Origin of the sequence: Serratia sp. Nf2 (assembly GCF_003028435.1) — a bacterium.
GTDB lineage: Bacteria > Pseudomonadota > Gammaproteobacteria > Enterobacterales > Enterobacteriaceae > Serratia > Serratia marcescens_L.
Genome location: NZ_PYTW01000005.1, coordinates 277,014 through 392,356, shown reverse-complemented (window position 1 = coordinate 392,356; position 115,343 = coordinate 277,014). Strand labels below are relative to the sequence as shown.

Here is a 115,343-nt window from a genome sequence, read left to right as displayed (position 1 = left end):
TGTAGTAATAGAATTGGTTATGCCATTCCACTTCGGGCGTCATAAACCAGTCCAGGCTGGCCTGAAATGCGGTGGCGTTGCTCTGGATGCGGCTGTCGGTCAGGTTGTTGTAATTGATGTCGCGTAGTTCGCCGGCAATGCGCCCGTCCAGCAGCGGCGTGCCGTAGTAAGGGTTGTTGGTGCGATTGAGCATGCGGTCCAGGCTCAGCGTCAACAGCGCATCGTCCGTCAGCTTAAACAGCAACGAGCCGGAAACCCGCTTCTGCCGATCGCGTTCATACTGCACGTTGCTGCCGCTGTCGTTGCCGCTGACATCCAACCGGTACGCCACCGCATCATCCACCAGCGCGCCGCCGGCCCCCAGATGCAGACGCTGGCTGCGGTAGCTGCCGAAGCCATAATCGAGCTCGAGCGGCTGGCGGCTGAAGGTCGGCCGCCGCGAGATCAGGTTGACGCTGCCGCCTGCGGCGCTCAGGCCGTTCAAGGCCGATCCCGGCCCGCGCAGTATCTCGATGCTGTCGTAATGCGCCGGATCGCCCAGCTGCAGCGTGCTGCCGGGCATCTCTACGCCGTTATACAGCCAGGCGATCGGCCGAAAACCGCGCGCGGAAAAGTTGTTGGACAACGTTGGCGAAGCGACACCGGACAAGCCGGTGGCGTGCTCGACGGCGGCGGCCAGCGAGCGATCGCCCCGCTGTTGGATCGCCCTTGCGCTGATGATATCGACGCTGCGCGGCGTCTCCCGAGTGGTCAGCCCGAGCTGCGAAGCGCTGCGGCTCACGGCGCTCAACGCATCGTAGCGCCCGGCGGGGGCCGCCGCCTCCACGGTGAGCTGTTCTTCGCACCCCGTGGCATTGCGGGCTTTATCGCAGTCGGCGGCGAAAGCCAGCGGCGCCGTCAGTGCGCCGCCGACCCAGGCGGCGGCAAGGCATAAAGATTTTCTGGGCGTGACAAGACGCCGGCGTGTCGTACTCATGTGAAGCATCCCTGTGGTGAAATAAAAACCGGCCGCAGCCGGCGTAAAGCCTTATCGTTTTTTAGTTATGTTATATTATAACAATAAAGCAATACCAGTCTTTATTGCCCCGCGCTCCAGTGCACTGCGTTTGGCGCTTTGCCGCCAAATCGGCGACAATAAGATTTTTGCCGCCGACAGGATGCGCTATGCAGGCCGAAATTCTTCTGACTCTCAAACTCCAGCAAAAGCTGTTCGCCGATCCGCGCCGCATCGCGTTGCTGAAACAGGTGCAGCACACCGGCTCCATCAGCCAGGGCGCCAAACTGGCGGGTATCAGCTACAAAAGCGCCTGGGACGCCATCAATGAAATGAACCAACTGGCGGAACACACGGTGGTAGAACGCGCCACCGGCGGTAAAGGCGGCGGCGGCGCGCAGCTGACGCACTATGGCCAGCGGTTGATCCAGCTGTATGACCTGCTGGGCCAGGTGCAGCAAAAAGCGTTCGACGTATTGCAGCAGGACGATCTGCCGCTCGACAGCCTGCTGGCGGCCATCTCGCGCTTCTCGCTGCAAACCAGCGCGCGCAATCAGTTCTTCGGCACCGTCATCGAACGCGATCATCAGCAGGTGCAGCAGCATCTGGCGATTTTGTTGAACGACGGCACCACTCGCCTGACGGCGGCCATTACCCAGCAAAGTGCCGACCGGCTGCAGCTGACGCCGGGCAAAGAGGTGCTGGCGCTGATCAAGGCGCCCTGGGTGCGGTTAAGCGTCGAGACGGCGGATCATGCCGGTGCGGATAACGTGCTGGCGGGCGTGGTGGCCGGCATTCAGCCAGGCGCCGAACACAGCGAGGTGCTGGTAACGCTGGCGGGCGGAGAAACCCTGTGCGCCACCCTGACGACGGCGGAGTTGCAGCGTCTGCAGCTGAGCGTTGGCAACGCCGTACACGCCCTGTTCAACGCCGATCGCGTGATTGTCGCCACGTTGTGTTAAGCGCAACATGACGTTGCGTTTTTGTTGATTGACATCCCCCTGCAATGCGCCTATTTCTAAGGCAAATAATTGCAAAAAAAGGAACAGGTGATGTCGTCGTTGCATATTTCGCAAGGTTCATTCCGCTTAAGCGATACCCGCACCCTGACGCTGGACGCGCTGGAAATCCAGGCCGGCGACAGCTGGGCCTTCGTCGGCGCCAACGGCAGCGGCAAATCCGCCCTGGCGCGCGCGCTGGCGGACGAACTGGTTCTGCTGAGCGGTGAGCGCCGCAGCGATTTTCGGCACGCGGTGCGCATCTCTTTCGAACAGCTGCAAAAAATGGTCAGCGACGAGTGGCAACGCAACAACACCGATCTGCTCAGCGCGGACGAGGACGACACCGGCCGCACCGCGGCGGAAATCATTCAGGAAGAGGTGAAAGACGCCGCACGCTGTGAGCGGCTGGCCGCGCAGTTCGGCATCACCGCCCTGCTGACGCGCCGCTTCAAATACCTCTCCACCGGCGAAACGCGCAAGACCTTGCTGTGCCGGGCGCTGATGCCCGAGCCTGACCTGCTGATCCTCGACGAGCCCTTCGACGGGCTGGACGTGCACTCGCGCGCGCAGCTCGCCGCGTTGCTGAGCGAGCTTTCCGCCCAGGGCCAAACCGTGGTGCTGGTGCTCAACCGGTTCGACGAAATCCCGGATTTTGTCCGACAGGTGGGCGTGCTGGCGGACTGCACCCTGACCAGCCGCGGGCCGCGCCGCCAAGTGATGGCGGACGCGCTGGTGGCACAGCTGGCGCACAGCGAAAACCTCAGCGGGCTGGCGCTGCCGGAAACCGAGGATCCGACGCAAAAAGTGGCCCTGCCGGCGGACCGGCCGCTGATCGTCCTGCGCGACGGCGTGGTCAGCTATAACGATCGGCCGATCCTCAATCATCTCGACTGGCAGGTTAACCCCGGTGAACATTGGCAGATCGTCGGCCCGAACGGCGCCGGCAAATCCACGCTGCTCAGCTTGATCACCGGCGACCATCCGCAGGGCTACAGCAACGATCTGACGCTGTTCGGCCGCCGCCGCGGCAGCGGGGAAACCATTTGGGAAATCAAACGCCATATCGGCTACGTCAGCAGCAGCCTGCATCTGGATTATCGCGTCAACACCAGCGTGCGCAACGTGGTGCTGTCGGGGTTCTTCGACTCGATCGGCATTTATCAGGCGGTCTCGGATCGTCAGCGGCAGCTGACCGAGCAGTGGCTGGCGCTGCTCGGGCTCGACGGCGCGCGCGGGGATGCCCCGTTCCATAGCCTTTCCTGGGGCCAACAGCGGCTGGCACTGATCGCCCGCGCGCTGGTGAAACACCCGGCGCTGCTGATCCTCGACGAGCCGCTGCAAGGGTTGGATCCGCTCAATCGCCAGCTGGTGCGCCGCTTCATCGACGTGCTGATCGGCCAGGGCGCCACCCAACTGCTGTTCGTCTCGCACCATGCCGAAGACGCGCCGCAGTGCATCACACACCGCCTCAGCTTCGTGCCCGACGACGAAGGCGGCTACGGCTACCAACAGCAACGGCTGGAGGCGGCCTCCGCCTGAAACGCGGCGTAAACATATCCGGCAACACTTCACCGCAGCACATCACATTTGGCCTTTTATCATAGAAAGAAAGAAGGCCATTTCCTGGAGACGCCATGTCCGCTGCGTTGATTATTATCGACCTGATCGAGGATCTGATCGGGTCCAAAGGGCGCGCCAATCACTGCCGCGAACAGGGGGTGGCGACCCACCTGCTCGCCAACGTCAATGCCGCCACGGCCTATGCCCGGGTGCGAAAAATTCCGGTGATTTGGGTGCGGGTGGGTTTCGCCGACGATTATCATGACATCCCGCCCCACTCGCCGCTGTTCAACCATCTCAAGCAGATAGGCGCGCTGCGTTTAAACAGCCCGGGCTGCCGCTGGGTGCCCGAACTGCATCAGGAAGAGACCGATCTGCAGTTTGAAAAAACGGCGGTCAGCGCCTTCTCCGGTAACAATTTGTTAGCCTGGCTGCGGCAACATCGGTGCCACCATTTGCTGCTGGCGGGCATCAGCACGCCGCTCGCCATTGAGAGCACCGCGCGTCAGGCGCACGACGCCGGCTTTCAGGTGACCGTACTGCACGATCTGTGCGCAGCCCCCACGCAAGAGATCCACCAGCAGAGCCTGGATACCCTGCAAAATCTGGCCGAAATCACCCGTTCGCAGGCCTGGATGAAAGGCTAACTCCCATCGCCGCCGGTCATGTGGGCCGGCATCATGCACGAATGCGTCACTGCCCCGACCTTTAGCGTCATCTTGGTGTGCTACTATCCGCTTTAGCGCTCAATCTCGCCATCATCGCACGCCGCAAAGGCGCTGAGCGCCGTGTACATATTTTAAAGGGACATATTATGTGGGGCGTACTGGCTGCTTCGTTATTTTTCTTGCCGTTTAACCGGCTGATCGCCTGGGTGATCCTGGCCGCCTCGGCGGGCATGGGGCTTTATCATGGGGTACTGACGCCACTCAGCCTGAGTTATCTGCTGGTGATCGTAGCGTTGGCGGGGCTGCGTCACCATTTTCGCGAGCAGCGTAATCTGGCGATCGCATTCGAAGGGTTGGTGGTCGCCGGCTGCGTCGCGCTGTTCTTGCATCTGGTGCCGGGCATCCACAACCAGCTGATGATCGACGGCGAAAAAGCCGGCCCGCTCAGCGCGCCGTTCACCATGTATTACAACTTCGACAAGGCGATGGTGCCCTTCCTGCTGTTCGCCTGCTTGCCCACGCTGTTCAGAACCGATAAAGCGGAAAAAAGCATCGCCTCGGGTTCCTGGATTGCATTGATCATCAGCGTACCGGCATTGTTGCTGCTGGCCGTAGCGCTGGGTGGCTTAAAAATCGAGCTGCATGCGCCCGCCTGGATGCTGCCTTTCGTGATGGCAAACCTGTTCTTCGTCTGTATGGCCGAAGAAGCGCTGTTTCGCGGTTACCTGCAACAGCGCCTCAGCCAATGGCTGGGCGCCTGGCCGGCGCTGATCGTCGCCTCTTTGGTGTTCGGCGCCGCGCATTTGGCCGGCGGCATGCTGATGGTGATCTTCGCGACGCTGGCCGGGGTGATCTACGGCCTGGCGTGGATGTGGAGCGGCCGCCTGTGGGTGCCGATTCTGTTCCATTTCGGGCTTAATCTGACCCATCTGCTGTTCTTCACCTACCCGCTGTATCAGCATCCTTAACGGCTGAAGCCGGCAGAGAGCCCCTCTTTGCCGGCTAGCTGGGTGAAAACGCTATCACCGTTATCTCATCGCAATGCCCTCAATTACGTTGCCTCCGGCTTTCCTTCGCCCATCCTGCGCATTTCAATGAAGTGTAAACGATTCCATTTTTCGCGTTAGATCACCTTTTTACCGTCGCGAGCGTGCTATCTTTTTGCGCAATGACCTCCCCCTGTTCAGCAACGGGCGTATTAAGACGGTAACTGGAAACGATTACACCCTCGTCGACGCCAAGAAAGGAACCGTATGACGGAATTTAACCCTATCGACCATCCGCACCGCCGCTACAACCCGCTGAGCGGCCAGTGGGTGCTGGTTTCACCGCACCGCGCCAAGCGCCCCTGGCAGGGCCAACAAGAGGCCGTCCCGACGGAAACGCTGCCGGCGCACGATCCCGACTGTTTCCTGTGCCCGGGCAATGCGCGCGTCACCGGCGATCGCAATCCGGATTATCGCGGCACCTACGTCTTCACCAACGATTTCGCCGCGCTGATGAGTGATACGCCGCCGGCGCCCGACAGCCAGGATCCTTTGATGCGCAGCCAGAGCGCGCGTGGCGTCAGCCGGGTGATCTGCTTCTCTCCCGATCACAGCAAGACCCTGCCCGAATTGCCGCTGCCGGCGCTGGAGCAGGTGGTCGCCGCCTGGCAGGCGCAAACCGATGAGCTGGGCAGGCAGTACCCCTGGGTACAGCTGTTCGAAAATAAAGGCGCGGCGATGGGTTGCTCCAATCCGCACCCGCACGGGCAAGTCTGGGCCAACAGTTTTCTGCCGAACGAGGCCGAGCGCGAAGATCGCCTGCAGCACGAGTATTTTCAGGAGCATGCCTCCCCGCTGCTGTTGGACTACGCGCAGCGCGAGCTGGCCGCCGGCGAACGCATCGTGGTGAACACCGAACACTGGCTGGCGGTGGTGCCCTACTGGGCCGCCTGGCCGTTTGAAACGCTGCTGCTGCCGAAAGCCGCGGTGCAGCGCATTACCGATCTCAGCGCGGCGCAAAGCCAAGATCTGGCGCTGGCGCTGAAGAAGCTGACCAGCCGCTACGACAACCTGTTCCAGTGCTCCTTCCCCTATTCGATGGGATGGCACGGCGCGCCGTTCAACGGCGCCGACAACCGACACTGGCAGCTGCACGCCCATTTCTACCCGCCGCTGCTGCGTTCAGCCAGCGTGCGCAAATTTATGGTCGGTTACGAGATGCTGGCGGAAACCCAGCGCGATCTGACCGCCGAACAGGCCGCAGCGCGTCTGCGTGCCGTCAGCGATATTCATTACCGTGAAGCCGGAGCCCAAGCATGAGCCTGAAACCGCTTACCCATTCCCTGTTTACCGAACACTTCGGCTACGCGCCGGCGTTGACCCTCCAGGCGCCGGGGCGGGTGAACCTGATCGGCGAACATACCGATTACAACGACGGCTTCGTGCTGCCCTGCGCCATCGATTACCAAACCGTCATCGCCTGCGCCAAACGCGACGACCGCCAGATCCGCGTGCTGGCCGCCGATTATCAGAATCAGCAGGATCAATTCTCGCTCGACGATCCGATCGTCAGCCACCCCGATCAGCGCTGGTCCGACTATGTGCGCGGCGTGGTGAAACACCTTCAGCGCCGCAGCGCCGACTTTGGCGGCGCGGATCTGGTGATCGCCGGTAATGTGCCGCAAGGGGCGGGGCTCAGCTCCTCCGCCGCGCTGGAAGTGGCGGTGGGCCAGGCGCTGCAGGCGCTCTATCAGCTGCCGCTGGACGGCGTCGCGCTGGCGCTGAACGGCCAGGAGGCGGAGAACCAATTCGTCGGCTGCAACTGCGGCATCATGGATCAGCTGATCTCCGCGCTCGGCCGGCGCGACAGCGCTCTGCTGATCGACTGCCGCTCGCTGGAAACCCGTGCGGTACCAATGCCGGACAACGTCGCGGTGGTGATCGTCAACTCCAATGTGCAACGCGGGCTGGTGGACAGCGAATACAACACCCGCCGCAAACAGTGCGAAGCAGCGGCTCAGTTCTTCGGCGTCAAGGCGCTGCGCGACGTCAGCCCCGAACAGTTTGAGGCGCGCCAACACCAGCTCGATCCGTTAGTGGCCAAACGCGCGCGCCATGTGATCAGCGAGAACGCCCGCACGCTGGCAGCGGCCGACGCGCTGGCGGCCGGCGATCTGCAGCGCATGGGCCGGCTGATGGCGGAGTCGCACGCCTCTATGCGCGACGACTTTGAAATCACCGTGCCGCCGATCGATAAGCTGGTCGAGATCGTCAAAGCGGCGATCGGCCCACGCGGCGGCGTGCGCATGACCGGCGGCGGCTTTGGCGGCTGCATCGTCGCGCTGATGCCGCAGGATCTCGTGGAGACGGTGCGTGCCGCCGTGGCGTACGAGTATCCGCAGCAAACCGGCGGATTGCAGGAAACGTTCTATGTCTGCCAGGCTTCTCAAGGCGCCGGCCTATGCTGACGGCAGTCGCCCCCGATGGGCAGCCTTATCAGCTGACCCAGTTGCAAAACGCCGGTGGCATGACGGTGACGCTGATGGACTGGGGCGCCACCTGGCTGTCCGCCGTCTTGCCGCTCACATCCGGTGAAAAACGCGAGCTGCTGCTCGGCTGCCGCAGCCCGGCGGACTACCCGCGTCAGGGCGCCTATCTGGGCGCCACCGTCGGCCGCTACGCCAACCGCATCGCCAACGCCAGCCTGCCCATCGACGGAAAACCCCATGCGCTGGCTGCCAATCAGGGCGCCCACCAGTTGCACGGCGGCCCCGACGGTTTTCATGCCCGCCGCTGGCGCCGGGTCCAGCACGATGCGCAACAGGTCTGCTATGCGCTGCACTCGGCGGAGGGCGATCAGGGTTTCCCCGGCAATCTCGACGTGCAGGTTTGTTACCGCCTGACTCACGACAATCGTCTGGAAATCAGCTACCTGGCGCAGGTCGATCGCCCCTGCCCGGTCAACCTGACCAACCACGCCTATTTCAACCTGGACGGCGCCGGCACCGACGCACGCGCCCAGCGGCTGCAGTTGTTCGCCGATCGCTATCTGCCCGTCGACGCCGAGGGCATTCCCTGCGCCGATCTGACGCCGGTGGACGGCAGCGGCATGGATTTTCGTCAGCCGAAAACGCTGCTGCAGGATTTCCTGCGCGACAGGGACCAGCAACGGGTGAAAGGCTACGATCACGCATTCCTGCTGCATCGTACCTGTGGGGCGCTGGAGAGCCCGGCGGCCCATTTGTGGTCCGCCGACGGGCAAGTGCAAATGAGCGTGTTCACCGACGCGCCTGCGCTGCAACTCTACAGCGGCAATTACCTGGCCGGCACGCCGGCGCGCGATGGCGGCAGCTACGCCGACCATGCCGGCGTGGCGCTGGAGAGCGAGTTTTTGCCGGACAGCCCGCACCATCCCGAGTGGCCGCAGCCGGACTGCTGGCTGCAGCCGGGGAGCCGCTACCGCAGCGCCACGCATTATCAGTTTTATCCTATCTGACCCGCTACGCCCCTCGCCGTGCGGCCGGGGGCAATTTGTTATAAATGCTTACCTTTTAGCGCTATCCCCCCACCGGCGCCCACCTTCCCTTATTCCAAAGCGCACACTACACTCAGGCTACCGTGATAAGCACAACGCCTTGTGCAACGTCACCATTTTCGGCCGATGGCGGCCAATCAATAGCTGAAGGAACACCTATGCGTCTGATTACTGCACTTCCATTGCTGGCGGGCTTAATGCTGAGCACCAATCTGATGGCGGCCGACACGACGACGGCGACGAAAACGCCTTCTCCGGCGCAGGCGGCCCAACAGAAACGCATGACCGATTGCAACCAACAGGCATCCACCAAATCGCTGAAAGGCGCCGATCGCTCCACCTTCATGAGCACCTGTCTGAAATCCGAAGGCTCCGCCGCGACGGGCAAAACCCTGACGCCGCAGCAGCAGAAAATGAAAAGCTGCAACGCCGACGCCAAGACCAAGGATCTGAAGGGCGACGCGCGTAAAACCTTCATGAGCAACTGCCTGAAAAAATCGGCCTGATTTTCCCCGCGCCACGGCGCGCCCGGAGCGATTTCGGCGCGCCATTTCCCCCTCGCAGCGCCAGCCTGAACGATTCAGCTTTTTCCTTTCGCCAGCCCTTACTTTGCGGCAAGAAATTGGCTATGGTTAGACACTATCGATTGCCGAGCCCCGGCCCGCGGCAATATAATGATTTTCGTTATCATTGAAATGTCAGATTATTAAGGAGTTAAGCTATGGCTGTAACTAAGCTGGTTCTGGTGCGTCACGGCGAAAGCCAGTGGAACCAAGAAAACCGCTTCACCGGTTGGTATGATGTTGATCTGTCCGACAAGGGCCGCACCGAAGCGAAAGCAGCAGGCAAGCTGTTGAAAGAGGAAGGTTTCACTTTCGACTTCGCTTACACCTCCGTACTGAAGCGCGCGATCCACACCCTGTGGAACATCCTCGACGAGCTGGATCAGGCCTGGTTGCCGACCGAAAAATCCTGGAAGCTGAACGAACGTCACTACGGCGCACTGCAGGGTCTGAACAAAGCGGAAACCGCCGAAAAATACGGCGACGAGCAGGTGAAACAATGGCGTCGCGGCTTCGCGGTGACCCCACCTGAGCTGACCAAAGAAGACGAACGTTACCCTGGCCACGATCCACGCTACGCCTCGCTGACCGAGCAAGAGCTGCCGCTGACCGAAAGCCTGGCGCTGACCATCGATCGCGTTATCCCTTACTGGGACGAAGAGATCCTGCCACGCATCAAGAGCGGCGAGCGCGTGATCGTTGCAGCGCACGGCAACTCGCTGCGCGCGCTGGTGAAATACCTGGATAACCTGAGCGAAGACGAAATCCTCGAGCTGAACATCCCAACCGGCGTGCCGTTGGTGTATGAATTCGACGAGAACTTCAAGCCAATCAAACGTTACTACCTGGGTAACGCCGACGAGATCGCTGCAAAAGCGGCCGCCGTGGCAAACCAGGGTAAAGCGAAGTAATTTCGCCCGTTAACGAAAAAGCCCCCGGTGAAAACCGGGGGCTTTTTTATTACTGCTGCGCCATCGCCTCGTTCACCGCATCCAGCCGTTCCTGCATCGCCGGATGGGTGCTGAGCCAGGCCGGCAGCACCCAGCCGTCAGCCGTCTCGCGTTCAGGCGCCTGCGCCAACGCGCGGTAGATAGCCGCCATTTGCGCCAGCGAACGCCCCTGGCGCTGCATTTCCGCTATCGCGAACGCATCCGCCTCGCGCTCCATCCCGCGTGAAAACTGCATCTCATTCACGAAGGACGCAGACTGCAGCAGCGTGTCGCCGATGCCGCTGACGTCACCGGTCATCCACATCAGCGTCAACGCCACCAGTGACGAACGCACCAACATGCGCATCGGGTGACGATGAGCGTGATGCCCCATCTCATGCAACATCACCGCCGCCAGCCCATCGTCGTTTTTCGACAGGGCGACCAGACTATCGCTGAGCACCAGCGTGCCGTCCGGCAACATAAAGGCGTTCGGCGCACCGGGCACCGCCATCAGCTTCAACGACAGCGGCGTACGCTCCAGGCGCATCTCGGCCGGCATCACCTGCCGGAACAGCTGCTGCAACGCCTGCTGCCGCTCGGCCGGCAATGCGGAGGGTTCAAAACCGCTCTGGCTCAAAAACGTCTGCGTGTGTTCACCCAGCGTCTGTTCCACCGAAGTGGGGATGCGCATGGCGATTTCGTTGCTCGCCCACGGCAGCACGACGTTAACGTAGGCCACGGCGGCCAGCAGCGTCACCAACAGCGCCAGGGCGACGCCGCGTTTATGGCGCTCCAGGCGGTGCACCCAACCCGGCGAACGGCGCTGATAGAACCAGCGGCGAAAGGCCGCGTCGTCGTCCGGCACAAAGCGCGCGCCGTCCTTGAAGGTCAGCGTCAGCGGGATATTGCCCAGCGCCGCAGAGACGGTGATGTCCGCCAAGGGGATGTAACGTTGCTCATCCTGCCGCTGCAGCGTCACGCCCTCGCCGCTTTCATTAACCAACAGGCGAGCCGCCTCACGTGCGGCCCGCCCCGGCAACTGATAGGCGCCCTCGAGGATCATCGGCGCCTCAGAAACTGCCGCCCAGATCCAGCGCCTGCACCGCTTCTTCGGCCACCGCGCTGTTGGCGGTTTCCTGATGCGCCGCGATGTCCAGCAACGCCAGATCGCCTTCGACCGCCGTGCACTCCGCCAGATAACGGGCGTGGCGCACTTCCGCCACCGGCACGGCGAAACCGAGCGAGAACAGGGTGATCAGGGTATTGGTGATCAACAGCCCCATATACGGCAGCGTTTGCATGGAAGAGCGCAATTTTACGTTGCCGTTCAGCGTCGCCTGGTTAAACAGATAGTTGCGTTGGGCGACGACCTGATAGCTGCTGGCGATCAAGGCGCCAATCAGCAGCACCACCATCATCAGCAGCAGGCTGCCAATATTTTCCAACACCAGCAAATCGGCGGTTTCATCCGTCAGCATGCCCATCAATACCATTTGGTACAGGGACAGTATGAACGACCCCATACATACCAGCGCAGCCAACATAAACGGCAGGAAAATGAGCAGGCCGATCAAGGCAAATTTGATAAAGGCCGACTTTTTCAGCTCGGCAATAAACGGCGTTCGGCCGAAGAACAGATTATTAACGTACAGATCGTGCTGCAGCGCGCTAATAATACCGTTGACGGCGGCGAATGCCGGCACGGCCAACAGCAGCGTCAACACCAGCATCAGACCGATGGCGTTGATGCTGTCAAAACCGCTGCCAATGCTGAGCAAAATGATTAAGGCGACATAAAGCCCGATAATCAGTAATAGCGGGCAGAACAGTAACGCCCAATAAGCGCGCCCGGTGCGGCAAACATAATTAAAACGCACGCCGCGATAGCTCGACATAATCGCATTGTAGCGCCAGCTGCGGATAACGATCCACGGCAGCAGGGCAAGCAACACCAGCAAAGCCAGCAGCCCCAGCAGTGGCGTTACCGCCAACAGGATATAAAATACGATGAGGCCGCCGATCACCAACAGCCGCCCTTTCAGAATTTGCAGTGGTTGCGCATGGTAGTCGAAACGATCGCCGTCCAATTCCGTGTTGCCGTAAAAATAGCGGCGGCGGCGTACCGTCGCCCAAGCGGAATAGATGCCCAGGGTCACGATGGTCAATAATGCGTTGACCAACCAAATCGCGAAGTACTCGCCACCTTTCCCATGGAATTTAATCCGGTGCAGCCCCAGCGGCTGCGAGGTATTGCTTGTCATAATTCTTTCGTCCTGAAAGTAATAGGTCATACCACTCCCCGCTTATTCGTCATGCGGGGTTTGCGGAATAAAAAAGCGTCTTATATAAGCACAATGCCGCGAGCAGTGACAATTATTCTTTTATTAAATAGGAATAATGCGAAGGTGGCCGCTTAATGATTTCATTGGCCTATTAATTGTAAGCCTTAAATTATCGGAAGGGGGAGGTAGAGAAGTGCAATGATGAAAATTAAAACAAGGGCCCGCTGCCGGGCCCTTGTCATTTTCGCGATTAGCCGCGGCGCGCTTTCACCGCCGCCGCCAGATCGCGCAGCACGGTTTCGGTGTCCTGCCAGCCGATGCAGCCGTCGGTCACGCTCTTGCCGTAAACCAGCGGTTCGCCGCTTTCGAGGTTCTGGTTACCTTCCACCAGGTGGCTCTCAATCATCACGCCGATGATCGCTTTTTCACCGCCGCTGATCTGCCCGCAAACGTCAGCGCTCACGTCCATCTGCTTTTTGAACTGTTTGCTGCTGTTGGCATGGCTGAAGTCGATCATCACCTGCGCCGGCAGCCCGGCTTTGCTCAGGCCGGCTTTGACGTCTTTCACGTGCGCCGCGCTGTAGTTAGGCTCTTTACCGCCGCGCAGGATAATGTGGCAGTCGCCGTTGCCGCTGGTGTTAACGATAGCCGAGTGGCCCCACTTGGTCACCGACAGGAAGCAGTGCGGCGCACCGGCGGCGTTGATGGCGTCGATCGCCACCTTGATGGTGCCGTCGGTGCCGTTCTTGAAGCCCACCGGGCATGAGAGGCCGGAGGCCAGCTCGCGGTGCACCTGCGATTCCGTGGTGCGCGCGCCGATGGCGCCCCAGCTCATCAGATCCGCCAGGTACTGCGGCGTGATCATGTCGAGGAATTCGCCGGCGGCCGGCAGGCCGCTGTCGTTGATCTCTACCAGCAGCTTGCGCGCCAGGCGCAGACCGTCGTTGATGTTGAAGCTGTTGTCCATCTGCGGATCGTTGATCAGGCCTTTCCAGCCCACGGTGGTGCGCGGTTTTTCGAAGTATACGCGCATGACCACTTCCAGCTCGCCGCTCAGTTCTTCACGCAGCGCCAGCAGGCGCCCCGCGTACTCTTTGGCGGCTTGGGTATCGTGAATAGAGCAAGGGCCAATCACCACCAGCAGGCGATCGTCGCTGCCGCGGAGGATATTGTGAATTGCGCTGCGGGCCTGGGACACCGTCTTTGCTGCGCGTTCAGTGGCCGGGAATTTCTCCAGCAAAGCCACCGGCGGCAGGAGTTCCTTAATATCATTAATGCGTAAATCGTCGTTTTGGTAATTCATAGCTTTTCCATTCGGTATCGAGGGGTATTTCGCAGTGCGTAACGGTGTAGATCCCAACAATCTAGCCTGTGGGAATGGCGCTGTAAATCACCTTTGCCCCCCTCCGCTGGAACCGCCAAATTAACAGCAGATTGTGCTGTTTCATCAGGGGAGCGCAGAGCCTCCTTTTTCGCTATGCTAGCGATCGGAATATAAAACGACCCGAGTTGAACATGCCCTCTCTGTTATTAGTTGATGACCACCCGGTGGTTCATGTCGCACTGGAAGCGGCGCTAATGAAATCATCCCGCCCCTACCGTCTGCAGGCGGCGCAGGACGACGTCCAGGCGCAGGCCCTGCTGGCCGAGGCCGCTTTCGGCCTGGTGATCCTGGATATCGGCCTGCCGCAGGTCGACGGGCTGCAGCTATTGAAAAAAATTCGCCGCCGCTATCCGCAGCAGCCGATCCTGATCTATACCGCGCAGGAAGCGGAGGTCTATGCGCGCATGGCCCATGCCGCCGGCGCCAACGGTTTCGTCAATAAAGGCAGCTCGTTGGCAGAGCTGGTACAGGCGATCGAGCAGGTGCTGGACGGTGAAACCCACTTCCCCGCCGCCGCGCTGGCCGAAGAAGCGCCGACGGCGGACGGTGGGCTGCTCACTCCCAAAGAGCTCGAAGTGCTGGGCTTGCTGAGCCAGGGGCTGTCCAACCTGCAGATCGCCGATCGGCTGCACATCAGCAACAAGACCGTCAGCACGCACAAAAAGAACATCCAGCGCAAAACCGGCGCCGGCAACCTGCTGGAGCTGGTGGCGGTGTTTAAAGAGCTGGCGCCATGATGCGCCGCGCTCTGCTGCTGCTGATCCTGTGGTGCGGTCTGGCGCAGGCGGCGGAGCCGGTGCGCTATCAGCTGGTCAGCAATCTGAATACCCCCGAGAACATGCTGATCGTCGGCGAGAAAAATCCCTGGCGCGACCGAACGCTGCGCATCGGCATCATCAGTGAGAACACCAGCCCGTACAACATCATCGTGGACGACGATCTGTACGGGCTGAACGCCGACTACCTCGGCTATATCCAGCAGGTGACCGGCATTCGCTTCGCCATTTACGGCTTTGCCGATCTGACGCAGCTGGAGCAGGCGCTGCACGACGGCAAGATCGATCTGCTGTACGGCATCCCGCAGAGTGAGGCGCTGCACGGATTGGCGATCTCTCAGCCCTATTACGTCAGCAACCTGCGCGTATTGCGCGATCGCAGCAACGATCGGCCGGTGATGCTCAACTCCGCCAACGCCCGCGTCGCGATCGGCGCGCTGACCGACATGCAGTCCGGCGGCGCTCTGCAGGCGGTGGCATCGCAGATCCAGCGCTACGACAACAATCTGCAGGCGGTCTACTCGCTGCTCAACGGCAGCAGCGACTACTTTATCGCCGACGAGGCCAGCGCCAGCTTTATCATCGACCAACTGCAGCTCGGCCAGCTCTATCAGATTGAAAGCAACGAGAATCTGGGCAACCTGTCCTTCGTGTTCGCCGCCGCCGACTCGCGGCTGATAGACACGCTGGACACCGCCATCGCCGACGCGCCGATGGAGCTGATGAACGCCCTGCAGAGCCGCTGGAGCAAAAAGATCCCCAGCTACCTCGACACCGGCAATGCCGATCTGACGACGATGGAGAAGAATTGGGTGGCGAGCCACCGCGTGGTTTACTACGCCGCCATCGAGAACAACTTCCCGTTCGCCTACCGCGGCTCCGACGGCCAGCCGCGCGGCTACGCCATCGACATTCTCAACATCATCGCGCAAAACACCGGGCTGCGTTTCGCGCCGCTGTGGGCACGCAACGCCGAGCAGGCCGATCAGCTGGTGCAGTCCGGCCAGGCCAGCTTCCGCGCCGCCCTGCCGCTGGCGCGCGGCGTCAAGGCGCGCTACGGCGCCAGCATGCCGATCCACCGTTCACTGTGGGGCGTTTACGTCGGCCAGCATGCTAACGGCATTTCCACCTGGAGCGATTTGGCCGGCCAGCGCATCGGCGTGCTGCAGGGCGATTTGGCGCAGGGGCTGGTGCCGGAGCAGGAGCAGACCGTCAGCTTCGCCGACAGCAAGTCGATGTACGACGCGCTGGCCAACGGCCAGTTGGATGCGCTGGTGGATAACGTCATCTCCGCCAACTTTTTGGCGCTGTCGCGCTATTCCGGCGCCATCAAGCTGGCCTTCGCCGCCAACAACATCCCCTATCCGGTGGCCTTCGGCGTGCGCCGCGATCAGCCGCTGCTCCTGGCGATCCTCGATAAGAACCTGATGCAGATCCCGGCGGACACCCTGCAATCGCTACGCGACGAGTGGATCGTCGATCGCAGCAACCTGATCGACGCGGTGAACGACAACCGCATGCCACCGCAGACCACCTGGCTGCTGGCGCTGCTGGCCGCCGCCACCGTGCTGCTGCTGGCGCTGACGCTGCGCCGTTTCATGCTGCAGCGCCGTGAAAAACGCGAACGCGAAGAGCTCGAGCACGCGCGCCGAAGCGCCGAAGCGGAAAATCGCATGAAGAGCAAATTCCTCGCCACCGTCAGCCACGAGCTGCGCACGCCGATGCACGCCATCCTCGGCCTGCTGGAGCTGGAGCTCAAACGCCAACCCGCGCCGGAAGGCCTGCCGGTGATATATAGTTCGGCCTCTTCGCTGCTCAACCTGCTCAATGACCTGCAGGATCACGCTCGGCTGGAAACCGGTTCGCTGACGCTGGCGCCAAAACCGGTGGCGCTACGCCCCTGGGTCGCGCGCATCGACGCCCTCTACCGACCGCTGATCGGTGAACGGCCGTTGACGCTGAGCGTGGTGGCGGATCCGGCGCTGCCGGAGGCGGTGATTATTGATGGTGAGCGTTTACTTCAGGTGGCTAACAACCTGATAAACAACGCGATAAAGTTCACGCCGCGCGGCACCATTCAGGTCGAGATCGGCTGGCGCGCGCAGGATGAGCGGCAGGGGGAATTGCGATTAGCGGTGAACGACAGCGGCTGCGGTATCGCCGCCGATGAAATAGGCAAGCTGTTCCAACCGTTTTACCGCGCGCGCGGCGCACAACGCATCTCGGTGCAGGGCACCGGTTTGGGACTGTCTATCTGTAAAGAGATCGTCGAACAGATGGGCGGCCGCATCGAGCTGCACTCGCAGCCAGGAGTCGGCACCCGCGTCGAGGTCGCGATACCGGTCGAGCTGAGCGGCGCGGCCCCGGTTACCGCCCCTGAGGAAAGCCCCTTTGCTCTGCCGTCTCCCGCCTTGCGTACCGCGCTGATTGACGATCACCCCACCAATCTGTTGCTTATGGAACGCCAGTTGCGCCACTTCGGGCTGCAACCCGCCCGCTTCGAACAAGGCTATGCGCTGTTGAAAGCCCAGCGCCGTCAACCGTTCGATCTGCTGTTTATCGACTATAACATGCCGCGCCCGGACGGCCTGACGCTGGCCAGGCTGATCCGCCGCGACGAACAGCGGCTGCAACGCCCGCCTTGCCGCATAGTGCTCTGCTCGGCAGACGTGCAGGAGTTTACCCGCATTCCTCCGGGGCTGGTGGCGATCGACCACTTCCTGACCAAACCGATTTCACTGGCGGCGATCGGCCAGGTATTGGCCCAGCAGTCGCAGGCCCAGGAAGAAAAGTCAGTCCTTACTGACCTGCGGCAAACGCTGGCCGAAATGGCAGGTGGCGATCGCGCCATGCTGCAGCGGCTGGCGCAGACGCTCGGCGATACGCTGCGCCAGGACCGGCAGCGGCTCGCGGACGCCGTCGCCGCGAGCGACTGGCCGCACCTGGAGCAGGCGGCGCACCGCATCAAGGGCAGCCTGCTGATGCTGCAGCTGCCGGAAGCCGCGCAGCTGTGCCAGCAGCTGGTGGATACCGCACGTCGGGGCGAGCTTGCCGCCGCCGCTTATACTAAATTAAAGGCGTTAGTGGCGCAGATAGAACCGGAGCTGGACGCCCTGCTCGCCGCCGCCCCCTCTTTCGCTATGCATAAGGATGAATAATGTCGGACACTCCACACGTACACCTGCCGAAAGACAGTAATAGTAAACGCCTACTGACCGCTTTTTTAGTCACCGCCGTCTTTATGGTGGCCGAGGTGGTCGGTGGCCTGTTGTCCGGCTCGCTGGCGCTGTTGGCCGACGCCGGCCATATGTTGACCGATGCCGCCGCGCTGCTGGTGGCGCTGATGGCGGTGCACTTCTCCCAGCGCAAACCCAACGCGCGCCACACCTTCGGCTATTTGCGCCTGACCACCCTGGCGGCCTTCCTCAACGCCGCGGCGCTGCTGGTGATCGTGGTATTCATCCTGTGGGAGGCGATACGGCGTTTCTTCGAACCGCAGCCGGTGATGGGTACGCCAATGCTGATCATCGCCGTAGCGGGGCTGCTGGCGAACCTGTTCGCCTTCTGGCTGCTGCATCGCGGCAGTGAAGAGAAAAATATCAACGTGCGCGCCGCCGCGCTGCATGTGTTGGGCGACCTGCTCGGTTCGGTGGGCGCCATCGTCGCCGCCATCGTCATTCTCGCCACCGGCTGGACGCCGATTGACCCGATCCTGTCGGTGCTGGTCTCCTGTCTGGTGCTGCGCAGTGCCTGGCGGCTGCTGAAGGAGAGTTTCCACGAGCTGTTGGAAGGCACACCGCAGGAGGTCGATATCGCCAAGCTGCAAAAAGACCTGTGCCTGAATATCCCGGAGGTGCGCAACATCCATCACGTGCACGTCTGGCAGATTGGCGAACAGAAGCTGATGACGCTGCATGCGCAGGTGATCCCGCCGCATGATCATGATGGGCTGTTGCAACGCATTCAGGGTTATCTGTTGGAACACTACAAGATTGGCCACGTGACCATTCAGATGGAGTACCGGCACTGCGAGACACCGGACTGCGGTATCAACCGGGCGCCGGAGCCGAGTGAACACTCACATGCCGAAGCGCACTCCCATCTGGGACATCGTCACTAAGCCAAGAGGGCGCCACCACGGCGCCCTCTGCGTTGTTACGGTGCGGAAGAGAGCGGGTTGGAACGGTTGCGCCCGGCGCTCTTGATCCACAGCCAGGAGCCGTTCAGGGCGATCAGCGTCAGAATGACGTATTCCAGCGCCATCGCGTATACCCCCTGGTAGGCGAAGATAGCCACGCTGATGACGTCGATAACCACCCACAGCAGCCAGTTTTCCACGTACTTGCGCGTCATCAGGATCATCGCCACGATGGAGAGCACCATCATCGCCGAATCCCAGAATGGGAACGCGTCCGGCTGCAGCTCAGGCATCTGCACGTTCAGCCCCAGCCCTTGCATCACCGCTACCGCGATCTGCGTCAGCCAAGCGAACACGCGGTCGATGTTAAAGGTCATCAGGCCAATGCCGATGACGCAAACCGCCGCCCAGGCCAACGCTTTCGGTAACGGCAGCCAGCGGATCTGCAGCTCAGCCTGATTATCCTGGGTTTGGCGGCTCCAGGCATACCAACCGTAAATGTTGGCGCCGAAAAAGAACAGCTGCAGCAGCAGGCTGGCGTACAGCTGGATCTGGAAGAAAATCACCGCGAACAGCGTGACGTTGATCAGGCCGAACAGGTAGTTGATGATTTTTTCCTTGCTGGCGTACCAGATGCACAGTAACCCGAACAGCGTGCCGATGGCTTCGATCCACGACAGATCGTAACCGCCCGCGCCAAGCGGAATATGCACCAGAATATTGCTGGTACTGAAGAAGCTCATGAGGTCATCCTTTTAAACGGTTAAGCGTTGCCTTTAACCTGCATCTTAAGCTGAGCGGCGAAATCCAGCATGCGGTTCAGCGGCACCAGGGCCTTCTCACGCAGCGCGGCGTCCACGTGGATCTCATGCTGCGCGCCCCCCTGCTCCAGCCCTTCAGCAATCGCCTTCAGGCCATTCATCGCCATCCACGGGCAATGCGCGCAGCTGCGACAGGTCGCCCCTTCTCCGGCGGTTGGCGCTTCGAACAGCTCCTTGTCCGGGCAGGCCTGCTGCATCTTGTAAAAGATACCGCGATCGGTGGCGACGATCAGCTGTTGATGCGGCAATGTTTTCGCCGCCTGAATCAGTTGGCTGGTCGATCCCACCGCATCCGCCAACTCAACCACCGCCTGTGGCGATTCGGGATGCACCAGGATGGCCGCCTGCGGATAAAGCGCCTTCATGCGCCGCAGCGCCTGAGTCTTGAACTCGTCATGGACAATGCAGGCGCCTTGCCAGCACAGCACGTCGGCGCCGGTCTGCTTCTGCACGTAGCTGCCGAGATGACGATCCGGCGCCCAGATGATCTTCTCGCCCAGGCTGTCCAGGTGTTCGATCAGCTCAACGGCGATGCTGGAAGTGACCACCCAGTCGGCGCGCGCTTTGACCGCCGCCGAGGTGTTCGCATAGACCACCACGGTACGATCGGGGTGTCTGTCGCAAAACGCATGAAACTCCTCTTCCGGGCAGCCCAGATCCAGCGAACATTCGGCAAACAGCGTCGGCATCAGCACCTGCTTTTCTGGGCTGAGGATCTTGGCGGTTTCCCCCATGAAGCGCACGCCGGCCACCAACAGCGTGGAAGCCGGATGGGCGCTGCCGAAGCGCGCCATTTCCAGCGAATCCGCCACGCAGCCGCCGGTTTCTTCCGCCAGCGCCTGGATTTCCGGATCGGTATAATAGTGGGCGACCATCACCGCATTGCGCTGCTTGAGCAGGGTTTTGATCTTCTCGCGATAAAAGGCTTTTTCGGCTACGTCCAGCGGAACCGGTTTAGGCGGGAAGGGGTACACCGCCGCATTGACATCAAACATTTCACTCATCGCTGCAATCTCATGCTAGGCTGGGCGCCTGCCGCGTGAATATCGCCTGCCGCAACGCCCTTCGTTTTATATACTAAACAAAATACCTAAAACCGCGCGAAAAGTCCGCTGATATTTTCATATTTGCGCACCTATTGTTTAATAGATTAAAAATACAGGCATTGCCCGCGCTGTCACGGCGGATAATCGCCTGACGAGGACGTATAGCGTTCAGAGAGGAGCGGGATGATGATCGGTGCGGTGTTGAAACGAGAAAGCAGCAGATTCAGATTGCGATGACGCAGATGCGAAAAAAGCGCCAAAAGGCGCTTTTCTATGAATTGGTGGGTCGTGCAGGATTGATTCGGCCTTTGGCCTCACCCTGCGGGCAACGCTGCGCGTTGTCGTATCGCTGCGCGATGCTCGAACCTGAGCGCAGGATCTCACCCGCACGACTCGGTGAACTCTGTTAGCAAGAGGGTAAAGTAGAGTCTAGTGGCGCAGATGCGAAAAAGCGCCAAAAGGCGCTTTTTTCTGAATTGGTGGGTCGTGCAGGATTGATTCGGCCTTTGGCCTCACCCTGCGGGCAACGCTGCGCGTTGTCGTATCGCTGCGCGATGCTCGAACCTGAGCGCAGGATCTCACCCGCACGACTCGGTGAACTCTGTTAGCAAGAGGGTAAAGTAGAGTCTGGTGGCGCAGATGCGAAAAAAGCGCCAAAAGGCGCTTTTTTCTGAATTGGTGGGTCGTGCAGGATTCGAACCTGCGACCAATTGATTAAAAGTCAACTGCTCTACCAACTGAGCTAACGACCCGCAGTGTGGTGGGTGATGACGGGCTCGAACCGCCGACCCCCTCCGTGTAAAGGAGATGCTCTACCAACTGAGCTAATCACCCACTGCTGTGGTACTGCTATTTTTCACTCTCAAAGAGTGGTGGGTCGTGCAGGATAACTCGGCCTTTGGCCTCGCCCTTGCGGGCCATCACCGGAGTGATGTTGTCTCGCTTTGCGAGACTCGAACCTTTACGGTTCTCATCCTGACGATTTAACACCTTGCTCTATTAAAGAGTGGTGGGTCGTGCAGGATTCGAACCTGCGACCAATTGATTAAAAGTCAACTGCTCTACCAACTGAGCTAACGACCCACTGATGTGGTTTACTGCTGATGGCGAATAGGCTATTGGAACCGACTCGCGGAAAACAAGGATGGGGATGTTCAGGACAACTCGACGGGTACTCGACTCGGACCTTTACTTTGCCACATCAAACCGATTCTGAAGCTGCCATTCTTTCTTAAAGAATGGTGGGTCGTGCAGGATAACTCGGCCTTTGGCCTCGCCCTTGCGGGCCATCACCGGAGTGATGTTGTCTCGCTTCGCGAGACTCGAACCTTTACGGTTCTCATCCTTTACGATTCTCTATCGCAGCCATTCTTAAAGAATGGTGGGTCGTGCAGGATTCGAACCTGCGACCAATTGATTAAAAGTCAACTGCTCTACCAACTGAGCTAACGACCCATAACAGTGGTGGGTGATGACGGGCTCGAACCGCCGACCCCCTCCGTGTAAAGGAGATGCTCTACCAACTGAGCTAATCACCCACTGTTGTGGTTACTGCTACTTCAGAAATTGGTGGGTCGTGCAGGATGACTCGGCCTTTGGCCTCGCCCTGACGGGCCATCACTTCGTGATGTTATCCTTCCCGATTCCACTTCATTTCTTGCTTCAAAATTGGTGGGTCGTGCAGGATTCGAACCTGCGACCAATTGATTAAAAGTCAACTGCTCTACCAACTGAGCTAACGACCCAATTTCCCTGCCGCTTTAACATCTTGCAAGATGTCTTGGCAACGGCGGCATATATTACTAATTTATCTTGGCAGCGCAACCTAAATTTTTGACTGATGCGTTCAACTGCTTGTTCTTCACGCGAATGAGCCCAGAAATCGGTCAAATCGACTAACTTCTGGGCTCATTTTTCTGACTGTTAACCGCCTACGCGACTTTTCGCCTGTTTGGCCGCCGCACTGGTTGGGTATTGTTTAATCACCTGCTGGAACACGGCTTTGGCTTTATCGGCCTGCCCTTTCTCCTGCATGATGATACCCACCTTGTACATGGCGTCCGGCGCCTTCGGTGATTTAGCGTAATTCTTCACCACCACCGCAAAATAGTAGGCCGCGTCGTCTTTTTTACCCTTGTTGTAGAACAACTGGCCCAGCCAATAGTTGGCGTTAGGCTGGTAGGTAGACTTCGGGTACTGTTTTACGAAGGACTGAAAGGCGGAAATCGCCTGGTCATACTGTTTTTTTTCCAGCGCCAGAGAAACAGCGGCGTTGTAGTCGCTGTTCTCATCACCGCCGCTCGGCGTTGCAGAAGCGGCTGCAGGCGCGCTGCCGCCCGCATCGGAAGATGCGCCTGCGGCTGCCCCACCGGCAGCGCCCGCGGCCGCAGAAGCGCTCTGAGCGCCGCCCTGGCTGAGGCTATCCATCTGTTGATAGATTTGCTTCTGGCGTTCAACCACCTGATTCAACTGATACTGGCTTTCCTGGATTTGCCCACGGAGAGAATCAATGTCGCGTTGGTTATCAGAGAGTTGTTGCTGGAGTTGATTTAAAAGCTGGCCTTGAGCATTACTGATGCGCTCAAGCGAGGTGACGCGGTCTTCGACCGAGCCGGAGCCGACATTACTGATTGGCGCTTGGGCAGTAGCGGCCCAAGGGGCCGCTACGCCAACCAGTAACGACAGACTCAACAGGTGACGTCTGAAGTTACTGTTCATGCGATTCTCTTAGTAAACCAGAACGGCACGACGGTTTTTAGCATAAGCCGCTTCGTCGTGGCCCAGTACTGCTGGTTTTTCTTTACCGTAAGAAACGATAGAGATCTGGTCAGCGGAAACGCCTTTACCCTGCAGGTACATTTTAACGGCGTTAGCACGGCGCTCACCCAGAGCGATGTTGTATTCCGGCGTGCCGCGTTCGTCAGCGTGGCCTTCAACGGTCACTTTGTAAGACGGGTTGTTACGCAGGAATGCAGCGTGCGCGTCCAGCATCTGAGCGAATTCGGAGCTTACGTCATACTTGTCCAGGCCGAAGTAAACAATGTTGTTCTTCTGCAGTTCTTGCATCTGCAGACGAGCTTGTTCTTCGGAAGACAGGTTGCTGCTGCCGTTTTCCATACCAGTGCCAGCGCCCATACCAGATTGGTCGTTGTTCGCGCTTTTGTTAGAACTACAAGCTGCTACAGCCAGAACTGGCAGTGCCAGCAGAAGCCCTTTCAGCACTTTGTTCAGTTGCATTTCTTTGATCCTTTTATAGTTTGCCATACATATTTACACATGCATCACAGATACGGCGACCAGGCAGGGAATTTGACCTGTCCATCAGTTGCCGGAAGACGCGCTTTGAAACGCCCATCAGTTGACACCAACTGCAGCACGGAGCCCATACCTTGCGTGGAGCTATAGATCACCATGGTGCCGTTTGGCGCAATACTAGGCGTTTCATCCAGGAAGGTGCCGGTCAAAACCTGAACGGCGCCCGATCCAAGATCTTGTTTGGCGATGTGTTGTGCACCACTGTTGGTGCTCACCATCACCAGGAATTTACCGTCGGAGCTGACTTCAGAATCCTGATTCTGAGCGCCTTCCCACGTCAGACGCTGTGCGGCACCGCCGCTGGCGCTGATTTTATAAATCTGCGGACGCCCGCCCTGGTCGGAGGTAAACGCCAGAGACTGGCCATCCGGGAACCAGGTCGGTTCGGTGTTGTTGTTGCGGCCATCGGTCAGTTGCGTGATCTGGCCGGAGCCGAGGTTCATCACGTACAGGTTCAGGCTGCCGCTCTTGGACAGCGCGAAGGCCAGCTTGCTGCCGTCCGGCGAGAACGCTGGCGCACCGTTGTGGCGCGGGAACGAGGCGATCTGGCGGATAGCGCCGTTAGCCAGGGTCTGCACCACCAGCGCGGAACGGCCGCTCTCGAAGGTCACGTAAGCCAGTTTGCTGCCGTCCGGCGACCAGGCCGGTGACATCAGCGGCTCAGGCGAACGGTGCACCGTGAACTGGTTATAACCGTCGTAATCCGCTACGCGCAGCTCATACGGGAATTTCCCGCCGTTGGTCTGCACGACGTAGGCGATACGGGTACGGAACGCGCCCTTGATGCCGGTCAGCTTCTCGAACACTTCGTCGCTGGCAGTATGGGCAGAATAACGCAACCATTGTTTGGTCACTTTATACTGGTTCTGCGCCAAAACGGTGCCCGGCGAACCCGAGGTATCCACCAGCTGGTAGGAGATCAGGTAGCTGCCGTCAGCGCCAGGTTGAACCTGGCCGACAACCACGGCGTCGATGCCCAGCGCAGTCCAGGCCGCCGGCGTCACTTCAGACGCGGAGGTCGGTTGCTGCGGCATGCGCGCCACGTCGATCGGGTTGAATTTGCCGCTGTTGCGCAGATCCGCGCCGACAATCTTGCCGATATCCTCCGGCGGCGTGCCTGGGCCCGCCCATTTAAACGGCACCACGCCAATCGGACGAGCGGAGTCGACCCCTTGGGTGATTTCAATGCGAACTTCCGCGTGCAGCACGGACGCCCACAGAATTAAAAAACCTAGCGCTACTCGAAATGCCTGCTTCATCTCATCTCCCTTATCCAGGCGGGATGCCTGCGATAAATTAGCAGAATTTTAACAAACCAACTTACGTAAAACTACATAATCCCTGTTGGTTACCTTAGTACATCCCTGTGATATCACTCACTCAATCAACCGTTATTGCGGCTTGAATTCAAGGATAGAATTCTTAAAGTGCTGATAAACGGCATCGCTCGGCGGCTTCGGTATATGCGCCAACTTGGCGGCAGACACCGCTGCTTGGCACAGTGCAGGATCGCCCCCCGCCGCTTGTACGCTTATCAGCAGGCCGTCCGGCGCCAGCTTGATACGCAGATCGCAGGTTTTGCCGGCGAACGAACTGGCGTCATAGAACTTGCTCTGAATCGCCCCTTGAATCTGCCCCATATAACCGCTGATATCCGCCCCGCTGGCCCCAGCCGCTTTGGCATTGCCCTGCCCGGTCGGTTTACCGTCGCCCTTCGATTTGGCGCCGCCGCCTTTCGGCGCGTTCTTGCCGTCCGCCAGGCCGCCAAACAGATCGCTAACTTCATCCGATTGTTTCGCAGCCTCAGCGGCGGCCTTCTTCTTGGCGTCCGCAGCGGCTTTCTTGGCTGCCGCAGCTTTCTCAGCGGCGGCCGCTTTCTTCTCTGCCTCGGCGGCAGCCTTCTTCTCGGCTTCCGCTGCGGCTTTCTTCTCGGCTTCAGCGGCCGCTTTCTTCTCTGCGGCCTCTGCGGCTTTTTGCTCTGCGGCGGCGGCGGCAGCTTTCTTCGCCTCTTCCGCCTGTTTCTTGGCGGCGGCAGCGGCGGCAGCTTCTTTCTTGGCTTCCGCTTCGGCTTTCTTCTGCGCGTCCGCCTGCGCCTTGGCGACCTTGTCCGCTTCGGCCTTCGCCTTAGCGGCGGCGGCTTCGGCGACCTTCTGTTGCTCTTTGGCCTTGGCTGCGGCGGCTTCCGCCGCTTTTTGCTGCTCGGCGGCCTGTTTCTGCTGCTCCGCTGCCTTCTGCTGTTGCTCAGCCTGCGCCTTGGCGTCCTGCGCAGCTTTCTCCTGCGCCGCCAAACGCTCTTTCTCCAGCTCTTTCAGGCGCTGTTGCTGCTCCGCCTGCTTCTGCTGAAGCTCTTCGGCCTGTTGCTCCGCCTTTTTCTGGCGCTGCTTCTCGGCACGCTGCGCATCGTTGCTCTGCTGCTGCTGGCGGTTGTATTGCTCCACCACCGCGCCAGGATCGACCATCACTGCGCCCACCACGGTGCCATCACCGCCACCGCCGGCGCCCATGTCGACCTTTTCCTGCAGCGATCCCCAAATCAGCAGGGCAATCAATATGAAGTGCAGAACGACCGAAACAATAACGGCGCGGTTCAGCTTATCGTTTTGCTCAGTTGCCTTTACCAAAATAGATTCCCAAAAACTGGTGTTGCTTATACGGGGTTCCTGGGCCGCAGCGCAGGAACCGGGTTGCCGTTCGCCTTACGGTCAGATCGGCTGGGTCATCAGCCCCACGGAAGCCACGCCCGCCTGATGGAGAATATTCAATGCCTTGATAATCTCATCGTAAGGGACTTCCTTCGCACCGCCGATCAAAAAGACCGTTTTCGGGTTAGCCGCCAAACGCGACTTGGCTTCGGCCGCGACTTGCTCAGGCGGCAGCAGCTCCATACGGTTGTGATCCACCACCAGGGTGTATTGACCTACGCCGGAAACCTCGAGGATCACCGGCGGATGGTCATCGCTGGACACCGTTTTGGAATCGGTGGCGTCCGGCAGGTCAACTTCCACGCTCTGCGTGATGATTGGCGCGGTTGCCATAAAGATCAGCAGCAGCACCAGCAACACGTCGAGCAGCGGAACGATGTTAATTTCGGACTTCAGCTCGCGCCGACTACGTCCACGTACTCTCGCCATGCTACCTCCTACTTATTTGCTGTCGCTGGAGAAGGCCTGACGATGCAGAATAGCGGTGAACTCTTCCATAAAGTTGTCGTAATTCTGCTCAAGCTTGTTGACGCGCTGGTTGAGACGGTTATAGGCCATTACCGCCGGGATGGCGGCGAACAGACCGATCGCGGTGGCGATCAGCGCTTCGGCGATACCCGGCGCCACCATCTGCAGCGTGGCTTGCTTCACCGCGCCCAGCGCAATAAAGGCGTGCATGATCCCCCACACGGTGCCGAACAGGCCGATGTACGGGCTGATCGAACCGACGGTGCCGAGGAACGGAATATGGGTTTCCAGCGTTTCCAGCTCGCGGTTCATAGAAATGCGCATCGCACGCGACGCCCCTTCGATCACCGACTCCGGCGCATGGTTGTTGGCGCGGTGCAGGCGGGCGAACTCTTTGAATCCGGAATGGAAGATCTGCTCGGAACCGGTCAGGCTATCGCGACGCGCCTGACTTTCCTGGTACAGACGGGAAAGCTCGATACCGGACCAGAATTTGTCTTCAAAGGCTTCGGCGTCACGCGTCGCCGCATTGAGGATGCGGGTACGCTGAATGATGATCGCCCAAGAGGCTACCGAGAAGCATATCAAAATCAACATGATAAGCTTAACCAGCAGGCTCGCCTTCAAGAATAAATCTAGGATGTTCATGTCAGTCACTGCTTAAACTCCGCGACAATAGACTTAGGAAGCGCTCTTGGCTTCATTTGGTGTGGATCAATACAGGCAATCAGGACATCAGCCTGGCTCAGTAGGGCCCCGTCAGAATTGACAATGCGTTGAGCAAACGTGAGAGAAGCCCCGCGCAGACAGGTGATTTCGCTCTGGACCTCCAGTTGCTCGTCGAGACGAGCCGGAGCCAGATAATCCACCGTCATGCGCCGGACGACAAAAGCGACTTGTTCACTGAGCAGCTGCTGTTGATGAAAGTTGTGCTGACGCAGCATCTCTGTGCGCGCTCTTTCAAAAAAGGCGACGTAGCGGGCGTGATAGACCACACCACTGGCATCGGTATCCTCGTAGTAAACGCGAACCGGCCATCGAAACAACGTATTACTCACTCTACTTCCCAGCAATGCAATTTAACGCTGCTACTATACGCAAGACGGATCGGGTTGGGAATGGGTTACAAGATGGGAATGAAAATAATTATGGGCCGTGAGGGCCCATAACATGGGGACATCAGGGAGATTATAAAGAAACGTAAAGTAATCCTGCGCACAAGATCACAATTGCGGGAAGCGGCGCGAAAAAGGCGCGCCAGACGCTGCGCTGCGGGCGGAATCCGAAACCGTGGATCACCCCGGCGCACACCGCCCAAATCAGCAACAGCCCTTCCCAAATCTCCAGCGAGCTGGTTTTGGCGGCGAAACGAGTCGGATCCCAGAACACGCATCCCGCCAAAATCAACGCCAGCACCAGGGAAAGGGCCCGGATCGGGCCCTTGTCGGTGACAGCGTACAGCTTGTCAATCACGGACGAGCTCATCACTTACCGTCTTGCTGAGCTTTGGTCGCTTCGCTCTGCTCAAGCGCCAGCGCCGTGATGATGCCGAAGGCGCAGGCAAGAAGCGTTCCGAGAATCCAGGCAAAATACCACATGGTTTAGCTCCTTATCCTTAGTACAGCGAATGCTTGTTGTTTTCGATGTAGTTCTTGTCGAGGCGACCGAACATTTTGTAGTACGACCAGCTGGTGTACGCCAAAACGATAGGCACGAAGATCGCCGCCACGACGGTCATCACTTTCAGCGTCAACAGGCTCGACGTCGCGTCCCACATGGTCAGGCTGACGTTAGGCACGGTGCTGGACGGCATCACGAACGGGAACATGGTGACCCCGGCGGTGAGGATGACGCAGGCGATGGTCAGCGACGAGGTGACGAACGCCAGCGCGCCTTTCTCCAGACGCGAGAACAGGATGGTGAACAACGGCAGCACCACGCCCAGCGCAGGCAGCGCCCACAGCAGCGGATACTTGTTGAAGTTGATCAGCCAGGCACCGGCCTGATGCGCCACTTCTTTACGCATCGGGTTGGATTCCGCCATGGTGTCCAGCGCCGACGTCACGACGAAGCCGTCGATGCCTTTCACCAGCCATACGCCCGCCAGCAGGAAGCACACCGCCATGATCAGCGTCGCGATCTGTGCCGCAGCGCGTGAACGCAGGTGGATCTCGCCGGTGGTGCGCATTTGCAGGTAGGTCGCACCCTGGGTGACCAGCATGGTCAGGCTGACCACGCCCGCCAACAGACCGAACGGGTTCAGCAGTTGGAAGAAGTTGCCGGTGTAGAACAGGCGCATATACTCGTCCATGTGGAACGGCACGCCCTGCAGCAGGTTGCCGAACGCCACGCCGAATACCACGGCAGGCACGAAGGAGCCGATGAAGATGCCCCAGTCCCACATGTTGCGCCAGCGGCTGCTCTCCAGCTTGGAACGGTAGTCGAAACCGACCGGGCGGAAGAACAAGGCGGCCAGCACCAGGATCATGGCGACGTAGAAGCCGGAGAAGGCCGCTGCGTAGACCATCGGCCAAGCGGCGAACAGCGCACCGCCGGCGGTGATCAGCCACACCTGGTTACCGTCCCAGTGCGGGGCGATGGAGTTGATCATCACCCGGCGCTCGGTATCGGTTTTCCCGATGATGCGCACCAGAATGCCGACGCCCATGTCGAAACCGTCGGTGACGGCGAAGCCGATCAGCAGTACGCCAACCAGGACCCACCAAATAAATCGCAGTACTTCATAGTCAAACATACGTGGACTCCTGTTTAGCGCGCTTCCTGCACGGCGGCAGTCGGTTGTTCAAAGTGATAGCGGCCGGTTTTCAGGCTGCTTGGACCCAGACGCGCAAACTTGAACATCAGGTACAATTCAGCCACCAGGAACAGGGTGTACAAGCCGCAGATCAGCCCCATCGAGAACAGAATGTCGCCCGCGGTCAGCGAAGAGTTGGCGACCGCCGTCGGCAGCACCTCACCAATCGCCCACGGTTGACGGCCGTATTCCGCCACGAACCAACCGGACTCGATCGCGATCCAAGGCAGCGGCAAACCGTACAGCGCCGCGCGGTGCAGCCATTTTTTCTGGCCAATGCGGCCGCGGATCACGTTCCAGAACGACAGGCCGATGATCAACAGCATGATCACGCCACAGGCCACCATGATGCGGAAGGCGAAGTACAGCGGCGCCACGCGCGGAATGGAGTCCTTGGTCGCCAGCTGGATCTGCGCTTCCGTCGCGTCGGTGACGTTCGGGGTATAGCGCTTCAGCAGCATGCCGTAGCCCAGGTCTTGCTTGGTTTTGTTGAATTCGGCGCGCACCGCAGGATCGGTGTTGCCGCCGCGCAGCTCTTCCAGCAGCTGGTAGGCTTTCATCCCGTTGCGGATACGCACTTCATGCTGAGCCATCAGATCTTTCAGGCCGGTGACCTGAGTGTCCGTGGAGCGGGTGGCGATCAGGCCAAGCGCATACGGGATCTGAATAGAGAAGGAGTTTTCCATCTTGTCCTGATCGGGAATGCCGAACAGGGTGAAGGAGGCCGGCGCCGGCTGGGTGTCCCATTCCGCTTCGATAGCGGCCAGTTTGGTTTTCTGCACGTCGCCCATTTCGTAGCCGGATTCATCACCCAGAACGATAACGGACAGAATGGCAGCCATACCGAAGCTGGCAGCGATGGCGAAGGAGCGCTTGGCGAAGGCGATGTCGCGGCCTTTCAGCAGGTAGTAGGAGCTGATGCCCAGAACGAACATCGCGCCACAGGTGTAGCCGGAAGCCACGGTGTGAACGAATTTCACCTGCGCAACCGGGTTAAGCACCAGTTCGGAGAAGCTGACCATCTCCATGCGCATGGTTTCGAAGTTGAAATCCGAAGCGATCGGGTTCTGCATCCAGCCGTTGGCGACCAGGATCCACAGCGCGGACAGGTTGGAGCCGAGGGCCACAAACCAGGTTACCGCCATGTGCTGCACCTTGCTCAGACGATCCCAGCCGAAGAAGAACAGGCCGACCAACGTCGATTCAAGGAAGAACGCCATCAGACCTTCGATAGCCAGTGGGGCCCCGAAGATATCGCCGACGTAGTGAGAGAAATACGACCAGTTAGTCCCGAACTGGAACTCCATGGTCAAACCGGTGGCCACACCCAGAGCAAAGTTAATCGCAAATAACTTTCCCCAGAATTTGGTCATGTCTTTATAGATTTGTTTGCCAGACAGGACATATACCGTTTCCATAATTGCCAGCAAGAACGCCATACCGAGCGTTAATGGGACAAATAAGAAATGGTACATCGCCGTTAAAGCAAACTGTAAGCGCGACAGTTCGACAATATCAAACATCTTGACTCCTTGCTCCTCGCAGGAAGACTCCGACACGCGGTTATCGGCACGCCTCTTTCAAAGCCGCCAGTAACGCCCCGCAGTGAATGCCCTAAAACACAACAAATTTGATCCAGCTTCTCCGCTTTCAACCGCACACTCGGCCAATAGCCTCTCGGGCCGTCGACAAGCGCGCCACTGAAAACCGACAACGGGTAACAAATGCAACAAGATCAACCATCCATAATCACAACATGGATGATACTCGCCCAATCCCACACAATAAATAGGTTTTTACGTGACGTGGGTTAGACTTTTGGTTACAGGTCAAATCTTAGCCGAAAGAGGTACTTCGGGCTAATTTGATCTGAGACAATTTAAGCCTATCCGCATCTTATTTCCATATTCATCAGCACATTTCGCATAATTTTCTTAGGGTCATGTTGCGCAATGGTTTAATTGTTTTTTAATGATATTTTTGTGTTAAATAAATGTAATTTAAAAGAGCCGCCATTGTATTATTACGCGCTTATTATGCGACATAATTAACCTTTTATTTCCAATAAGCCGTGACAGTGATAGCAGTCACAAAACAACAAATCTCTCTCCAATATTAGTCTATTTCTCGCGATGGGATCGTAAAGGTTGCGATTTTGTAGCAGAATGACCACTTATGTTAAAATTGCATTGAGTGACAATAACTTATGAAAAAAATCATCTTTGCCTCTGTCTTGGGACTCTCGGGAAACGCCATGGCCGCCGAAACGGTAAATATCACCCTACTGGGCACCTCCGATCTGCACGGCACCTTCGTGCCCTGGGACTACGCCAGCGACACGGAGAATCTGACGGGCAGCCTGAGCCAGATAGCCACCCAGGTCAAAAAGGTGCGGGCCGAGCAGCCAAACCTGATCCTGGTGGACGCCGGCGACACCATTCAGGGCAACTTCGTCGAAACCTTCAAGCATGAGGCCGTCAGCCCGATGATGCTGGGCCTCAACGCGCTCAATTATGACGTCTGGGTGATGGGCAACCACGAGTTCGACTTCGGCCTGCCGGTGCTGGCTACGCCGCTTAAGCAGTTCAAGGGCGCGGCGCTAGCGGGCAATATCGTCTGGGACAACGGCAAGCCCTATCTGCCGGCCTACACCATCGTCGAGCGCCAAGGCGTGAAGATCGGCATTATCGGCATGGACACGCCGATGACCGCCGAATTCGCCAAGGGTACCGATCGCATCAAAGGGCTGAACTTCACCGATCCGGTGCAGGCGGTGAAACAGGTCATCAGGCAAATCGACGGCCAGGTCGACGCCATCGTGCTGGTGGCGCATATGGGCATCGACAACGAGAACCAGCGCCCCGGCACCGGCGTAGCCGACATCGCCAACGCCAACCCGGAGCTGGCGGCGATCGTCGCCGGTCATATGCATGTGAAGATCGACAAAGCGGTGGTTAACGGCGTCATCATCACCGAGCCGGATAAATACGGCCGCGCGCTGTCGCGCATCGATCTGCAATTTGAACGCCGCGACGGCAAATTCACGCTGATCGACAAAAACAGCTACACCTACCCCATCAAGGGGATGACGCCGGACAGCGCCCTGCAGGCTCTCTACCAGCCGTACCATGACATTCTGCGCGCCAACGCCAACCGGGTCGTGGCGAAGCTGAGCGGCAGCGATCTGGTGCCCACCGACGAATTCCGCGGTATTCCTCAGGTGCACGTGCAGGATACCGGTATCAGCGCGCTGTTCCAGCAGGCCGCCCGCCACTATGCGCCGCTGGCGCAGGTAATCGCCCTGCAGATCGACAACGATCGCGCCAAACTGGACGTCGGCGACATCAAGGCCAAGGATATCGCCTTTAACTACCAATACGCCGGCGGCGAGATCACCGTGTATCAGCTCAACGGCAAAGCGCTTAAACGCTACATGGAGTGGTCCGCCGACTATTTCAATCAGCTGCAGCCGGGCGACGTCACCTACAGCTTTAACCCGGCGCGGCGATCATCCAAATATTCCACCAACGATTTCTTCGACGGCGTCACTTACACCATCGACTTGCGCCAACCCGCCGGCTCACGCATCGTCGATCTGCGTCTGACGGACGGCACGCCGGTCACCGACGATATGCCGATCCGCCTGGGCATGAACAGTTACCGCATGGGCCACCTGACGCAAAAGGGTGGCGCGCTGGAGGGGCAATCCTTCCCAGTGCTGTTCGACAGCAAAGCGCAATACGGTGAAGAAGAAGGTACTATCCGCCACCTGACTCTGCGCTACCTGACGGAGGTGAAATACGGCCACTATCAGGGCGTGCCGCCGCGGCGCTGGAAGCTGATCGGCATGGAGGATTACGAACCGCAGCGGGCGATCGTCAAACGGCTGCTCAACGAGGGCGTCATCCAGGTGCCGACCACCGACGACGGCCGCTACACCAACGTCGCGTCGATCAACGTCAAAGACGCGCTGTTCCGCAACGCCGACGATTACCGCGCCGCCCTCACCTCTCTGGATCAACAGCGGCAAGCCGCCGCGGATCCGGTGCAACAGCGTCGCCTGCAGGATCGGATCGCATTGATCAAGGCGCTCAACGACTTCTGATCTTCGCCCATAAAAAAGGCCACCCTATGGGTGGCCAAACATGTCGAGATATTGTTATTTCGTACTAAATTCTTAGCGCTTCAGCACCGCTTTTACCGCGTCGCCGATGTCCGCCAGGCTGCGAACGGTTTTCACGCCCGCGGCTTCCAGCGCAGCAAACTTCTCGTCCGCCGTGCCTTTGCCGCCTGCGATGATGGCGCCCGCGTGGCCCATACGCTTGCCTTTCGGCGCGGTCACGCCGGCGATGTAGCCGACAACCGGTTTGGTGACGTGTTCTTTGATGTAAGCTGCCGCTTCTTCTTCAGCGCTGCCGCCGATCTCACCGATCATCACGATCGCTTCGGTCTGCGGATCCTGCTGGAACATCTTCAGGATATCGATGAAGTTGGAGCCCGGGATCGGGTCGCCGCCGATGCCCACGCAGGTGGACTGGCCCAGACCGGCATCGGTGGTTTGTTTCACCGCTTCATAGGTCAGGGTGCCGGAGCGGGAAACGATGCCCACTTTGCCCGGCAGGTGGATGTGGCCAGGCATGATGCCGATTTTGCACTCGCCCGGGGTGATCACGCCAGGGCAGTTCGGCCCGATCATGCGCACGCCGGCTTCGTCCAGCTTCACTTTCACGGTCAGCATGTCCAGGGTCGGGATGCCTTCGGTGATGGTGATGATCAGTTTGATGCCGGCATCGATCGCTTCCAGGATGGAGTCTTTGCAGAACGGCGCTGGAACGTAGATGACCGAGGCAGTGGCGCCGGTCGCTTCAACCGCTTCGCGCACGGTGTTGAACACCGGCAGGCCCAGGTGCTGAGTGCCGCCTTTGCCCGGGGTTACGCCGCCAACCATTTTGGTGCCGTAAGCGATAGCTTGTTCGGAGTGGAAAGTCCCCTGGCTACCGGTGAAGCCCTGGCAAATTACCTTGGTGTTCTTATCGATTAAAATGGACATTATTTACCCTCCACTGCTGCAACAACTTGCTGAGCCGCATCAGTCAGGCTGGTCGCAGCAATGATATTCAGGCCGCTGTCCGCCAGTTTCTTGGCGCCCAGTTCGGCGTTATTCCCTTCCAAGCGCACCACCACCGGGACGTTAACGCCCACTTCGGCCACTGCGCCGATGATGCCGTCGGCGATCAGATCGCAACGTACGATACCACCGAAGATGTTAACCAGAACCGCTTTCACCTTGTCGTCGGACAGGATGATTTTGAACGCTTCGGTCACGCGCTCTTTGGTCGCGCCGCCGCCAACGTCCAGGAAGTTGGCCGGTTCGCCGCCGTGCAGTTTAACGATGTCCATGGTACCCATCGCCAGACCGGCGCCGTTAACCATGCAGCCGATGTTGCCGTCGAGGGCAACGTAGTTCAGCTCCCACTGAGCCGCACGGGATTCACGCTCGTCTTCCTGGGAAGGGTCACGCATTTCACGCAGTTCCGGCTGGCGGAACAGGGCGTTGCCGTCGGCGCCCAGTTTGCCGTCCAGGCACACCAGATCGCCCTGCTTGGTGATCACCAGCGGGTTGATCTCAACCATCGCCAGGTCACGCTCCAGGAACAGCGTCGCCAGGCCCATGAAGATCTTGGCGAACTGGCTGACTTGCTTACCGGTCAGGCCCAGTTTGAAGGCCAGCTCACGGCCCTGATAAGGCTGTGGACCCGCCAGCGGATCGATGGTCATTTTGTGGATCAGTTCAGGGGTTTCTTCCGCCACCTTCTCGATTTCCACGCCGCCTTCGGTAGACGCCATGAACACCACGCGACGGGTAGAACGATCCACGACCGCGCCCAGGTACAGTTCCTTATCGATGTCGGTCGCCGCTTCTACCAGGATCTGGTGAACCGGCTGGCCCAGCGCGTCAGTCTGGTAAGTCACCAGACGCTTGCCCAACCAGGCTTCCGCGAAGGCACGGATATCTTCTTTGCTGTTGACGACTTTAACGCCGCCCGCTTTACCGCGGCCGCCAGCATGAACCTGACATTTCACCACCCACGGGCCGGAGCCGATTTTGGATGCAGCTTCTTCTGCTTCACGCGGAGTGGTACAGGCGTAACCGGTTGGTGCCGGCATGCCATACCGAGCAAACAGCTGTTTTGCCTGATATTCGTGTAAATTCATGATGTTCTATCCATTCAGTTCTGAAGGTTTTTAGCCGGACCATTATTACGCGGTAAACCGCATGGTTTTCCGGCCACATAGCACAGAGTGCGGGCGCGGCATGCCGCGCCCGGCAAGGGTTACTAGACGTCCAGCAGCAGACGAGCCGGATCTTCCAGCATCTCTTTGACCGTCACCAGATAACCGACGGATTCTTTACCGTCGATCAGGCGGTGGTCATAAGACAGCGCCAGATACATCATCGGCTGGATCACCACCTGACCATTGACCGCCATTGGGCGATCTTTGATGGCGTGCATGCCCAGGATGGCGCTCTGCGGCGGGTTAATGATCGGGGTGGACATCAGGGAGCCGAATACGCCGCCGTTGGTAATGGTGAAGTTACCGCCAGTCAGCTCTTCCACGGTCAGTTTGCCGTCGCGGCCCTTAACGGCCAGCTCTTTGATTTTCTTCTCGATGTCAGCCATGCTCATGGCGTCCACATCGCGCAGTACCGGCGTCACCAGGCCGCGCGGGGTAGAAACCGCGATGCTGATGTCGAAGTAGTTGTGGTAAACCACGTCGGAACCGTCGATCGACGCGTTCACTTCCGGGAAACGCTTCAGCGCTTCAACCACCGCCTTGATGTAGAAGGACATGAAGCCCAGACGCACGCCGTGACGCTTCTCGAAGGCTTCGCCGTACTGCTTGCGCAGATCCATGATCGGCTGCATGTTGATTTCGTTGAAGGTGGTCAGCATCGCGGTGCTGTTCTTCGCTTCCAGCAGACGCTCGGCGACGCGTTTGCGCAGGCGGGTCATCGGCACGCGTTTTTCGCTGCGGCCGGCCAGAGCAAGCTGCGGTGCGGCTTCAGCGGCGGCGGCCGGTTTGGCAGCGGCGCCGCCTTTGGCCAGGTGCGCTTCCACGTCTTCACGCGTGATGCGGCCACCCACGCCGGTGCCCTTGATGGCGCCGGCATCGAGATCGTGTTCGGCGATCAGGCGGCGAATCGCCGGGCTGAGCGCGTCATTGCTTTCTTCTTCCAGGCTCGCGGTAGCGCGCTGCGCAGGCGTGGCTTCTTTCTCTTGGCTCTTCTCAGCGGTCGGCTTGCCGGAGCTGTCGCCCGGACGGATGCGGCCGAGCAGCTGGCGAGACAGCACGGTCGCGCCCTCTTCTTCCACGATAGCATCGAGAATGCCCGCTTCACTGGCCGGCACTTCCAACACCACTTTGTCGGTTTCGATTTCAACCAGGACTTCATCACGCTGCACGCTGTCGCCCGGTTTTTTGTGCCAGGTGGCTACGGTCGCATCGGCAACCGATTCAGGAAGGTCAGGAACCAGAATATCTACGCTACTCATTTAGCTTTCCCTTAAGTTTTTTATCATCTGCTTGCCGGCTCTCGGCCGGCAAGCGAGCGAACATTAGTCAATATTCAGCGCGTCGTTCACCAGAGCCTGCTGCTGCTTCTGGTGTACGGACATATAGCCCACCGCCGGAGAAGCGGAGGCCGGACGTCCTGCGTAGCGTAAAGAAGCCCCGAACGGCACCACTTCACGGAAGTTGTGTTGGCTGCAGTACCAGGCGCCCTGGTTCAGCGGCTCTTCCTGACACCAGACGAAATCATGCACGTGCGAGTATTGCTCCAGCACGGCCTGCACGGCCTGATGCGGGAACGGATACAGCTGCTCGATACGCACGATGGCCACGTCTTTCTGCTCGTTCTTGCGACGCTGTTCCAGCAGGTCGTAGTAGACCTTGCCGGAGCACAGCACGACGCGCTTGACCGCTTTCGGATCCAAGTCGTCGATCTCGCCGATCGCCGGCAGGAAGGTGCCGTTGGCCAGTTCGTCCAGCGAAGAAATCGCCAGCGGGTGACGCAGCAGCGACTTCGGCGACATCACCACCAGCGGACGACGCATACCGCGCAGCGCCTGACGACGCAGCATATGGTAAACCTGCGCCGGCGTGGACGGGACGCACACCTGCATGTTCTGCTCTGCGCACAGCTGCAGATAACGCTCCAGACGCGCGGAAGAGTGCTCAGGGCCCTGGCCTTCATAACCGTGCGGCAGCAGCATCACCAGACCGCACATGCGGCCCCATTTTTGCTCGCCGGAGCTGATGAACTGGTCGATAACGACCTGCGCGCCGTTGGCGAAGTCACCGAACTGCGCTTCCCAGATGGTCAGCGTGCGCGGTTCCGCCGTGGCGTAACCGTATTCGAACGCCAGCACCGCTTCTTCAGACAGCACGGAGTCCCAGACCTTGAATTCGCCCTGGCCGCTATGGATGTTCGCCAGCGGAACGTAGACGGAACCGTTTTTCTGGTTGTGCACCACCGCGTGACGGTGGAAGAAGGTACCGCGGCCGGCGTCTTCACCGGAGATGCGGATCGGGATGCCTTCATCCGCCATGGTAGCGTAAGCCAGCGTTTCGGCAGCGCCCCAGTCGAACGGCTTGTTGCCCGCCGCCATCTCGGCGCGGTCAGCGTAGATTTTCGCCACGCGCGACTGCATTTCGATCGCTTCCGGCACGGTGCTGATGCGACGTGCCAGCTCCTGCAGACGCTTCATCTCAACCTTACTCGGGTACTCTTCGTCCCACTCGTGGTTCAGGTACGGAGACCAAGTGAAGGAGTGCAGATTCATCGGACGCCATTCTTCAACCACGCAATCGCCGCGGTCGAGCGCGTCGCGGTACAGGTTGACCATTTCCGTGGCATCTTCCAGGCTGGCCACTTTCTGCTCGGTCAGAACGTCAGCGTAGATTTTGCGCGGCGTAGGGTGTTTCTTGATCTTCTGATACATCACCGGCTGGGTGGCGCTCGGCTCGTCGGCCTCGTTGTGCCCATGGCGACGGTAGCAGACCAGATCGATCATCACGTCACGCTTAAAGGTGTTACGGAAATCCAACGCCAGGCGGGTGACGAAGGCCACGGCCTCCGGATCGTCCGCGTTAACGTGGAAGATCGGCGACTGAACCATTTTGGCGATGTCGGTGCAGTATTCGGTAGAGCGCGCATCCAGCGGGTTGGAGGTGGTGAAGCCAACCTGGTTGTTGATGACGATACGCACGGTGCCGCCCACTTCGTAGCCGCGAGCCTGAGACATGTTCAGGGTTTCCTGAACCACGCCCTGGCCGGTGATGGCGGCGTCGCCGTGGATGGTGATCGGCAGTACCATGTTGCTGCGCGCTTCGTCCAGACGATCGCGACGGGCGCGTACCGAGCCCATAACCACCGGGCTGACGATCTCCAGGTGCGACGGGTTGAACGCCAGCGCCAGGTGAACCATGCCGCCTTCGGTTTCCACGTCGGAAGAGAAGCCCTGGTGATATTTCACGTCACCGGTGCCGAGGTGTTCTTTATGCTTGCCGGCGAATTCGTCGAACAGGTCGGCCGGCTTTTTGCCCAGCACGTTGATCAGCACGTTCAGACGGCCGCGGTGGGCCATGCCCAACACCACTTCGCGCGTGCCGTTCTTACCGGCGTGGCGCACCATCTCTTTCAGCATCGGCACCAGCGCGTCGCCGCCTTCCAGCGAGAAGCGTTTGGCACCCGGGAATTTGGCGCCCAGGTAACGTTCCAGGCCTTCTGCCGCGGTCAGCTCGTTCAGGAAACGGCGTTTTTCGTCGGCGGTAAAGCTGGCGCGCCCCACCACCGACTCGATGCGCTGCTGGATCCAGCGTTTCTCTTCGGTGTTGGTGATGTGCATGTACTCAGCGCCGATCGACCCGCAATAGGTCTGCTTCAGCGCGGCGTACAGATCGCCCAGCTTCATGGTTTCTTTGCCGATGGCGAAAGAGCCCACGTTGAAGGTTTCCTGGAAATCGGCTTCGGTCAGGTTGTGGTAAGCGGGATCAAGGTCAGGAACTTGCTCGCGCTGCCACAGGCCGAGCGGATCGAGGTTGGCATGCTGATGTCCGCGGAAGCGGAAGGCGTTTATCAGCTGCAGTACCTTGACCTGTTTGGCGTCGGTTTCCGGATCGGTGATGGTGGTATTGTAGCGCGCGGAGTCTTTCGCCAGGCGGCGGAAGTAATCGCGCGTTTGAGAGTGAAGCTGATCGGGTTTGACACCCGCGGTTGGTAGCTGTTGAAAAATGGAACGCCAGCTATCTTCAACGGAACCCGGATCGGTTAAGAAGTCTTCATAGAGCTGCTCTATGTAAGACTGGTTCGCGCCCGCCAGATAGGAGGAATCCAGCCAGGCCTTCATTGCGCCGTTCTGCATCATGATCCCTTAAGCTTTGAAGCTTTAGTTTTCGCCGTGGTTAACATAATTACCGTGATGAATACGGTTTGCCGTAAAACGGTTCACTCGACGTACTTGCGGCCATGACGGCCCGATACGTTCTGTTATGGACCTTGCGGTCCCTTACAAGGAACCTCTAAAAACCGGCGGAAGAACCAGGCTGCATAGCGCCGCAGCCGCGGGTCAGTTTTTAGAGGTTCCCTCCCCTATGGGATGTGCGCCGGAAAAGAGCCCGGCGCAGCATCTCATTCCGTTTATGCGCCGCGTTGCAGCAGCATGGACTTGATATGCCCGATCGCACGCGTCGGATTCAAGCCTTTAGGACATACACTGACACAATTCATAATGCTATGGCAGCGGAAAACACTAAAAGCGTCGTCCAGATCATCTAAACGTTCTTGCGTTTCCGTGTCACGGCTGTCGATCAGGAAGCGATACGCCGCCAACAGACCGGCTGGGCCGATGAACTTGTCCGGGTTCCACCAGAACGATGGGCAAGAGGTCGAGCAGCAGGCGCACAGAATGCACTCGTACAGGCCGTCCAGCTTGGCGCGCTGCTCCGGCGACTGCAGATGTTCGCGCGCCGGCGGGTTCTTGCCGTCGTTCAGCAGGTATGGCTTGATCTTTTCATACTGGGTGTAGAACTGGCCCATATCCACCACCAGATCGCGCACCACCGGCAGGCCCGGCAGCGGACGGATCACGATCTTGCCGTTGCCTTTGCGCAGCGACGAAATCGGGGTGATGCACGCCAGGCCGTTTTTACCGTTCATGTTCAGGCCATCGGAACCGCAGACGCCTTCGCGGCATGAGCGACGGAACGACAGGGTTGGGTCTTTTTCTTTCAGCTGGATCAACGCATCCAGCAGCATCATGTCGCGACCTTCTTCCGCTTCCAGGGTGTAGTCCTGCATGTGCGGCGCGTCATCGACATCCGGGTTGTAGCGATAAATGGAAAATTCGAGTTTCATCTGTCGATCTCCGCAATTAGTAAGAACGCACTTTCGGCGGGAATGCCGGGCGCAGCTTCGGTTGCATGTTCACTTCACGACGCGTCATGCTTTCCGATTGCGGCAGATACAGCGAATGGCACAGCCAGTTGGCGTCATCGCGTTCCGGGTAGTCGAAGCGGCTGTGTGCGCCACGGCTCTCGGTACGGAAGTTGGCCGACACGGCGGTGGAATACGCGGTCTCCATCAGGTTATCCAACTCCAGGCATTCGATGCGCTGGGTGTTGAACTCGCTGGAGGTATCGTCCAGGCGTGCGTTCTTCAGACGTTCACGGATCACTTTCAGTTCTTCCAGGCCCTTGGCCATCGCATCACCTTCGCGGAATACCGAGAAGTTGTGCTGCATGCAAGACTGCAGCGCTTTGCGAATTTCGACAGGGTCTTCGCCGGAACGGGTGTTGTTCCAACGGTTCAGACGGTCCAGCGAGGCTTCCACGTCGGAGTCGCTGGCGTCACGGCTCTCGCCCTGCTCTTCCAGCGATTCCTGCAGGTGCATGCCGGCGGAACGGCCGAACACCACCAGGTCGAGCAGCGAGTTGCCGCCCAAGCGGTTGGCGCCGTGCACCGATACGCAGGCGATTTCCCCCACGGCGAACAGCCCCGGGATCACCACGTCTTCGCCTTTCTCGTTCACGGTCAGCGCCTGGCCGGTCACTTTGGTCGGAATGCCGCCCATCATATAGTGACAGGTTGGGATAACCGGGATCGGCTCTTTCACCGGATCGACGTGCGCGAAGGTGCGGGACAGTTCCAGAATGCCCGGCAGACGGGATTCCAGCACGTCTTTACCCAAGTGATCCAGCTTCAGCTTGGCGTGCGGGCCCCAAGGGCCGTCGCAGCCGCGGCCTTCGCGGATTTCGATCATGATCGAACGGGCAACCACGTCGCGGCCCGCCAGATCTTTGGCGTTCGGCGCATAACGCTCCATGAAGCGCTCGCCGTGTTTGTTCAGCAGGTAACCGCCTTCGCCGCGGCAGCCTTCGGTCACCAGCACGCCCGCGCCGGCGATGCCGGTCGGGTGGAACTGCCACATTTCCATGTCCTGCACCGGCACGCCGGCGCGCAGCGCCATGCCGACACCGTCGCCGGTGTTAATGTGGGCGTTGGTGGTGGACTGATAAATACGGCCTGCGCCGCCGGTCGCCAGCACGGTGGCCTTGGCTTTGAAGTAAACCACTTCACCGGTTTCGATGCAGATAGCCGTGGTGCCGACCACCGCGCCGTCCTGGTTTTTCACCAGATCAAGCGCATACCACTCGGAGAAGATGGTGGTGTGGTTTTTCAGGTTCTGTTGGTACAGGGTGTGCAGCAGCGCGTGGCCGGTACGGTCAGCTGCGGCTGCGGTACGCGCCGCCTGCTCGCCGCCGAAGTTCAGCGATTGGCCGCCGAACGGGCGCTGATAGATGCGGCCGTCGTCCAGACGAGAGAACGGCAGGCCCATGTGTTCCAGTTCCAGAATCGCTTCCGGGCCGGTTTTACACATATATTCGATGGCGTCCTGGTCACCGATATAGTCGGAACCTTTCACCGTGTCGTACATATGCCATTCCCAGTTGTCCTCGTGGCTGTTGCCCAGCGCGACGGTGATGCCGCCCTGTGCGGACACGGTATGGGAACGGGTCGGGAAAACTTTGGACAGCAGAGCACAGGTCGAGCCCGCTTGGGAAATTTGCAGCGCGGCACGCATGCCCGCACCGCCGGCGCCGATTACGACGGCATCAAACTCTCTGACTGGCAGTTTCATTTAAGCACCCCACACTACGATTGTTCCGTACAGTAAATAGACCAGTAACGCGACCACGACAGCCAGCTGCAACACCAGGCGAACCGCCAGCGGCTTGACGTAGTCCGTCAGCACCTGCCACAGCCCGATCCAGGCGTGCACCAGAATCGACAGCAAGGTCAGCAGAGTGAACACTTTCGTAATGGAAGTGGCGAAGAAACCGCGCCAGATGTCATAAGTGAGTTCCGGGGCCGTGACGAAAAAGCCCAGGATATACAGGACGTACAGGGTGATGATGATAGCGGAAGCGCGCAGCAGCAGCCAATCGTGCACGCCGTTGCGCCCTAATGCAGAAACGTTGTTTACCATACGAGGACTCCAGCCAGAACTGACAGCACGACGGTCAGACCGATCGCCACCTGGGCGGAACGGGTACCGGCGGCCAAACTCTCTTCGATGTAGCCAAAATCCATTAACAAGTGACGGATGCCACCGCAAATGTGATAGGCCAGCGCCGTGAGGATGCCCCAGAATATGAATTTGACGATGAAGCTATTCATGATGGCGGCCGCCTGCAGGAACCCCTCTTGGGAAGAGAGTGACAGGCCCAGCAGCCAGAGGAGGATACCCACGGCAACGAAGGTAATTACGCCAGAGACTCGGTGTAAGATAGACGCTATCGCAGTTACAGGGAACCGGATCGTTTGCAGATCCAAGTTGACAGGTCGTTGTTTTTTCACGTATTTGCCCACACAGCTCTTATTATTTTCCTTCCTCCGGGCCTGGGCGGGGATCAGACAGCGTTAAGAGCCTAAAACCCTTACACGTCACGCGCTCAAACATCAACATCCTCTGTGCTCAAACGGCGCGCATTTATAACGCTGGGTGCTCCTACTTCAGGGTAATCCGGAGACCTGGCGGCAGTATAGGAGGATCACATTCTGATTACAATTCTCATACAACCGCTTTGATAACATTTCCCCCGAACAGTGATTCAGATCACGGATTTCACAATTAGTGCAAAATTAATTATCTGATTTGACAAGAGATCAACATTTCCATTACATATAGGGGCACAAACGGTCCTATGATGCGCTATGGGTCAGCAGATACACTTCCCCCCGGGTTCGAGTTATGCAACAGTGTATTTGACGAACCTATCCCAATAGCCGTTGTTTCCCGCTCGATTTTGCCAGCGTCAAAAAGCAAATAAAGCAAATAAAAACAGATTATTGGGATAGGTTCACATCTCTTCGAACAGCTCATAGGTAAGATTAACAGACTATAACGAATTACTATGAATCGTTAACAACTGGTCACCCGTCTCGTTCGCCTGGTCAGCACTCTGTACCCTACCCGCGCACAGTTGCGCAGTCGCTCACAGAGTTAGCGTCCGCACCATTTTTTTGCGGGCAACCTGCAGAGATTTAAGGTATTTCAGTTGTTAGTGGTTTTTAAAATAAGGCGCTAAGGAGACAGTAAATGACTGATAAGAAAGCGACGCTAACCATTAACGACAGCGAAGCTCCGATCGAACTGGGCGTATTGACACCGACACTGGGCCCTGATGTCCTCGATGTCCGCGCTCTGGGTTCCAAAGGTTATTTCACATTTGATCCCGGCTTTACCTCCACCGCTTCTTGCGAATCCAAGATTACCTTCATCGACGGCGACAAAGGCGTGCTGCTGCACCGCGGCTTCCCTATCGAGCAGCTGGCGAAAGAATCTTCCTATCTGGAAGTGTGCTACATCCTGCTGTACGGCGAGACCCCGACGCCGGAAGAGTTCGAGACCTTCAAGACCACCGTCACCCGCCACACCATGATCCACGACCAGATCACCCATCTGTTCCGTGGTTTCCGTCGTGACTCGCACCCGATGGCGGTGCTGTGCGGCGTGACCGGCGCGCTGGCGGCGTTCTACCACGATGCGCTGGACGTCAACAACGAGCGTCACCGTGAAATCACCGCGTTCCGTCTGCTGTCCAAAATGCCGACCGTGGCGGCGATGTGCTACAAATATTCCCTGGGCCAGCCGTTCGTTTACCCGCGCAACGATCTGTCCTATGCCGGCAACTTCCTGCACATGATGTTCGCCACCCCGTGCGAAGAGTACGTGGTGAACCCGGTGCTGGAACGCGCCATGGACCGCATTCTGATCCTGCACGCCGACCATGAGCAGAACGCCTCTACCTCGACCGTGCGCACCGCCGGCTCTTCCGGCGCCAACCCGTTCGCCTGCATCGCGGCCGGCATCGCCTCCCTGTGGGGACCGGCTCACGGCGGCGCCAACGAAGCGGCGCTGAAAATGCTGGAAGAGATCAAGACCGTCGAGCACATTCCGGAATTCATCAAGCGCGCCAAGGACAAGAACGACTCCTTCCGCCTGATGGGCTTTGGCCACCGCGTGTACAAGAACTACGATCCGCGCGCTACCGTGATGCGCGAAACCTGTCACGAAGTGCTGAAAGAGCTGAACAAGAAGGACGACAACCTGCTGCAGGTCGCGATGGAGCTGGAACACATCGCGCTGAACGATCCGTACTTCATCGAGAAGAAACTGTACCCGAACGTCGACTTCTACTCCGGCATCATCCTGAAGGCGATGGGCATTCCTTCTTCCATGTTCACCGTGATCTTCGCCATCGCGCGCACCATCGGCTGGATCGCCCACTGGAACGAAATGCACGACGAAGGCATCAAAATTGCCCGTCCGCGTCAGCTGTACACCGGCTATGCCGAACGCGATTTCAAATCCCAGCTGAAAAACAAGTAAGCCGCTTTCCCGGCTGAAACCGCACAGCGCCGCCCCTTCGGGCGGCGTTTTTTTTGGTTATTTCTGGCAGCCCGGGCACCAATAAAACGGCCGCGACGACAGTTCGGTACGCACGATCATCCCACCGCAGCGTTCGCAGGGCTCGCCGCTGCGATGAAATACCTTGAAGCGAAACAGCGCGCCGTGATGCCGGTTGTCATCCGCCTGCCCGCGCGTCTGGTAAGAAAGGCGCGGCACCGCCAGCAATGCCTCCGCCAGGCGACGCAGCGCCTCTGGCGTCAGATCCTGCGGTTTGTGCTGCGGCGCCAATTCGGCCTGCCACAGGATTTCGGCGCGCAGATAATTGCCCAATCCGGCAAGAAACGCCTGGTCGAGCAGCATGCCCCCCAGCTGCCTGCGGCGAAAACGCGGCGTCAGCAACCGCTCCGCCACATCGTCTACCGTCAGCGACATGTCCAACACGTCAGGGCCGATGCGTTGCAAAAACGGGTGTTGCTCTATTTCCTCGCGCGGCCCGACGGTAATGTCGGAAGCGCTGTAGAGCAATATCGCGCTGCGGGCGGTTTCCAGCCGCACCCGAAGATCGCGCTTGGTCTCCGGCGTCTCCCCTGCCGCCGCCACTTTCCACACGCCGTACAGCTGGTTATGGCTGTACATTGTCAGCCCATTGGAGAAATGGGTCAGCAGCGCCTTGCCGCGCGGCTCAATGGCGACGATATGCTCGCCGAGCAGACGCTGGCGATAGTGTTTCAGCTGGGGAAAAGCGAAATCGACGGCGGTCAGCGGCTGATCGATCACCGCCGCCGCCAGTTTGTCCGCCGCCCGGCGAATCTCCGGTCCTTCCGGCATAGACCACTCCTTGCATAGACCCGGCGCAGCCCGATGCGCCGGGGATGACATGATTAATGCGTCGCGCCGCCCACCACTTTCAGATCGTGTTCCACCTGCAAAGCGATGGAAACGGCCAACTCCAATGCAAACAGCACCGTCGAGGCCGCCATGCTCGGCGCACCGGGGTGTGCCGCCGCCTGCTCCGGCAGGTACGGGATATGGATAAACCCGCCCTTGACCTCGCGCTGGCCGCTCAAACGGTGCAGCAGGCCATACATGACATGGTTGCACACATAGGTGCCGGCAGTCTGCGAAACGGCGGCCGGAATGCCGGCCTCGCGCATCGAACTGACCATCGCTTTAATCGGCAAGGTACTGAAATAGGCCGCCGGACCGCCGGCGACGATCGGCTCGTCCACCGGTTGCTGCCCCTGATTGTCGGGGATACGCGCGTCGTCGACGTTGATCGCCACCCGTTCAATCGTGATGTCGGTACGGCCGCCGGCCTGGCCGATAGCCAGCACCATCACCGGCTGCACCTCGTCGATCGCCGCATTGAGCGCGTCCAGCGCCGCGCCGAACACGCACGGCAGCTGGCGCGCCACGATGCGCGTGCCGACCAGCTCCATATCATTGAGCTGCTTCACCACTTCCCAGGAGGGGTTGAGGCGCTCGCCACCAAACGGCTCAAAGCCGGTAATCAATACTTTTTGCATCCTTACTCCTACAGGAACATCAGGAAATACAGCAGGAACACGTTAACCAACAGCAGCAGCACGCCGGTCGGCACCTGTGCCTTGATCACCGCATTCTTGTCCGGCAGCTCCAGCAGCGCCGCCGGCACGATGTTGAAGTTCGCCGCCATCGGCGTCATCAGGGTGCCGCAATAGCCGGAGAACATGCCGATCGCCGCCATCACCGCCGGGTTACCGCCGTGTTGCAGCACCAGGATCGGAATGCCGATACCGGCGGTAACGATCGGGAAAGCGGCGAAGGCGTTGCCCATCACCATGGTCAGCACCGCCATACCGATAGCGTAGACTGCCACGGCGATAAAGCGGTTATCGACCGCCAGATACTCCTGGGTCAAATGCGAGATCGCGGTGCCGACGCCGGCGACGGTAAACAGCAGCCCCAACGTGGCGAGGATCTGCGGCAGAATGAACGCCCAGCCGATCGAATCCAGCAAACGCCGCGCTTCCTGCACCGGCTGCAGCGCCTTCTCGTGGGTCATTTTCACCGCGATCGCCAGGCCAAGCAGGCAACCAACGGTCATCGAGAACAGGGTGATCAGCGTCGCGTGGTTGCCGCTGCCGAACACCGCGCTTTGCAATGCCGGCACGTTGTTGAACAGCAGCACGCCGATCACCGTCACCACCGGGATCGCCAGAGCGGGGATAAACAGCTTGTTGCCCAGGCGCTTGGCGCTGGCCTCGCGCTCCTGCGGCGTCCGCTGGTGATAGCTGCCGAGGCGCACGCCGCCGAAGCCGGCAATCAGGGCCATCACCACTACCACCCCGCCAACGATGATATGCAGCACGCGTTTTTCGTTGCTGCCCTCGCCCAGCACGTCGCCCAACAGGCGGTAAGTCCAGTCGCCGACCAGGAACACCAGGCCGTACAGCCCCCAAAACAGCCCGGTGGTGATGCGGCGCGGGTTGGCGCGATCGCGGAAGGACATCACCGCCACAATCAGCAGCACCGCACCGGCCAGCCAGTAGAGGTATTGTTGCTGGAAGTTCATCGTGCCTCCCCCTTCGCCTGCAGCGCCGCCTGATTCAGCTGCGCCAGCTCAGCGCTCAGCCGTTTATCCATTCGATACAGCCGGAACGCGTGGATCAGGAAAGCGAAAATCGCGGTCGGAATGCCCCACAGCGCAATATGCAGCGGCTCGGTCTGAATGCCGCCGGACTCCAGCATAAAGTTGTGCATGAAGATGATCGCGCCGAAGGCCACGAAGATATCTTCGCCGAAGAACAGCCCGACGTTGTCGGTCGCGGCCGACATGGCGCGCAGACGGTGGCGCGTGCGCTCCGGCAGCTCGCCGTAGCGGTTTTCCGTCGCCCCTTCCGCCATCGGCGCCAGCAGCGGCCGCACCATCTGCGGATGCCCGCCCAGGCTGGTCAGTCCCATCGCCGCGGTAATCTCGCGCACGAACAGGTACACGATCAGCAAACGGCCGGCAGTGGCGCTTTTGATCTTAGCGATCCACGCCTGCGCCCGCTCTTTCAGCCCGTGGCGTTCCAGCAGGCCAATCACCGCCAGCGGCAGCAGCAGGATCAGCGGCAGGTTACGGGTGTTGAGAAAGCCCTCGCCGAGCTTTTCCAGAATGACGTCCAGCGGCATCAGCGCCGCCAAACCGGTGATGATGCCGGCGGCGATCACCACCAGCACCGGGTTGAAACGCAATACAAATCCGACCACGATGGCGGCGATGCCAATCAGTGGCCAGAGATTCACGGCCTGTTCCATAGTCTTCCCTCGATATTTTCTAATAGTTTTTTGCTTGTGATGTTGTGTCTTGCTTTACTGCTCCGCGCTGACGCGGATCCCCTGCTGAACAAAACTGTCCCGCAGCTTGCGCGCATACGCCAGCGCATGCTCGCCGTCCCCATGCAGGCAGACGGTTTCCGCCTGAACGGCGGCCCAGACGCCATCAACGCTGCGCACCCGGTGATGGCGCACCATCTCCAGGGTTTGCGCCAGCGCCTGTTCGTCATCTTCGATCAACGCCCCCGGCAAACCGCGCGGCACCAGCGTGCCGTCGGCCTGATACCCGCGATCGGCGAATACCTCCTGCCGGGTGGTCAGACCGAGTTGTTCCCCGGCGCGGATCAGCTCGCTGCCGGCCAGCCCCACCAGCCGCAACGCCGGATCGACCGCCTGCACCGCCCGGGCGATCGCTTCCGCCAGCGCCGGCTCAACCGCCGCCTGGTTGTACAGCATGCCGTGCGGCTTAACGTGCACCATCACCCCGCCCTCGGCACGGGCGATGGCCGCCAGCGCCCCGAGCTGATACACCACCTGCGCGTACACCGTTTCCGGCGGCAGCTGCATGCGGGTGCGGCCGAAGTTCTCCCGATCGGGAAAACTCGGGTGAGCGCCGATCGCCACGCCGTACTGCAATGCCCAGCGCACCGACTGACGCATGGTCTGCGCATCGCCGGCGTGGAAGCCGCAGGCGATGTTGGCCGAACTCACCAATTGCAACAGCGCCTGGTCGTTGGCGCAGCCTTCGCCGAGATCGGCGTTCAAATCAACGATCATGTAACCCCCAGGCAATCTGTCGAAGGAAGAGATCCTGCTCAGCCTTGGCGCGCTGCGCCTCCGTCAGTGAGCAGAGAACGAAGTGGATCGGTTCGCCGAGACGGATCTGCGCCAAGTGGTAGAGATCGGCCTCGATCACGCAGGCGATACGCGGGTAACCGCCGGTGGTTTGCGCATCGGCCATCAGCACGATCGGCTGGCCGTTGTGCGGCACCTGCACCACACCGGGCAGCAGGCCGTGCGACAGCATCTCGCGGTCGGTGGTGCGCTCCAGCGGCGTACCGCCGTGCAGGCGGTAGCCCATGCGGTTGCTCTGCGGGCTGAGCTGCCAGGCGGTGCGCCAGAACGTGTCCTGCGCCTCTTCGCTGAATTCGGCGTACTCCGGCCCCGGCAGCGCGCGGATGCGGTTGGTGAACAGCAGCTGCTTCACGCCGCTGCGGTGTTGCGGCAGCGCGGTGGATTTGCCCAGCGGCAGCCGATCGCCGTCCTTCAGGTTACGGCCTTCGTGGCCGCCAAAGGCGGCTTTCATGTCGGTGCTGCACGAGCCCAGCATTTCCGGCACGGCGATGCCGCCCGAGATCGCCAGGTAGCTGCGCATGCCGCGTTTCGGCGTGCCCAGCGCCAGCCGCTGCCCCTTTTTCACCGGGTAGCGCCAGCCGGTCCACAGCGGCTTGCCGTCCAGCTGCGCGTCGCAGCCGGCGCCGGTCAGGGCGATCCAGCCAGGGCGGGTAAACTCGGCGCTGAACTGGCCGAGGGTGATCTCCAGCCCGGCGGCCTCAGGCGCATTGCCCACCAGCAGGTTGGCGATCTTCAACGCCGGTTGATCCAGCGCCCCGCCGGTGCTGATGCCCAGGCGGCGGAATCCCTCGCGGCCCAAATCCTGCACCGTGGTATAGATGCCGGCACGCAGAATAATCAGCATACGCCCTCCTTCTGCGGCACGAAGCGCACGTTATCGCCCGGGCGCAGCAGCGTCGGCGGCATTTCATGCGGATTGAACAGCGCCAGCGGCGTGCGGCCAATCAGCTGCCAGCCGCCGGGCGTCACCAGCGGATAGATGCCGGTCTGGCCGCCGCCGATGCCGACGGAGCCGGCCGCCACCGCCAGACGCGGCTCAGCGCGGCGCGGCGTCGCCAGTTGTTCCGGCATGCCGCCCAAATAGGAGAAACCCGGCTGAAAGCCGAGGAAATAGACCACGTAGGCCGCCGCCGCGTGGCATTCCACCACCTGCCGCGGCGTCATGCCTGTATGGCGCGCCACTTCATCCAGATCGGGGCCTTGCTCCCCGCCGTAGACCACCGGAATATCCACCTGGCGCGATTCCGGCGTCAGGCTCTCTTTGCTTTCCCAACCTTGCTGCAGCAATGCGAGCATCGCTTCGGCGTCGGCCTGCGGCGTATGCAGCAACAGCGTCAGGTTATTCATTCCCGGCACCACTTCCCGCACGTCGGGGTGGTGATTCAGCTTTTCCGCCAGCGCCCAGATGCGCTGCTGGCTCGGTAAGGTCACCGGCGGCGACAGTTCAAGCACTACCGCTCTCTCACCCAACAGGTAATAACGTGCTTGTTGCACCCTTATTCTCCTTATTATTATCGCGATGAAAAACACACCAGTTATGCGTGACGCGGCCCCGGCTGTCAATAGAACGCAACCATAAGGAAAATAAGGAAATAGCGCGGTAAAAGGATTCAGCCGGCGCACAGGCCGGGCTGGATCCGGGGAAGAAAAAAATCAGGCGGGATTCGGGATATCGATAAAGGTCACATCAAAGCCGTGGTGCTGCGCCAGCCAGTCGCCCAACGCCTTCACGCCGCCGCGCTCGGTGGCGTGGTGGCCGGCGGCGAAGAAATGCACGCCCATTTCGCGCGCGCTGTGAATGGTCTGCTCAGACACTTCACCGCTGATGAACGCATCGACGCCGAAGCGCGCCGCGCTGTCGATAAAGCCCTGGCCGCCACCGGTGCACCAGGCCACCCGGCGAATGTGCTCAGGCGCGTTATCGCCGCAGTGCAGCACCGCACGCCCCAGCCGGCTTTCGATACGCTGCTGCAGCGCTTCGCCGGTCAGCGGCTGTTCAAATTCGCCGTGCGGCACCAGCGGCTCGACGTCGCCAATCACCCGAATACCCAGCGCCTGCGCCAGCTGCGCATTGTTGCCCAGCACCGGATGCGCGTCCAGCGGCAGGTGGTAGCCGTACAGGTTGATGTCGTGGGTCAGCAGCGTTTTCAGGCGGTTGCGCTTCATGCCGCGAACCGCCGGCGCCTCGTTTTTCCAGAAATAGCCGTGGTGCACGATAATCGCGTCGGCCTGATGCGCCACCGCAGCGTCCAGTAGCGCCTGACAGGCGGTGACGCCGGTCACGATGCGCTGCACGTGCGGGCGGCCTTCTACCTGCAATCCGTTGGGGGCGTAGTCCTGAAACGCCGCGGCGTTCAGTTCCGTGTTGATCAGTTGTTCCAGATCGAGGTTACGCATTCTCTTCTCTCTTCATAGTCAAAATGTCTGCCGGTCGCCCTGCGCCATCAGGATGAATTTCACGCCCAGATCGTTGCCCTGCGCCAGCTGTTGCGCAATGGCGGCGCGCGTGTCTTCGCCCTGCTTCAGGGTGGGCTTGATGTGGCTGATCACCACCGGCAAACCGTTCAGCGAGCCATCGCCGCCGCTGTACTGTGTCAGGTTCTTCAGCTCCTTCAGCAGCCAGGCCGGCGTCAAATGGCCGTACAGATGTTTATCCTCCACCCCGTTAGGGTAAGAGGTTTCGATAATCATGCCCTTGAGCTTCTTCTGCTCGACAAGCGGCCCCAGCGCGCGCCAGACGGTATCGAGATCGCGCGACTGCTCCACCTTATCCGGCCCGGTATCGCCGAAGTAGGCGAAGAACTCGCTGCCGTTGGAAATCAGCAGCATCGACGACGGATAGCGATCGTGGCTGAGCGGGTACATCACGCCGGTCAATCCGGTCAGGCCGAGGGTAAACCGCTGCTGCGGCCGCACCGTTTGCAGCCGGTAGGTGCCCAGCCGCGAGCCGTTGCCGGCGTCGGTAAAGTTCGGCCACGCCTTCCAGTTGAAGTAGTGATTACGCAGGGTCAGTACGGTGTCCGCCTGGGCGTAAACGGTTTTTTTATTGTCCTCGGGTGAGCCGACGATCAGCCCCGCCACGTGGTCCAGGTGGCCGTGGCTGATAAAGTAGCTGCCGATCAACTGCCGGAACACATAGCCCTGCGGCGTGTAAGGCGCGGCCAGCTCGGGCGTCACCTGCGGGAAGCTGCCCTTCTCCAGCCCTTTGGCGATGCCCGGCAGCAGCGAACCGGCGTCCAGCGCCACATACCGCGGCTGATTGTCGCTGCGGATCAGGTAGGAGGTCAGATTGCCGTCGCTGACGCCGCCGTCGACGCCGAGCGCCACCACGTCAAAGCCGGCGATCGCCAGCGCCGAATAGCCGCTCAGGCACAGGGCCAGCACCTTTTTCATCATTGCATCGCTCCTTGCAGTTGCCTCAAGACTCTCCCCGTTTTGCCGCCTCGAACGCCGCCAGCGTCTCCAGCCGGGCTTGCTTATGGTCGACGATCGGCAGCGGGTAGTTCAGCGTGCATCGCTGCTTTTCCGCCCAGCGATGGGGGTGATGGATGTCATTGTCAGGCACATCCGCCAGTTCCGGCAACCATTTACGGATAAAAGTGCCTTGTGGATCAAAACGTTCACCCTGAGTCGTCGGGTTGAAGATGCGGAAATACGGCGCGGCGTCGGTGCCGGTGGAGGCCGCCCACTGCCAGCCGCCGTTGTTGGCCGCCAGATCCCCATCCAGCAGTTGCGACATGAAATAGCGCTCCCCGGCGCGCCAGTCGATCAGCAGATCCTTCACCAGAAAACTGGCGCTGATCATGCGCAGCCGATTGTGCATCCAGCCGGTGGCATTCAGCTGGCGCATGGCGGCATCGACGATCGGGTAGCCGGTCTCACCCCGCTGCCAGGCCTGCAGCTTCACCACGTCATCGCACCAGCGCACTTTGTCCGTCCAGGCGATAAACGGCCGATGGCGGCACAGCTCGGGATAGGCCACCAGCAGATGGCGATAGAACTCGCGCCAAATCAGCTCGTTGAGCCAGGCGAAGGCACCGCTTTCGCGATCTTCCAGCAGCTGCGGGCATTCGGCGCGCAGGCGATTGAAGCACTGGCGCGGCGACAGCACGCCGATCGCCAGATAAGGCGACAGGCTGCTGGTGCCGGCGAGGGCCGGCAGATCGCGCTGCCGGAGGTAATCCTGCACCTGCTCGCGGCAAAAGGCGCGCAGCCGCTGCAACGCGGCCTCCTCGCCGGCGGGATAGCCATCCCCAGTCTCCGCCGTGGGGTAATCGAACGCCGCCAGCGCCTCAGGCGCAGGCAACGCGCCACCGGCGCGGATCTTCGGCGCCGGCAGGCAACTCACGTCGGACTCGGTCAGGCGCTGAAGAAAGGCGTTGCGAAACGGCGTATAGACCTTGTACATCTCGCCGCCGCCGGTTAACACGCTGCCCGGCGGCAACAGCAGGCTGTCATCGAAACCGTGGCACCTCACCCGGCCGCTCAACCGCTGTTCCAGCCGCGCATCGCGCCGCCGTTCGTTCAGTTCGTATTGGCAATTGTAAAACAGCGCATCCACCTGCTCTCGCTCGCAATAGTCCGCCAGCCAGTCAATCGACGCGGCAAAGTCCGCACAGGAATGGCAATGCAGTGCAATGCCCTTGTGCGCCAACGCTTGCTGCACCGCCTGCAGGCTGGCGTGGATCAGCGCCGCCTGCCGCGGCGCCATCTCATGTTGCCGCCACTGCTGCGGGGTGGCGATAAACACCGCCAGCACCCGGGCTTCAGGATCGCTGCAGGCGGCGTGCAGTGCTTTGTTGTCGGTGATACGCAGATCGTTACGCAACCAGACCAGATGCGTGGTCATAAAACTCCTTGTCAATCAATGGCCGTAACGCAAACGCAGCGCCTCCGGATAAGGTTCGAAATAGCGTTGTTCTGCCAGATAGCGATCGGGGTATTCCGCCATGTAATGCTTGAGCAGCGCGATCGGTGCCAACAGCGGCTGCATGCCCTGCCGGTAGCGGTCGATCAGGTGCGCCAGCTCCTGACGCTGCGCCGTACTGAGTTGACGGCGGAAATAGCCCTGCACGTGCATCAACACGTTGGTGTGATTGCGGCGCGTCGCCTTGTGCGCCAACAGCGCCATCAGGCGGCTGCGGTATTCCACGGCGAAGGCCTCCAGCGAATCCCAGCGGTGAATATCGGCGACGAAGCGCCCCAGCTCGCGGTACGCCGGCTGCGAATGCGCCAGCAGCGACAGCTTGTAGCGGCTGTGAAACGCGATCAGCCCGCCGCGGGTCAGCCCCTGACGCCACAGCATGTTCAGTTCGTACAACGCGTACACCCGCTCGATAAAGTTTTCCCGCAATGCCGCATCCTGCAATCGTCCGTCCTCTTCCACCGGCAGCCACGGCATCTGGCGCAGCAGTTCGGCAGTAAACAACCCGACGCCGTTTTTACGCGAGTCCTTGCCGTTTTCGCTGTAGACCCGCACCCGCTCCAGGCCGCAGCTCGGTGACTTGGCGCAGACGATGTACCCGCACAGATGCTGCAAGGCCGCCACGCGCTGCGCGGAGAAGCCGCGCATCTCCTCGGTCAAATCCACGCCGGCGTCGTTGCTGTAGCGCATCGCCGGCCACGGCTGCGCCTGTTTCACCAGGCGCAGCGCCGGGCGCGGCGTAGGCAGGCCGATCGCCATTTCCGGGCAAACGGGCTCAAAGCGCACATAGGGCGCCAACTGCTCCACCGCAAAGGCCAGCCGCTTGTGGCCGCCGTCGAAACGCACCGCGTCGCCCAGTAAACAGGCGCTGATGCCGATAGGGATCTTGTCGCTCATACCGCTCTCCCGTGTTGTTGGCCGATGAGGAAAGTGTAGAAGAATGGCTTGCCGAATACGACCTTGCGCTTGATAGGGGCGGCTATAGGCATAAAAAAACCCCCGCCGCAGGGCGAGGGTTCTTCGTGAATCAGCAGTGGATCAGCAGTGGATCAGCAGTGGATCAGCAGTGGATCAGTAGAAATCGCAGGACGCCAGTTCCGCCTGCTGCAGCCAGACCGGCTTATCGCTGGTTTTTGACCAGACGCGGTGCAGGTAGCTGTAAAAACGCCCGCGATCGCTGCGGAACAGCATCACCGGCAGGGCCAAAATGCCCGCGATAACCACTGCGCTGCGGCGCAGGAGAATCCGATGCAATGAATAAGCGTGATAGGTAGTAGACATGCGAACCTCCTTAAAAACGCCTGCCGTTGATTTGTCAGGGAAAACGGCGTCGGCGTATCAAATGAACAATCGGTAATTTGGTAACTGGACAAAATTTTAGCGTACTTGATGAAAGTTTACTACTCATCCGACCACTAAATCGCACAAAAAATCGCTAATCGCCGCAGCGAACCGTAATTTTGTTACAGCCAAGTTAATTTTTAACTAAACATGGGTTACATTGTGGTTATTATCCGGTTCATTATTTCCCGCTTGCGCCCGTCCTCACTCCCCATCAGGGGCAATCTCGCCACCGGCCTGATGGTTGACACGCCCAATTTCCGCTGAAATTTCAGCCATTTTTATACTTTTTTTACACTCGCCTGCGCGATTTTTTCATCTTCTTTCTACCCCGCTCCCTACACTGCCTCTATCAAAAACAACACCTCTGGAGGTGTCCCGTGAGTTTCAGCGTTATTGGTGGTGCGCTGTTGGTCCTGCTGCTGTTGGCCTATCTGGTCTACGCCCTGTTTAACGCGGAGGATTTCTGATGGCGGCTTCAGCCTTTTTACTGATCGCCAGCTTCCTGCTGGTGCTTCTGCTGCTGGCCCGTCCGCTGGGCGGCTTTATGGCGCGCCTGATCGAAGGTGAGCCGCTGCCTGCGCTGCGCGGGGTGGAAGCCGGCGTCTGGCGCGCCTGCGGCATCCGCGCCACCGAGATGAACTGGTGGCAATACGCGCTGGCGATCCTGGCGTTCAACCTGCTCGGCCTGGCGCTGCTGTTCGCCCTGCTGATGACGCAGGGCTCGCTGCCGCTCAATCCGCAAGGCTTCCCGGGCCTCTCCTGGGATCTGGCGCTCAACACCGCCGTCAGCTTCGTCACCAACACCAACTGGCAGGCCTACAGCGGCGAAAGCGCCCTCAGCTATTTCAGCCAGATGGCCGGGCTGGCGGTACAGAACTTCGTCTCCGCCTCCACCGGTATCGCCGTGGCCTTTGCGCTGATCCGCGCCTTTACCCGCCGCGCCGGCAAGACCGTCGGCAACGCCTGGGCCGATCTATTCCGCATCACGCTGTATGTGCTGCTGCCGATCGCGCTGCTGATCGCCCTGTTCTTCGTCAGCCAGGGCACGCTGCAAAACTTCCTGCCTTACCTGCACGTCACCACGCTCGAAGGCGCGCAGCAGACGCTGCCGATGGGGCCGGTGGCCTCGCAGGAAGCGATCAAGATGCTCGGCACCAACGGCGGCGGCTTCTTCGGCGCCAACTCGGCGCACCCGTTCGAGAACCCGACCGTGCTGACCAACTTCGTACAGATGCTGGCCATCTTCCTGATCCCCTGCGCGCTGTGCTTCTCCTTCGGCCAGTTGGCCGGTGAAAACCGCCAGGGCCATGCGCTGATCTGGGCGATGGCGCTGATCTTCGTGGTGGCGGTGGTAGTGGTGATGGTCGCCGAACTGGCGGGCAACCCGCACCTGAGCGCGCTGGGCGCCGACAGCAACATCAATATGGAAGGCAAAGAGTCGCGCTTCGGCATTCTTGCCACCAGCCTGTTCTCGGTGGTGACCACCGCCGCGTCCTGCGGGGCGGTTAACGCCATGCACGACTCTTTCACCGCGTTGGGTGGCATGGTGCCGATGTGGCTGATGCAGATCGGTGAGGTGGTGTTCGGCGGCGTCGGCTCCGGCCTGTACGGCATGCTGCTGTTCGTGCTGCTGACGGTGTTTATCGCCGGTCTGATGATTGGCCGCACCCCGGAATATCTGGGCAAGAAAATCGACGTTTACGACATGAAAATGACCGCGCTGGCGATCCTGGTCACGCCGACGCTGGTGTTGCTGGGCAGCGCGCTGGCCATCGGCACCGACGCGGGCCGCGCCGGCATCCTCAACCCGGGCGCCCACGGCTTCAGCGAAGTGCTGTACGCCCTGTCCTCCGCCGCCAACAACAACGGCAGCGCCTTCGCCGGGTTGAGCGTCAATACGCCGTTCTACAACCTGCTGTTGGCCTTCGCCATGTTTGTCGGCCGCTTCGGGGTGATCTTGCCGGTGCTGGCGATCGTCGGTTCGCTGAGCGCCAAACAACGCCAACCGGCGGGCAACGGCACCCTGCCGACCTATGGGCCGCTGTTTATCGGCCTGCTGATCGGCACCGTGCTGCTGGTGGGCGCGCTGACCTTCGTGCCGGCGCTGGCGCTGGGCCCGGTGGCCGAGCATTTGCAGCTTTGGTTGGCAAACTAACCGACGTCACAGAGAGAGAATAAGAGATGACTCGCAAACAACGTGCGCTGTTTGAACCGGCCCTGGTGCGCACCGCGCTGATCGATGCGGTGAAAAAACTGGACCCTCGCGTTCAATGGCGCAACCCGGTGATGTTCGTGGTGTATATCGGCAGCATTCTGACCACCGCCATCTGGCTGGCGATCCTCACCGGCCAAACCGACGGCGCCGCCGCCTTTACCGGCAGCGTCGCCCTGTGGCTGTGGTTCACCGTGCTGTTCGCCAACTTCGCGGAAGCGCTGGCCGAAGGGCGAAGCAAGGCCCAGGCGGAAAGCCTGAAGGGCACCAAGAAAACCAGCTGGGCGAAAAAGCTGGCCGGCCCGCGCCGCGACGGCGCCACGGAGAAAGTGGCCGCCGAAAGCCTGCGCAAGGGCGATATCGTGCTGGTAGAAGCCGGCGACACCGTCCCGTGTGACGGCGAAGTGCTGGAAGGCGGCGCCTCGGTGGATGAAAGCGCCATCACCGGTGAATCCGCGCCGGTGATCCGCGAGTCCGGCGGCGACTTCTCCTCGGTCACCGGCGGTACTCGCGTGCTATCCGACTGGTTGGTGGTGCAGTGCAGCGTCAACCCGGGGGAAACCTTCCTCGATCGCATGATCGCCATGGTGGAAGGCGCCAAACGCCGCAAAACGCCCAACGAGATCGCGCTGACTATCCTGCTGGTGGCGCTGACCATCGTGTTCGTCCTGGCCACCGCCACCCTGTTCCCTTTCTCGCAATACAGCGTGGAAGCGGCAGGCAGCGGCAGCGTGGTCACCATCACCGTGCTGGTCGCGCTGCTGGTCTGTCTGATCCCCACCACCATCGGTGGCCTGCTGTCCGCCATCGGCGTGGCCGGGATGAGCCGCATGCTCGGCGCCAACGTGATCGCCACCAGCGGCCGTGCGGTGGAAGCCGCCGGCGACGTGGACGTGCTGCTGCTGGATAAAACCGGCACCATCACGCTGGGCAACCGCCAGGCTTCGGAGTTCCTGCCGGCGCCGGGCGTGAAAGAGCAAGAGTTGGCGGATGCCGCGCAGCTGGCCTCGCTGGCGGACGAAACGCCGGAAGGCCGCAGCATCGTGGTGTTGGCCAAACAGCGATTCAACCTGCGCGAACGCGATCTGCAGGCACTGAACGCCACCTTCGTGCCCTTCTCCGCCCAGACCCGCATGAGCGGCGTCAACGTGCAGGAGCGCATGATCCGTAAAGGCGCAGTGGATGCCATTCGCCGTCACGTCGAATCCAATCAGGGGCACTTCCCGCGGGCGGTGGACGATCTGGTGGAAAGCGTGGCGCGCACCGGCGGCACGCCGCTGGTGGTGGCGGAAGGCGCCCGGGTGCTGGGCGTGGTGGCGCTGAAGGATATCGTCAAGGGCGGTATCAAGGAACGCTTCAATGAGCTGCGCAAGATGGGCATCAAAACGGTGATGATCACCGGCGATAACCCGCTGACCGCGGCGGCGATCGCCGCCGAAGCCGGGGTGGACGATTTCCTGTCGGAAGCCACGCCGGAAGCCAAGCTGGCGCTGATCCGCCAGTACCAGGCGGAAGGCCGCCTGGTGGCGATGACCGGCGACGGCACCAACGACGCCCCGGCACTGGCACAGGCCGATGTGGCGGTGGCGATGAACTCTGGCACCCAGGCCGCCAAAGAGGCGGGCAACATGGTCGATCTGGATTCCAACCCGACCAAGCTGATCGAAGTGGTGCACATCGGCAAACAGATGCTGATGACGCGCGGCTCGCTGACCACCTTCAGCATCGCCAACGACGTGGCCAAATACTTCGCCATCATTCCGGCGGCGTTCGCGGCCACCTATCCACAGCTGAACGCGCTGAACGTGATGCATCTGCATTCCCCGGCCTCCGCCATCATGTCGGCGGTGATCTTCAACGCCCTGGTGATCGTGTTCCTGATCCCGCTGGCGCTGAAAGGGGTGAGCTACAAACCGATGAGCGCCGCGGCCCTGCTGCGCCGCAACCTGTGGCTGTACGGGGTCGGCGGCCTGCTGGTGCCGTTCGTCGGCATCAAACTGATCGACCTGATCCTGGTCGCGCTGCACGTCGCCGGTTAACCATTGAGGGAAATGAACATGACTTATTTACGACCTGCGCTGGTGATGCTGATCCTGCTGACGCTGATTACCGGCATCGCCTATCCGCTGCTGACCACCGGGCTGGCGCAGCTGCTGTTTCCGGGTGCGGCCAACGGTTCGCTGCTGTACCGGGGCGACAAGGCGGTCGGCTCCGCGCTGATCGGCCAGAACTTCACGCGCCCCGACTATTTCTGGGGCCGCCCATCGGCCACCGGCGATTCGGCCTATAATCCACTGGCCTCTGCCGGCAGCAACCTGGCGGCCACCAACCCGGCGTTGGATAAGGCTATCGCCGAGCGCGCAGCGCAGCTGCGCCAGGCCAACCCTGCGATGAGCGGCCCGATCCCGGTCGATCTGCTGACCGCCTCCGGCAGCGGGTTGGATCCGCAGATCTCGATCGCCTCCGCACAGTATCAGCTGGCACGGGTCGCGGCGGCACGGCATCTGCCGCCGGAACAGATCGCCAAACTGATCGAAGACAACACCGATCGGGCCACGCCCAACTTCATGGGGGAATCGGTGGTGAACGTACTGAAGCTGAACCTGGCGCTGGATGCGTTGAAGTAACGCGCCGTATTCAGCATAGTGATAGGGTTCGGCATGCCGAACCCCTTTTTGCTTGGTAACACAAGGAATTGTCATGGTCGAAGAGGAGCAGCAGCGCCCCGATCCCGATAGCCTGCTGGCGATGGCCAATGAAAAACCGCGCGGCCGATTGAAAGTATTCTTCGGCGCCTGCGCCGGCGTCGGCAAAACCTACGCCATGCTGCAGGAGGCCCAGCGTTTGCGCGCTCAGGGGCTGGACGTGCTGGTCGGCGTGGTGGAAACCCACGGCCGCAGCGAGACCGCCGCCCTGCTCGACGGCCTGACGCTGCTGCCGCAAAAACGCATCCAGCATCGCGGCCGGCTGGTGCATGAATTCGATCTCGACGCCGCGCTGGCGCGCCACCCGGCGCTGGTGCTGATGGATGAACTGGCGCACAGCAACGCTCACGGTTCGCGCCATCCCAAACGCTGGCAGGATGTGGAAGAGCTGCTGGATGCCGGCATCGACGTGCTGACAACCGTCAACGTGCAGCATCTGGAAAGCCTGAACGACGTAGTGGGCGGCGTGACCGGCGTGCGGGTGCGCGAAACGGTGCCTGACCACGTGTTTGACGAGGCCAGCGAAGTGGTGCTGGTCGATCTGCCGCCAGACGATCTGCGCCGGCGGCTGCATGAAGGCAAAGTGTATATTCCCGGCCAGGCCGAGCGCGCCATCGAGCACTTCTTCCGCAAAGGCAACCTGATCGCCCTGCGCGAGCTGGCGCTGCGCCGTACCGCCGATCGGGTCGATGACCAGATGCGTGAGTTTCGCGACACCCAGGGGCGCGAGAAAGTGTGGCACACCCGCGACAGCATTCTGCTGTGCGTCGGCCACAACAGCGGCAACGAAAAGCTGGTGCGCATCGCCGCCCGGCTGGCGGCGCGGCTTGGCTGCCACTGGCATGCGGTCTATGTGGAAACCCCCAAGCTGCACCGGTTGCCGGAAAACCAGCGCCGCGCCATTCTGCGCGCGCTGCGGCTGGCGCAGGAACTGGGGGCAGAAACCGCCACGCTGGCCGATCCGTCCGAGGAGCGCGCGGTGCTGCGCTACGCCCGCGAGCATAATCTCGGCAAAATCATCATCGGCCGCCGCAGCGAGCAGCGCTGGAAGCTGCGCGGCAGCTTCGCCGATCGCCTCGGCCGGCTGGGCCCGGATCTCGACCTGGTGATCGTGGCGCTGGAGAGCGACACCGCACCGCCGCCGCCGGGCAAGGAGCACGACGGCCGCAGCTTCAATGAGAAATGGCGCATGCAGCTGCGTGGTTGCGCGGTCGCGGTGGCGCTGTGCGCGCTGATCACCCTGCTCTCGCAGTGGCTGCTGCCGGGCTTCGATCAGGCCAACCTGGTGATGGTCTATCTGCTCGGCGTGGCGATCGTCGCGCTGTTCTTCGGCCGCTGGCCGTCGGTGCTGGCGGCGGTGATCAACGTCGCCAGTTTCGATCTGTTCTTCGTTCAGCCCGAATGGTCGTTCGCCGTCAGCGACATGCAGTACCTATTGACCTTCGGCGTAATGCTCGCCGTCGGCATCATCATCGGTAACCTGACCGCCGGGGTGCGTTATCAGGCCCGGGTGGCGCGCTACCGCGAGCAGCGGGCGCGTCATCTGTATGAAATGTCGCGCGGGCTGAGCCGCGCGCTGACGGTGGCCGACATCGCCAACACCAGCCGCCACTTCCTCTCCAGCAGCTTCCAGGCGAAAACCGTGCTGCTGCTGCCGCAGGAAGACGGCCGCCTGCAACAGATGGTCGGCGAGGAAGGTGGGCTGCTGTCGGTAGATGAAGCCATCGCGCGCTGGAGCTTCGACAAAGGCCTGCCGGCCGGCGCCGGCACCGACACCCTGCCCGGCGTGCCTTACCAGCTGCTGCCGCTCAATACCCCCAAGCAGACCTTCGGCCTGCTGGCGATCGAACCCAACAACCTGCGCCAGCTGATGGTGCCGGAACAGCAGCGGCTGCTGCAGACCTTCGCGGTGCTGATCGCCAGCGCGCTGGAGCGGCTGCACCTGGCGCGCAGCGCCGAAGAAGCCAAGCTGGACGCCGAGCGCGAACAGCTGCGCAACTCGCTGCTGGCGGCGCTGTCGCACGATCTGCGCACGCCGCTGACCGTGCTGTTCGGCCAGGCGGAAATCCTCACGCTGGATCTGGCGGCCGAAGGCTCCAATCACGCCACCCAGGCCAGCCAGATCCGCCAGCAGGTGCTGAGCACCACCCGGCTGGTGAATAACCTGCTGGATATGGCGCGCATCCAATCCGGCGGTTTCAGCCTGCGTAAAGAGTGGCAGTCGCTGGAAGAGATCGTCGGCGCCTCGCTGCACATGCTGGAGCCGCTGCTCAGCCAGCATCCGATCGTGGTCGAGCTGCCGCCGGAACAGATCCTGGTCAACTGCGACGGCAGCCTGCTGGAGCGGGTGTTCACCAACCTGTTGGAAAACGCCAATAAATACGCCGGCGCCGAGGCCACCATCGGCATTCGCGCCCGCACGCTGCCCGAATGGCTGGAAGTCGAGGTCTGGGATAACGGCCCCGGCATCCCCGCCGATCAGCTGCAGCTGATTTTCGACAAGTTTTCACGCGGCAATAAAGAGTCGGCAATCCCCGGTGTCGGCTTGGGGTTAGCGATTTGCCGTGCCATTATTGAAGTGCATGATGGCCGCATCTGGGCGGAAAACGGCGCCAACGGCGGCGCCAGCTTCCGCTTCGTGCTGCCGCTGGAAAAACCGCCCGAGATCGACGGCGACGCTTTCGATCTGTAATCAACGCAGGGGAAACGTGAGCATAACGCCAACCAACATTCTGATTGTTGAAGATGAAAAAGAGATCCGCCGCTTCGTGCGCACCGCGCTGGAGAGCGAAGGCCTGCGGGTGTTTGAAAGTGAAACGCTGCAGCGTGGGCTGATTGAAGCCGGCACGCGCAAACCGGATCTGATCATTCTTGATTTGGGCTTACCGGACGGCGACGGGCTGAGCTACATCCGCGATCTGCGGCAGTGGAGCGCCATTCCGGTGATCGTGCTGTCGGCGCGCAACGCCGAAGAGGACAAAATTGCCGCGCTGGACGCCGGCGCTGACGACTACCTCAGCAAACCGTTCGGCATCGGTGAGCTGCTGGCGCGGGTGCGGGTCGCGCTGCGCCGCCACTCCGCCAGCCAACAGGAAAGCCCGCTGGTGAGTTTTTCGGCGATCACTGTCGATCTGGTGAATCGCCGGGTGCTGCGCAACGACGAAGATCTGCATCTGACGCCGATCGAGTTTCGCCTGTTGGCGGAGCTGCTGGCCAACGCCGGCAAAGTGATCACCCAACGCCAGCTGTTGAGTCACGTCTGGGGGCCGAACTACGTGGAGCACAGCCACTATCTGCGCATCTACATGGGCCACCTGCGGCAGAAGCTCGAAGCCGATCCGGCCCGGCCCAAACACCTGCTGACCGAAACCGGCGTCGGCTATCGCTTCATGCCTTAACCCCGGCGGGCGTGGTGTGTCGCGCCTTTACGCCGCCGGGCCCTTCTTCAATCCGACCATAAATTCCTTAAACGCATCGCGCAGCGGAGCGAACACCGGGTGTTTGCGGTTTTCGATCATCACTTCGGAAAACAGCTTCAATCCTACGGCGAAGGCCGCGCTCTGCTCGGGGCCGAAGTTCAGATCGTCACGCGCCCGGATGCGCTCGACGATGTCGAGAATATCGTCGTGGTTGGTCACTTCAAAACTCAGCGGCGCTTTCTCGACGGGATTGCCCTGGCGATCGCTCAGGGCTTCAACGGTAATAGTAAAACGGCGGCCGGGCATCAGTTCTTCTCCTGCTGCGTGGGTTGAATATGCATTTCGCTTTCGATCGCCGCCACGGCGGTCAGCAACGCGGCGTTGATGCGCTCCACCTGCTGCGGCGTGAGATCGGCGCGCATCACGTTGCCGCGCAGCAGGCTGCGCAGGCGGTTCATGGCGTCATAAATGCCTTCCGCCAGATTGCCGTGCCGATGATGCTCGCGGCCGGCGCCCGCCAGGCGCGCCAGAATGACGTCAACCACCTGTTGATGCTTTTGCAGCTCGCCCTCGCCTGCGGCGGTGATGCGGTAGCTTTTGCGGCCGTTGCCGGTGGTGAGCGGCTCAAGGAAATCCTGTTCTTCCAGCAGCGTCAGCGTGGGGTAAATCACCCCCGGGCTCGGCACGTACAGGCCGGATGACGCTTCCTCAATCGCCTTGATCAGCTCATAGCCGTGGCTGGGCTTGCGCGCCACCAGCGCCAGCAGCACCAGGCGCAGATCGCCGTGCTCGAACAGACGGTGACGCCCACCCCGGCCGCCGCGCCCACCCCGACCGTGCTCTTCGCCTTCGCCGCCGAAGTGATGGCGCCCACCGCGATGACGGCGGCCCTCTTCGCATTCATGATGGTGGTGGTGATGCCGGTGTAAACCTAATCGATGAAACATAGGGTGATACCTCGCTTTAACAGTGAACATCAATACGAGGTTGTTTAGATATATCTAAACAGCGTCGATAACGCTAATCTAGATCGATATATCTAAATGCGCAAGCGTGCGCCGATAAAAAGATATATCTAAATTTCAGGCATAAAAAAAGCGCTGTAAAAACAGCGCTTTTTATCAATCAAGAAAAGCGATTACTTGGCGGAAGCCAGCACTTCGCTGACGATCTCGACCGCTTCGTGCTCAATCTTCTCGCGGTGTTCCGCTCCGAGGAAGCTCTCGCAGTAGATCTTGTAAGCCTCTTCGGTACCGGAAGGACGGGCCGCGAACCAGCCGTTGTCGGTCATGACTTTCAGGCCGCCGATCGACGCACCGTTGCCCGGTGCAGCAGTCAGACGTGCGGTGATCGGGTCCCCGCCCAGCGTACTGGCCTTGACCATCTCCGGCGACAGTTTGGACAGCGCCGCTTTCTGCGCATGGGTTGCCGGCGCCTGGATGCGGTTATAGCTTGGTGCACCGAAGCGCTTGGCCAGATCGTCATAGTGATGCTGCGGGTTCTCACCGGTTACCGCGGTGATTTCAGCCGCCAGCAGGCACATGATGATACCGTCTTTGTCGGTCGACCACGGCTGGCCGTTGAAGCGCAGGAACGAGGCCCCGGCGCTTTCTTCGCCGCCGAAGCCCAGGCTGCCGTCGAACAGGCCATCCACGAACCATTTGAAACCGACCGGCACTTCCACCAGCTTGCGGCCCAAATCGGCCACCACGCGGTCAATCATCGCGCTGGACACCAGCGTTTTACCTACCGCCACATCGGCGCCCCACTGTGGGCGATGCTGGAACAGGTAGTTGATGGCTACCGCCAGATAATGGTTCGGGTTCATCAGGCCCTTCGGGGTGACGATGCCATGACGGTCGTAATCCGGATCGTTGGCGAACGCCAGATCGAATTTGTCGCGTAGCGCCAGCAGGCCGGCCATCGCCGACTCGGACGAACAGTCCATGCGGATGATGCCGTCGTGGTCCAGGTGCATAAAGCGGAAGGTCTGATCGAGGGAATCGTTCACCAGCGTCAGATCCAGCTTGTAGTGCTCCGCCACGCGCTGCCAATAGGCGATGCCGGAACCGCCGAGCGGATCCACGCCCAGCTTCAGGCCGGCGCGTTGGATGGCCGGCATGTCGACCACCTCAACCAGGCCTTCGACATAAGGCTGCACCAGATCTTTGGCATGCAGGTGGCCGCTGTTCCAGGCCTTGTCCAGCGACTGACGCTGAACGCCTTTCAGCTGCTGCGCCAGCAGTTCGTTGGCACGCTTTTCGATCACCGACGTCAGGTTGGTGTCGGCCGGGCCACCGTTCGGCGGGTTGTACTTGATGCCGCCGTCTTCCGGTGGGTTATGGGACGGCGTAATGACGATGCCATCGGCCTGCGCGCCGCCGCGGCGGTTGTGGCACAGAATGGCGTGCGATACCGCCGGCGTTGGCGTGAAGCCGTTGTTTTCCTGCACGATCACATCGACGCCGTTGGCGGTCAGCACTTCCAGCACGGAAATGAAGGCCGGCTCGGACAGCGCATGGGTATCTTTGCCCACGTAGCACGGGCCGGTGGTGCCCTGCTGATGACGAACTTCGGCAATCGCTTGAGCAATGGCGAGGATATGCGCTTCGTTGAAACTGTGGCGCTGCGCGCTGCCACGGTGGCCGGAGGTGCCAAACTTCACCGCGTGTGCGGCATTGCCGGCTTCCGGTTGCAGCACATAGTACTGCGACGTCAGCTGGGCTACGTTGATCAGATCGCTTTGGCGGGCGGGCTGCCCGGCACGTGGATTATTCGCCATCGACATATCTCCCTCATCCCTGTCGGTGACCGGGCAGATACGTCGCGCACGGCCAGCATGACGGGCTGTTCGCTAAATTAGACGGTACCGCAAACTTTCTCGATCAGTTCCGCCGGGAACTGCATCGCCTGCATGATGTGTTCGATCATGCTGCGTTTGCGGCCGGTATTGGTATTGGTGATCACCCAGTAAGGGGTGCCCGGTACATGCTTCGGCTTGGTGTGCGTGCCGTTGGCCAGCAGGGTCTGCTGATCGCCGGCGAAATAGGTGCGGGTACGGCCGGTCAACGCCTCGGTGGCGGCGGCGAAACCGGCGGCATCGAGGGTATACAGCGTGGACAGCACCAGCATGAAACGGTTGACCGCTTTGTTCTGCTCGGCATATTCATCCGACAGCAGCAGCTCACGTACGGCGCGTACGCGATCGCGTGGGCGCTGCGCCGGCGCCGCTTTTTCCAGCTCGACGGACTGCGGTGCACTGGCGGCAGGCAACGCGCGCACCGGCTGCCCGGCGGTGAATTTCAACATGCGGCGTAAAATATCGGACGCGCTTTCACCGATGTGTTGCGTGTGGCTGGCAATATAACGGTAAAGCTCTTCGTCGACTTCAATAGTTTTCATCTTTATCCAATACTGTTTTTTCTACTTAGAACCTGAAGCCAGATCCTGCATTCAAGCCATGGGATTATAAGGTTAAAAGCGCTGGGGCGAACACAACAATGTGCCTCCGGACGGCAAATGCAGACTAATACCTATAGCCGGCACTGCCAAGCCCGCGCCGCGAAAATTCCGCATGATTCATCGTGCGATTCAATCATGATACCCTAATCTGAATCTCTCTCAGTATGAACTTCGCCATGAAATTACATTATCAACTGCTGGCCGCCGAGTCAGACGCGCTGCCGGTGCTGCTGATCCACGGGCTGTTCGGCAATCTGGACAACCTGGGCGTGCTGGCGCGCGATCTGCATAAACAGCACACCGTGATCAAGGTCGATCTGCGCAACCACGGCCTCTCCCCGCGCGCCGACGACATGAACTACCCCGCCATGGCGCAGGATCTGCTGGCGTTGCTCGACGAACTGCAGCTGGAGAAAGCGATCGTCATCGGCCACTCGATGGGCGGCAAAGCGGCGATGGCGCTGACCGCTATCGCGCCCGAGCGCGTCGCCAGGCTGATCGTCATCGACGTCGCGCCGGTGGATTACCAGACCCGCCGCCACGACGAGATTTTCGCCGCGCTGAAGGCCGTCAGCGCCGCCGGCATCACCCAGCGCCAGGCGGCCGCCCAGTTGATGCGCGACTATCTGCAGGAAGAAGGCGTAATCCAGTTCCTGCTTAAGTCCTTCCACAACGGCGAATGGCGCTTCAACCTACCGGTGCTGATCGAACGTTACGAAGACATCACCGGCTGGCAGGATGTGCCGGCCTGGCCGCACCCAACCCTGTTCATTCGCGGCGGCCTGTCGCCGTACGTGCAGGACAGTTACCGTGCAGACATCGCGCGCCAGTTCCCGCAGGCCCGCGCGCACGTCGTCGCCGGCACCGGCCATTGGGTACACGCCGAGAAGCCGGAGGCGGTACTGCGCGCCATCCACCGTTTTCTCGACGAAGCCTGAAAAACCCGCTCATCTGGCGAAAAAACGCGCTAAAGATAACGGCTTAGCGCGTTTAGCCCGCAGTTAGGCATTGTCGCCGCTCCATCTGCTGGGGTAATATGGCGCGCTATAATTTTGCCGCCGCGCCAGCGCGTTCGCGAACGCCGGTTCGGGGGTGAATTTGGGTTAGGGTTTATTGGCCCGAAGTGTGTTAACCGATGCCTCCGGAAGCGTGCGAGCGCTTTTTGATGCAAACTCCCTTGCAGTACCGCTACCTATGGCAAAAGAACAAACGGATCGCACGACGCTGGATCTGTTCGCAGATGAACGCCGTCCGGGGCGCCCGAAAACCAACCCGCTTTCCCGCGATGAACAGCTTAGAATCAATAAGCGCAATCAGTTACGGCGCGATAAAGTGCGTGGATTGCGGCGCGTAGAGCTGAAAATCAACGCGGATGCGGTGGACGCCCTGAACAAACTGGCGGAACAGCGCAACATCAGCCGCAGCGAACTCATCGAGCAGATGCTGTTGGCACAACTGGCGGAAGAACAGCCGGAACATTGATCTCTTCGGCCGCACGCGCGGCGCGGCGTTAAGGACAACGCCGGATCGACCACGCTTTTCTTCATTCTCCGGCATCGCATAAATGCGATAAAACCCCGGCGCCACTTTCTGGCATGATACGCATTTACCGGTAAGAGACTGCGCCTGTCGGCGCCCGCCCCGGAGGCGAAAGGCTCTTGCCATGGCATCATTTTAATCGGCGTCAGCGGCGTCAGTGCCGGCGTCGAGTAATGCAATTACTTGAATTTAAAGGTTATACGCGATATGGCTACTGTAGGCATTTTCTTTGGCAGCGACACTGGCAATACCGAAAACATTGCCAAAATGATCCAGAAAATTCTCCAGAAACAGTTTGGCGACGACGTCTCTGAAGTGCATGACATCGCTAAAAGCAGCAAAGAAGACCTGGAAGGGTTCGATATCCTGCTGCTGGGTATCCCGACCTGGTACTACGGTGAAGCGCAGTGTGACTGGGATGATTTCTTCCCGACGCTGGAAGAAGTCGACTTCAACGGCAAACTGGTGGCGCTGTTCGGCTGCGGCGATCAGGAAGACTACGCGGAATACTTCTGTGACGCGATGGGCACCATCCGCGACATTATCGAACCGCGCGGCGCGGCCATCGTGGGCCACTGGCCGACCAAAGGCTATCACTTCGAGGCCTCCAAGGGCCTGGCGGACGACGACCACTTCATCGGTCTGGCGATCGACGAAGACCGTCAGCCGGAGCTGACCAACGAGCGCGTCGACGCCTGGGTCAAACAGATCGTCGAAGAGCTGAGCCTGGCCGATATCGTCGGCTAAGCCCCGGCACTGGCGAAAGGTTGAACAAAGGCCCTGTAAAGTGCATAGTGTGCCCACAGGGCCGTCATCGGCAGCAGGGATTGCTGCGATAGAAGCTACAGATTTGTAACTTCCCACCCCGTCACGGTAGACTGAGATATCGGTTTATCCCATCCATCAAGGCGTTGCATGCAAAACATGCAATAGTGCAATTATATCTTTGTTAACAACCGGCGGTTTCCATTTAGTACAACCGGTTCTATAATGAGACGCATTAACTCTTTGTGCCGACCGATGCCACAGGCGAGTACGCCTCAACTTGATTAGCATAGTAACAGGACTGAATTCGCATGACCGACAACAACATCGCATTGAAGAAGGCCGGCTTAAAAGTCACGCTTCCGCGACTCAAAATCCTGGAAGTACTGCAAAATCCGGAATGCCATCACGTCAGTGCGGAAGATTTGTACAAAAAACTGATTGATATGGGCGAAGAGATCGGGCTGGCAACGGTTTATCGCGTACTGAACCAGTTTGACGATGCGGGCATTGTGACACGTCACAATTTCGAAGGCGGCAAGTCCGTGTTCGAGCTGACCCAACAACATCACCACGATCACCTGATTTGCCTGGACTGCGGCAAAGTGATCGAATTCAGCGACGAATCCATCGAAGTGCGCCAGCGTGATATCGCCAAGCAGCACGGCATCAAGCTCACTAACCACAGCCTGTACCTGTACGGCCACTGTGAAACCGGTGACTGCCGCGAAGACGAAACGCTGCACGACAAGAAATAAGCCTGACCGGCTATGAAAAACCGCCTCACACCGAGGCGGTTTTTTTATGCCCTCCGTGCAACGGGCAAAAAAATCCCCGGACAAGCCGGGGGAAAATCATGTCATGAAATATCACAATTGCAGCGGCACAGCGACTCCACGTACTCCTCTCACTACAACGTCCGCCCTACGCCGACACGCGCGGGCGAACGCATTCCCCCTTCGTTATACGGCCGCCGCCAGGACAGCAGGCCGTTGCACCGGGCTTAGACCTTTTCGGCGCGGCTGTAGCGTTTGCCGTCCGGGCTGACCGACCGCACCTGAACGTCACCCGAGACCGCCGGCTTGGCCTTGGCGTCATAGCGCTGCCACTGCTTGCCGCCGTCGGTGGAGTACTCGATGCCCAATCCCGGCAGCGCGATATTCGCCTCCAGCTTGCCGCCCGCTACGCGTGCGCCCGGCACCGGCAGACGGTAAGCGACGCCGCCCTTATCCAGCTTGGCCAGTTCACGCTGACCCAGGATATTGGCGAAGCGCAGCCAGTCTTTCTCCAGCATCTTGGTATCGACAAAGTGGGTTTCCCCGCCTTTGTATTCGCGGCCTGCGCGGTAGTCCTGTTCCCAACCGGCGCGGTGCCAGGCGCGTTCTGCCACCGACAGCGCGCGTGGGAAGATCATGTATTCCATCTGCGGATCGGTGCGCTGGGTTTCGCTCCACAGCTGAGCGGACAGCCCGTAGGCGCCCGGCCACGGCTTGTCGCTCTTGGCGCTGAAGTGGTTGCCGTCGCGGTCGACCGAAGTTTCCGCGTTCTGCGGCATGTTGTCCGGCGCGAAGCTGAACACCTTGCGCTCGTCGCTGAAGCGGGTGCCCCAGTAGTAACCGCGCTCGTCCGGGTTCACCTCGTAAGGGAAGTCCATATAGACGTAGTCCGGGTTGGAAACCACCACTTCATACCCTTTGTTGGCCCAGTCGTTGACGCTATCGAAACCGCCCCAGTACAGGGTATCCCAGAAGTTGACGCCCACGCGCGAGGTGGCGAACGCCTTCGCGTTCTCGGCGTCTTTCAGGCCATCCTGCCAGGCCTGCATTCTGTCGATGCCATGCGCCTTCACCAGCTTGCTGACCTCTTGGCCGAAGTAGCTCGGCAGATGCTCCATGTCGGCCACCTTGCCTTCTTTGATCATCGTCTGGCACACCTGCGACTTGGCCCACGGCTTGTCTTCGTTGCTCTGATCGATGATGCCTTTGCCCGGCTCCGGTTTCGCCTTGTCGGTGTAGCCGGCGCCCAGGCGAATGTTTTTCGCTTCGTCGCCGCCGAAGTGCCAGGTCTTGATCGGCTGGCCGGCCTCTTTATGCATCTGGGCGATCTCGCCGATCACCTTGTCGACAAAACGCTGGGAAGAATCCAGGCACGGGTTCAGGTAGCTCTGGCGGTTAAAGAACTGCACGGAGGTGGTGTTGGAGGTATCGGTCGGATCCACCAGGCGGAATTCGTTGGCCTCCTGCTCTTTCCCGGCGGCATGCAGCTTTTTATAGCGCGCTTCCATCGAGACCACCGCGGCGCGGGCGTGTGCCGGCATGTCGATCTCCGGGATCACTTCAATCTGGCGCGCCTGGGCATATCTGATGATGTCGATATAGTCCTGACGGCTGAAGAAGCCGCCGTAGACGTCCGGCCCTTGGCCGTACTGCGGCAGCAGGCAGGTGGTTTCGCTCAGATCGTGGCAGCGCTGGCCACCGACTTCCGTCAGCTCAGGCAAACCGGGGATCTCGATGCGCCAGCCTTCGTCATCGCTCAGGTGGAAGTGGAATTTGTTGAGCTTGTAGGCCGCCATCTGATCCAGCAGGCGCAGCACCGCGTCCTTCTTATGGAAGTTGCGCGCCACGTCGAGGAAAATGCCGCGATACTGGAAGCGCGGCGCATCGCTGGCGTCCAGCGTGGCAATCTTGCCGCTGCCGTCGCTCGGCACTAACGACAGGATCGACTGCAGCCCGTAGAACACCCCGGCCTGATCGAAGCCGATCACCCGCGTCTCTTTCTTGCCGATTTTCAGCTCATAGGCGCCCGGCACCGCCATCGCGCCTTTAAACTTGCCCGGCTGGATGTCGGTCTTGATTGGATAGCCGTTGGCCTGAACCGGCACGCCCAGCAGCGCGAAGCGCTGGTTGACGACGTCCGCCGCCGGCTTGACCAACGTGCTCAGATCCGGCGATACCCCTTTGCGCAAATCGACGTCCTGCGCGTGAACCTTCACCTGCATCGGCGTCGGCACGATCTGGCCGCGAAGCGCGCCGGCAGGCAGCGTCTGCAAGTCGGCATTGCTGACAAAGCGCGAAGCCGGCGTCATCAGAATGTTTTTGTCGTCCTTGGTGCGCTTCCACTGGTCGCCGGTGAACGGCGCCACGAACTGGTCCAGGTTTTCGGTGTCGGTATTCGCCAGCATTTTCGGCTTGGCGTCGCCGGACGTGGCATACCAGCGCGGCAGGAAGTCGTTTCTGAACAGCTGCCAATACTCGGCGACCACCGGGATTTCCACCGCCTTACCGGCCGGGAAGCCGCTGAATTTGGCGGTCGGCTCCAGCTTGTACAGATCGCCGGTGAGGTGAGCAATCTTGAACTGGTCGTTGTCTACCCGCAGGGTCTGGCGCGGGCTGTGGAAATAGATGACCCAGTCTTTGCCGTCGATCGCCTGGCCGTCGTTGCTGAGGGTGAATAACACCCGGTTGCATGAGGCCCAGTCGGCGCCCAGCGCCGCGCAATCCACGCCGTTTTCACCGGCGCGGTTATCCAGCATTTTTACGTTCAGCTTCAGCTGGCTCAGCTGATCCACCCGCTGTTGATCGGCCATGGCGTTTCCCATGCCGCCCAGGAATCCCATCGTTGCCGTCAACGCGGCTAATGCGCTCAGTTTGAATGCGTTCATGTTCTTGTCCTTCTTAATTATTGTTATCGCGAATTTCTTGCCACAGCTTGCCGCACTTGGCGTCGTAAGCCTGACCGTTACCGCTGTGCACCGCCATAATGCAGTTCTGATAATCCATCACCCGCACCGTTTCCTGCGCGGCGAACTGCTGGTGCTGCTTCTCTTGTTTCAACACGTTCAGCACCGCCTTGCAGGGCTGCAGACGCTCCGGCGAACCTTCGGCGGTGTTGATACAGGCGCTATACGCCTGTTTCAATTTGGCGTCTTCCGGCGGCGCGGCGGGTTGCGCGCAGGCGCTCAAGGCCGCGGCGGCCGCCAACATCAGCATGATTTTTTTCATCGTTGAATTCCCTTAACTGCCCCCGGCGGCGAGGCCGGGGAATGCATCAGAAGATGGTGAATGGCGCGATGACCATGAACTTGACGTCTTTCTCGTCCTGGAAGATGTTGCCGTAACCGCCGCCCCAGCTCGGGATGTTGGTGTGGTTGTCATACTGGGTGTAGTGCAGTTTGATCAGGGTGCCCTTGGCGCGCCCTTCCTGGATGGTGTACATCGCGTCCAGGCTCCAGGCGCTCTCTTTCAGGCGCTGGCTCTGATCGTAGATCGGGTTGGTGCTCGGCTTGGCATCCCAGGCGTAAACGTAGGAGCCACCGACCGCCATGCCCGGCAGATTCCAGTTGCTGAGGTCATACATCACGCCGGCGTACACCGCTTTCTCGCCGTTGGCGTTAAAGTCGGAGCGGTTATCCCACCACACGTCCAGACGACCGTTGGACGAGGCGTAGGTCGGGGTCATGCGCTGCAGGAAGAAGCCCTGGTTGCCTTCCGCCTTGACCATGGTGCCTTCCAGACGCCAGTTGAATTGACCGGTGGTGTAACCGAAGGTCAGCGCCTGCAGCCAGGCCAGGCCGTCGTAGATGCTGTTCGGATCGTTCTTGTTACTGATGCGGTCTTCCGCACCGTAGAACTGGTAACTGGTGGTCAGCGGGTTGCCGAGCACATCGAATTTGTAAGACGCCTTGGTGAAGTATTGATTCACATAACCCTGCGCCTGGCCGAAGGCGGCTTCCAGCACCAGATCGTTTTTGAAATCGTACTTGGCACCCAGCGAGTGCAGGTAGGAGACGCGCGTTTTCTTATCGTTCTGGCGGAAGTCGTCCATCTCGATATGCCACGGCGCCTTGTATTTGTCGGTCCACATGTAGGAGAAGCTCAACGCACCGGCGTCGCCGTAGTCGAACTTGGCGCCGGCTTCGGCCCCCTGATAGGTGCCCGGCATAAAGCTCCAGTGCGGCGCCAGCAGGGTTTGGCCGCTCGGCTGAATATAGCCGGCGCGCGCCCAGACCGGGCCGTATTTGAATTTGGCGGCGGCTTTGTACAGGCTCACGCCGCCTTTGTCACCGGAATAGTCTTCGTCGTAGGTACGGTTTTTCGAGGAGAACGCGATCTCGTTCGGGTGGCCGCTGGCGCTGGATTCTGCCAGCTCGATGGCGGTAAAGGCGCCGACGTCCAGACCAAACATGTCCCAGGCGTAGCCCGAAGCGAAATCCAGGCTCAGGTTGGCGGTGGAGTGCGACAGGTTGGTGGTGTATTGGTTGTAATCCTTGCTGTCCGGATTGAGATCTTTACGGTCGCGCTCACGTTGCCAGTAATAAATGCCGCCGGTCAGCGTGGAATCATCGATAAACCCTGCGGCTTTCGCCTCAGGCGCCATGGCAAACCCTGTTCCCAACAGCGCGCCCGCGACTGCGAGCGTCAGCGTTTTACGCTGAGCACCGTGCGTACCCATATTGAAATTCCTCTTTGACTTAACTTAAAAGTTGCAGCCGCCTGTGTTCACCACTGCCCTGCACGACTGCCAATAAAAAACCCGAACGGGTAAAAAATATTGCCGACGAGATGTTATTCCCACAGCACTAATTGCTACAGACAGACTATTTTTCGCGACGCGAATTATCAAATGAAAAATGCGGGAGATTTGTCAAAGTATGACAAGGAGCACATATCAGTGAGATTTTGTTACGCCGGTGATCATGGAAGGTGTCGAATAAAAAATTCAATTAAATCAGAATAAATTGAGATACGTGGTCAACCTGAGACGATTAATGGTTTCAGCCTGACTAAATCCGTCAGTCAGAAGATAAAAACTGAGAGCGCTCTCTAAATGAAATTAATTCGCATCACGAATATATAAGAAAAAATGAAGACTAATAGGACCAATATAAGAGAACCAATGGGTTAATGCGTCGCTATTAATTAAACGCATCCCGGATAAAATGAGAGAGGAATAGATCGTGAGCTGAGTGCAGGCATAAAAAAGCGCGGCTTAAAGCCGCGCTGATTCATTAATTTTTCAGGCGAATAAGATTAACCTTCGATTTTCGCCCAGGTGTCACGCAGGCCGACGGTGCGGTTAAACACCAGATGCTCGGCCGACGAGTGACGGCTGTCGGCGCAGAAGTAACCTTCACGCTCGAACTGATAGGCTTTCTCCGGCTGTGCGGCCGCCAGGCTCGGCTCGACGAAGCCGTGCTTGATGACCAGCGATTCCGGGTTGATGGTGGAGAGGAAATCCTCCGCCGCGCCCGGATTAGGCACGCTGAACAGGCGATCGTACAGGCGAATTTCCGCCGGCAGCGCGTGCGCCGCTGACACCCAGTGGATCACGCCCTTCACCTTGCGGCCGTCGGCAGGATCTTTGCTCAGCGTTTCCGCATCGTAGCTGCAGAAGAGGGTGGTGATCTCGCCCGCTTCGTCCTTCTCGACGCGCTCGGCCTTGATCACGTAGGCATTGCGCAGACGCACTTCCTTGCCCAGCACCAGACGCTTGTACTGCTTGTTGGCTTCTTCGCGGAAGTCGGCGCGATCGATATAGATCTCGCGGCTGAACGGCACTTCGCGGCTGCCCATTTCCGGCTTGTTCGGGTGGTTAGGCATGGTGACCATTTCCACCGCATCGCCCATGTTCTCGATGACGATTTTCACCGGATCCAGCACCGCCATGGCGCGCGGCGCGTTCTCGTTCAGATCGTCGCGGATGCAGGATTCCAGCGCCACCATCTCGACGTTGTTGTCTTGCTTGGTCACGCCGATGCGCAGGCAGAACTCGCGAATCGAGGCGGCGGTATAACCACGGCGACGCAGACCGGAGACGGTCGGCATACGCGGATCGTCCCAGCCCTCGACAATCTTCTCGGCCACCAGCTGGTGCAGCTTGCGCTTCGACATGATGGCGTATTCGAGGTTGAGACGCGAAAACTCGTACTGACGCGGGTGGCAAGGAATGGTGATGTTATCCAGCACCCAGTCATACAGACGGCGGTTATCCTGGAATTCCAGGGTGCACAGCGAATGGGTGATCCCTTCGAGCGCATCGGAAATGCAGTGGGTGAAATCGTACATCGGATAGATGCACCATTTATTGCCGGTCTGGTGGTGTTCGGCGAACTTGATGCGGTACAGCACCGGATCGCGCATCACGATAAACGGCGAAGCCATATCGATCTTGGCGCGCAGGCAGGCGGCGCCTTCGGCGAACTCGCCGTTGCGCATCTTCTCGAACAGCGCCAGGTTCTCTTCCACGCTGCGGCCGCGGTACGGGCTGTCTTTGCCCGGCGCGGTCAGGGTGCCGCGATATTCACGGATCTGCTCCGGCGATAGCTCATCGACGTAGGCCAGCCCCTTGGTGATCAGCTCAACCGCATACTGGTGCAGCTGATCGAAATAGTCTGAGGAGTAACGAACGTTGCCGCTCCACTCAAAGCCCAGCCACTCCACGTCGTGCTTGATTGACTCCACGAACTCGATGTCTTCTTTCACCGGGTTGGTGTCATCGAAACGCAGGTTGCACTGGCCCTGATAGTCCTTGGCGATGCCGAAGTTCAGGCAGATGGACTTGGCGTGGCCGATATGCAGATAGCCGTTAGGTTCCGGCGGGAAGCGGGTATGTACCGACGTGTGTTTCCCCGACGCCAGATCTTCATCGACGATCTGACGGATAAAATTGGTTGGGCGGGCTTCAGCCTCACTCATTTCACTGTTCCTCAATGCAAAGCGCTACACATAACCGCCTATGATCCAACAAGCCACGTCTGGAAACAACCGTTTGTTTCACGAAAAATGCGGCGCGTTGCGCCATAGGCGCACAGCGCACCGCAGTGGAGCGAAAGGGGATAAAAAAAGCGGGAAGAGATCGCTCTCTTCCCGCCAAGTCGGGGCACACTCCGCCATGATGCGTGACCGGCCCCCGGTACTACTCAGGTAAAAACGGCCTTACTTTTGGATCTCGTACAGCTTGGTCTGACCGGCGACCACAGAGCCGCTGGCCAGCGCCGCCAGGCCGGCGTAGTCGTCAGAGTTGCTGACCACCACCGGGCTTATCATCGAACGCGCATTGGCGTTGAGATAATCCAGATCCAGTTCCAGAATCGGTTGACCGGCTTTCACTTCCGCGCCCTCTTCCACCAGGCGTTTGAAGCCCTGCCCTTCCAGCGCGACGGTGTCGATCCCCATGTGCACCACGATCTCGGCGCCCTTGTCGGTTTCCAGGCAGAACGCGTGGTTGGTATTGAAGATTTTCACCACGGTGCCGTCCGCCGGCGCCACGACGATGTTGTCGGTCGGGCGAATCGCCAGGCCGTCACCTACCGCCTTGCTGGCGAAAGCTTCGTCCGGCACCTGATCGAGCGCCACGACTTCACCGGTCACCGGCGCCACCAGCGTTTCAAACGCGGCTTTCGGTGCGTTCGGTACCGCCTGCGGTTTGGCTTCCGCGGCAGGTGCCGCCGCCGGGGCCGCCGCTGCCGCTACCGGGCCGGCTGCAATCACGTTGCGCATTGCGCTGGCGATAAGTTCAGCACGAGTGCCGACGATCACTTGCACGCTCTGCTTGTTCAGGCGGATAACGCCCGATGCGCCGAGGCGTTTCGCCAATGCGTCGTTCACCAGCGCGGAGTCTTTCACGTTCAAACGCAGGCGAGTGATGCAGGCGTCGATACCGGTCAGGTTGTCGGAACCGCCGATCGCACCAACGTAACGACGGGCCAGCGTGGTGGTTTCGTTCTCGTCTTTGCCGGCGTTGCTGTTGACGTTGACGTCATAGCCGTCGGTTTCGTCACCGGCAACCGCCAGCTCGCGGCCCGGGGTCATCAGGTTGAACTTGTTGATGGTGAAGCGGAACACCACATAGTAGATAACGAAGAACACCAGGCCCTGCGGGATCAGCATGTACCAGTGGGTCGCCAGCGGGTTACGCACCCACAGCATCATATCCACCAGGCCGGCGCTGAAACCGAAGCCTGAAATCCAATGCATGTTAGCAGCGATGAACACCGAGATACCGGTCAACACGGCGTGGATCACGTACAGCACCGGCGCCACAAACATGAAGGAGAACTCCAGCGGTTCGGTGATGCCGGTAAAGAAGGCGGCGAATGCCCCCGCCATCATGATCCCCAGCACTTTCGCCTTATTCTCAGGACGCGCGCAGTGATAGATGGCCAGCGCCGCGCCCGGCAGACCGAACATCATGATTGGGAAGAAGCCCGCCTGATAACGACCGGTGATGCCAACAACCGCTTTACCCGCGTCGATCGACTGCTGGCCGCCGAGGAAGTTAGGGATATCGTTGATGCCGGCCACGTCGAACCAGAACACCGAGTTCAGCGCGTGGTGCAAGCCGACCGGGATCAGCAGGCGGTTGAAGAAGGCATAGATGCCCGCGCCGACCGAGCCCAATTTTTGGATGTGTTCACCGAAGCTCACCAGAGCGCCGAACACCACTGGCCAGACGAACATCAGGATGTAAGCGACCAGGATCATCAGGAAGGAAATGAGGATCGGCACCAGGCGGCGGCCGCTGAAGAACGACAGCGCCTTAGGCAGCTCGACGCCGCTGAAGCGGTTGTACACTTCGGCAGAGATGATACCCACCAGAATACCGACGAACTGGTTTTCAATCTTGCCGAACGCGGCAGGCACCTGATCGAGCGGGATCTTCTGAATCATCGACACGGCGGCCGGTGAACAGAGGGTGGTCAGCACCAGGAAACCGACGAAGCCGGTCAGTGCGGCAGAGCCGTCCTTGTCTTTGGACATGCCGTAGGCCACACCAACGGCGAACAACACGGCCATATGATCGATAATCGCAGAGCCGGATTTAATCAATAAAGCGGCGAAAGCGTTGTCGCCGCCCCAACCAACAGGGTCAATCCAGTACCCGACGCCCATCAAGATGGCGGCGGCGGGCAGCGTGGCGACCGGCACCATCAGCGCCCGTCCCACCTTTTGCAAATAACTAAGAATGTTCACCTTTTCCCCCTATGTTGTCCGCGGACGGACCCTATTAGTAGTTTATTTGGAGCTCTCACTACCTTTTTAGAAAAAACGCATGGCACGTATCACTCATGCCGAGTGTAAAAAATTTATTTTGTATCGCAAATTAAAACCTCCCTTTTTGTGATAAATATCACCAAAAAGTAGTCTTTCCCTCCCAGATTGCTGGCCATCACACAAAACTTATTTTATCATTCAAAAAATCAACCGAACGGACGATTCACGCGAGAATCATAAAGCTGGGTTACGCTTAGGACTCCCGCAGGCCCGTACAGTATAGCTTTAGTTTACTTATCCCAAGAGGTGTTAGATGAGACTTATCCCACTGAAAGATACCGCACAAGTCGGCAAATGGGCCGCGCGTCATATCGTTCAACGCATCAACGCATTCAAGCCAACCGCAGAGCGCCCGTTTGTTCTCGGCCTGCCCACCGGCGGTACGCCGCTGGAAGCCTACAAACATCTGATTGCGATGCACAAAGCAGGTGAAGTAAGCTTTAAGCATGTTGTGACTTTCAACATGGACGAGTACGTTGGCCTGCCGCAGGAACACCCGGAAAGCTACCACACCTTCATGTACCGCAACTTCTTTGACCACGTTGATATCCCTCGTGAGAATATCAACCTGCTGAACGGCAACGCCGCGGATGTCGACGCCGAGTGCCGCCAGTACGAAGAGAAGATCAAGTCTTACGGCAAAATTAACCTGTTCATGGGCGGCGTGGGCATCGACGGCCATATCGCGTTCAACGAGCCGGCTTCGTCCCTGGCTTCACGCACCCGCATCAAAACGCTGACCGAAGACACCCGCATCGCCAACTCGCGCTTCTTCGGCGGCGACGTCAGCCTGGTGCCGAAATATGCGTTGACCGTCGGCGTGGGCACGCTGCTGGATGCCGAAGAAGTGATGATCCTGGTGACTGGCCACGCCAAGGCGCAGGCGCTGGAAGCCGCGGTGGAAGGCAACATCAACCACATGTGGACCATCAGCTGCCTGCAGCTGCACGCCAAAGCGGTGGTGGTGTGCGACGAACCGGCCACCATGGAGCTGAAAGTCAAAACCGTCAAATATTTCCGCGAGTTAGAAGCGGAAAGCGTGAAAAGTCTTTAATCTTTGCAGGGGGCTACGATGTTCGCTTTAACCCACGGCCGAATCTATACCGGCCACGACGTACTTGATGACCATGCAGTCATTATCGCTGATGGGCTGATCGAGAGAGTCTGCCCGGCGGCTGAATTGCCCGCCGGCATCGAAACGCGCGACCTGGGTGGCGCCATCCTGGCCCCCGGGCTTATCGACGTGCAGCTGAACGGCTGCGGCGGCGTCCAGTTCAACGATTCGCTGGAAGCGATTTCGGAAGAAACGCTGGAGATCATGCAGCGCGCCAACGAGAAATCCGGCTGCACCAGCTATCTGCCGACGCTGATCACCAGCAGCGACGAATTCATGAAGCACAGCGTCGACGTGATGCGCGCTTATCTGAAAAAGCACCAAAATCAGGCGCTGGGCCTGCACCTGGAAGGGCCGTATCTCAGCCCGGTGAAAAAAGGCACCCATAATCCGGCGTTCATTCGCAAACCAACGCAGGACATGATCGATTACCTGTGCGCCAACGCCGATGTGATCACCAAGGTGACGCTGGCGCCGGAAATGGTTGAGCCGCACGTTATCAAGCAGCTGACCGAGGCCGGCATCGTGGTCTCCGCCGGCCACTCGAACGCCACCTACGATCAGGCGCGCACCGGCTTCGCCGCCGGCATCAGCTTCGCCACCCACCTGTACAACGCCATGCCGTATATCACCGGCCGCGAACCGGGGCTGATGGGGGCGATCTTCGATACGCCGGAGGTCTATACCGGCATCATCGCCGACGGCCATCACGTGGCCTGGGCGAGTATCCGTAACGCCAAACGCCTGAAAGGTGATAAATTGGTCTTGGTCACCGACGCGACCGCTCCGGCGGGTGCCGATATTGACCAATTTATTTTCGCCGGTAAAACAATATACTATCGGGATGGGCTGTGCGTGGATGAGAACGGCACCCTGAGCGGTTCCGCGCTGACCATGATCGAAGCGGTGCAAAACAGCGTCGAGCATATCGGTATCGCGCTGGACGAAGCGCTGCGCATGGCGACGCTGTACCCGGCGCGCGCCATTGGCGTCGAGCACCGTCTGGGCACCATCGAAGCCGGCAAGGTGGCTAACCTGACCGCCTTCACCCGTGATTTTAACATCACCAAAACGCTCGTTAACGGTAACGAGGTTTAATTCAATGAACAGCGAGTAACATTATTGATGAGCACTGGCGGACAAGCACAAATAGGGAACGTTGACTTAGTCAAACAACTTAACGGCGCAGCAGTTTACCGCCTGATCGACCAGCAGGGCCCGATCTCGCGCATTCAAATTGCCGAACTCAGCCAGCTTGCCCCCGCCAGCGTCACCAAAATTACTCGCCAGCTGCTGGAGCGCGGGCTGATCAAAGAAGTCGATCAGCAAGCCTCCACCGGCGGTCGCCGTGCGATTTCCATCGTGTCGGAAACCCGTCATTTCCATACCGTCGCGGTGCGTCTCGGCCGCCACGACGCCACCATCACCCTGTATGACATGAGCGGTAAATCGCTCGGCGAAGAACACTATCCGCTGCCGGAACGCACCCAGGAAACGCTGGAAAATGCGCTGTTCGCCGCCATCGCCCAATTCATCGAAGCGAACCAACGCCGCCTGCGCGAGCTGATCGCCATCGCGGTGATCCTGCCCGGCCTGGTGGATCCGGCGCTGGGCGTGGTGCGCTACATGCCGCACATCAGCGTCAGCAACTGGGCGCTGGTGGACAACCTGCAGCAGCGCTTCAACGTCACCAGTTTCGTCGGCCACGACATCCGCAGCCTGGCGCTGGCGGAACACTACTTCGGCGCCACCCGCGACTGCGAAGACTCAATTCTGGTGCGCCTGCACCGCGGCACCGGCGCCGGGATCATCGTCAACGGGCAAATTTTTCTCGGCAATAACGGCAACGTCGGCGAGATCGGCCATATCCAGATCGATCCGCTGGGTGAACGCTGCCACTGCGGCAACTTCGGCTGCCTGGAAACCGTGGCCGCCAACGCGGCGATCGAACAGCGTGTGCGCCAACTGCTGAGCCAGGGCTACCCGAGCAAACTGACGCTGGAAGACTGCGGCATCAACGCCATCTGCAAGGCCGCCAACCGCGGCGATCTGCTGGCCAGCGAAGTGATCGAACACGTCGGCCGCTATCTGGGCAAGGCGGTGGCCATCGCCATCAACCTGTTCAATCCGCAGAAGGTGGTGATCGCCGGTGAGATCACCGAGGCAGACAAGGTGCTGCTGCCGGCGATCCAGAGCTGCATCAATACCCAGGTGCTGAAGGACTTCCGCAAAAATCTGCCGGTGGTGACCTCCGAACTTAATCATCGCTCGGCGATCGGCGCTTTCGCCCTGGCCAAACGCGCGATGCTCAACGGCGTGCTCTTGCAGCGATTGCTGGAAAGCTGATCCGCCGCTTCTGGCAGGTGTGTTATCGTCACCCCTTGCCTGCCGTAATCATGAGAAACAGCGACAAATGAAAATCAAAAACGTTATATGCGATATCGACGGCGTGCTGCTGCATGACAATACGCCGGTGCCCGGCGCCGATCTGTTCCTGGCGCGCATCCAGGAACAAGGCATGCCGCTGGTGGTGCTGACCAACTACCCGTCACAGACCGCGCAGGATCTGGCGAACCGCTTTGCCGCCGCCGGGCTGGAAGTGCCGGAGAGCGCGTTCTATACCTCGGCGATGGCCACCGCCGATTTCCTGCGTCGCCAGGAAGGCAAAAAAGCCTACGTGGTCGGCGAAGGCGCCCTGATCCATGAGCTGTACAAAGCCGGTTTCACCATCACCGACATCAACCCGGATTTCGTGATCGTCGGTGAAACCCGCTCTTACAACTGGGACATGATGCACAAGGCCGCCTACTTCGTCAGTAACGGCGCGCGCTTTATCGCCACCAACCCGGATAGCCACGGCCACGGCTTCTCGCCGGCCTGCGGCGCGCTGTGCGCCCCCATCGAGAAGATCACCGGCCGCAAGCCGTTTTACGTCGGCAAGCCCAGCCCGTGGATCATTCGCGCCGCCTTGAACAAAATGCAGGCGCACTCGGAAGAGACGGTGATCGTCGGCGACAACCTGCGCACCGACATTCTGGCGGGCTTCCAGGCCGGTCTGGAAACCGTGCTGGTGCTGTCCGGCGTCTCCACGCTGAGCGACATCGAAACCATGCCGTTCCGCCCGAGCTACGTCTACCCTTCCGTTGCCGATATCACCATTTTCTGATGCATTATGGCGGCTGCCCGGCCGCCATTATTTCTCTCTTCCTGACCGCAGTTTGAATTTAATTCGTTCATGACCGCAAAAGGTTTCAGCCTGCCTGCGCTAAAAATCCTCATTATAACCTTACGCCCCGCCAATAGCTGATATTGCCGGCCAGCGGAAAACCTTTACCCCTAATTAATGAGGCTACCATGAGCACAAATAACATGATTAATGCCGCCGCCGATGACGCAGCCATTATGCCGACTATCGCCAATAAAAAAATCCTGATGGGTTTTTGGCACAACTGGGCCGCCGGCGCCAGTGACGGCTATCAGCAAGGCCAGTTCGCCAATATGAACCTGACCGACATTCCCGCCGAATACAATGTGGTGGCCGTCGCCTTTATGAAAGGCCAGGGCATCCCAACCTTCAAACCTTACAACCTGTCCGACGCCGAGTTCCGCCGACAGGTGGGCGTGCTGAACAGCCAGGGCCGCGCGGTGCTGATCTCCCTCGGCGGCGCAGACGCGCATATCGAACTGAAGACCGGCGACGAAGATAAGCTGAAAGACGAGATTATTCGCCTGGTGGAAGTCTATGGCTTCGACGGCCTGGATATCGATCTGGAACAGGCGGCGATCGGTGCAGCCAATAATAAAACTGTCTTGCCTGCGGCGTTGAAAAAAGTAAAAGACTATTACGCTGCGCAGGGGAAGAACTTTATTATCAGCATGGCGCCGGAATTCCCGTATTTGCGCACCAACGGCACCTATCTGGATTATATCAACGCCCTAGAAGGCTATTACGACTTTATCGCGCCGCAATATTATAACCAGGGCGGCGACGGTATTTGGGTGGATGAACTCAATGCCTGGATCACGCAGAATAACGACGCCATGAAAGAGGACTTCCTCTACTACCTGACGGAAAGCCTGGTTACCGGCACCCGCGGCTATGCGAAGATCCCGGCGGCGAAATTCGTCATCGGCCTGCCGAGCAACAACGACGCCGCCGCCACCGGCTACGTGATCGACAAACAGGCGGTGTATAACGCCTTCTCGCGTCTCGACGCCAAGAACCTGTCGATCAAGGGCCTGATGACCTGGTCAATCAACTGGGACAATGGCAAGAGCAAAGCCGGCGTCGCCTACAACTGGGAATTCAAAACCCGCTACGCGCCGCTGATTCAGGGCGGCGTCACCCCGCCGCCGGGAAAGCCTAATGCGCCGACGGCGCTGACGGTCGCCGATCTGGGTGCCACCTCGCTGAAACTGAGCTGGGCTGCCGCCACCGGCGCCTCACCGATCGCCAGTTACACCGTCTACCGCAACGGCAACCCGATCGGCCAGACCGCCGCCCTGTCACTGGCCGACAGCGGCCTGACGCCGGCCACCCAGTACAGCTACTTCGTTACCGCGACCGACAGCCAGGGCAATACCTCGCTGCCGAGCAGTGCGCTGGCGGTCAAAACCGCCAACGACGGCACGCCGCCCGATCCGGGGGCGCCCGAGTGGCAGAACAACCACAGCTACAAAGCCGGCGACGTGGTGAGTTATAAAGGCAAGAAATACACCTGTATCCAGGCGCACACTTCCAACGCCGGCTGGACGCCGGACGCCGCCTTCACCCTGTGGCAGCTCATCGCCTAATCGCCAATCGATTGCCGGCCAAACCGGCCGGCAATCCCATCATCGCGTTAAAAATTGCATAATCGCTAATTTTTCCCGCCAATAACTGGAAATCCGTTAAAAACCACGCCCTCGCAAACAACTATTTCTCAGCGTATGGCTAAAACGCTTGCATCTCCTGCAGCTTTAGGCGCATTTTCATAACCACAGCGCAGCAAAACCGCGTTATCGCTGATGAATCGGCAATGCTGCCCATAACAGTAAAAAACAACATCACAGTCATAAAAGCCCGTTAGGAGAGTTGTATGTGTTCTATTTTCGGTGTGCTCGATCTGAAGTCCGATCCCGTTGAACTGCGTAAGAAAGCGCTGGAGCTGTCGCGCCTGATGCGCCACCGCGGCCCGGATTGGTCCGGCGTTTACGCCAGCGACAAAGCCATTTTGGCTCACGAACGCCTGTCGATCGTCGACGTCAACAACGGCGCTCAACCGCTGTACAACGCTGCGCACACCCACGTTCTGGCGGTCAACGGCGAAATTTACAACCACCAGGCGCTGCGCCAACAGCTGAGCGACCGCTACGCGTTCCAGACCGGTTCCGACTGTGAAGTGATCCTGGCGCTGTATCAGGAGAAAGGCCCGGATTTCCTCGACGACCTGCAAGGCATGTTCGCCTTCGCCTTGTATGACACCGAAAAAGACGCCTATCTGATCGGCCGCGATCACCTGGGCATCATCCCGCTGTACATGGGCCACGACGAGCACGGCAACCTGTATGTCGCCTCGGAAATGAAAGCGCTGGTGCCGGTGTGCCGCACCATCAAGGAATTCCCGGCTGGCAGCTACCTGTGGAGCCAGGACGGTGAGATCCGCGAATACTATCGCCGCGACTGGTTCGATTACGACAGCGTCAAAGACAACGTGACCGACGCCACCGCCCTGCGCACCGCGCTGGAAGAGTCGGTGAAAAGCCACCTGATGTCCGACGTGCCTTACGGCGTGCTGCTGTCGGGCGGGCTGGATTCCTCGGTCATCTCGGCGATCACCAAGAAGTACGCCGCGCGCCGCGTGGAAGATCAGGAACGCAGCGAGGCCTGGTGGCCACAGCTGCACTCCTTCGCCGTCGGCCTGGAAGGCTCGCCGGATCTGCGCGCCGCGCAAGAGGTGGCTAACCACCTGGGCACCGTGCACCATGAGATCCACTTCACCGTGCAGGAAGGCCTGGACGCCATCCGCGACGTGATTTACCACATCGAAACCTATGACGTCACCACCATTCGCGCCTCGACGCCGATGTACCTGATGTCGCGAAAAATCAAGGCGATGGGTATCAAGATGGTGCTTTCCGGCGAAGGCGCGGACGAAGTGTTCGGCGGCTACCTCTACTTCCATAAGGCGCCGGACGCCCGCGAATTCCACGAAGAAACCGTGCGTAAACTGCTGGCGCTGCATATGTTCGACTGCGCGCGCGCCAACAAGGCGATGTCGGCCTGGGGCGTCGAAGCCCGCGTGCCGTTCCTGGACAAGAAATTCCTCGACGTGGCGATGCGCATCAACCCGAAAGATAAAATGTGCGGCAACGGCAAAATGGAAAAGCACATCGTTCGCGAATGTTTCGAGTCCTATTTGCCGGCCAGCGTGGCCTGGCGCCAAAAAGAGCAGTTCTCCGACGGCGTCGGCTACAGCTGGATCGACACGCTAAAAGAGGTCGCTGCGCAGCAAATCAGCGATCAACAGCTCGAAACCGCGCGTTTCCGCTTCCCGTACAACACGCCAACGTCTAAAGAAGGCTACCTGTACCGCGAGATCTTTGAAGAGTTGTTCCCGCTGCCGAGCGCCGCCGAATGCGTGCCGGGCGGCCCGTCCGTCGCCTGCTCGTCCGCCAAGGCCATCGAATGGGACGAATCGTTTAAGAAGATGGACGATCCTTCCGGCCGCGCCGTCGGCGTGCACCAGGCCGCCTATAAATAATCGCGCGGCGTTTTCCCTCGGGGCGGGCCTTTTGGCCCGCCTTTTTGTTGCCTTTCTCCCCCGCCAACTGCCTGAATTGCCGATTTTATCGCCATAATGTTCACAAGCCAGACAAACGGCGCTTCCGGGCGCTTTTTCGGGAAAAAACTTGTTGACGCAAATCGGTCATATACGCATAATGCGCCCCGCAACGCCGATGAAGGCAAAGCAAAAAAAGAGGGCTACGTAGCTCAGCTGGTTAGAGCACATCACTCATAATGATGGGGTCACAGGTTCGAATCCCGTCGTAGCCACCATCTCTTTTTTGCATTTGCGGGAGTGGCGAAATTGGTAGACGCACCAGATTTAGGTTCTGGCGCCGCAAGGTGTGCGAGTTCAAGTCTCGCCTCCCGCACCATTTCTCTTCATCGTCGGCGCAGTATGTTGATGGGGTATCGCCAAGCGGTAAGGCACCGGTTTTTGATACCGGCATTCCCTGGTTCGAATCCAGGTACCCCAGCCATATTCTTTCGGGAACGGGGTTTCAACATAAGATTTGTTTGCAGGTGGGGTATCGCCAAGCGGTAAGGCACCGGTTTTTGATACCGGCATTCCCTGGTTCGAATCCAGGTACCCCAGCCATCACAAACTGCTTGCAAATCAAAGAAGTAAAAAGTAACATCGGCTACGTAGCTCAGCTGGTTAGAGCACATCACTCATAATGATGGGGTCACAGGTTCAAATCCCGTCGTAGCCACCATAATTGGGGTGTCGCCAAGCGGTAAGGCTCTGGTTTCTGATACCAGCATACCCAGGTTCGAATCCTGGCACCCCAGCCATATTTAGAAAAGCCCGCTTCGGCGGGCTTTTTGCTGTCTGGCGTTCAGCCAATCCTAACGGGCCCAGCCGCAGCTGAGCCCTGTCGGTTACAATCCCAAGGCGTACTTCAACGCATGCTCTTTCAGCTTGCCCGCCCGCTGCGCGGCCATCAGCGCCAGATTGCGCGCCACGTTCAGCGGCGCCAGGTTATTGCTGAAGGCGGTATAAAACAGATCCATGCCGCTCTGCATCAGCAGATTGTCGGTACGGCGGCGGCGCTGATAACGCAGCAGTACCGTCTCGCTGCTCCAGTCCTCTCCCTGCTCCCGCGCATCGTTCAATACGTCCAACAAGGCATCCACGTCGCGATACCCCAGATTGACGCCCTGCCCCGCCAGCGGGTTGATGGTATGCGCCGCATCCCCCAGCAGCGCCAGCCCCGGTAGCACGTAACGCTGCGCATGGCGCCGCGTCAGCGGGAACGAACCGGCGGCGTGCACCTTGACCGGGCCCAGGCGCGCCGGGAAAGCGGCGGCGATTTCGCGCTCCAGCTGCGCCGGCGGCATCGCCTGCAGCTGGCGAATGCGCTGCGGGCTGTCATACCACACCAGCGATGCCCAGCTGTCGTACAGCGGCAGGAAGGCGCGCGGCCCGGACGGGAAGAAACGCTGCCAGGTCACATCCTGCTGCGGCGCGCCGGTATCGACGGTGATCAACATACACGCCTGACGATACTGCCAACCGTTGGTGCCGATCGCCGCCAGCTTGCGCACCTGCGAGTTGGCGCCGTCGGCGCCGACAACCAGGCGCGCCTGCAGCGTTTCACCGCCGTCCAGCGTCAGTTGCCAGGCATTGTCCGCCCGGTGCAGCGATTGCAGCCTGGCGGGGCACAGCAGCGTCAGATTGGCGCACTGCGCGAACTGCTGCCACAGCGCCAGCTGCAGAACGCGGTTTTCGACCATAAAGCCCAGCTCCGGCAGCCCCAGGGACACCGCGTCGAACGCCACGCGTGACGACGCCCATTCCCAGGTCTCCAGCCGGCGATACGGCGCCGTGCGCATCGCCGTCACGGCGGGCCAGGCGCCGAGCTGTTTCAGCAGCCCCACCGAGGTGCAGCCGATAGCGGAAATGCGCAGGTCCGGCGGGCTTTGCGCTTCAAACGCCTGCGGCGCCTGATGTTCCAGCAACGCCACCGACCAGCCCGCCTGCGCCAGCCCCAGGGCCGCCGCTGCGCCGACCATGCCGCCGCCCACCACCACCGCGTCATACCGATTTTGAGATGTCTTCATATTGGCTATGTTTTCTGTGTGAATGCTCGCCATCCCACCCGGCATGGCGTTTTGCGCAGTGTACCGGATTTTCGCTTCGGCTTCAGGTCGCGTGCCATTTTCCCCCGCGCTGGTCACAACGGCGGCAAATGATTACAATACGCGCCCTGCATGTCGCGTAACGCAACTTTCGCTCCGCACTGAGTAATGGCAAGTCAATGACGAAAAAACTACATATCAAAACCTGGGGCTGCCAGATGAATGAGTACGATTCATCAAAAATGGCCGACCTGTTGAACAGCACACACGGCTTCGAGTGGACCGAAAACGCCGAAGAGGCGGACGTGTTGCTGCTGAACACCTGCTCGATCCGTGAAAAAGCGCAGGAGAAAGTTTTCGCCATGCTGGGGCGCTGGCGCTTGCTGAAAGAAAAGAACCCGTCGGTGATCATCGGCGTCGGCGGTTGCGTGGCCTCGCAAGAAGGCGAACTGATCCGCAGCCGCGCGCCCTGCGTCGACGTGGTATTCGGCCCGCAGACCCTGCACCGCCTGCCGGAAATGATCAACCACGTTCAGGGCACCCGCAGCCCGGTGGTCGACATCAGCTTCCCGGAGATCGAAAAATTCGACCGCCTGCCGGAACCGCGCGCCGAAGGCCCGACCGCGTTCGTGTCGATCATGGAAGGCTGCAACAAATACTGTACCTTCTGCGTGGTGCCATACACCCGCGGCGAGGAAGTGAGCCGCCCGAGCGACGACGTGCTGTTCGAAATCGCCCAACTGGCGGCGCAGGGCGTGCGCGAGGTCAACCTGCTCGGCCAAAACGTCAACGCTTACCGCGGCGCCACGCATGACGGCGATATCTGCTCGTTCGCCGAACTGCTGCGCCTGGTGGCGGCCATCGACGGCATCGATCGCATTCGCTTCACCACCAGCCACCCTATCGAGTTCACCGATGACATCATCGCGGTGTACGAAGACACGCCGGAGCTGGTCAGCTTCCTGCATCTGCCGGTGCAGAGCGGTTCGGACCGCATCCTGACCATGATGAAACGCGCGCACACCGCGCTGGAGTACAAGGCGATTATCCGCAAGCTGCGCAAGGCGCGGCCGGCCATCCAGCTCAGCTCCGATTTCATCGTCGGTTTCCCGGGCGAAAGCCAGGCCGACTTCGAACAGACAATGAACCTGATCGCCGACGTCAATTTCGACGTCAGCTTCAGCTTCATCTATTCGTCGCGCCCGGGCACCCCGGCGGCGGACATGGTCGACGACGTCAGCGAAGAAGAGAAAAAGCAGCGGCTGTATATTCTGCAGGATCGCATCAACCAGCAGGCGCTTCAGTTCAGCCGCCGCATGCTCGGCACCGTCCAGCGTATTCTGGTGGAGGGCACCTCGCGCAAAAGCGTGATGGAGCTGGCCGGGCGCACGGAGTGCAACCGTGTGGTAAACTTCGAGGGCACGCCCGACATGATCGGCCAGTTCGTCGACGTGGAAATTACCGAGGTGCTGACCAACACCCTGCGTGGCGCAGTGGTGCGCACCGAACAGCAGATGGATCTGCGCGTACATGAATCCCCGCAGTCGGTGATCGCCCGTACCCGCAAAGAAAACGCGCTGGGCGTCGGCATTTACCAGCCCTGACGCCGCGGTGGCCGCCTTATCGCCGCCCATTCGCGCTACTCCTTACCGTTTCTCCGCCGGGCGCCCGCGCCCGGTGATTTTCTTTTTTATTTTTTTATTGTTGAAGAGGCGACATAACATGCAACTCCCACACTGCCCGAAGTGCAACTCCGAATACACCTACCAGGACAATGCCCTGTTCATCTGCCCTGAGTGCGCCCACGAGTGGAGCGACAGCGCCCCGGCGGAAGATCAGGACGCGCTGATCGTCAAAGACGCCAACGGCAACCTGCTGGCAGACGGCGATGCGGTCACCGTGATCAAAGACCTGAAGGTCAAAGGCAGCTCCTCGATGCTGAAGATCGGCACCAAGGTGAAAAACATTCGCCTGGTCGAAGGCGATCACAACATCGACTGCAAAATCGACGGCTTCGGCCCGATGAAGCTGAAATCCGAGTTCGTGAAAAAGAACTGATTCACGTCGGCCTTGTTCAGTGATGACGCGGCGGGCTTTGCGCCCCGCCGCGTTTTTTCCTTATCTTCCCTTGAATTCCGCCGACGGCGCACAGATAGATCAGCGGTAAACTTGCGCCGTTGCGGCGCACCATGAATAATTCAAGAAAGAGAGTATTCAGGCTCGCCCTGAACGCGCGCGTCCCAGACGCGCTATGTGACATCAACCAGGCCCGATGTGACCTAGAGGAATAGTTTGAACGTCGCAACACAAGAAATTTTGTTAGAGCCCGCAGACAACAAGCGTTTGCTCAGCCTGTGCGGCCCGTTTGATGACAACATCAAGCAACTCGAGCGCCGATTGGGCATCGAAATCAATCGCCGCGACAACCGTTTCAAGCTGGTCGGCAAAAACCTGTGCGTGGTTGCCGCCGCCGATATCCTGCGTCATCTGTACGTGGATACCGCGCCGATTCGCGGCGTGATCCCGGATATCGATCCGGAACAAATCCACCTGGCTATCAAAGAGAGCCGGGTGCTGGAACAGGTAGCCGACAGCGTGCCGGATTACGGCAAGGCAGTCACCATCAAAACCAAGCGCGGCATGGTGAAACCGCGTACGCCTAACCAGGCGCAGTACATCGCCAACATTCTCGATCACGACATCACCTTCGGCATCGGCCCGGCGGGCACCGGCAAAACCTACCTGGCGGTCGCCGCCGCGGTGGATGCGCTGGAGCGCCAGGAAATTCGCCGTATTCTGTTGACCCGCCCTGCGGTCGAAGCCGGCGAAAAACTGGGCTTCCTGCCCGGCGATCTGAGCCAGAAGGTCGATCCATATCTGCGACCGTTGTACGACGCCCTGTTCGAAATGCTGGGCTTCGAGCGCGTGGAGAAACTCATCGAGCGCAACGTGATCGAAGTCGCGCCACTGGCCTATATGCGCGGCCGCACGCTGAACGACGCCTTTATCATTCTGGATGAGAGCCAGAACACCACCATCGAACAGATGAAGATGTTCCTGACGCGCATCGGCTTCAACTCGAAGGCGGTCATCACCGGCGACGTCACTCAGATCGACCTGCCGCGCAACCAGAAATCCGGCCTGCGCCACGCGGTGGAAGTGCTGTCGGACGTGGAAGAACTGAGCTTCAACTTCTTCCATAGTGAAGACGTGGTGCGCCACCCGGTGGTGGCCCGCGTAGTCATCGCCTATGAGGCCTGGGAAGCGGCCGAACAGAAACGCAAAGACGCGATTGCCGAACAACGTAAGCGCGAGGCGCTCGCCGCCTCCGAGCAGGAGACACCATGAGTCAGGTGATTTTGGATCTGCAGATTGCCTGTGAAAACGGCGACGGCCTGCCGGATGAGGCCACCTTCCAGCGCTGGCTGGAAGGCGTGCTGCCGCAATTTCAGGAAGAGGCCGAGGTGACCGTGCGTCTGGTAGACGAAGCGGAAAGCCACGAGCTGAACCTGACCTACCGCGGCAAAGACAAGCCGACTAACGTGCTCTCTTTCCCGTTCGAGGCCCCGCCGGGCATCGAGCTGCCGTTGCTCGGCGATCTGATCATCTGCCGCCAGGTGGTTGAACAGGAAGCGATTGAGCAAGGCAAGGCGCTGGAGGCCCACTGGGCGCATATGGTTGTCCACGGCAGCCTTCATCTGCTAGGGTATGACCACATCGAAGACGATGAAGCCGAAGAAATGGAGTCTTTGGAAACCGAAATCATGCACGGACTGGGCTATCCTGATCCGTACCTGGCGGAAAAAGACCCCGTCTGACGTCAGCCGTTTACCCTACAGCCCCCTGCGGGGCTGTCGCTGACGCCCCTTAACTCTGACATGAGTGACAGTAACGAAAACGCCATGAGCGACGACCATTCACAAAGCAATGACAGCCCCAGTCCCAAGAAGGGGTTCTTTACTCTTATCCTTAACCAGCTGTTCCACGGCGAGCCCAAAAACCGTGGCGATCTGGTCGAGCTGATCCGTGATTCCGAACAAAACGACCTGATCGATCCCGATACCCGCGACATGCTGGAAGGCGTGATGGATATCGCCGAGCAGCGCGTGCGCGACATCATGATCCCCCGCTCCCAGATGGTGACGCTCAAGCGCAACCAGACGCTGGAAGAGTGCCTGGACGTGATTATCGACTCCGCCCACTCGCGCTTCCCGGTGATCAGCGAAGACAAAGATCACATCGAAGGCATCCTGATGGCCAAGGATCTGCTGCCGTTCATGCGCGCAGACTCCGAGCCGTTCAGCATCGACAAGGTGCTGCGCACCGCGGTGGTAGTGCCGGAAAGCAAGCGCGTCGACCGGATGCTGAAAGAGTTCCGCTCCCAGCGCTATCACATGGCGATTGTCATTGACGAATTCGGCGGCGTATCCGGCCTGGTCACCATCGAAGACATTCTGGAACTGATCGTCGGCGAGATCGAAGACGAATACGACGACGAAGACGATCTGGATATCCGCCAGCTCAGCCGCCACATGTACACCGTGCGCGCGCTGGCCCCGATCGAAGACTTCAATGAAGCCTTCGGCACCCATTTCAGCGACGACGAGGTCGATACCATCGGCGGTCTGGTGATGCAGGCCTTCGGTCACCTGCCGGCGCGCGGGGAAACCATTGAAATCGAAGGTTACCTATTTAAAGTTGCCATGGCCGACAGTCGACGTATTATCCAGGTTCATGTAAAAATTCCGGACGATTCTCCCCCACCGAAACTGGAAGATTAAATCCAACATGGCTAAAGCCTCATTACTTGAACGCCAGCGGGTTCGCGCCCTGCTGGCGCTGTTGTCAGGTGCCGGCGGGACGCTGGCGTTCTCGCCCTACGACTTCTGGCCCGCGGCCATCGTCTCCCTGTTCGGCCTGCTGGCCGTTACCCTCAATCGCACCACCAAACAGTCTGCCCTGCTCGGCTTTGTCTGGGGCTTCGGGCTGTTCGGCAGTGGCATCAACTGGGTGTATGTCAGCATCGCCGATTTCGGCGGCATGCCTTTCGCCGTCAACGTCTTCCTGGTGGTGCTGCTCGCCGCTTACCTGTCGCTGTATACCGGGCTGTTCGCCGGGCTGCTGACGCGCCTGTGGCCGACCACCCGCTGGTGGCGGCTGGCCATCGCCGCGCCGGCGCTGTGGCAGGTGACCGAATTCCTGCGCGGCTGGGTGCTGACCGGCTTCCCGTGGCTGCAGTTCGGCTACAGCCAGATCAACGGCCCGCTGAAGGGCATCGCGCCGCTGCTGGGCGTCGACGCCATCACCTTTGTGCTGATGGCCATCGCCGGCCTGCTGGTGTACGCCGTCAATCAGCGCCGCCTGTCGGCTGCGGTCATCGCCGCCGCGCTGCTGCTGTTGCCGTGGCCGCTGCGCCAGCTGCATTGGTTTACTCCGCAGCCGGAGAAAGCGGTGAACGTCGCCATGGTGCAGGGCAACATCGCCCAGTCGATGAAATGGGATCCGAAAGCGCTGGTCAGCACGCTGCAAACCTATCTGGACGAAACCCGTCCGTACGTGGGCAAGGCGCCGATCGTCATCTGGCCGGAGTCCGCCATCCCGGATTATGAAGCCAACCAGAACGGCTTCCTGACCATGATGGACGACCTGATGCGGGCGAAGAACAGCAGCCTGATCACCGGCATCGTCGACGTGCGCGCCACGCCACAGGGCCAGCAGATCTACAACAGCGCCATCGTGCTCGGCGAACCGACGCCGTACAGCTACCCGGCCAAGGATCGCTACAACAAGCACCACCTGGTGCCGTTCGGCGAGTTCGTGCCGCTGGAAACCCTGCTGCGGCCGCTGGCGCCGTTCTTCGATCTGCCGATGTCCTCCTTCAGCCGCGGCGACTACGTGCAGCCGCAGCTCAGCGTACGCGGGTACAACCTGACGGCGGCCATCTGCTACGAAATCGTGCTGGGCCAGCAGGTTCGCGATAACTTCCGCCCGGACACCAATTTCCTGCTGACCATCTCCAACGATGCCTGGTTCGGCCACTCCATCGGCCCGTGGCAGCACTTCCAGATGGCGCGCATGCGGGCGCTGGAGCTCGGTCGGCCGCTGCTGCGCAGCACCAACAACGGCGTTACCGCCGCGGTGGATGCGAACGGCGAGGTGATCGCCGAGATCCCGCAGTTTACCCGTCAGGTGCTCGAAGTGAAGGTCACGCCGACCACCGGCGTCACGCCTTACGCGCGCTTCGGCGCCACGCCGCTGTGGGCGATAACCCTGCTGCTGGGCGGCTGGGCGCTGATGTTGGGCCTGCGCCGCAAATAGTCCTCTTCGCCGGGGCGCGCCCGCCGCGCCCCGCTTTCCCGTCACTATCCCCACCTCAGTCAGAAAACGCCGTTAAATCAACGCGGCTGGCACACTCTTTGCTTTTATCTATGGCGACATCGCGCGCCGATTTACTTTTGCTGACGTTTTGTCGCACCTGCGCACATTTTGGGTGCATTGAACGCACCGCGCGGGTGCGTCAAAGTTTTGTTGCATTGATTTGGTGCGCGTGGCGTCTCAAAAAATGAAACATTTTAGTTTCAAGGTGTTCACAATCGGTTATTTTTTAACAGCGTTCAGTTCATAAGACTATCTTTATAACTTGAGCAATAAACAGTCGATTTAACCTGACGCTCTTTAGTCAGAGCCACAACAACAGCAAAGGAGTTGGACCATGCAAATGCGTAAATTGGCGTTATCGTTACTGCTGCTCGGTGCGGCAGGTAGCGTGGCGCACGCGGAAGACCTGACCGGTACGCTGAAGAAAATCAAAGACAATGGCGTGATCGTTGTCGGCCACCGCGAATCGTCAGTGCCGTTCTCCTACTATGACAACCAACAAAAAGTTGTGGGCTACTCTCAGGACTACTCCAACCAAATCGTTGAAGCCGTTAAGAAAAAGCTGAATGCACCGAATCTGCAGGTGAAAATGCTGCCGATTACCTCGCAGAACCGCATCCCGCTGCTGCAAAACGGCACCTATGATTTCGAGTGCGGCTCCACCACCAATAACCTCGAGCGCCAGAAACAGGCCGCCTTCTCCGACACCATTTTCGTGGTCGGCACCCGCTTGCTGGTGAAAAAAGGCTCCGACATCAAAGACTTTAAAGACCTGGCCGGCAAACCGGTGGTGGTCACCTCCGGCACCACCTCCGAAGTGCTGCTGAACAAGCTGAACGACAGCGGCAAGATGAACATGCGCATCATCAGCGCCAAAGACCACGGTGACTCCTTCCGCACTCTGGAAAGCGGCCGCGCGGTGGCCTTCATGATGGACGACGCCCTGCTGGCGGGCGAGCGCGCCAAGGCCAAGAAACCGGATCAGTGGGAAATCATCGGCACGCCGCAGTCGAAAGAGGCCTACGGCTGTATGTTGCGTAAAGACGATCCTGAGTTCAAAAAGCTGGTCGATGACACCATCGCCCAGGCGCAAACTTCCGGTGAAGCGGCCAAGTGGTTTGATAAATGGTTCAAGCAGCCTATTCCACCGAAAAACCTCAACATGAACTTCGAACTGTCGGACGACATGAAGCAGCTGTTCAAAGAGCCTAACGACAAAGCGTTGAACTAAATAGAACAAAAGCCGGGGCGGCCGCCAGGCCAAACCGGCCCAGTTGATGACTGGGACAGACAGGAATGAGGGGGGCCGTTCCCCTCCCTCATTTTCCCCAAGGCGCGCCACCGACATCCGTACACAACAAGCCAGCCAGACTGGCCGCGCGGCGATCGGCGCTCATCAAGTCATCAATCTTCGGCGCCCTGCGCCCGTTTACCGGAGTTTGTTATGTCAATAGATTGGAACTGGGGTATCTTCCTGCAGCAGGCCCCGTTTGGGAACACCACTTACCTCGGCTGGATATGGTCCGGCTTTCAGGTCACGGTGGCCCTCTCCGTCTGTGCATGGATTATCGCTTTCTTCGTCGGTTCGCTGTTCGGTATCTTGCGTACCGTGCCCAACCGCTTTCTTTCCACCCTCGGCACCTGTTACGTCGAACTGTTCCGCAACGTGCCGCTGATCGTGCAATTCTTTACCTGGTATCTGGTGATCCCCGAGCTGCTGCCGGCCAATATCGGCACCTGGTTTAAAAGCGAGCTGGATCCCAACGTGCAGTTCTTCGTCTCCTCCATGCTCTGCCTGGGGCTGTTTACCGCCGCCCGCGTTTGCGAGCAGGTGCGCGCCGCCATCCAGTCCCTGCCGCGCGGCCAGAAAGCCGCCGGGCTGGCGATGGGCCTGACGCTGCCGCAAACCTACCGCTACGTGCTGCTGCCGAACGCCTACCGGGTGATCGTGCCGCCGATGACCTCTGAGATGCTCAACCTGGTCAAAAACTCCGCCATCGCCTCCACCATCGGGCTGGTGGACATGGCCGCGCAGGCCGGCAAGCTGTTGGATTACTCCGCACACGCCTATGAATCCTTTACTGCCATCACGCTGGCTTATATCGGCATCAACGTCGTTATCATGCTGTTTATGCGTCTGGTCGAAAAGAAAGTGCAGTTGCCTGGCAACCTGGGGAGTAAATAATGTACGAATTTGACTGGGCGTCGATCGTCCCAAGCTTCCCTTATTTGCTGCAGGGCATGGTGATCACGCTGAAGATCACCGTGACCGCCATCGTGGTTGGCATTCTGTGGGGTACCGTGCTGGCGGTGATGCGCCTGTCGCCGTTCAAACCGATCAGCTGGTTCGCCACCCTGTACGTCAACCTGTTCCGTTCGGTGCCGTTGGTGATGGTGCTGCTGTGGTTCTATCTGGTGGTTCCAAGCTTATTACAACAGGTTCTAGGGCTGTCGCCGAAAACCGATATTCGCCTGATCTCGGCTATGGTAGCCTTTTCCCTGTTTGAAGCGGCCTATTATTCGGAAATCATCCGCGCCGGCATTATCAGCATCTCGCGCGGCCAATCCTCCGCCGCGCTGGCGCTGGGCATGACCCACTGGCAGTCCATGCGGCTGGTGATCCTGCCGCAGGCGTTCCGCGCCATGGTGCCGCTGCTGCTGACCCAGGGCATCGTACTGTTCCAGGATACCTCGCTGGTTTACGTACTGAGCCTGGCCGACTTCTTCCGCACCGCGTCGACCATCGGCGAACGCGACGGCACCCAGGTTGAAATGATCCTGTTCGCCGGCTTTGTCTATTTTGTTATCAGTCTCGCCGCCTCGGCGCTGGTAAGCTATTTGAAGAAAAGGACTGTTTGATGATATCCCTGAAAAATGTTTCTAAGTGGTACGGTCACTTTCAGGTGTTGACCGATTGCACCACCGAAGTGAAAAAAGGCGAAGTGGTCGTCGTCTGCGGTCCTTCAGGTTCCGGCAAGTCCACCCTGATCAAAACCGTCAACGGCCTCGAGCCGATCCAGCAGGGCGACATCCTGGTGAACGGCACGCCGGTCAACGACAAGAAAACCAACCTGGCGCAGCTGCGTGCCAAGGTCGGCATGGTGTTCCAACACTTCGAGCTGTTCCCGCACCTGTCTATCATCGACAACCTGACGCTGGCGCAGGTGAAAGTGCTCAAGCGCGACAAGACCGCCTCGCGCGAGAAGGGCCTGAAGCTGCTGGAACGCGTCGGCCTCTCCGCCCATGCCAACAAGTTCCCCGGTCAGCTGTCCGGCGGCCAGCAGCAGCGCGTCGCCATCGCCCGCGCGCTGTGCATGGATCCTATCGCCATGCTGTTCGATGAGCCGACCTCGGCGCTCGATCCGGAAATGATCAACGAAGTGCTGGACGTGATGGTCGAACTGGCGAACGAAGGCATGACCATGATGGTGGTAACCCACGAAATGGGCTTCGCCCGCAAGGTGGCGAATCGGGTGATCTTTATGGACGAAGGCAAAATCGTCGAAGACCGCAACAAAGACGATTTCTTCAACAACCCCGAGTCCGATCGCGCCAAGGACTTCCTGGCCAAGATCCTGCACTAAACGCTTTGCCTATGCGCCCCCCAGGGGCGCATCTTTTCTCCCGGCACTAAAAGCGCTTGTTTCTCCCCGGTTTTGATCCGATGCTCGCTGGATAACAAACAGAGGAGAAAGAACATGCCCCGCCCTATTATCATCGATTGCGATCCCGGCCTCGACGACGCCATCGCGCTGGCGATGGCGCTGCGTTCGCCGGAGCTGGACGTCAAAGCCATTACCACTTCCGCCGGCAACCAGACGCCGGAGAAAACCCTGCATAACGCGCTGGGCCTGTTGACCCTGATGCAGCGCGAGGACATACCGGTCGCCGCCGGCGCCGGCGGCCCGCTGATGCGCGAGCTGGTGATCGCCGACTATGTCCACGGCAAAACCGGCATGGGCAACACCCACCTGCCGACGCCGACCCTCAAACCCGATCCCCGCGGTGCCGTCGAGCTGATCGCCGACCTGCTGCGCGCCAGCCCGCAGCCGATAACCCTGGTGGTGACAGGCCCGATGACCAACATCGCCCTGCTGCTGGCCCAGCATGCCGAGCTGAAAAGCCGCATCGAACGCATCGTATTCATGGGCGGCGGCATGAACGCCGGCAATACCACGCCGGTCGCGGAGTTCAACATCTTCGTCGATCCCGAAGCCGCCGAAATGGTGCTGAAATCCGGCGTGCCGCTGACCATGGCAGGGCTGAACGTCACCCATCAGGCGCTGGTGTTACCGCAGGATATCGAGCGCATTCGCCAGATAGACAATCCGGTCGCGCAGGCGGTCGCGGAGATGCTCGATTTTTACCTGCCGCTGTACCTCAGCCATCCTCGCGGCCTGCCCGGCGCGGCGATGCACGATCCCTGCACCATCGCCTGGCTGCTGGCGCCGCAGCTGTTCACCGGCGTAGAACGCTGGGTCGGGGTGGAAACCAAAGGGGAATACACCGTCGGCATGACGGTGGTGGACTATTTCCAGCAAACCGGCAACGCAGCCAACGTGGAAGTGCTGACCGGCATCAACCGCGAAGGCTTTGTCGACCTGCTGGCCGAGCGCGTAGCGCGTTATTGATCCCATCGGGGTGCGCTCGCGCCCCTCATTCAAGTTTTTTGATTTAACTCAGCGAATTTTTGCGCTATCACTGTTCATGGCTTGCCCCTACCATGCGTTTACACCGACTGACATCGTCACCGATTAGACTTCGCCTGGAGATAAGCCAATGAGCCGCGTACTGGTCCTGAAATCAAGCATTCTGGGTGAATATTCCCAGTCTGGAAAATTAGTCGATTTTTTTGTTGAACAATGGCGTGAAACTCACCCTGAAGACACATTCACCGTGCGCGACTTGGCCAACCCGACGCTGCCGGAGCTGGATGGTGAAGTGATGGCCGGTTTTACCGCCGGCGATAAACCGCTGACGCCGCACCAGCAAAGCACCCTGGCGCTGTCCGATGAGCTGATTGCCGAGCTGAAGTCGCACGACACGCTGATCATCAGCGCCCCGATGTACAACTTCAACATCCCGACGCAGCTGAAGATCTACTTCGATCTGATCGCCCGCGCCGGCCAGACGTTCCGCTACACCTCCGCCGGCGCCGAAGGGCTGGTGACGGGCAAAAAAGCGATCGTCATCTCCAGCCGCGGCGGCATCCACGCCGACACGCCGACGGATCTGATCACGCCGTACGTAAAGCTGTTCCTGGGCTTTATCGGCATCACCGACGTTGAGTTCGTGCTGGCGGAAGGCTTCGCCTACGGCCCGGAAGCGGCAGAGAAAGCCGCCCAGGACAGCCGCATCGCGGTCGCGCAGAAAATCCCGGCCGGCGTCGCCGTCCCGGCCAGCGCACCGGCGCAAGCGCAAGCCGCCCCGGCAGCCATCAGCGGCGGTTTCCTCAGCAACCTGCTGAAGAAACTGTTCCGTTAAACGCCGCCTTAGCGTTCCCCGCCGCAGCGGGGAACGTCATCAAGGTTCAAACGGCCGGCGCTGGAACTGGTCGTGGCCGCATTTCGGGCAGAGCGGCAGCACCTCCGGCGTGTAGAACGCCAGGTGGTAGTGGCACTGCTCGCACACCAGATTGCCCAGCCCCACCACTTCACCGCTGTGATAAACGCCGTGGTGGCTGACATCCTTGAACACCTCGCGCCACTCCAGCTGGGTTTTGTCGGTGATATCCGCCAGTTCCTGCCACAGGCTCTCTTTGATCACCCGCATAAACACGCTGTCGGTAAATTCGTCCCGGCTTTCCTGATAGCTGCGAGCGAACTCTTCCAGATCGCGCCGCACCGCCTGCGTCACCTGCCGCACCTCGTCGCGGGTCAGATCTTCGGCTTCGTTCAACCGCCGCTCCGCGCTGGCCACCAGTTCGTCGATATCGCGTTCACCGTTTTTCAGGCGTTCGGTCAGCGATGCCACCAATTCGCGGTAATACTGAGCAACCTTGTTCATAGACTCTCCTCGTAAACGCTGCGCCGGACTTGGCTGTAGGGATACCCCTAAGCTACTTGTTCTTATTTTAGCCGTAAATGACTGATGTCACTTGGCAAGACGCGGGATCCGCAGGTTGTGAGCCGCGTCATGGCGGCGTTTTTTTTAAATGCGCCGAGTCAGGCGCTTGGAGTTGTTGCCGGGAGGTCTTATCAGCTATGCTATGCGGATCTACGAATACTAAATGTTCATTGCGTTGCCTCTGACCGGGGCAACGGTTTACACCTACAGGACCACCGGCCGCCATGCAAGAGCAATACCGTCCAGAAGACATAGAATCGAACGTACAGCTTCACTGGCAAGAGAAGCAGACTTTCAAAGTTACCGAAGACGACAGCAAGGAAAAGTACTACTGCCTATCCATGCTGCCTTACCCGTCCGGCCGACTGCACATGGGCCACGTTCGTAACTACACTATCGGCGACGTGATCTCGCGCTATCAGCGCATGCTGGGCAAAAACGTACTGCAGCCGATCGGCTGGGATGCGTTCGGCCTGCCGGCGGAAGGCGCGGCGGTGAAAAACAACACCGCACCGGCCCCGTGGACCTACGACAACATCGAATACATGAAGAACCAGCTGAAACTGCTGGGCTTCGGCTACGACTGGGATCGCGAAATCGCCACCTGCCAGCCGGAATACTACCGCTGGGAACAGTGGTTCTTCACCAAGCTGTATGAAAAAGGCCTGGTTTACAAGAAGACCTCGGCGGTGAACTGGTGCCCGCACGATCTGACCGTGCTGGCCAACGAACAGGTTATCGACGGCTGCTGCTGGCGCTGCGACACCAAGGTCGAGCGTAAAGAGATCCCGCAGTGGTTCATCAAAATCACCGCCTACGCCGATCAGCTGCTGAACGATCTGGACACGCTGGAAAGCTGGCCGGAGCAGGTGAAAACCATGCAGCGCAACTGGATTGGCCGCTCCGAAGGCGTGGAAATCACCTTCGACGTGGCGGAAAGCGAAGAGAAGCTGACGGTTTACACCACCCGTCCCGACACCTTCATGGGCGCCACCTACGTGGCGGTCGCCGCGGGCCACCCGCTGGCGCAACAGGGCGCGCGCAATAACCCGGCGCTGACCGACTTCATCGACGAATGTCGCAACACCAAAGTTGCCGAAGCCGAAATGGCGACGATGGAGAAGAAAGGCATGCCGACCGGCCTGTTCGTGGTCCATCCGCTGAGCGGCGAGAAGCTGCCGGTGTGGGTCGCCAACTTCGTGCTGATGGAATACGGCACCGGCGCCGTGATGGCGGTACCGGCGCACGACCAGCGCGACTGGGAGTTCGCCACCAAATACGATTTGCCGATCAAGCCGGTGATCCTGAACCTCGACGGCAGCCGGCCTGACGTGAGCGCCGAAGCGATGACCGACAAAGGCGCGCTGTTCAACTCCGGCGAGTTCGACGGCCTGGACAATGAAGCGGGCTTCAACGCCATCGCCGACAAACTGGTCGCCAAGGGCGTAGGCCAGCGTAAGGTCAACTACCGTCTGCGCGACTGGGGTGTCTCCCGTCAGCGATACTGGGGCGCGCCAATCCCGATGGTGACGCTGGAAGACGGCACCGTGATGCCGACGCCGGAAGACCAACTGCCGGTGATCCTGCCGGAAGACGTGGTCATGGACGGCATCACCAGCCCGATCAAGGCCGATCCCGAGTGGGCGAAGACCACCGTCGACGGCCAGCCGGCGCTGCGTGAAACCGACACCTTTGACACCTTTATGGAGTCTTCCTGGTACTACGCCCGCTACACTTGCCCGCAGTATGACCAGGGCATGCTGGATCCGGCCGCCGCCAACTACTGGCTGCCGGTCGATCAATATATCGGCGGCATCGAACACGCCATCATGCACCTGATGTACTTCCGCTTCTTCCACAAGCTGATGCGCGATGCAGGCCTGGTGGATTCCGACGAGCCGGCCAAGCGCCTGCTGTGTCAGGGCATGGTGCTGGCCGACGCCTTCTACTACACCGGCAACAGCGGCGAGCGCGTCTGGGTGTCCCCTGTTGACGCCACCGTCGAGCGCGACGACAAGGGCCGCATCATCAAAGCCACCGATCCGCAAGGCCGCGAACTGGTCTATGCTGGCATGAGCAAAATGTCGAAGTCGAAAAACAACGGCATCGACCCGCAGGAGATGGTGGAAAAATACGGCGCGGATACCGTGCGTCTGTTCATGATGTTCGCTTCACCGGCAGAAATGACGCTGGAGTGGCAGGAATCCGGCGTGGAAGGGGCTAACCGCTTCCTGAAACGCGTGTGGAAACTGGCCTACGATCACGTGGAAAAAGGCGCGGTACAGCCGCTCGACGTAGCGGCGCTGACTGAAGATCAGAAAGCGCTGCGCCGCGATCTGCACAAAACCATCGCCAAGGTAACCGACGATATCGGCCGCCGTCAGACCTTCAACACCGCGATCGCCGCCGTGATGGAGCTGATGAACAAGCTGGCCCGCGCGCCGCAGGAGAGTGAGCAGGATCGCGCGCTGCTGCAGGAAGCGCTGCTGGCCGTGGTTCGCATGCTGTATCCGTTCACCCCGCACGTGTGCTTCACCCTGTGGCAGGCGCTGGCCGGCGAAGGCGACGTGGACACCGCGCCATGGCCGGTTGCCGACGAGCAGGCGATGGTCGAAGACTCCAAGCTGGTGGTGGTGCAGGTGAACGGCAAGGTTCGCGCTAAAATCACCGTATCTGCCGATGCGACCGAAGAGCAAGTGCGCGCGCGCGCTGCCGAAGAGCATCTGGTGGCTAAATATCTGGACGGCGTCACGATTCGTAAAGTGATCTACGTTCCGGGCAAACTGCTTAACCTGGTTGTGGGTTAACACAAGGAGGAGTTGTGCGACAACGTATTCTGACGCTGTTGCTGGGGTTGGCGGTGCTGGTCACCGCCGGCTGCGGTTTTCACCTGCGTGGCACCACGCAGGTGCCGAATGAAATGAAAACGCTGATCCTGGACAGCGCTGACCCTTACGGCCCGTTGACGCGCGCGGTGCGTGAGCAGCTGCGTCTGAACGACGTGACTATCGTCAGCGATCCGAAGCGTAAAGACGTGCCTTCCCTGCGCATCCTCGGCGCGACGGAAAGCCAGGACACCGCTTCGATCTTCCAGGACGGTAAAACCGCCGAGTACCAGCTGGTGCTGACCGTGCAGGCGCAGGTGCTGATCCCGGGCCATGACCTGTATCCGCTGTCGGTGAAAGTGTTCCGTTCCTTCTTCGACAACCCGTTGACCGCGCTGGCCAAGGACTCCGAACAGGAGATCATTCGCCAGGAAATGCGTGAGCAGGCGGCGCAACAGCTGGTGCGCAAACTGCTGACCGTGCATGCGGCGGAAGAAGAGAACCGGCAGAAAGCCGCTGCCGCCGGCGAACGAGCGGCAAGCCAAACCGCACAATGATCCGCATTTATCCGGAACAACTTGCCGCGCAGCTCCGAGAGGGGCTGCGCGCTTGTTATTTATTGAGCGGCAATGAACCGCTGCTGCTGCAGGAAAGCCAGGATTTGCTCCGGCAGGCCGCGCAACAGCAGCAGTTCAGTGAGCACTACAGCATTTCCCTCGACGCCCATACCGACTGGGACGCCATCTTCGGCATCTGCCAGGCGATGAGCCTGTTCGCCAGCCGCCAGACGCTGCTGCTGATCTTCCCGGAAAACGGCCCAACGGCGCCGATCGGCGAACAGCTGACCAAACTCGCCACGCTGCTGCACGAAGATATTCTGCTGATCCTGCGCGGCCCGCGCCTCACCAAAGCGCAGGAAAACAGCGCCTGGTTCAAGGCGCTCAGCCCAAACGGTGCCCTCGTCAGTTGCCAGACGCCGGAACAGGCGCAGCTGCCGCGCTGGGTCGCCACGCGCGCCAAGGCGATGAAGCTGGAGTTGGACGACGCCGCCAATCAGCTGTTGTGCTACTGCTACGAAGGCAACCTGCTGGCGCTGTCGCAGGCGCTGGAGCGGCTGTCGCTGCTGCACCCGGACGGCAAGCTCACGCTGCCGCGCGTCGAACAGGCGGTGAACGACGCCGCCCACTTCACGCCGTTCCACTGGCTGGATGCTCTGCTGGCCGGCAAGAGCAAGCGTGCCTGGCATATCTTGCAACAGCTGCAGCAAGAGGATGTGGAGCCGGTGATCCTGCTGCGCACTCTGCAGCGCGAACTGCTGCTGCTGTTGACGCTGCAGCGCCGCATGGCTTCCGCGCCGCTGCGCACGCTGTTCGATCAGCACAAGGTCTGGCAGAACCGCCGCCCGCTGGTGACCCAGGCGCTGCAACGCCTGTCCGGCCCCCAGCTGCAGCAGGCGGTACAGCTGCTGACGCAAATCGAGCTGACCCTCAAGCAGGACTATGGCCAGTCGGTCTGGCCGGAACTGGAAACCCTGTCGATGCTGCTGTGCGGCAAACCCCTGGCCACGAGTTTTAGCGATGCCCACTAATCCGGAACACCCCACCGTTTTGCACGCGCTGTTCGGCGGCACCTTTGACCCGATCCACTACGGCCACCTGCGGCCGGTGGAAGCGTTGGCCGCCGAAGTGGGCCTGAATCGCGTCACGCTGCTGCCTAACCATGTGCCGCCGCACCGCCCGCAGCCGGAGGCCAATGCGCAGCAGCGCCTGAAGATGGTCGAGCTGGCGATCGCCGGCAACCCGCTGTTTGCGGTCGACGATCGCGAACTGCACCGCACCACCCCCTCCTACACCATCGAGACGTTGGAAACGATTCGTAAAGAGCGTGGCGCCGCCCAGCCGCTGGCGTTTATTATTGGGCAGGACTCGCTGTTGACGCTGCATAAGTGGCACCGCTGGCAGGCGCTGTTGGACGTCTGCCATCTGTTGGTGCTGGCGCGCCCGGGCTATAACGATCGCATGGACACGCCGGAGCTGCAGCAGTGGCTGGAACGCCATCGCACCGCCGACCCGGCGCTGCTCAGCCGTCGCCCACACGGCCATATCTATTTGGCCGATACGCCGGAGCTGGAAATTTCCGCTACCGAGATCCGCCAGCGCCGCCATCAGGGCCTCAACTGCGACGACCTGCTGCCACGCCCGGTGCAGCGCTATATCGAGTTGCAGGGTTTATATCGCTAGCGAAAGGTGCGTGATATACTGCGCCGCTATTTTTCAGGTATCCGCTGAAAACCCCGGAAACCTTAGCTGGCCGGGCAGTCACCAGTTAGCTGGCTTTCAGCGGCAGCCTGCCGAAACCATTATCCGGTTACGCTGCGGCGCGCGCATTTTGCCCGCCGCAGCCGACTGAACAGAACACACCCGAGGGGGAACCTTTGCAAGGTAAAGCGCTCCAAGATTTCGTCATCGATAAAATCGATGACCTGAAAGGCCAAGACATTATCGCTCTGGACGTCCAGGGCAAATCCAGCATCACCGATTGCATGATCATCTGCACCGGCACCTCGACTCGCCACGTGATGTCGATCGCCAACCACGTGGTGCAGGAATCCCGCGCCGTCGGCATGGAACTGTACGGCATGAAAGGCCAGGAAGCCTCCGACTGGATCGTGGTCGATCTGGGCGAAGTGATCGTGCACGTGATGCAGGAAGAAAGCCGTCGCCTGTACGAGCTGGAAAAACTCTGGAGCTAAGCGGTGAAACTGCAATTGGTGGCGGTCGGCACCAAAATGCCAGACTGGGTGCAAACCGGATTTATGGATTACCTGCACCGCTTTCCCAAAGATATGCCGTTTGAACTGACCGAGATCCCAGCGGGCAAGCGCGGCAAAAACGCCGACATCAAGCGCATTCTGGACAAGGAAGGCGAGCAGATGCTGGCGGCAGTGGGCAAAGGCAACCGCATCGTTACGCTGGATATCCCAGGCACGCCATGGGAAACGCCGCAGCTGGCGCAGCAGCTTGAGCGCTGGAAGCAGGATGGCCGTAACGTCAGCTTGCTGATCGGCGGCCCGGAAGGGTTGGCGCCCGCCTGCAAAGCCGCTGCCGAGCAGAGCTGGTCACTTTCTCCGTTGACGCTGCCACATCCTTTGGTGCGCGTCCTGGTGGCCGAAAGCCTCTACCGCGCCTGGAGTATTACTACAAATCATCCTTACCACCGGGAATAGCCGGTGGTGACCGTGACAGAGTGAAATAAAGCAGCGGGATGAAAATAGAACGTAACCCTTTTCGCGACTATACGGCTGAATCCGCCCTGTTTGTACGCCGCGCCCTGGTGGCGTTCTTGGTCATCCTGGTGCTGTCCGGCATCCTGATCGCCAATCTGTATAATCTGCAAGTGGTCCGCGTCGAGGATTACCGCACCCGCTCCAACGAAAACCGCATCAAGCTGGTGCCTATCGCGCCCAGCCGCGGCATTATCTACGATCGCAACGGCACCCCGCTGGCACTCAACCGCACCATTTACCAGTTGGAGCTGATGCCGGAGAAGGTTGACGATCTCAAAGCTACGCTGCAGGCGCTGCGCACGGTGGTCGACCTGACCGACGACGACATCACCAATTTCGAAAAAGAGCGCAAGCGTTCGCGCCGTTTCGTCTCCATTCCGGTGAAAACCGCACTGACCGAAGTGCAGGTTGCCCGGTTTGCGGTTAATCAGTTCCGCTTCCCCGGCGTGGAAGTGAAAGGCTACCAGCGCCGCTACTACCCTTACGGCTCCGCCCTCACCCACGTCACCGGCTACGTGTCGAAGATCAACGACCGCGACGTCGAACGCCTGGACAAAGACGGCAAGCTGGCCAACTACGCCGCCACCCACGATATCGGCAAGCTGGGCATCGAACGCTATTACGAAGACACGCTGCACGGCAAAACCGGCTATGAAGAGGTCGAGGTCAACAACCGCGGCCGGGTGATCCGCCAATTGCACGAGCAGCCGCCCTCCGCCGGTCAGGACGTCTACCTGACGCTCGATCTCAACCTGCAGCGCTACATCGAACAACTGCTGGTGGGCAGCCGCGCCGCGGTGGTGGTGAGCGATCCGCGTACCGGCGCCATCCTGGCGATGGTGTCCAACCCGAGCTACGACCCGAACCTGTTCGTGGACGGCATTTCCAGCAAGGACTATCAGGGGCTGCTGAACGATCCGAATCGCCCGCTGATCAACCGCGCCACGCAGGGGGTTTACCCACCCGCGTCGACGGTGAAACCTTATATCGCGGTGTCGGCGCTCAGCGCCGGGGTGATCACCAAGAACACCGTGGTGTTCGATCCCGGCTGGTGGCAGTTGCCCGGCTCGGAAAAACGCTTCCGCGACTGGAAAAAATGGGGCCACGGCCGGCTGAACGTCACCAAGGCGCTGGAAGAGTCCGCAGACACCTATTTCTATCAGGTCGCTTATGACATGGGGATCGATCGGCTGTCGACCTGGCTGACCAAATTCGGTTACGGCCAGTACACCGGCATCGATCTGTCCGAAGAGCGTTCCGGCCTGATGCCGACGCGCGAGTGGAAGCTGAAGCGCTATAAAAAACCGTGGTATCAGGGCGACACCATTCCGGTAGGCATTGGCCAGGGTTACTGGACCGCCACGCCGATCCAGATGGCCAAAGCGCTGAACACCCTGATCAACGACGGCACCGTCAAAACGCCTCACCTGCTGCAGAGCACCCGCGTCAACGGCGCGCTGGTGCCGTTCAAACAAGAAGAGAGCACGCAGATCGGCGATATTCACTCCGGCTTCTGGGAAATCGCCAAAGACGGCATGTACGGGGTGGCCAACCGTCCGAACGGGACGGCGCGCAAGTACTTTGCGGACGCACCTTACAAAGCCGCGGCAAAATCGGGTACCGCACAGGTATTCGGCTACGAAACCTACAACGCCCACAAACTGGCGGAGCACCTGCGCGATCACAAACTGATGACCGCCTTCGCGCCGTTCAACAACCCGACGGTGTCGGTCGCCATCATTCTGGAAAACGGCGGCTCCGGTCCGGCGGTGGGCACCATCACCCGCCAGATCCTCGACCATATCATGCTGGGCGACAACAATACGCAATTGCCAAGCGAGGCCCCGCTGCCGCCTGGCGTAGAAGGTGACTAAGGTAGAACATGACTGAAAGCCAACAAAAAGGCTCGATCTGGACCAAAATCCACATCGACCCGACGTTCCTGCTGCTGATATTGGCCCTGCTGGTCTACAGCGCCTTCGTGATGTGGAGCGCCAGTGGCCAGGACATCGGCATGATGGAGCGCAAGATCGGGCAGATCGTCATGGGGCTGATCGTAATGGCCGTCATGGCGCAAATCCCGCCGCGCGTGTACGAAAGCTGGGCGCCCTATCTGTATATCTTCTGCGTGATTTTGCTGATCCTGGTGGACGCCTTCGGGCAGATCAGTAAAGGCGCGCAGCGCTGGCTGGATCTCGGCGTGGTGCGCTTCCAGCCGTCGGAAATCGCCAAGATCGCCGTGCCGCTGATGGTGGCGCGCTTTATGAACCGCGACGTCTGCCCGCCTTCGCTGAAAAACACCGCCATCGCCCTGGTGCTAATCTTCCTGCCGACGCTGCTGGTGGCCGCGCAGCCGGATCTGGGCACCTCGATCCTGATCGCCGCCTCCGGCCTGTTCGTGCTGTTCCTGTCGGGCATGAGCTGGAAACTGATCGCCGTCGCCGCCGTCGCGCTGGCGGCCTTTATCCCGGTGCTGTGGTTCTTCCTGATGCATGGCTATCAACGCGACCGCGTAATGATGCTGCTCGATCCGGAAAGCGACCCGCTCGGCGCCGGCTATCACATCATTCAGTCGAAGATCGCCATCGGCTCCGGCGGCCTGTCCGGCAAAGGCTGGCTGCACGGCACCCAGTCGCAGCTTGAGTTCCTGCCGGAGCGCCATACCGACTTTATCTTCGCCGTGTTGGCCGAAGAGCTGGGGTTGATCGGGGTGTTGGTGCTGCTGGCGCTCTACCTGCTGGTGATCATTCGCGGGCTGATGATCGCCGCCAAGGCGCAAACCACCTTCGGCCGCGTGATGGTCGGCGGCTTGATGCTGATTTTGTTCGTTTATGTCTTTGTTAACATCGGTATGGTCAGTGGCATTTTGCCGGTAGTTGGCGTACCTTTGCCTCTGGTCAGTTACGGGGGTTCGGCGCTGATAGTGTTGATGGCCGGTTTCGGCATCATCATGTCGATCCACACGCATCGGAAAATGCTGTCTAAAAGTTTATAAGAGGTGAGTAATGCGTAAGGAATGGCTTTGGATCGGCGTCGCGGCGGTGTTGCTCTCCGCCTGTACCGCCCCGACCACGGAACAGCAGGCGCCACAGCAGCCGTATAACGGCCCGGTGGTGGAAATCGGTGGCGTCGAGCCTCAATATGAACCCTATAACCCTAACAACATGCAGGATTATAAGGTTAATGGCGATACTTACCGCATCGTAAAAGATCCGCAGAACTTCTCGCAGACCGGCCTGGCGGCCTGGTATGGCGAAGAAGCCAACGGTAACACCACCGCGCTGGGCGAGCAGTTCGATCCGAACGGCCTGACCGCGGCGCACCCGACCTTACCGATCCCGAGCTATGTACGCGTCACCAACCTGGCCAATGGCCGCCAACTTGTGGTGCGCGTCAACGATCGCGGGCCTTACACTAAGGGCCGCATCATCGATCTGTCGAAAGCCGCCGCCGATCGCCTCAACCTGTCCAACAACACCAAAGTCAAAGTCGATTTCATCAACGTGGCGCCGGACGGCACGCTGAGCGGCCCGGGCACCATCGGCACCATCGTGGCGAAACAGAGTTATGCCCTGCCGTCGCGCCCGGATCTCGGCGCCAGCGGCATGGGTACCCCAATCCAACAGGACGTGCCGGTCGCCAGCGGCGCGGCGGTGCGCCCGATTGATAACAGCACCCTGCGCACCGACGACAACAACGCGCCAGCCGCCGGCGGCAACGCCGCCAACGGCCGCAGCGGTTTCCTCGGCGCGCCAAGCGCATTACCGGCCGGCGTGCTGGAAGGTTCCGAGCCTGAAGCCGCCTCCGTGGCCGCCCCGGTCGCGACCGGGGCCGCAGCCGCCGGCATGGCTGCCGCGTCCTCCTCCGGCGGTTACGTGGTGCAGGTCGGTGCGCTGAGCAGCGCCGAGCGCGCCCAGAGCTGGCAGCAAAGCCTGAGCCAACAGTTTGGCGTGCCGGGCAAAGTGGCCGCCAACGGCAACGTTTATCGCGTCCAGCTCGGCCCGTTCAGCAGCCGTCAGCAGGCGGCCCAGCTGCAGCAACGCCTGGCCAGCGAAGCGCAACAACAGTCTTTCGTTACTGCTGCACCCTGAGCGTTAAGCCCGGCGGGCATTCGCGGCTGATAAGCGGTTATTTAGCTGAAACATTTTCTTGCAGCTAAAAGTTCTCTAACCGCAATTAGTCAGATGAATGGGTAATGCCTGCCGGGATCGCATCTGCTATAGTGTGGCTCGTTTTTTAACTTTACTTTCACGGATGTTGTAGTCCCGATCATGAAACAAGTAACTTCTTTTCGCTTAATCAAAAGCATCGCCCTCGGCACCGTTATCGCAATGAGCGCAGCCTCCGTTGCACATGCCGATGACGTTAACATCAAAACCATGATCCCAGGTGTCCCGCAGATCGATGCGGAAGCGTACATCCTGATTGATTACAACTCCGGCAAGGTGCTGGCCGAGATGAACGCCGACGCGCGTCGCGATCCGGCCAGCCTGACCAAAATGATGACCAGCTACGTCATCGGCCAGGCGCTGAAAGCGGGTAAAATCGGCCAGGACGATCTGGTGACCGTCGGCCAGGACGCCTGGGCGACCGGCAACCCGGTGTTCAAAGGCTCCTCGCTGATGTTCCTGAAGCCGGGCGATCGCGTGCCGGTCTCCAAACTGACCCGCGGCATCAACCTGCAATCCGGTAACGACGCCTGCGTGGCGATGGCCGACTACGTCGCCGGCAGCCAAGACGCGTTCGTTAACCTGATGAACACCTACGTCAGCAAGCTGGGCCTGCAGAACACCCACTTTCAGACGGTACACGGCCTGGATGCCCAGGGCCAATACAGCTCGGCGCGCGACATGGCGCTGATCGGCCAGGCGCTGATCCGCGACGTGCCGGAAGAGTACGCGATTTACAAAGAAAAAGAGTTCACCTTCAACAATATCCGCCAGATGAACCGCAACGGTCTGCTGTGGGATAACAGCCTGAACGTCGACGGCATCAAAACCGGCCACACCGACGCGGCGGGTTACAACCTGGTGGCTTCGGCGACCGAAGGCCAGATGCGTCTGATCTCCGCGGTGATGGGCGGCCGCACCTACAAAGGCCGCGAAGCCGAAAGCAAGAAACTGCTGACCTGGGGCTTCCGCTTCTTTGAAACCGTGGCACCGCTGAAAGTCGGTAAAGAGTTCGCTTCCGAGCCGGTCTGGTTCGGCGATGCCGACCGCGTTGAGCTGGGCGTGGACAAAGACGTCTACCTGACTATCCCGCGCGGCCGCATGAAAGATCTGAAGGCCAGCTATGTGCTGAACACCCCTGAAATTCACGCGCCGCTGGCGAAAAACCAGGTGGTCGGCAGCATCAACTTCCAGCTGGACGGCAAAACCATCGACCAGCGTCCGCTGGTGGTGATGAACGAAGTGAAAGAAGGCGGTTTCTTCAGCCGCATCGTGGACTACATCAAACTGATGTTCCACCACTGGTTCGGTTAACGGTTGAAACGGGCGAAATTGCCCCCATATACTGAATAACATTAACTCCCGCCCCGGCGGGAGTTATAATTTATAGATTAGCTAGCACTCTGGAGCGCACGCACATGCAAAAAACTAAACTGAACGAACTGCTCGAATTCCCTTGCTCGTTTACCTACAAGGTGATGGGCCTGGCGCAGCCTGAGCTGGTTGACCAGGTAGTTGAAGTGGTGCAGCGCCATGCACCGGGCGATTACAACCCGCAGGTTAAGCCGAGCAGCAAAGGCAACTACCACTCGGTCTCCATCACCATCAACGCCACTCACATCGAGCAGGTCGAAACCCTGTACGAAGAGTTGGGCAATATTGAAATTGTTCGCATGGTGCTGTAATCCCAGCATAAAACCCTACTTATCAACCCGGGATGGCGCAGCGTCTTCCCGGGTTGCGCATTTTTGGTCAGCGAAAGGCTGGCCGCAGACCGGAGCGCCCGGTATAATGGCTTTACCACTTCTGTAACCTGACGATGACTCTTTTGCAACCAGACAAGATCATTTTGCGTCAGCTGGGGTTGCAGCCCTACGCGCCTGTATCCCAAGCCATGCATAACTTCACCGACAGTCGTACCGAGACTACGCCGGACGAACTGTGGCTGGTGCAGCATCACCCGGTGTTCACCCAGGGCCAGGCCGGCAAAGCCGAACACGTGCTGATGCCCGGCGATATCCCGGTTGTCCAGAGCGATCGCGGCGGCCAGGTGACCTACCACGGGCCGGGCCAGCAGGTGATGTACGTGATGGTCGATCTGAAACGCAACAAGGTCG

At 59.9% G+C, this 115,343-nt stretch carries 102 protein-coding genes, 12 tRNA genes and 4 other RNA genes (2 of these 118 cut by a window edge); 60 read left to right on the top strand and 58 right to left on the bottom strand.

Annotated features, from left to right (window positions below; genetic code table 11):
* On the bottom strand, nt 1-976 hold the start of the coding sequence (locus C9411_RS14265; RefSeq protein ID WP_107227301.1) for a TonB-dependent siderophore receptor. It extends 1,187 nt beyond the left edge of the window; the window shows 976 of its 2,163 coding nt (coding positions 1-976); the start codon lies at nt 974-976; its stop codon lies beyond the left edge, outside the window.
* Between the two features lie 188 nt (nt 977-1,164).
* Here C9411_RS14265 and modE point away from each other — a divergent pair, with 188 nt between their 5' ends.
* From modE to gpmA, 9 genes are all read left to right on the top strand, one after another.
* The gene (modE, locus tag C9411_RS14260; RefSeq protein WP_107227300.1) at nt 1,165-1,956 is read left to right on the top strand and encodes a molybdenum-dependent transcriptional regulator; all 792 of its coding nucleotides are present in this window, start codon (nt 1,165-1,167) and stop codon (nt 1,954-1,956) included.
* Between the two features lie 90 nt (nt 1,957-2,046).
* Nucleotides 2,047-3,534, top strand: coding sequence for a molybdate ABC transporter ATP-binding protein ModF (gene modF, locus C9411_RS14255; RefSeq protein ID WP_107227316.1), 1,488 nt, complete (start codon nt 2,047-2,049; stop codon nt 3,532-3,534).
* Nucleotides 3,535-3,629: 95 nt separating this feature from the next.
* The gene (locus C9411_RS14250) at nt 3,630-4,202 is read left to right on the top strand and encodes a cysteine hydrolase family protein (protein ID WP_063991127.1); all 573 of its coding nucleotides are present in this window, start codon (nt 3,630-3,632) and stop codon (nt 4,200-4,202) included.
* Nucleotides 4,203-4,369: 167 nt separating this feature from the next.
* Nucleotides 4,370-5,191 carry a CPBP family intramembrane glutamic endopeptidase gene (locus tag C9411_RS14245; RefSeq protein ID WP_063991126.1) on the top strand — a complete coding sequence of 274 codons (822 nt, stop codon included), beginning with the start codon at nt 4,370-4,372 and terminating at the stop codon, nt 5,189-5,191.
* 285 nt (nt 5,192-5,476) lie between these two features.
* Nucleotides 5,477-6,529, top strand: coding sequence for a galactose-1-phosphate uridylyltransferase (galT, locus tag C9411_RS14240; protein ID WP_107227299.1), 1,053 nt, complete (start codon nt 5,477-5,479; stop codon nt 6,527-6,529).
* Nucleotides 6,526-7,677 (top strand): galactokinase, encoded by a 1,152-nt coding sequence (galK, locus tag C9411_RS14235; protein ID WP_107227298.1) that lies wholly within the window; start codon nt 6,526-6,528, stop codon nt 7,675-7,677. The genes galT and galK overlap by 4 nt, the downstream gene beginning before the upstream one ends.
* Nucleotides 7,671-8,705, top strand: coding sequence for a galactose-1-epimerase (gene galM / locus C9411_RS14230; RefSeq protein WP_107227297.1), 1,035 nt, complete (start codon nt 7,671-7,673; stop codon nt 8,703-8,705). The genes galK and galM overlap by 7 nt, the downstream gene beginning before the upstream one ends.
* A gap of 197 nt (nt 8,706-8,902) precedes the next feature.
* On the top strand, nt 8,903-9,250 hold the full coding sequence (locus C9411_RS14225; RefSeq protein ID WP_107227296.1) for a PsiF family protein: 348 nt from the start codon (nt 8,903-8,905) through the stop codon (nt 9,248-9,250).
* 215 nt (nt 9,251-9,465) lie between these two features.
* Nucleotides 9,466-10,218, top strand: a complete 753-nt coding sequence (gene gpmA, locus C9411_RS14220; RefSeq protein ID WP_033647147.1) for a 2,3-diphosphoglycerate-dependent phosphoglycerate mutase — start codon at nt 9,466-9,468, stop codon at nt 10,216-10,218.
* A 49-nt stretch (nt 10,219-10,267) separates the two neighbouring features.
* Here the strand turns inward: gpmA and C9411_RS14215 are convergent, their stop codons facing one another.
* The 3 genes from C9411_RS14215 to aroG form a co-directional block, all read right to left on the bottom strand.
* The gene (locus C9411_RS14215; RefSeq protein ID WP_107227295.1) at nt 10,268-11,302 is read right to left on the bottom strand and encodes a M48 family metallopeptidase; all 1,035 of its coding nucleotides are present in this window, start codon (nt 11,300-11,302) and stop codon (nt 10,268-10,270) included.
* 7 nt (nt 11,303-11,309) lie between these two features.
* Entirely contained in the window at nt 11,310-12,500 is a 1,191-nt protein-coding gene (locus tag C9411_RS14210) for a YjgN family protein (protein ID WP_107227315.1), read from the bottom strand.
* 271 nt (nt 12,501-12,771) lie between these two features.
* A complete protein-coding gene (aroG, locus tag C9411_RS14205) occupies nt 12,772-13,824 on the bottom strand; it encodes a 3-deoxy-7-phosphoheptulonate synthase AroG (RefSeq protein WP_016928717.1) in 1,053 nt (350 codons plus the stop codon).
* 212 nt (nt 13,825-14,036) lie between these two features.
* On the opposite strand from aroG, the gene C9411_RS14200 reads away from it, so the two are divergent.
* Genes C9411_RS14200 through zitB form a run of 3 tightly spaced genes read left to right on the top strand, consistent with a single transcriptional unit; the run spans nt 14,037 to nt 18,801 of the window.
* Nucleotides 14,037-14,642 carry a response regulator transcription factor gene (locus C9411_RS14200; RefSeq protein WP_063991120.1) on the top strand — a complete coding sequence of 202 codons (606 nt, stop codon included), beginning with the start codon at nt 14,037-14,039 and terminating at the stop codon, nt 14,640-14,642.
* Complete coding sequence (locus C9411_RS14195; RefSeq protein ID WP_107227294.1) at nt 14,639-17,839, top strand: transporter substrate-binding domain-containing protein; 3,201 nt, start codon at nt 14,639-14,641, stop codon at nt 17,837-17,839. Before C9411_RS14200 ends, C9411_RS14195 begins: the two co-directional genes overlap by 4 nt.
* Nucleotides 17,839-18,801 (top strand): CDF family zinc transporter ZitB, encoded by a 963-nt coding sequence (gene zitB / locus C9411_RS14190; protein WP_063991118.1) that lies wholly within the window; start codon nt 17,839-17,841, stop codon nt 18,799-18,801. The genes C9411_RS14195 and zitB overlap by 1 nt, the downstream gene beginning before the upstream one ends.
* Before the next feature lie 35 nt (nt 18,802-18,836).
* On the opposite strand, the gene pnuC is transcribed toward zitB, so the two are convergent.
* The 23 genes from pnuC to cydA all read right to left on the bottom strand — a co-directional run bounded on the left by pnuC (nt 18,837) and on the right by cydA (nt 31,509).
* The gene (gene pnuC / locus C9411_RS14185; protein ID WP_048232945.1) at nt 18,837-19,562 is read right to left on the bottom strand and encodes a nicotinamide riboside transporter PnuC; all 726 of its coding nucleotides are present in this window, start codon (nt 19,560-19,562) and stop codon (nt 18,837-18,839) included.
* Nucleotides 19,563-19,582: 20 nt separating this feature from the next.
* A complete protein-coding gene (gene nadA / locus C9411_RS14180) occupies nt 19,583-20,644 on the bottom strand; it encodes a quinolinate synthase NadA (RefSeq protein WP_033642201.1) in 1,062 nt (353 codons plus the stop codon).
* Between the two features lie 321 nt (nt 20,645-20,965).
* A non-coding RNA gene (locus tag C9411_RS14175) (RtT sRNA) lies at nt 20,966-21,090 on the bottom strand.
* A gap of 73 nt (nt 21,091-21,163) precedes the next feature.
* Nucleotides 21,164-21,288: non-coding RNA, RtT sRNA (locus tag C9411_RS14170), on the bottom strand.
* A 74-nt stretch (nt 21,289-21,362) separates the two neighbouring features.
* Nucleotides 21,363-21,438: transfer RNA gene (locus tag C9411_RS14165), tRNA-Lys, on the bottom strand.
* 6 nt (nt 21,439-21,444) lie between these two features.
* Nucleotides 21,445-21,520: transfer RNA gene (locus C9411_RS14160), tRNA-Val, on the bottom strand.
* 36 nt (nt 21,521-21,556) lie between these two features.
* Nucleotides 21,557-21,680: non-coding RNA, RtT sRNA (locus tag C9411_RS14155), on the bottom strand.
* 13 nt (nt 21,681-21,693) lie between these two features.
* Nucleotides 21,694-21,769: transfer RNA gene (locus C9411_RS14150), tRNA-Lys, on the bottom strand.
* 156 nt (nt 21,770-21,925) lie between these two features.
* A non-coding RNA gene (locus C9411_RS14145) (RtT sRNA) lies at nt 21,926-22,050 on the bottom strand.
* A 15-nt stretch (nt 22,051-22,065) separates the two neighbouring features.
* A tRNA-Lys gene (locus tag C9411_RS14140) sits at nt 22,066-22,141 on the bottom strand.
* A gap of 7 nt (nt 22,142-22,148) precedes the next feature.
* Nucleotides 22,149-22,224 (bottom strand) — tRNA-Val (locus tag C9411_RS14135).
* Between the two features lie 131 nt (nt 22,225-22,355).
* A tRNA-Lys gene (locus C9411_RS14130) sits at nt 22,356-22,431 on the bottom strand.
* A gap of 178 nt (nt 22,432-22,609) precedes the next feature.
* Entirely contained in the window at nt 22,610-23,404 is a 795-nt protein-coding gene (gene cpoB / locus C9411_RS14125; protein ID WP_033647153.1) for a cell division protein CpoB, read from the bottom strand.
* Nucleotides 23,405-23,413: 9 nt separating this feature from the next.
* Nucleotides 23,414-23,923: a peptidoglycan-associated lipoprotein Pal gene (gene pal / locus C9411_RS14120; protein ID WP_025160033.1), complete on the bottom strand. Its 510-nt coding sequence runs from the start codon at nt 23,921-23,923 to the stop codon at nt 23,414-23,416.
* Between the two features lie 44 nt (nt 23,924-23,967).
* A complete protein-coding gene (gene tolB / locus C9411_RS14115) occupies nt 23,968-25,260 on the bottom strand; it encodes a Tol-Pal system beta propeller repeat protein TolB (RefSeq protein ID WP_033655159.1) in 1,293 nt (430 codons plus the stop codon).
* 132 nt (nt 25,261-25,392) lie between these two features.
* The gene (gene tolA, locus C9411_RS14110; protein ID WP_107227293.1) at nt 25,393-26,622 is read right to left on the bottom strand and encodes a cell envelope integrity protein TolA; all 1,230 of its coding nucleotides are present in this window, start codon (nt 26,620-26,622) and stop codon (nt 25,393-25,395) included.
* An 81-nt stretch (nt 26,623-26,703) separates the two neighbouring features.
* A complete protein-coding gene (tolR, locus tag C9411_RS14105) occupies nt 26,704-27,132 on the bottom strand; it encodes a colicin uptake protein TolR (RefSeq protein ID WP_107227292.1) in 429 nt (142 codons plus the stop codon).
* Between the two features lie 12 nt (nt 27,133-27,144).
* Nucleotides 27,145-27,828 (bottom strand): Tol-Pal system protein TolQ, encoded by a 684-nt coding sequence (tolQ, locus tag C9411_RS14100; protein WP_004939862.1) that lies wholly within the window; start codon nt 27,826-27,828, stop codon nt 27,145-27,147.
* Nucleotides 27,825-28,229 carry a tol-pal system-associated acyl-CoA thioesterase gene (gene ybgC, locus C9411_RS14095; RefSeq protein WP_025160034.1) on the bottom strand — a complete coding sequence of 135 codons (405 nt, stop codon included), beginning with the start codon at nt 28,227-28,229 and terminating at the stop codon, nt 27,825-27,827. Before ybgC ends, tolQ begins: the two co-directional genes overlap by 4 nt.
* A 130-nt stretch (nt 28,230-28,359) precedes the next feature.
* Nucleotides 28,360-28,656 carry a cyd operon protein YbgE gene (ybgE, locus tag C9411_RS14090; RefSeq protein ID WP_019454032.1) on the bottom strand — a complete coding sequence of 99 codons (297 nt, stop codon included), beginning with the start codon at nt 28,654-28,656 and terminating at the stop codon, nt 28,360-28,362.
* A complete protein-coding gene (gene cydX / locus C9411_RS14085) occupies nt 28,656-28,769 on the bottom strand; it encodes a cytochrome bd-I oxidase subunit CydX (protein ID WP_004939868.1) in 114 nt (37 codons plus the stop codon). Before cydX ends, ybgE begins: the two co-directional genes overlap by 1 nt.
* Nucleotides 28,770-28,786: 17 nt before the next feature.
* Nucleotides 28,787-29,926 carry a cytochrome d ubiquinol oxidase subunit II gene (gene cydB, locus C9411_RS14080; RefSeq protein ID WP_063991116.1) on the bottom strand — a complete coding sequence of 380 codons (1,140 nt, stop codon included), beginning with the start codon at nt 29,924-29,926 and terminating at the stop codon, nt 28,787-28,789.
* 14 nt (nt 29,927-29,940) lie between these two features.
* Nucleotides 29,941-31,509, bottom strand: a complete 1,569-nt coding sequence (cydA, locus tag C9411_RS14075; RefSeq protein ID WP_019454034.1) for a cytochrome ubiquinol oxidase subunit I — start codon at nt 31,507-31,509, stop codon at nt 29,941-29,943.
* Between the two features lie 683 nt (nt 31,510-32,192).
* Between cydA and C9411_RS14070 the strand changes: the two genes are divergently transcribed.
* On the top strand, nt 32,193-34,091 hold the full coding sequence (locus C9411_RS14070) for a bifunctional UDP-sugar hydrolase/5'-nucleotidase (protein ID WP_107227291.1): 1,899 nt from the start codon (nt 32,193-32,195) through the stop codon (nt 34,089-34,091).
* 72 nt (nt 34,092-34,163) lie between these two features.
* Here the strand turns inward: C9411_RS14070 and sucD are convergent, their stop codons facing one another.
* The 8 genes from sucD to sdhC all read right to left on the bottom strand — a co-directional run bounded on the left by sucD (nt 34,164) and on the right by sdhC (nt 43,919).
* The gene (gene sucD / locus C9411_RS14065; RefSeq protein ID WP_004939878.1) at nt 34,164-35,036 is read right to left on the bottom strand and encodes a succinate--CoA ligase subunit alpha; all 873 of its coding nucleotides are present in this window, start codon (nt 35,034-35,036) and stop codon (nt 34,164-34,166) included.
* Nucleotides 35,036-36,202 carry an ADP-forming succinate--CoA ligase subunit beta gene (sucC, locus tag C9411_RS14060; RefSeq protein ID WP_025301883.1) on the bottom strand — a complete coding sequence of 389 codons (1,167 nt, stop codon included), beginning with the start codon at nt 36,200-36,202 and terminating at the stop codon, nt 35,036-35,038. Before sucC ends, sucD begins: the two co-directional genes overlap by 1 nt.
* A gap of 122 nt (nt 36,203-36,324) precedes the next feature.
* Nucleotides 36,325-37,542, bottom strand: a complete 1,218-nt coding sequence (odhB, locus tag C9411_RS14055; RefSeq protein WP_107227290.1) for a 2-oxoglutarate dehydrogenase complex dihydrolipoyllysine-residue succinyltransferase — start codon at nt 37,540-37,542, stop codon at nt 36,325-36,327.
* A 63-nt stretch (nt 37,543-37,605) separates the two neighbouring features.
* The gene (gene sucA / locus C9411_RS14050; RefSeq protein ID WP_025301881.1) at nt 37,606-40,413 is read right to left on the bottom strand and encodes a 2-oxoglutarate dehydrogenase E1 component; all 2,808 of its coding nucleotides are present in this window, start codon (nt 40,411-40,413) and stop codon (nt 37,606-37,608) included.
* Nucleotides 40,414-40,688: 275 nt separating this feature from the next.
* The gene (locus C9411_RS14045; protein ID WP_004939885.1) at nt 40,689-41,405 is read right to left on the bottom strand and encodes a succinate dehydrogenase iron-sulfur subunit; all 717 of its coding nucleotides are present in this window, start codon (nt 41,403-41,405) and stop codon (nt 40,689-40,691) included.
* Nucleotides 41,406-41,421: 16 nt separating this feature from the next.
* Nucleotides 41,422-43,188, bottom strand: coding sequence for a succinate dehydrogenase flavoprotein subunit (gene sdhA / locus C9411_RS14040; RefSeq protein WP_063991113.1), 1,767 nt, complete (start codon nt 43,186-43,188; stop codon nt 41,422-41,424).
* Nucleotides 43,189-43,536 (bottom strand): succinate dehydrogenase membrane anchor subunit, encoded by a 348-nt coding sequence (gene sdhD / locus C9411_RS14035; protein WP_004939891.1) that lies wholly within the window; start codon nt 43,534-43,536, stop codon nt 43,189-43,191.
* A complete protein-coding gene (gene sdhC / locus C9411_RS14030) occupies nt 43,530-43,919 on the bottom strand; it encodes a succinate dehydrogenase cytochrome b556 subunit (RefSeq protein WP_004939893.1) in 390 nt (129 codons plus the stop codon). The genes sdhD and sdhC overlap by 7 nt, the downstream gene beginning before the upstream one ends.
* A 730-nt stretch (nt 43,920-44,649) precedes the next feature.
* Here sdhC and C9411_RS14025 point away from each other — a divergent pair.
* Complete coding sequence (locus tag C9411_RS14025; RefSeq protein ID WP_016928730.1) at nt 44,650-45,942, top strand: citrate synthase; 1,293 nt, start codon at nt 44,650-44,652, stop codon at nt 45,940-45,942.
* Nucleotides 45,943-45,999: 57 nt separating this feature from the next.
* Here C9411_RS14025 and nei read toward each other — a convergent pair whose 3' ends face one another.
* The 12 genes from nei to C9411_RS13965 form a co-directional block, all read right to left on the bottom strand.
* On the bottom strand, nt 46,000-46,791 hold the full coding sequence (nei, locus tag C9411_RS14020) for an endonuclease VIII (protein WP_107227289.1): 792 nt from the start codon (nt 46,789-46,791) through the stop codon (nt 46,000-46,002).
* Between the two features lie 53 nt (nt 46,792-46,844).
* Nucleotides 46,845-47,489 carry a pyroglutamyl-peptidase I gene (pcp, locus tag C9411_RS14015; protein WP_033655163.1) on the bottom strand — a complete coding sequence of 215 codons (645 nt, stop codon included), beginning with the start codon at nt 47,487-47,489 and terminating at the stop codon, nt 46,845-46,847.
* Between the two features lie 8 nt (nt 47,490-47,497).
* On the bottom strand, nt 47,498-48,517 hold the full coding sequence (locus tag C9411_RS14010; protein WP_107227288.1) for a DUF979 domain-containing protein: 1,020 nt from the start codon (nt 48,515-48,517) through the stop codon (nt 47,498-47,500).
* Nucleotides 48,514-49,245, bottom strand: a complete 732-nt coding sequence (locus C9411_RS14005; RefSeq protein WP_063991110.1) for a DUF969 domain-containing protein — start codon at nt 49,243-49,245, stop codon at nt 48,514-48,516. Before C9411_RS14005 ends, C9411_RS14010 begins: the two co-directional genes overlap by 4 nt.
* A 54-nt stretch (nt 49,246-49,299) precedes the next feature.
* Complete coding sequence (gene pxpA / locus C9411_RS14000) at nt 49,300-50,040, bottom strand: 5-oxoprolinase subunit PxpA (RefSeq protein ID WP_107227287.1); 741 nt, start codon at nt 50,038-50,040, stop codon at nt 49,300-49,302.
* Nucleotides 50,030-50,962, bottom strand: coding sequence for a 5-oxoprolinase subunit PxpC (gene pxpC, locus C9411_RS13995; RefSeq protein ID WP_107227286.1), 933 nt, complete (start codon nt 50,960-50,962; stop codon nt 50,030-50,032). The genes pxpA and pxpC overlap by 11 nt, the downstream gene beginning before the upstream one ends.
* The gene (pxpB, locus tag C9411_RS13990) at nt 50,956-51,612 is read right to left on the bottom strand and encodes a 5-oxoprolinase subunit PxpB (protein ID WP_004939909.1); all 657 of its coding nucleotides are present in this window, start codon (nt 51,610-51,612) and stop codon (nt 50,956-50,958) included. The genes pxpC and pxpB overlap by 7 nt, the downstream gene beginning before the upstream one ends.
* Before the next feature lie 159 nt (nt 51,613-51,771).
* Nucleotides 51,772-52,515, bottom strand: coding sequence for a type 2 GTP cyclohydrolase I (locus C9411_RS13985; protein WP_025301873.1), 744 nt, complete (start codon nt 52,513-52,515; stop codon nt 51,772-51,774).
* 18 nt (nt 52,516-52,533) lie between these two features.
* Nucleotides 52,534-53,514 carry an MBL fold metallo-hydrolase gene (locus C9411_RS13980; RefSeq protein ID WP_107227285.1) on the bottom strand — a complete coding sequence of 327 codons (981 nt, stop codon included), beginning with the start codon at nt 53,512-53,514 and terminating at the stop codon, nt 52,534-52,536.
* Nucleotides 53,515-53,536: 22 nt separating this feature from the next.
* Complete coding sequence (gene phrB, locus C9411_RS13975) at nt 53,537-54,967, bottom strand: deoxyribodipyrimidine photo-lyase (RefSeq protein ID WP_107227284.1); 1,431 nt, start codon at nt 54,965-54,967, stop codon at nt 53,537-53,539.
* 15 nt (nt 54,968-54,982) lie between these two features.
* The gene (locus tag C9411_RS13970) at nt 54,983-55,939 is read right to left on the bottom strand and encodes a DUF523 and DUF1722 domain-containing protein (RefSeq protein WP_033647169.1); all 957 of its coding nucleotides are present in this window, start codon (nt 55,937-55,939) and stop codon (nt 54,983-54,985) included.
* 174 nt (nt 55,940-56,113) lie between these two features.
* The gene (locus C9411_RS13965) at nt 56,114-56,323 is read right to left on the bottom strand and encodes a YbfA family protein (protein ID WP_004939916.1); all 210 of its coding nucleotides are present in this window, start codon (nt 56,321-56,323) and stop codon (nt 56,114-56,116) included.
* A 440-nt stretch (nt 56,324-56,763) separates the two neighbouring features.
* Between C9411_RS13965 and C9411_RS13960 the strand changes: the two genes are divergently transcribed.
* From C9411_RS13960 to kdpE, 6 genes are all read left to right on the top strand, one after another.
* On the top strand, nt 56,764-56,853 hold the full coding sequence (locus C9411_RS13960; RefSeq protein ID WP_016928742.1) for a K(+)-transporting ATPase subunit F: 90 nt from the start codon (nt 56,764-56,766) through the stop codon (nt 56,851-56,853).
* The gene (gene kdpA, locus C9411_RS13955; protein ID WP_107227283.1) at nt 56,853-58,541 is read left to right on the top strand and encodes a potassium-transporting ATPase subunit KdpA; all 1,689 of its coding nucleotides are present in this window, start codon (nt 56,853-56,855) and stop codon (nt 58,539-58,541) included. Before C9411_RS13960 ends, kdpA begins: the two co-directional genes overlap by 1 nt.
* Nucleotides 58,542-58,567: 26 nt before the next feature.
* Complete coding sequence (gene kdpB / locus C9411_RS13950; protein WP_107227282.1) at nt 58,568-60,637, top strand: potassium-transporting ATPase subunit KdpB; 2,070 nt, start codon at nt 58,568-58,570, stop codon at nt 60,635-60,637.
* Between the two features lie 18 nt (nt 60,638-60,655).
* Complete coding sequence (kdpC, locus tag C9411_RS13945) at nt 60,656-61,225, top strand: potassium-transporting ATPase subunit KdpC (RefSeq protein ID WP_107227314.1); 570 nt, start codon at nt 60,656-60,658, stop codon at nt 61,223-61,225.
* Between the two features lie 73 nt (nt 61,226-61,298).
* Nucleotides 61,299-63,995, top strand: coding sequence for a two-component system sensor histidine kinase KdpD (gene kdpD / locus C9411_RS13940; RefSeq protein ID WP_107227281.1), 2,697 nt, complete (start codon nt 61,299-61,301; stop codon nt 63,993-63,995).
* 16 nt (nt 63,996-64,011) lie between these two features.
* A complete protein-coding gene (gene kdpE / locus C9411_RS13935; protein WP_033637458.1) occupies nt 64,012-64,701 on the top strand; it encodes a two-component system response regulator KdpE in 690 nt (229 codons plus the stop codon).
* Nucleotides 64,702-64,728: 27 nt separating this feature from the next.
* On the opposite strand, the gene C9411_RS13930 is transcribed toward kdpE, so the two are convergent.
* The 4 genes from C9411_RS13930 to seqA all read right to left on the bottom strand — a co-directional run bounded on the left by C9411_RS13930 (nt 64,729) and on the right by seqA (nt 68,124).
* Nucleotides 64,729-65,028 carry a DUF3861 domain-containing protein gene (locus tag C9411_RS13930; RefSeq protein ID WP_107227280.1) on the bottom strand — a complete coding sequence of 100 codons (300 nt, stop codon included), beginning with the start codon at nt 65,026-65,028 and terminating at the stop codon, nt 64,729-64,731.
* Entirely contained in the window at nt 65,028-65,669 is a 642-nt protein-coding gene (locus C9411_RS13925) for a PadR family transcriptional regulator (RefSeq protein ID WP_049208644.1), read from the bottom strand. Before C9411_RS13925 ends, C9411_RS13930 begins: the two co-directional genes overlap by 1 nt.
* A gap of 191 nt (nt 65,670-65,860) precedes the next feature.
* Entirely contained in the window at nt 65,861-67,504 is a 1,644-nt protein-coding gene (gene pgm / locus C9411_RS13920; RefSeq protein WP_063991180.1) for a phosphoglucomutase (alpha-D-glucose-1,6-bisphosphate-dependent), read from the bottom strand.
* A 77-nt stretch (nt 67,505-67,581) separates the two neighbouring features.
* Nucleotides 67,582-68,124: a replication initiation negative regulator SeqA gene (gene seqA / locus C9411_RS13915; RefSeq protein ID WP_063991104.1), complete on the bottom strand. Its 543-nt coding sequence runs from the start codon at nt 68,122-68,124 to the stop codon at nt 67,582-67,584.
* Between the two features lie 224 nt (nt 68,125-68,348).
* Here seqA and ybfF point away from each other — a divergent pair, with 224 nt between their 5' ends.
* The 4 genes from ybfF (at nt 68,349) to fur (ending at nt 71,246) form a co-directional block, all read left to right on the top strand.
* On the top strand, nt 68,349-69,122 hold the full coding sequence (gene ybfF, locus C9411_RS13910) for an esterase (protein ID WP_080473430.1): 774 nt from the start codon (nt 68,349-68,351) through the stop codon (nt 69,120-69,122).
* 256 nt (nt 69,123-69,378) lie between these two features.
* Nucleotides 69,379-69,666 carry a LexA regulated protein gene (ybfE, locus tag C9411_RS13905; protein ID WP_004939936.1) on the top strand — a complete coding sequence of 96 codons (288 nt, stop codon included), beginning with the start codon at nt 69,379-69,381 and terminating at the stop codon, nt 69,664-69,666.
* 264 nt (nt 69,667-69,930) lie between these two features.
* Nucleotides 69,931-70,470 carry a flavodoxin FldA gene (gene fldA, locus C9411_RS13900; protein ID WP_025301862.1) on the top strand — a complete coding sequence of 180 codons (540 nt, stop codon included), beginning with the start codon at nt 69,931-69,933 and terminating at the stop codon, nt 70,468-70,470.
* A 329-nt stretch (nt 70,471-70,799) separates the two neighbouring features.
* Nucleotides 70,800-71,246 carry a ferric iron uptake transcriptional regulator gene (gene fur / locus C9411_RS13895; protein ID WP_019454058.1) on the top strand — a complete coding sequence of 149 codons (447 nt, stop codon included), beginning with the start codon at nt 70,800-70,802 and terminating at the stop codon, nt 71,244-71,246.
* A gap of 245 nt (nt 71,247-71,491) precedes the next feature.
* Here fur and C9411_RS13890 read toward each other — a convergent pair whose 3' ends face one another.
* The 5 genes from C9411_RS13890 to nagE all read right to left on the bottom strand — a co-directional run bounded on the left by C9411_RS13890 (nt 71,492) and on the right by nagE (nt 80,459).
* Nucleotides 71,492-74,149: a beta-N-acetylhexosaminidase gene (locus tag C9411_RS13890; protein WP_107227279.1), complete on the bottom strand. Its 2,658-nt coding sequence runs from the start codon at nt 74,147-74,149 to the stop codon at nt 71,492-71,494.
* Nucleotides 74,150-74,162: 13 nt separating this feature from the next.
* Nucleotides 74,163-74,489, bottom strand: a complete 327-nt coding sequence (gene chiQ / locus C9411_RS13885) for a ChiQ/YbfN family lipoprotein (RefSeq protein ID WP_004939944.1) — start codon at nt 74,487-74,489, stop codon at nt 74,163-74,165.
* Nucleotides 74,490-74,535: 46 nt separating this feature from the next.
* Nucleotides 74,536-75,939 (bottom strand): OprD family outer membrane porin, encoded by a 1,404-nt coding sequence (locus C9411_RS13880; protein WP_107227278.1) that lies wholly within the window; start codon nt 75,937-75,939, stop codon nt 74,536-74,538.
* A gap of 578 nt (nt 75,940-76,517) precedes the next feature.
* A complete protein-coding gene (gene glnS, locus C9411_RS13875) occupies nt 76,518-78,182 on the bottom strand; it encodes a glutamine--tRNA ligase (RefSeq protein ID WP_107227277.1) in 1,665 nt (554 codons plus the stop codon).
* 240 nt (nt 78,183-78,422) lie between these two features.
* A complete protein-coding gene (gene nagE, locus C9411_RS13870; protein ID WP_041033871.1) occupies nt 78,423-80,459 on the bottom strand; it encodes an N-acetylglucosamine-specific PTS transporter subunit IIBC in 2,037 nt (678 codons plus the stop codon).
* A gap of 334 nt (nt 80,460-80,793) precedes the next feature.
* Here nagE and nagB point away from each other — a divergent pair, with 334 nt between their 5' ends.
* From nagB to C9411_RS13810, 12 genes are all read left to right on the top strand, one after another.
* Nucleotides 80,794-81,594 carry a glucosamine-6-phosphate deaminase gene (gene nagB / locus C9411_RS13865; RefSeq protein WP_004939952.1) on the top strand — a complete coding sequence of 267 codons (801 nt, stop codon included), beginning with the start codon at nt 80,794-80,796 and terminating at the stop codon, nt 81,592-81,594.
* An 18-nt stretch (nt 81,595-81,612) separates the two neighbouring features.
* Nucleotides 81,613-82,752: an N-acetylglucosamine-6-phosphate deacetylase gene (nagA, locus tag C9411_RS13860; protein ID WP_107227276.1), complete on the top strand. Its 1,140-nt coding sequence runs from the start codon at nt 81,613-81,615 to the stop codon at nt 82,750-82,752.
* A 27-nt stretch (nt 82,753-82,779) separates the two neighbouring features.
* Nucleotides 82,780-84,000 carry an N-acetylglucosamine repressor gene (locus tag C9411_RS13855; protein ID WP_033637448.1) on the top strand — a complete coding sequence of 407 codons (1,221 nt, stop codon included), beginning with the start codon at nt 82,780-82,782 and terminating at the stop codon, nt 83,998-84,000.
* A gap of 67 nt (nt 84,001-84,067) precedes the next feature.
* Nucleotides 84,068-84,820, top strand: a complete 753-nt coding sequence (locus C9411_RS13850; RefSeq protein WP_004939957.1) for an HAD-IIA family hydrolase — start codon at nt 84,068-84,070, stop codon at nt 84,818-84,820.
* A gap of 188 nt (nt 84,821-85,008) precedes the next feature.
* A complete protein-coding gene (locus C9411_RS13845; protein WP_063991098.1) occupies nt 85,009-86,448 on the top strand; it encodes a glycosyl hydrolase family 18 protein in 1,440 nt (479 codons plus the stop codon).
* A 284-nt stretch (nt 86,449-86,732) separates the two neighbouring features.
* Nucleotides 86,733-88,397 carry an asparagine synthase B gene (asnB, locus tag C9411_RS13840; RefSeq protein ID WP_033637446.1) on the top strand — a complete coding sequence of 555 codons (1,665 nt, stop codon included), beginning with the start codon at nt 86,733-86,735 and terminating at the stop codon, nt 88,395-88,397.
* A gap of 219 nt (nt 88,398-88,616) precedes the next feature.
* Nucleotides 88,617-88,693 (top strand) — tRNA-Met (locus C9411_RS13835).
* Between the two features lie 16 nt (nt 88,694-88,709).
* Nucleotides 88,710-88,794: transfer RNA gene (locus C9411_RS13830), tRNA-Leu, on the top strand.
* 30 nt (nt 88,795-88,824) lie between these two features.
* Nucleotides 88,825-88,899, top strand: a tRNA-Gln gene (locus C9411_RS13825).
* Between the two features lie 44 nt (nt 88,900-88,943).
* A tRNA-Gln gene (locus C9411_RS13820) sits at nt 88,944-89,018 on the top strand.
* A 41-nt stretch (nt 89,019-89,059) separates the two neighbouring features.
* A tRNA-Met gene (locus C9411_RS13815) sits at nt 89,060-89,136 on the top strand.
* Nucleotides 89,137-89,140: 4 nt separating this feature from the next.
* Nucleotides 89,141-89,215 (top strand) — tRNA-Gln (locus tag C9411_RS13810).
* An 87-nt stretch (nt 89,216-89,302) separates the two neighbouring features.
* Here C9411_RS13810 and ubiF read toward each other — a convergent pair.
* Nucleotides 89,303-90,484: a 3-demethoxyubiquinol 3-hydroxylase gene (gene ubiF / locus C9411_RS13805; RefSeq protein ID WP_107227275.1), complete on the bottom strand. Its 1,182-nt coding sequence runs from the start codon at nt 90,482-90,484 to the stop codon at nt 89,303-89,305.
* Nucleotides 90,485-90,681: 197 nt separating this feature from the next.
* Here ubiF and miaB point away from each other — a divergent pair, with 197 nt between their 5' ends.
* From miaB to C9411_RS13745, 12 genes are all read left to right on the top strand, one after another.
* On the top strand, nt 90,682-92,106 hold the full coding sequence (gene miaB / locus C9411_RS13800; protein WP_049195581.1) for a tRNA (N6-isopentenyl adenosine(37)-C2)-methylthiotransferase MiaB: 1,425 nt from the start codon (nt 90,682-90,684) through the stop codon (nt 92,104-92,106).
* 118 nt (nt 92,107-92,224) lie between these two features.
* Nucleotides 92,225-92,560 carry a zinc ribbon domain-containing protein YjdM gene (locus C9411_RS13795; RefSeq protein WP_004939967.1) on the top strand — a complete coding sequence of 112 codons (336 nt, stop codon included), beginning with the start codon at nt 92,225-92,227 and terminating at the stop codon, nt 92,558-92,560.
* Nucleotides 92,561-92,794: 234 nt separating this feature from the next.
* Entirely contained in the window at nt 92,795-93,850 is a 1,056-nt protein-coding gene (locus C9411_RS13790; protein ID WP_025301852.1) for a PhoH family protein, read from the top strand.
* A complete protein-coding gene (ybeY, locus tag C9411_RS13785) occupies nt 93,847-94,320 on the top strand; it encodes an rRNA maturation RNase YbeY (RefSeq protein ID WP_063991096.1) in 474 nt (157 codons plus the stop codon). Before C9411_RS13790 ends, ybeY begins: the two co-directional genes overlap by 4 nt.
* Before the next feature lie 84 nt (nt 94,321-94,404).
* Complete coding sequence (corC, locus tag C9411_RS13780; protein ID WP_004939973.1) at nt 94,405-95,283, top strand: CNNM family magnesium/cobalt transport protein CorC; 879 nt, start codon at nt 94,405-94,407, stop codon at nt 95,281-95,283.
* Nucleotides 95,284-95,290: 7 nt separating this feature from the next.
* Nucleotides 95,291-96,820: an apolipoprotein N-acyltransferase gene (gene lnt, locus C9411_RS13775; RefSeq protein ID WP_107227274.1), complete on the top strand. Its 1,530-nt coding sequence runs from the start codon at nt 95,291-95,293 to the stop codon at nt 96,818-96,820.
* Between the two features lie 394 nt (nt 96,821-97,214).
* Nucleotides 97,215-98,111, top strand: a complete 897-nt coding sequence (locus C9411_RS13770) for an amino acid ABC transporter substrate-binding protein (protein ID WP_063991094.1) — start codon at nt 97,215-97,217, stop codon at nt 98,109-98,111.
* A 213-nt stretch (nt 98,112-98,324) separates the two neighbouring features.
* Nucleotides 98,325-99,065, top strand: coding sequence for an amino acid ABC transporter permease (locus C9411_RS13765; protein WP_063991093.1), 741 nt, complete (start codon nt 98,325-98,327; stop codon nt 99,063-99,065).
* A complete protein-coding gene (gene gltK, locus C9411_RS13760; protein ID WP_004939982.1) occupies nt 99,065-99,739 on the top strand; it encodes a glutamate/aspartate ABC transporter permease GltK in 675 nt (224 codons plus the stop codon). Before C9411_RS13765 ends, gltK begins: the two co-directional genes overlap by 1 nt.
* The gene (locus C9411_RS13755) at nt 99,739-100,464 is read left to right on the top strand and encodes an amino acid ABC transporter ATP-binding protein (RefSeq protein ID WP_063991092.1); all 726 of its coding nucleotides are present in this window, start codon (nt 99,739-99,741) and stop codon (nt 100,462-100,464) included. Before gltK ends, C9411_RS13755 begins: the two co-directional genes overlap by 1 nt.
* A gap of 114 nt (nt 100,465-100,578) precedes the next feature.
* Nucleotides 100,579-101,511 (top strand): pyrimidine-specific ribonucleoside hydrolase RihA, encoded by a 933-nt coding sequence (gene rihA, locus C9411_RS13750; protein WP_107227273.1) that lies wholly within the window; start codon nt 100,579-100,581, stop codon nt 101,509-101,511.
* A 148-nt stretch (nt 101,512-101,659) separates the two neighbouring features.
* Nucleotides 101,660-102,364 (top strand): FMN-dependent NADH-azoreductase, encoded by a 705-nt coding sequence (locus C9411_RS13745; protein ID WP_063991091.1) that lies wholly within the window; start codon nt 101,660-101,662, stop codon nt 102,362-102,364.
* 39 nt (nt 102,365-102,403) lie between these two features.
* Here C9411_RS13745 and C9411_RS13740 read toward each other — a convergent pair whose 3' ends face one another.
* Nucleotides 102,404-102,886: a zinc ribbon-containing protein gene (locus C9411_RS13740; protein WP_025301844.1), complete on the bottom strand. Its 483-nt coding sequence runs from the start codon at nt 102,884-102,886 to the stop codon at nt 102,404-102,406.
* Nucleotides 102,887-103,170: 284 nt separating this feature from the next.
* Between C9411_RS13740 and leuS the strand changes: the two genes are divergently transcribed.
* The 12 genes from leuS to lipB all read left to right on the top strand — a co-directional run.
* A complete protein-coding gene (leuS, locus tag C9411_RS13735) occupies nt 103,171-105,753 on the top strand; it encodes a leucine--tRNA ligase (protein ID WP_107227272.1) in 2,583 nt (860 codons plus the stop codon).
* A gap of 14 nt (nt 105,754-105,767) precedes the next feature.
* Nucleotides 105,768-106,328, top strand: coding sequence for an LPS assembly lipoprotein LptE (gene lptE / locus C9411_RS13730; RefSeq protein WP_060440523.1), 561 nt, complete (start codon nt 105,768-105,770; stop codon nt 106,326-106,328).
* Nucleotides 106,325-107,359, top strand: a complete 1,035-nt coding sequence (gene holA / locus C9411_RS13725; RefSeq protein WP_063991088.1) for a DNA polymerase III subunit delta — start codon at nt 106,325-106,327, stop codon at nt 107,357-107,359. Before lptE ends, holA begins: the two co-directional genes overlap by 4 nt.
* Nucleotides 107,349-108,011, top strand: a complete 663-nt coding sequence (gene nadD / locus C9411_RS13720) for a nicotinate-nucleotide adenylyltransferase (protein WP_015376938.1) — start codon at nt 107,349-107,351, stop codon at nt 108,009-108,011. The genes holA and nadD overlap by 11 nt, the downstream gene beginning before the upstream one ends.
* A gap of 194 nt (nt 108,012-108,205) precedes the next feature.
* Nucleotides 108,206-108,523 (top strand): ribosome silencing factor, encoded by a 318-nt coding sequence (gene rsfS / locus C9411_RS13715; protein WP_038877448.1) that lies wholly within the window; start codon nt 108,206-108,208, stop codon nt 108,521-108,523.
* Nucleotides 108,524-108,526: 3 nt separating this feature from the next.
* A complete protein-coding gene (gene rlmH, locus C9411_RS13710) occupies nt 108,527-108,997 on the top strand; it encodes a 23S rRNA (pseudouridine(1915)-N(3))-methyltransferase RlmH (RefSeq protein WP_004940002.1) in 471 nt (156 codons plus the stop codon).
* Between the two features lie 38 nt (nt 108,998-109,035).
* On the top strand, nt 109,036-110,931 hold the full coding sequence (gene mrdA / locus C9411_RS13705; RefSeq protein WP_107227271.1) for a peptidoglycan DD-transpeptidase MrdA: 1,896 nt from the start codon (nt 109,036-109,038) through the stop codon (nt 110,929-110,931).
* An 8-nt stretch (nt 110,932-110,939) separates the two neighbouring features.
* Nucleotides 110,940-112,052, top strand: a complete 1,113-nt coding sequence (gene mrdB / locus C9411_RS13700; protein ID WP_004940006.1) for a peptidoglycan glycosyltransferase MrdB — start codon at nt 110,940-110,942, stop codon at nt 112,050-112,052.
* 10 nt (nt 112,053-112,062) lie between these two features.
* Nucleotides 112,063-113,148, top strand: a complete 1,086-nt coding sequence (gene rlpA, locus C9411_RS13695; RefSeq protein ID WP_107227270.1) for an endolytic peptidoglycan transglycosylase RlpA — start codon at nt 112,063-112,065, stop codon at nt 113,146-113,148.
* Between the two features lie 180 nt (nt 113,149-113,328).
* On the top strand, nt 113,329-114,540 hold the full coding sequence (dacA, locus tag C9411_RS13690; protein WP_004940010.1) for a D-alanyl-D-alanine carboxypeptidase DacA: 1,212 nt from the start codon (nt 113,329-113,331) through the stop codon (nt 114,538-114,540).
* A 104-nt stretch (nt 114,541-114,644) separates the two neighbouring features.
* A complete protein-coding gene (ybeD, locus tag C9411_RS13685; RefSeq protein WP_004940012.1) occupies nt 114,645-114,911 on the top strand; it encodes a DUF493 family protein YbeD in 267 nt (88 codons plus the stop codon).
* 134 nt (nt 114,912-115,045) lie between these two features.
* Nucleotides 115,046-115,343 carry the start of a lipoyl(octanoyl) transferase LipB gene (gene lipB / locus C9411_RS13680; protein WP_049199992.1) on the top strand. Its footprint extends 371 nt past the window's final position, so only the first 298 of its 669 coding nucleotides appear in the window; it begins with the start codon at nt 115,046-115,048; the stop codon falls past the right edge of the window.

What these genes read in the sequence shown, in the direction of transcription:
- C9411_RS13765 (WP_063991093.1), top strand. Translation starts at nt 98,325, where the DNA reads ATGTCAATAGATTGGAACTGGGGTATCTTCCTGCAGCAGGCCCCGTTT.
- sucC (WP_025301883.1), bottom strand. Translation starts at nt 36,202, where the DNA reads ATGAATTTACACGAATATCAGGCAAAACAGCTGTTTGCTCGGTATGGC.
- C9411_RS13850 (WP_004939957.1), top strand. Translation starts at nt 84,068, where the DNA reads ATGAAAATCAAAAACGTTATATGCGATATCGACGGCGTGCTGCTGCAT.
- nei (WP_107227289.1), bottom strand. Translation starts at nt 46,791, where the DNA reads ATGCCGGAAGGACCGGAGATTCGCCGGGCGGCGGACAAACTGGCGGCG.
- pal (WP_025160033.1), bottom strand. Translation starts at nt 23,923, where the DNA reads ATGCAACTGAACAAAGTGCTGAAAGGGCTTCTGCTGGCACTGCCAGTT.
- rlpA (WP_107227270.1), top strand. Translation starts at nt 112,063, where the DNA reads ATGCGTAAGGAATGGCTTTGGATCGGCGTCGCGGCGGTGTTGCTCTCC.
- galM (WP_107227297.1), top strand. Translation starts at nt 7,671, where the DNA reads ATGCTGACGGCAGTCGCCCCCGATGGGCAGCCTTATCAGCTGACCCAG.
- C9411_RS14010 (WP_107227288.1), bottom strand. Translation starts at nt 48,517, where the DNA reads ATGAACTTCCAGCAACAATACCTCTACTGGCTGGCCGGTGCGGTGCTG.
- ybgE (WP_019454032.1), bottom strand. Translation starts at nt 28,656, where the DNA reads ATGAGCTCGTCCGTGATTGACAAGCTGTACGCTGTCACCGACAAGGGC.
- C9411_RS13770 (WP_063991094.1), top strand. Translation starts at nt 97,215, where the DNA reads ATGCAAATGCGTAAATTGGCGTTATCGTTACTGCTGCTCGGTGCGGCA.
- C9411_RS13965 (WP_004939916.1), bottom strand. Translation starts at nt 56,323, where the DNA reads ATGTCTACTACCTATCACGCTTATTCATTGCATCGGATTCTCCTGCGC.
- C9411_RS14045 (WP_004939885.1), bottom strand. Translation starts at nt 41,405, where the DNA reads ATGAAACTCGAATTTTCCATTTATCGCTACAACCCGGATGTCGATGAC.
- C9411_RS14195 (WP_107227294.1), top strand. Translation starts at nt 14,639, where the DNA reads ATGATGCGCCGCGCTCTGCTGCTGCTGATCCTGTGGTGCGGTCTGGCG.
- cydB (WP_063991116.1), bottom strand. Translation starts at nt 29,926, where the DNA reads ATGTTTGACTATGAAGTACTGCGATTTATTTGGTGGGTCCTGGTTGGC.
- C9411_RS13855 (WP_033637448.1), top strand. Translation starts at nt 82,780, where the DNA reads ATGAGCACTGGCGGACAAGCACAAATAGGGAACGTTGACTTAGTCAAA.
- C9411_RS14250 (WP_063991127.1), top strand. Translation starts at nt 3,630, where the DNA reads ATGTCCGCTGCGTTGATTATTATCGACCTGATCGAGGATCTGATCGGG.
- C9411_RS13890 (WP_107227279.1), bottom strand. Translation starts at nt 74,149, where the DNA reads ATGAACGCATTCAAACTGAGCGCATTAGCCGCGTTGACGGCAACGATG.
- odhB (WP_107227290.1), bottom strand. Translation starts at nt 37,542, where the DNA reads ATGAGTAGCGTAGATATTCTGGTTCCTGACCTTCCTGAATCGGTTGCC.
- asnB (WP_033637446.1), top strand. Translation starts at nt 86,733, where the DNA reads ATGTGTTCTATTTTCGGTGTGCTCGATCTGAAGTCCGATCCCGTTGAA.
- aroG (WP_016928717.1), bottom strand. Translation starts at nt 13,824, where the DNA reads ATGAATTACCAAAACGACGATTTACGCATTAATGATATTAAGGAACTC.
- kdpB (WP_107227282.1), top strand. Translation starts at nt 58,568, where the DNA reads ATGACTCGCAAACAACGTGCGCTGTTTGAACCGGCCCTGGTGCGCACC.
- dacA (WP_004940010.1), top strand. Translation starts at nt 113,329, where the DNA reads ATGAAACAAGTAACTTCTTTTCGCTTAATCAAAAGCATCGCCCTCGGC.
- chiQ (WP_004939944.1), bottom strand. Translation starts at nt 74,489, where the DNA reads ATGAAAAAAATCATGCTGATGTTGGCGGCCGCCGCGGCCTTGAGCGCC.
- ybeY (WP_063991096.1), top strand. Translation starts at nt 93,847, where the DNA reads ATGAGTCAGGTGATTTTGGATCTGCAGATTGCCTGTGAAAACGGCGAC.
- gltK (WP_004939982.1), top strand. Translation starts at nt 99,065, where the DNA reads ATGTACGAATTTGACTGGGCGTCGATCGTCCCAAGCTTCCCTTATTTG.
- kdpD (WP_107227281.1), top strand. Translation starts at nt 61,299, where the DNA reads ATGGTCGAAGAGGAGCAGCAGCGCCCCGATCCCGATAGCCTGCTGGCG.
- C9411_RS14070 (WP_107227291.1), top strand. Translation starts at nt 32,193, where the DNA reads ATGAAAAAAATCATCTTTGCCTCTGTCTTGGGACTCTCGGGAAACGCC.
- C9411_RS13880 (WP_107227278.1), bottom strand. Translation starts at nt 75,939, where the DNA reads ATGGGTACGCACGGTGCTCAGCGTAAAACGCTGACGCTCGCAGTCGCG.
- nadD (WP_015376938.1), top strand. Translation starts at nt 107,349, where the DNA reads ATGCCCACTAATCCGGAACACCCCACCGTTTTGCACGCGCTGTTCGGC.
- mrdA (WP_107227271.1), top strand. Translation starts at nt 109,036, where the DNA reads ATGAAAATAGAACGTAACCCTTTTCGCGACTATACGGCTGAATCCGCC.
- ybfF (WP_080473430.1), top strand. Translation starts at nt 68,349, where the DNA reads ATGAACTTCGCCATGAAATTACATTATCAACTGCTGGCCGCCGAGTCA.
- C9411_RS14215 (WP_107227295.1), bottom strand. Translation starts at nt 11,302, where the DNA reads ATGATCCTCGAGGGCGCCTATCAGTTGCCGGGGCGGGCCGCACGTGAG.
- holA (WP_063991088.1), top strand. Translation starts at nt 106,325, where the DNA reads ATGATCCGCATTTATCCGGAACAACTTGCCGCGCAGCTCCGAGAGGGG.
- rihA (WP_107227273.1), top strand. Translation starts at nt 100,579, where the DNA reads ATGCCCCGCCCTATTATCATCGATTGCGATCCCGGCCTCGACGACGCC.
- zitB (WP_063991118.1), top strand. Translation starts at nt 17,839, where the DNA reads ATGTCGGACACTCCACACGTACACCTGCCGAAAGACAGTAATAGTAAA.
- mrdB (WP_004940006.1), top strand. Translation starts at nt 110,940, where the DNA reads ATGACTGAAAGCCAACAAAAAGGCTCGATCTGGACCAAAATCCACATC.
- C9411_RS13845 (WP_063991098.1), top strand. Translation starts at nt 85,009, where the DNA reads ATGAGCACAAATAACATGATTAATGCCGCCGCCGATGACGCAGCCATT.
- gpmA (WP_033647147.1), top strand. Translation starts at nt 9,466, where the DNA reads ATGGCTGTAACTAAGCTGGTTCTGGTGCGTCACGGCGAAAGCCAGTGG.
- tolR (WP_107227292.1), bottom strand. Translation starts at nt 27,132, where the DNA reads ATGGCGAGAGTACGTGGACGTAGTCGGCGCGAGCTGAAGTCCGAAATT.
- seqA (WP_063991104.1), bottom strand. Translation starts at nt 68,124, where the DNA reads ATGAAAACTATTGAAGTCGACGAAGAGCTTTACCGTTATATTGCCAGC.
- nagA (WP_107227276.1), top strand. Translation starts at nt 81,613, where the DNA reads ATGTTCGCTTTAACCCACGGCCGAATCTATACCGGCCACGACGTACTT.
- fldA (WP_025301862.1), top strand. Translation starts at nt 69,931, where the DNA reads ATGGCTACTGTAGGCATTTTCTTTGGCAGCGACACTGGCAATACCGAA.
- C9411_RS14005 (WP_063991110.1), bottom strand. Translation starts at nt 49,245, where the DNA reads ATGGAACAGGCCGTGAATCTCTGGCCACTGATTGGCATCGCCGCCATC.
- pgm (WP_063991180.1), bottom strand. Translation starts at nt 67,504, where the DNA reads ATGGCGAATAATCCACGTGCCGGGCAGCCCGCCCGCCAAAGCGATCTG.
- sdhA (WP_063991113.1), bottom strand. Translation starts at nt 43,188, where the DNA reads ATGAAACTGCCAGTCAGAGAGTTTGATGCCGTCGTAATCGGCGCCGGC.
- C9411_RS13745 (WP_063991091.1), top strand. Translation starts at nt 101,660, where the DNA reads ATGAGCCGCGTACTGGTCCTGAAATCAAGCATTCTGGGTGAATATTCC.
- modE (WP_107227300.1), top strand. Translation starts at nt 1,165, where the DNA reads ATGCAGGCCGAAATTCTTCTGACTCTCAAACTCCAGCAAAAGCTGTTC.
- C9411_RS14025 (WP_016928730.1), top strand. Translation starts at nt 44,650, where the DNA reads ATGACTGATAAGAAAGCGACGCTAACCATTAACGACAGCGAAGCTCCG.
- C9411_RS13970 (WP_033647169.1), bottom strand. Translation starts at nt 55,939, where the DNA reads ATGAGCGACAAGATCCCTATCGGCATCAGCGCCTGTTTACTGGGCGAC.
- pxpA (WP_107227287.1), bottom strand. Translation starts at nt 50,040, where the DNA reads ATGATCGTTGATTTGAACGCCGATCTCGGCGAAGGCTGCGCCAACGAC.
- nagB (WP_004939952.1), top strand. Translation starts at nt 80,794, where the DNA reads ATGAGACTTATCCCACTGAAAGATACCGCACAAGTCGGCAAATGGGCC.
- pcp (WP_033655163.1), bottom strand. Translation starts at nt 47,489, where the DNA reads ATGCAAAAAGTATTGATTACCGGCTTTGAGCCGTTTGGTGGCGAGCGC.
- cydA (WP_019454034.1), bottom strand. Translation starts at nt 31,509, where the DNA reads ATGTTTGATATTGTCGAACTGTCGCGCTTACAGTTTGCTTTAACGGCG.
- ybeD (WP_004940012.1), top strand. Translation starts at nt 114,645, where the DNA reads ATGCAAAAAACTAAACTGAACGAACTGCTCGAATTCCCTTGCTCGTTT.
- modF (WP_107227316.1), top strand. Translation starts at nt 2,047, where the DNA reads ATGTCGTCGTTGCATATTTCGCAAGGTTCATTCCGCTTAAGCGATACC.
- cydX (WP_004939868.1), bottom strand. Translation starts at nt 28,769, where the DNA reads ATGTGGTATTTTGCCTGGATTCTCGGAACGCTTCTTGCCTGCGCCTTC.
- sucD (WP_004939878.1), bottom strand. Translation starts at nt 35,036, where the DNA reads ATGTCCATTTTAATCGATAAGAACACCAAGGTAATTTGCCAGGGCTTC.
- C9411_RS13930 (WP_107227280.1), bottom strand. Translation starts at nt 65,028, where the DNA reads ATGCCCGGCCGCCGTTTTACTATTACCGTTGAAGCCCTGAGCGATCGC.
- cpoB (WP_033647153.1), bottom strand. Translation starts at nt 23,404, where the DNA reads ATGAACAGTAACTTCAGACGTCACCTGTTGAGTCTGTCGTTACTGGTT.
- C9411_RS13740 (WP_025301844.1), bottom strand. Translation starts at nt 102,886, where the DNA reads ATGAACAAGGTTGCTCAGTATTACCGCGAATTGGTGGCATCGCTGACC.
- glnS (WP_107227277.1), bottom strand. Translation starts at nt 78,182, where the DNA reads ATGAGTGAGGCTGAAGCCCGCCCAACCAATTTTATCCGTCAGATCGTC.
- nadA (WP_033642201.1), bottom strand. Translation starts at nt 20,644, where the DNA reads ATGAGTGAAATGTTTGATGTCAATGCGGCGGTGTACCCCTTCCCGCCT.
- C9411_RS14225 (WP_107227296.1), top strand. Translation starts at nt 8,903, where the DNA reads ATGCGTCTGATTACTGCACTTCCATTGCTGGCGGGCTTAATGCTGAGC.
- C9411_RS13980 (WP_107227285.1), bottom strand. Translation starts at nt 53,514, where the DNA reads ATGATGAAAAAGGTGCTGGCCCTGTGCCTGAGCGGCTATTCGGCGCTG.
- kdpA (WP_107227283.1), top strand. Translation starts at nt 56,853, where the DNA reads ATGGCGGCTTCAGCCTTTTTACTGATCGCCAGCTTCCTGCTGGTGCTT.
- leuS (WP_107227272.1), top strand. Translation starts at nt 103,171, where the DNA reads ATGCAAGAGCAATACCGTCCAGAAGACATAGAATCGAACGTACAGCTT.
- sucA (WP_025301881.1), bottom strand. Translation starts at nt 40,413, where the DNA reads ATGCAGAACGGCGCAATGAAGGCCTGGCTGGATTCCTCCTATCTGGCG.
- sdhD (WP_004939891.1), bottom strand. Translation starts at nt 43,536, where the DNA reads ATGGTAAACAACGTTTCTGCATTAGGGCGCAACGGCGTGCACGATTGG.
- fur (WP_019454058.1), top strand. Translation starts at nt 70,800, where the DNA reads ATGACCGACAACAACATCGCATTGAAGAAGGCCGGCTTAAAAGTCACG.
- ybfE (WP_004939936.1), top strand. Translation starts at nt 69,379, where the DNA reads ATGGCAAAAGAACAAACGGATCGCACGACGCTGGATCTGTTCGCAGAT.
- C9411_RS14245 (WP_063991126.1), top strand. Translation starts at nt 4,370, where the DNA reads ATGTGGGGCGTACTGGCTGCTTCGTTATTTTTCTTGCCGTTTAACCGG.
- C9411_RS13985 (WP_025301873.1), bottom strand. Translation starts at nt 52,515, where the DNA reads ATGCGTAACCTCGATCTGGAACAACTGATCAACACGGAACTGAACGCC.
- C9411_RS13755 (WP_063991092.1), top strand. Translation starts at nt 99,739, where the DNA reads ATGATATCCCTGAAAAATGTTTCTAAGTGGTACGGTCACTTTCAGGTG.
- miaB (WP_049195581.1), top strand. Translation starts at nt 90,682, where the DNA reads ATGACGAAAAAACTACATATCAAAACCTGGGGCTGCCAGATGAATGAG.
- pxpC (WP_107227286.1), bottom strand. Translation starts at nt 50,962, where the DNA reads ATGCTGATTATTCTGCGTGCCGGCATCTATACCACGGTGCAGGATTTG.
- phrB (WP_107227284.1), bottom strand. Translation starts at nt 54,967, where the DNA reads ATGACCACGCATCTGGTCTGGTTGCGTAACGATCTGCGTATCACCGAC.
- C9411_RS14200 (WP_063991120.1), top strand. Translation starts at nt 14,037, where the DNA reads ATGCCCTCTCTGTTATTAGTTGATGACCACCCGGTGGTTCATGTCGCA.
- pnuC (WP_048232945.1), bottom strand. Translation starts at nt 19,562, where the DNA reads ATGAGCTTCTTCAGTACCAGCAATATTCTGGTGCATATTCCGCTTGGC.
- C9411_RS13925 (WP_049208644.1), bottom strand. Translation starts at nt 65,669, where the DNA reads ATGTTTCATCGATTAGGTTTACACCGGCATCACCACCACCATCATGAA.
- corC (WP_004939973.1), top strand. Translation starts at nt 94,405, where the DNA reads ATGAGCGACGACCATTCACAAAGCAATGACAGCCCCAGTCCCAAGAAG.
- galT (WP_107227299.1), top strand. Translation starts at nt 5,477, where the DNA reads ATGACGGAATTTAACCCTATCGACCATCCGCACCGCCGCTACAACCCG.
- C9411_RS13795 (WP_004939967.1), top strand. Translation starts at nt 92,225, where the DNA reads ATGCAACTCCCACACTGCCCGAAGTGCAACTCCGAATACACCTACCAG.
- galK (WP_107227298.1), top strand. Translation starts at nt 6,526, where the DNA reads ATGAGCCTGAAACCGCTTACCCATTCCCTGTTTACCGAACACTTCGGC.
- tolB (WP_033655159.1), bottom strand. Translation starts at nt 25,260, where the DNA reads ATGAAGCAGGCATTTCGAGTAGCGCTAGGTTTTTTAATTCTGTGGGCG.
- C9411_RS14210 (WP_107227315.1), bottom strand. Translation starts at nt 12,500, where the DNA reads ATGACAAGCAATACCTCGCAGCCGCTGGGGCTGCACCGGATTAAATTC.
- kdpC (WP_107227314.1), top strand. Translation starts at nt 60,656, where the DNA reads ATGACTTATTTACGACCTGCGCTGGTGATGCTGATCCTGCTGACGCTG.
- lnt (WP_107227274.1), top strand. Translation starts at nt 95,291, where the DNA reads ATGGCTAAAGCCTCATTACTTGAACGCCAGCGGGTTCGCGCCCTGCTG.
- ubiF (WP_107227275.1), bottom strand. Translation starts at nt 90,484, where the DNA reads ATGAAGACATCTCAAAATCGGTATGACGCGGTGGTGGTGGGCGGCGGC.